This window comes from Herpetosiphon giganteus (genome assembly GCF_016907925.1).
Classification (GTDB): Bacteria; Chloroflexota; Chloroflexia; order Chloroflexales; family Herpetosiphonaceae; genus Herpetosiphon; species Herpetosiphon giganteus.
The window spans coordinates 1-115,343 of the sequence record NZ_JAFBCZ010000021.1 but is presented as its reverse complement, the minus strand read 5'-3'; the positions used below and the strand labels follow the sequence as shown (position 1 = coordinate 115,343).

The 115,343-nt window shown below is 51.5% G+C and carries 102 protein-coding genes (1 of these 102 running past the window's edge); 48 read left to right on the top strand and 54 right to left on the bottom strand.

Annotated elements, in window-relative coordinates; genetic code table 11:
• Together JOD20_RS18180 and JOD20_RS18175 are read right to left on the bottom strand one after the other, a co-directional pair.
• Positions 1-376, bottom strand: the 5' portion of a protein-coding gene (locus tag JOD20_RS18180; RefSeq protein WP_204756630.1) for a response regulator transcription factor. The gene continues 305 nt to the left of window position 1, outside the view; only the first 376 of its 681 coding nucleotides appear in the window; the start codon lies at positions 374-376; its stop codon lies beyond the left edge, outside the window.
• Between the two features lie 9 nt (positions 377-385).
• Entirely contained in the window at positions 386-928 is a 543-nt protein-coding gene (locus JOD20_RS18175; protein WP_204756629.1) for a DUF2231 domain-containing protein, read from the bottom strand.
• 157 nt (positions 929-1,085) lie between these two features.
• On the opposite strand from JOD20_RS18175, the gene JOD20_RS18170 reads away from it, so the two are divergent.
• The 6 genes from JOD20_RS18170 to JOD20_RS18145 all read left to right on the top strand — a co-directional run bounded on the left by JOD20_RS18170 (position 1,086) and on the right by JOD20_RS18145 (position 8,581).
• Positions 1,086-1,949, top strand: coding sequence for a PepSY domain-containing protein (locus JOD20_RS18170; RefSeq protein WP_204756628.1), 864 nt, complete (start codon positions 1,086-1,088; stop codon positions 1,947-1,949).
• A 12-nt stretch (positions 1,950-1,961) separates the two neighbouring features.
• Positions 1,962-2,390 (top strand): hypothetical protein, encoded by a 429-nt coding sequence (locus tag JOD20_RS18165; RefSeq protein WP_204756627.1) that lies wholly within the window; start codon positions 1,962-1,964, stop codon positions 2,388-2,390.
• A gap of 10 nt (positions 2,391-2,400) precedes the next feature.
• Positions 2,401-3,300 (top strand): FAD:protein FMN transferase, encoded by a 900-nt coding sequence (locus JOD20_RS18160; RefSeq protein ID WP_204756626.1) that lies wholly within the window; start codon positions 2,401-2,403, stop codon positions 3,298-3,300.
• A gap of 3 nt (positions 3,301-3,303) precedes the next feature.
• Positions 3,304-4,269 (top strand): ferric reductase-like transmembrane domain-containing protein, encoded by a 966-nt coding sequence (locus JOD20_RS18155; protein WP_204756625.1) that lies wholly within the window; start codon positions 3,304-3,306, stop codon positions 4,267-4,269.
• A 73-nt stretch (positions 4,270-4,342) separates the two neighbouring features.
• Positions 4,343-7,261: a glutamine amidotransferase gene (locus tag JOD20_RS18150; protein WP_204756624.1), complete on the top strand. Its 2,919-nt coding sequence runs from the start codon at positions 4,343-4,345 to the stop codon at positions 7,259-7,261.
• A gap of 36 nt (positions 7,262-7,297) precedes the next feature.
• Positions 7,298-8,581 (top strand): glycosyltransferase family 87 protein, encoded by a 1,284-nt coding sequence (locus JOD20_RS18145; RefSeq protein ID WP_204756623.1) that lies wholly within the window; start codon positions 7,298-7,300, stop codon positions 8,579-8,581.
• 55 nt (positions 8,582-8,636) lie between these two features.
• On the opposite strand, the gene JOD20_RS18140 is transcribed toward JOD20_RS18145, so the two are convergent.
• From JOD20_RS18140 to dnaX, 4 genes are all read right to left on the bottom strand, one after another.
• On the bottom strand, positions 8,637-8,999 hold the full coding sequence (locus JOD20_RS18140) for a roadblock/LC7 domain-containing protein (protein WP_054536454.1): 363 nt from the start codon (positions 8,997-8,999) through the stop codon (positions 8,637-8,639).
• Positions 9,000-9,083: 84 nt separating this feature from the next.
• The gene (recR, locus tag JOD20_RS18135) at positions 9,084-9,698 is read right to left on the bottom strand and encodes a recombination mediator RecR (protein ID WP_338034199.1); all 615 of its coding nucleotides are present in this window, start codon (positions 9,696-9,698) and stop codon (positions 9,084-9,086) included.
• Positions 9,699-9,769: 71 nt separating this feature from the next.
• Positions 9,770-10,078 carry a YbaB/EbfC family nucleoid-associated protein gene (locus JOD20_RS18130; protein WP_382292658.1) on the bottom strand — a complete coding sequence of 103 codons (309 nt, stop codon included), beginning with the start codon at positions 10,076-10,078 and terminating at the stop codon, positions 9,770-9,772.
• A gap of 74 nt (positions 10,079-10,152) precedes the next feature.
• The gene (gene dnaX, locus JOD20_RS18125; protein ID WP_204756621.1) at positions 10,153-11,856 is read right to left on the bottom strand and encodes a DNA polymerase III subunit gamma/tau; all 1,704 of its coding nucleotides are present in this window, start codon (positions 11,854-11,856) and stop codon (positions 10,153-10,155) included.
• A gap of 545 nt (positions 11,857-12,401) precedes the next feature.
• Here dnaX and JOD20_RS18120 point away from each other — a divergent pair.
• From JOD20_RS18120 to JOD20_RS18105, 4 genes are all read left to right on the top strand, one after another.
• Entirely contained in the window at positions 12,402-13,484 is a 1,083-nt protein-coding gene (locus JOD20_RS18120; protein WP_204756620.1) for a YihY/virulence factor BrkB family protein, read from the top strand.
• 198 nt (positions 13,485-13,682) lie between these two features.
• On the top strand, positions 13,683-14,102 hold the full coding sequence (locus JOD20_RS18115) for a hypothetical protein (protein WP_204756619.1): 420 nt from the start codon (positions 13,683-13,685) through the stop codon (positions 14,100-14,102).
• 14 nt (positions 14,103-14,116) lie between these two features.
• Positions 14,117-15,010, top strand: a complete 894-nt coding sequence (rsmI, locus tag JOD20_RS18110; protein WP_204756618.1) for a 16S rRNA (cytidine(1402)-2'-O)-methyltransferase — start codon at positions 14,117-14,119, stop codon at positions 15,008-15,010.
• Between the two features lie 277 nt (positions 15,011-15,287).
• The gene (locus JOD20_RS18105) at positions 15,288-16,016 is read left to right on the top strand and encodes a PIG-L deacetylase family protein (RefSeq protein ID WP_204756617.1); all 729 of its coding nucleotides are present in this window, start codon (positions 15,288-15,290) and stop codon (positions 16,014-16,016) included.
• Here the strand turns inward: JOD20_RS18105 and JOD20_RS18100 are convergent.
• Genes JOD20_RS18100 through JOD20_RS18085 form a run of 4 tightly spaced genes read right to left on the bottom strand, consistent with a single transcriptional unit; the run spans position 15,988 to position 19,364 of the window.
• A complete protein-coding gene (locus tag JOD20_RS18100) occupies positions 15,988-16,689 on the bottom strand; it encodes a hypothetical protein (protein WP_204756616.1) in 702 nt (233 codons plus the stop codon). The genes JOD20_RS18105 and JOD20_RS18100 overlap by 29 nt on opposite strands.
• A 13-nt stretch (positions 16,690-16,702) precedes the next feature.
• Complete coding sequence (locus JOD20_RS18095; protein WP_204756615.1) at positions 16,703-17,359, bottom strand: SDR family oxidoreductase; 657 nt, start codon at positions 17,357-17,359, stop codon at positions 16,703-16,705.
• Positions 17,356-18,129, bottom strand: a complete 774-nt coding sequence (gene trhO / locus JOD20_RS18090) for an oxygen-dependent tRNA uridine(34) hydroxylase TrhO (protein WP_204756614.1) — start codon at positions 18,127-18,129, stop codon at positions 17,356-17,358. Before trhO ends, JOD20_RS18095 begins: the two co-directional genes overlap by 4 nt.
• A gap of 11 nt (positions 18,130-18,140) precedes the next feature.
• The gene (locus JOD20_RS18085; protein WP_204756613.1) at positions 18,141-19,364 is read right to left on the bottom strand and encodes a WXG100 family type VII secretion target; all 1,224 of its coding nucleotides are present in this window, start codon (positions 19,362-19,364) and stop codon (positions 18,141-18,143) included.
• A gap of 175 nt (positions 19,365-19,539) precedes the next feature.
• Here JOD20_RS18085 and chrA point away from each other — a divergent pair, with 175 nt between their 5' ends.
• A complete protein-coding gene (chrA, locus tag JOD20_RS18080; RefSeq protein WP_204756612.1) occupies positions 19,540-20,706 on the top strand; it encodes a chromate efflux transporter in 1,167 nt (388 codons plus the stop codon).
• Positions 20,707-20,947: 241 nt separating this feature from the next.
• Here chrA and JOD20_RS18075 read toward each other — a convergent pair whose 3' ends face one another.
• The 5 genes from JOD20_RS18075 to JOD20_RS18055 form a co-directional block, all read right to left on the bottom strand.
• On the bottom strand, positions 20,948-23,500 hold the full coding sequence (locus tag JOD20_RS18075; RefSeq protein ID WP_204756611.1) for a hybrid sensor histidine kinase/response regulator: 2,553 nt from the start codon (positions 23,498-23,500) through the stop codon (positions 20,948-20,950).
• Positions 23,501-23,563: 63 nt separating this feature from the next.
• Entirely contained in the window at positions 23,564-25,606 is a 2,043-nt protein-coding gene (locus JOD20_RS18070; protein WP_204756610.1) for an FAD-dependent monooxygenase family protein, read from the bottom strand.
• Between the two features lie 130 nt (positions 25,607-25,736).
• Entirely contained in the window at positions 25,737-25,979 is a 243-nt protein-coding gene (locus JOD20_RS18065) for a hypothetical protein (RefSeq protein WP_054536469.1), read from the bottom strand.
• 34 nt (positions 25,980-26,013) lie between these two features.
• Positions 26,014-26,880, bottom strand: coding sequence for a hypothetical protein (locus JOD20_RS18060; protein ID WP_054536470.1), 867 nt, complete (start codon positions 26,878-26,880; stop codon positions 26,014-26,016).
• A gap of 20 nt (positions 26,881-26,900) precedes the next feature.
• Positions 26,901-27,584, bottom strand: coding sequence for a hypothetical protein (locus tag JOD20_RS18055; RefSeq protein WP_204756609.1), 684 nt, complete (start codon positions 27,582-27,584; stop codon positions 26,901-26,903).
• Between the two features lie 361 nt (positions 27,585-27,945).
• Between JOD20_RS18055 and JOD20_RS18050 the strand changes: the two genes are divergently transcribed.
• From JOD20_RS18050 to JOD20_RS18030, 5 genes are all read left to right on the top strand, one after another.
• Complete coding sequence (locus tag JOD20_RS18050; RefSeq protein WP_204756608.1) at positions 27,946-28,929, top strand: zinc-dependent alcohol dehydrogenase family protein; 984 nt, start codon at positions 27,946-27,948, stop codon at positions 28,927-28,929.
• Positions 28,930-28,939: 10 nt separating this feature from the next.
• Positions 28,940-30,103, top strand: a complete 1,164-nt coding sequence (locus JOD20_RS18045) for a methionine aminotransferase (RefSeq protein WP_204756607.1) — start codon at positions 28,940-28,942, stop codon at positions 30,101-30,103.
• Positions 30,103-30,621, top strand: a complete 519-nt coding sequence (locus tag JOD20_RS18040; RefSeq protein WP_204756606.1) for a hypothetical protein — start codon at positions 30,103-30,105, stop codon at positions 30,619-30,621. Before JOD20_RS18045 ends, JOD20_RS18040 begins: the two co-directional genes overlap by 1 nt.
• A 555-nt stretch (positions 30,622-31,176) precedes the next feature.
• On the top strand, positions 31,177-31,434 hold the full coding sequence (locus tag JOD20_RS18035) for a GlsB/YeaQ/YmgE family stress response membrane protein (RefSeq protein ID WP_054536475.1): 258 nt from the start codon (positions 31,177-31,179) through the stop codon (positions 31,432-31,434).
• Between the two features lie 68 nt (positions 31,435-31,502).
• Positions 31,503-31,760 carry a GlsB/YeaQ/YmgE family stress response membrane protein gene (locus JOD20_RS18030; RefSeq protein ID WP_204756605.1) on the top strand — a complete coding sequence of 86 codons (258 nt, stop codon included), beginning with the start codon at positions 31,503-31,505 and terminating at the stop codon, positions 31,758-31,760.
• A 65-nt stretch (positions 31,761-31,825) separates the two neighbouring features.
• Here JOD20_RS18030 and JOD20_RS18025 read toward each other — a convergent pair whose 3' ends face one another.
• On the bottom strand, positions 31,826-32,605 hold the full coding sequence (locus JOD20_RS18025) for a polysaccharide deacetylase family protein (RefSeq protein WP_239583932.1): 780 nt from the start codon (positions 32,603-32,605) through the stop codon (positions 31,826-31,828).
• A 33-nt stretch (positions 32,606-32,638) separates the two neighbouring features.
• On the opposite strand from JOD20_RS18025, the gene JOD20_RS18020 reads away from it, so the two are divergent.
• The 5 genes from JOD20_RS18020 to JOD20_RS18000 all read left to right on the top strand — a co-directional run bounded on the left by JOD20_RS18020 (position 32,639) and on the right by JOD20_RS18000 (position 37,384).
• Complete coding sequence (locus JOD20_RS18020; protein ID WP_204756603.1) at positions 32,639-33,403, top strand: glycosyltransferase family 2 protein; 765 nt, start codon at positions 32,639-32,641, stop codon at positions 33,401-33,403.
• Positions 33,404-33,423: 20 nt separating this feature from the next.
• Positions 33,424-34,413 (top strand): NAD-dependent epimerase/dehydratase family protein, encoded by a 990-nt coding sequence (locus tag JOD20_RS18015; protein WP_204756602.1) that lies wholly within the window; start codon positions 33,424-33,426, stop codon positions 34,411-34,413.
• Between the two features lie 268 nt (positions 34,414-34,681).
• Positions 34,682-35,983: a glycosyltransferase family 4 protein gene (locus JOD20_RS18010; protein WP_204756601.1), complete on the top strand. Its 1,302-nt coding sequence runs from the start codon at positions 34,682-34,684 to the stop codon at positions 35,981-35,983.
• The gene (locus tag JOD20_RS18005) at positions 35,980-36,615 is read left to right on the top strand and encodes a hypothetical protein (protein ID WP_204756600.1); all 636 of its coding nucleotides are present in this window, start codon (positions 35,980-35,982) and stop codon (positions 36,613-36,615) included. Before JOD20_RS18010 ends, JOD20_RS18005 begins: the two co-directional genes overlap by 4 nt.
• Positions 36,599-37,384, top strand: coding sequence for a helical backbone metal receptor (locus JOD20_RS18000; RefSeq protein ID WP_204756599.1), 786 nt, complete (start codon positions 36,599-36,601; stop codon positions 37,382-37,384). Before JOD20_RS18005 ends, JOD20_RS18000 begins: the two co-directional genes overlap by 17 nt.
• Before the next feature lie 3 nt (positions 37,385-37,387).
• Here JOD20_RS18000 and JOD20_RS17995 read toward each other — a convergent pair whose 3' ends face one another.
• Positions 37,388-37,774 carry a winged helix-turn-helix transcriptional regulator gene (locus JOD20_RS17995; RefSeq protein WP_420828956.1) on the bottom strand — a complete coding sequence of 129 codons (387 nt, stop codon included), beginning with the start codon at positions 37,772-37,774 and terminating at the stop codon, positions 37,388-37,390.
• Positions 37,775-37,884: 110 nt separating this feature from the next.
• Here JOD20_RS17995 and JOD20_RS17990 point away from each other — a divergent pair, with 110 nt between their 5' ends.
• Entirely contained in the window at positions 37,885-38,826 is a 942-nt protein-coding gene (locus JOD20_RS17990) for an NADP-dependent oxidoreductase (RefSeq protein ID WP_204756597.1), read from the top strand.
• Between the two features lie 153 nt (positions 38,827-38,979).
• A complete protein-coding gene (locus JOD20_RS26750) occupies positions 38,980-40,017 on the top strand; it encodes a choice-of-anchor J domain-containing protein (protein ID WP_204756596.1) in 1,038 nt (345 codons plus the stop codon).
• 68 nt (positions 40,018-40,085) lie between these two features.
• Here JOD20_RS26750 and JOD20_RS17980 read toward each other — a convergent pair whose 3' ends face one another.
• Entirely contained in the window at positions 40,086-41,249 is a 1,164-nt protein-coding gene (locus JOD20_RS17980) for a glycoside hydrolase family 27 protein (RefSeq protein WP_204756595.1), read from the bottom strand.
• A gap of 165 nt (positions 41,250-41,414) precedes the next feature.
• Between JOD20_RS17980 and JOD20_RS17975 the strand changes: the two genes are divergently transcribed.
• The 6 genes from JOD20_RS17975 (at position 41,415) to JOD20_RS17950 (ending at position 45,711) form a co-directional block, all read left to right on the top strand.
• The gene (locus JOD20_RS17975) at positions 41,415-42,038 is read left to right on the top strand and encodes a TetR/AcrR family transcriptional regulator (protein WP_204756594.1); all 624 of its coding nucleotides are present in this window, start codon (positions 41,415-41,417) and stop codon (positions 42,036-42,038) included.
• Positions 41,980-42,501 carry a DUF2867 domain-containing protein gene (locus JOD20_RS17970; protein ID WP_204756593.1) on the top strand — a complete coding sequence of 174 codons (522 nt, stop codon included), beginning with the start codon at positions 41,980-41,982 and terminating at the stop codon, positions 42,499-42,501. The genes JOD20_RS17975 and JOD20_RS17970 overlap by 59 nt, the downstream gene beginning before the upstream one ends.
• 9 nt (positions 42,502-42,510) lie before the next feature.
• Positions 42,511-42,906, top strand: coding sequence for a hypothetical protein (locus tag JOD20_RS17965; protein ID WP_204756592.1), 396 nt, complete (start codon positions 42,511-42,513; stop codon positions 42,904-42,906).
• Positions 42,906-43,331 carry an LIC_13387 family protein gene (locus JOD20_RS17960; protein ID WP_204756591.1) on the top strand — a complete coding sequence of 142 codons (426 nt, stop codon included), beginning with the start codon at positions 42,906-42,908 and terminating at the stop codon, positions 43,329-43,331. The genes JOD20_RS17965 and JOD20_RS17960 overlap by 1 nt, the downstream gene beginning before the upstream one ends.
• A 95-nt stretch (positions 43,332-43,426) precedes the next feature.
• Positions 43,427-44,380: a DUF6263 family protein gene (locus JOD20_RS17955; protein WP_204756590.1), complete on the top strand. Its 954-nt coding sequence runs from the start codon at positions 43,427-43,429 to the stop codon at positions 44,378-44,380.
• A 98-nt stretch (positions 44,381-44,478) separates the two neighbouring features.
• Positions 44,479-45,711 carry a hypothetical protein gene (locus JOD20_RS17950; protein ID WP_204756589.1) on the top strand — a complete coding sequence of 411 codons (1,233 nt, stop codon included), beginning with the start codon at positions 44,479-44,481 and terminating at the stop codon, positions 45,709-45,711.
• Between the two features lie 307 nt (positions 45,712-46,018).
• Here the strand turns inward: JOD20_RS17950 and JOD20_RS17945 are convergent, their stop codons facing one another.
• The 15 genes from JOD20_RS17945 to JOD20_RS17875 all read right to left on the bottom strand — a co-directional run bounded on the left by JOD20_RS17945 (position 46,019) and on the right by JOD20_RS17875 (position 70,887).
• On the bottom strand, positions 46,019-46,813 hold the full coding sequence (locus JOD20_RS17945; RefSeq protein ID WP_204756588.1) for a DUF4388 domain-containing protein: 795 nt from the start codon (positions 46,811-46,813) through the stop codon (positions 46,019-46,021).
• A gap of 110 nt (positions 46,814-46,923) precedes the next feature.
• On the bottom strand, positions 46,924-57,141 hold the full coding sequence (locus JOD20_RS17940) for an isopeptide-forming domain-containing fimbrial protein (protein WP_204756587.1): 10,218 nt from the start codon (positions 57,139-57,141) through the stop codon (positions 46,924-46,926).
• Positions 57,142-57,172: 31 nt separating this feature from the next.
• On the bottom strand, positions 57,173-58,291 hold the full coding sequence (locus JOD20_RS17935) for an ABC transporter substrate-binding protein (protein WP_204756586.1): 1,119 nt from the start codon (positions 58,289-58,291) through the stop codon (positions 57,173-57,175).
• A gap of 21 nt (positions 58,292-58,312) precedes the next feature.
• Positions 58,313-58,810, bottom strand: a complete 498-nt coding sequence (locus JOD20_RS17930; RefSeq protein WP_204756585.1) for a phage tail protein — start codon at positions 58,808-58,810, stop codon at positions 58,313-58,315.
• Positions 58,811-58,853: 43 nt separating this feature from the next.
• On the bottom strand, positions 58,854-59,369 hold the full coding sequence (locus JOD20_RS17925) for a phage tail protein (protein WP_204756584.1): 516 nt from the start codon (positions 59,367-59,369) through the stop codon (positions 58,854-58,856).
• A 54-nt stretch (positions 59,370-59,423) separates the two neighbouring features.
• A complete protein-coding gene (locus JOD20_RS17920; protein ID WP_204756583.1) occupies positions 59,424-59,936 on the bottom strand; it encodes a phage tail protein in 513 nt (170 codons plus the stop codon).
• Between the two features lie 17 nt (positions 59,937-59,953).
• Positions 59,954-60,436, bottom strand: coding sequence for a GNAT family N-acetyltransferase (locus tag JOD20_RS17915; protein ID WP_204756582.1), 483 nt, complete (start codon positions 60,434-60,436; stop codon positions 59,954-59,956).
• 62 nt (positions 60,437-60,498) lie between these two features.
• Complete coding sequence (locus JOD20_RS17910) at positions 60,499-61,650, bottom strand: ABC transporter substrate-binding protein (RefSeq protein WP_204756581.1); 1,152 nt, start codon at positions 61,648-61,650, stop codon at positions 60,499-60,501.
• Positions 61,651-61,943: 293 nt separating this feature from the next.
• A complete protein-coding gene (frr, locus tag JOD20_RS17905; RefSeq protein WP_110519021.1) occupies positions 61,944-62,504 on the bottom strand; it encodes a ribosome recycling factor in 561 nt (186 codons plus the stop codon).
• Positions 62,505-62,532: 28 nt separating this feature from the next.
• A complete protein-coding gene (gene pyrH, locus JOD20_RS17900) occupies positions 62,533-63,279 on the bottom strand; it encodes a UMP kinase (protein ID WP_204756580.1) in 747 nt (248 codons plus the stop codon).
• A gap of 155 nt (positions 63,280-63,434) precedes the next feature.
• Positions 63,435-64,019, bottom strand: a complete 585-nt coding sequence (tsf, locus tag JOD20_RS17895; RefSeq protein WP_239583929.1) for a translation elongation factor Ts — start codon at positions 64,017-64,019, stop codon at positions 63,435-63,437.
• A 122-nt stretch (positions 64,020-64,141) separates the two neighbouring features.
• Entirely contained in the window at positions 64,142-64,909 is a 768-nt protein-coding gene (rpsB, locus tag JOD20_RS17890; protein ID WP_110519027.1) for a 30S ribosomal protein S2, read from the bottom strand.
• Positions 64,910-65,319: 410 nt separating this feature from the next.
• Positions 65,320-66,636 (bottom strand): nucleotide sugar dehydrogenase, encoded by a 1,317-nt coding sequence (locus tag JOD20_RS17885; RefSeq protein WP_204756578.1) that lies wholly within the window; start codon positions 66,634-66,636, stop codon positions 65,320-65,322.
• Positions 66,637-66,719: 83 nt separating this feature from the next.
• A complete protein-coding gene (locus tag JOD20_RS17880; RefSeq protein WP_204756577.1) occupies positions 66,720-67,952 on the bottom strand; it encodes a glycosyltransferase in 1,233 nt (410 codons plus the stop codon).
• A 112-nt stretch (positions 67,953-68,064) separates the two neighbouring features.
• Positions 68,065-70,887 (bottom strand): glycosyltransferase family 39 protein, encoded by a 2,823-nt coding sequence (locus JOD20_RS17875; RefSeq protein ID WP_204756576.1) that lies wholly within the window; start codon positions 70,885-70,887, stop codon positions 68,065-68,067.
• A 131-nt stretch (positions 70,888-71,018) separates the two neighbouring features.
• On the opposite strand from JOD20_RS17875, the gene JOD20_RS17870 reads away from it, so the two are divergent.
• Entirely contained in the window at positions 71,019-71,624 is a 606-nt protein-coding gene (locus JOD20_RS17870; protein ID WP_204756575.1) for an HAD family hydrolase, read from the top strand.
• Here the strand turns inward: JOD20_RS17870 and JOD20_RS17865 are convergent.
• On the bottom strand, positions 71,600-72,409 hold the full coding sequence (locus tag JOD20_RS17865) for a TrmH family RNA methyltransferase (RefSeq protein WP_204756574.1): 810 nt from the start codon (positions 72,407-72,409) through the stop codon (positions 71,600-71,602). The two genes, JOD20_RS17870 and JOD20_RS17865, sit on opposite strands and share 25 nt — an antisense overlap.
• Positions 72,410-72,846: 437 nt before the next feature.
• On the opposite strand from JOD20_RS17865, the gene JOD20_RS17860 reads away from it, so the two are divergent.
• The 5 genes from JOD20_RS17860 (at position 72,847) to JOD20_RS17840 (ending at position 77,151) form a co-directional block, all read left to right on the top strand.
• Positions 72,847-73,602: a methyltransferase domain-containing protein gene (locus JOD20_RS17860; protein WP_204756573.1), complete on the top strand. Its 756-nt coding sequence runs from the start codon at positions 72,847-72,849 to the stop codon at positions 73,600-73,602.
• Positions 73,603-73,635: 33 nt separating this feature from the next.
• A complete protein-coding gene (locus tag JOD20_RS17855; RefSeq protein WP_110519106.1) occupies positions 73,636-74,247 on the top strand; it encodes a class I SAM-dependent methyltransferase in 612 nt (203 codons plus the stop codon).
• A complete protein-coding gene (locus tag JOD20_RS17850; RefSeq protein ID WP_204756572.1) occupies positions 74,216-74,626 on the top strand; it encodes a hypothetical protein in 411 nt (136 codons plus the stop codon). Before JOD20_RS17855 ends, JOD20_RS17850 begins: the two co-directional genes overlap by 32 nt.
• A 212-nt stretch (positions 74,627-74,838) precedes the next feature.
• A complete protein-coding gene (locus tag JOD20_RS17845; RefSeq protein ID WP_204756571.1) occupies positions 74,839-75,213 on the top strand; it encodes a hypothetical protein in 375 nt (124 codons plus the stop codon).
• Between the two features lie 15 nt (positions 75,214-75,228).
• Positions 75,229-77,151 (top strand): hypothetical protein, encoded by a 1,923-nt coding sequence (locus JOD20_RS17840; protein WP_204756570.1) that lies wholly within the window; start codon positions 75,229-75,231, stop codon positions 77,149-77,151.
• 380 nt (positions 77,152-77,531) lie between these two features.
• On the opposite strand, the gene JOD20_RS17835 is transcribed toward JOD20_RS17840, so the two are convergent.
• Entirely contained in the window at positions 77,532-78,629 is a 1,098-nt protein-coding gene (locus JOD20_RS17835; RefSeq protein ID WP_204756569.1) for a M20/M25/M40 family metallo-hydrolase, read from the bottom strand.
• A gap of 92 nt (positions 78,630-78,721) precedes the next feature.
• A complete protein-coding gene (locus JOD20_RS17830; protein WP_204756568.1) occupies positions 78,722-79,846 on the bottom strand; it encodes a S1C family serine protease in 1,125 nt (374 codons plus the stop codon).
• Between the two features lie 184 nt (positions 79,847-80,030).
• Between JOD20_RS17830 and JOD20_RS17825 the strand changes: the two genes are divergently transcribed.
• A complete protein-coding gene (locus tag JOD20_RS17825) occupies positions 80,031-80,708 on the top strand; it encodes a YczE/YyaS/YitT family protein (protein WP_204756567.1) in 678 nt (225 codons plus the stop codon).
• Between the two features lie 576 nt (positions 80,709-81,284).
• Here the strand turns inward: JOD20_RS17825 and scpB are convergent.
• From scpB to JOD20_RS17775, 10 genes are all read right to left on the bottom strand, one after another.
• Positions 81,285-82,073 carry an SMC-Scp complex subunit ScpB gene (scpB, locus tag JOD20_RS17820; RefSeq protein WP_204756566.1) on the bottom strand — a complete coding sequence of 263 codons (789 nt, stop codon included), beginning with the start codon at positions 82,071-82,073 and terminating at the stop codon, positions 81,285-81,287.
• Between the two features lie 32 nt (positions 82,074-82,105).
• Positions 82,106-82,858, bottom strand: a complete 753-nt coding sequence (locus tag JOD20_RS17815; protein WP_204756565.1) for a succinate dehydrogenase/fumarate reductase iron-sulfur subunit — start codon at positions 82,856-82,858, stop codon at positions 82,106-82,108.
• 28 nt (positions 82,859-82,886) lie between these two features.
• Positions 82,887-84,377 carry an FAD-binding protein gene (locus tag JOD20_RS17810; RefSeq protein WP_204756564.1) on the bottom strand — a complete coding sequence of 497 codons (1,491 nt, stop codon included), beginning with the start codon at positions 84,375-84,377 and terminating at the stop codon, positions 82,887-82,889.
• Between the two features lie 12 nt (positions 84,378-84,389).
• Entirely contained in the window at positions 84,390-84,791 is a 402-nt protein-coding gene (locus tag JOD20_RS17805; RefSeq protein WP_204756563.1) for a succinate dehydrogenase, hydrophobic membrane anchor protein, read from the bottom strand.
• Positions 84,792-84,813: 22 nt separating this feature from the next.
• Positions 84,814-85,209 (bottom strand): succinate dehydrogenase/fumarate reductase transmembrane subunit, encoded by a 396-nt coding sequence (locus tag JOD20_RS17800; protein WP_054536518.1) that lies wholly within the window; start codon positions 85,207-85,209, stop codon positions 84,814-84,816.
• 30 nt (positions 85,210-85,239) lie between these two features.
• Positions 85,240-86,394, bottom strand: a complete 1,155-nt coding sequence (locus tag JOD20_RS17795) for an aminotransferase class V-fold PLP-dependent enzyme (protein WP_204756562.1) — start codon at positions 86,392-86,394, stop codon at positions 85,240-85,242.
• 165 nt (positions 86,395-86,559) lie between these two features.
• A complete protein-coding gene (locus JOD20_RS17790) occupies positions 86,560-87,411 on the bottom strand; it encodes a tetratricopeptide repeat protein (protein WP_204756561.1) in 852 nt (283 codons plus the stop codon).
• Between the two features lie 100 nt (positions 87,412-87,511).
• Complete coding sequence (locus JOD20_RS17785; protein ID WP_204756560.1) at positions 87,512-88,135, bottom strand: histidine phosphatase family protein; 624 nt, start codon at positions 88,133-88,135, stop codon at positions 87,512-87,514.
• Positions 88,128-88,334 carry a YwbE family protein gene (locus JOD20_RS17780; RefSeq protein WP_204756559.1) on the bottom strand — a complete coding sequence of 69 codons (207 nt, stop codon included), beginning with the start codon at positions 88,332-88,334 and terminating at the stop codon, positions 88,128-88,130. The genes JOD20_RS17785 and JOD20_RS17780 overlap by 8 nt, the downstream gene beginning before the upstream one ends.
• 29 nt (positions 88,335-88,363) lie before the next feature.
• Positions 88,364-89,194: an MOSC domain-containing protein gene (locus tag JOD20_RS17775; RefSeq protein ID WP_204756558.1), complete on the bottom strand. Its 831-nt coding sequence runs from the start codon at positions 89,192-89,194 to the stop codon at positions 88,364-88,366.
• A 606-nt stretch (positions 89,195-89,800) separates the two neighbouring features.
• Between JOD20_RS17775 and JOD20_RS17770 the strand changes: the two genes are divergently transcribed.
• From JOD20_RS17770 to JOD20_RS17735, 8 genes are all read left to right on the top strand, one after another.
• Complete coding sequence (locus JOD20_RS17770) at positions 89,801-90,808, top strand: aminoglycoside phosphotransferase family protein (protein WP_204756557.1); 1,008 nt, start codon at positions 89,801-89,803, stop codon at positions 90,806-90,808.
• A gap of 11 nt (positions 90,809-90,819) precedes the next feature.
• Positions 90,820-92,007, top strand: coding sequence for a DUF4419 domain-containing protein (locus tag JOD20_RS17765; protein WP_204756556.1), 1,188 nt, complete (start codon positions 90,820-90,822; stop codon positions 92,005-92,007).
• Between the two features lie 347 nt (positions 92,008-92,354).
• A complete protein-coding gene (locus tag JOD20_RS17760; RefSeq protein WP_204756555.1) occupies positions 92,355-93,338 on the top strand; it encodes a WXG100 family type VII secretion target in 984 nt (327 codons plus the stop codon).
• A gap of 18 nt (positions 93,339-93,356) precedes the next feature.
• Positions 93,357-93,749 carry a hypothetical protein gene (locus tag JOD20_RS17755; protein WP_204756554.1) on the top strand — a complete coding sequence of 131 codons (393 nt, stop codon included), beginning with the start codon at positions 93,357-93,359 and terminating at the stop codon, positions 93,747-93,749.
• 77 nt (positions 93,750-93,826) lie between these two features.
• The gene (locus JOD20_RS17750; RefSeq protein ID WP_204756553.1) at positions 93,827-96,271 is read left to right on the top strand and encodes a DUF6044 family protein; all 2,445 of its coding nucleotides are present in this window, start codon (positions 93,827-93,829) and stop codon (positions 96,269-96,271) included.
• The gene (locus JOD20_RS17745) at positions 96,268-98,709 is read left to right on the top strand and encodes a tetratricopeptide repeat protein (RefSeq protein ID WP_204756552.1); all 2,442 of its coding nucleotides are present in this window, start codon (positions 96,268-96,270) and stop codon (positions 98,707-98,709) included. Before JOD20_RS17750 ends, JOD20_RS17745 begins: the two co-directional genes overlap by 4 nt.
• 91 nt (positions 98,710-98,800) lie before the next feature.
• On the top strand, positions 98,801-101,242 hold the full coding sequence (locus JOD20_RS17740) for a tetratricopeptide repeat protein (RefSeq protein WP_204756551.1): 2,442 nt from the start codon (positions 98,801-98,803) through the stop codon (positions 101,240-101,242).
• A gap of 172 nt (positions 101,243-101,414) precedes the next feature.
• Positions 101,415-102,158, top strand: coding sequence for an amino acid hydroxylase (locus tag JOD20_RS17735; protein ID WP_204756550.1), 744 nt, complete (start codon positions 101,415-101,417; stop codon positions 102,156-102,158).
• Positions 102,159-102,319: 161 nt separating this feature from the next.
• Here the strand turns inward: JOD20_RS17735 and JOD20_RS17730 are convergent, their stop codons facing one another.
• The 5 genes from JOD20_RS17730 to JOD20_RS17710 form a co-directional block, all read right to left on the bottom strand.
• A complete protein-coding gene (locus JOD20_RS17730; protein WP_204756549.1) occupies positions 102,320-102,907 on the bottom strand; it encodes a histidine phosphatase family protein in 588 nt (195 codons plus the stop codon).
• Positions 102,904-103,779: a class I SAM-dependent methyltransferase gene (locus JOD20_RS17725; RefSeq protein ID WP_204756548.1), complete on the bottom strand. Its 876-nt coding sequence runs from the start codon at positions 103,777-103,779 to the stop codon at positions 102,904-102,906. The genes JOD20_RS17730 and JOD20_RS17725 overlap by 4 nt, the downstream gene beginning before the upstream one ends.
• A 270-nt stretch (positions 103,780-104,049) precedes the next feature.
• Complete coding sequence (locus tag JOD20_RS17720) at positions 104,050-104,475, bottom strand: hypothetical protein (protein WP_204756547.1); 426 nt, start codon at positions 104,473-104,475, stop codon at positions 104,050-104,052.
• Position 104,476: 1 nt separating this feature from the next.
• The gene (locus JOD20_RS17715; protein ID WP_204756546.1) at positions 104,477-106,129 is read right to left on the bottom strand and encodes a spermidine synthase; all 1,653 of its coding nucleotides are present in this window, start codon (positions 106,127-106,129) and stop codon (positions 104,477-104,479) included.
• A gap of 89 nt (positions 106,130-106,218) precedes the next feature.
• Positions 106,219-106,473 (bottom strand): YggT family protein, encoded by a 255-nt coding sequence (locus tag JOD20_RS17710; RefSeq protein WP_054536537.1) that lies wholly within the window; start codon positions 106,471-106,473, stop codon positions 106,219-106,221.
• Positions 106,474-106,803: 330 nt separating this feature from the next.
• On the opposite strand from JOD20_RS17710, the gene JOD20_RS17705 reads away from it, so the two are divergent.
• Together JOD20_RS17705 and JOD20_RS17700 are read left to right on the top strand one after the other, a co-directional pair.
• Positions 106,804-108,114 (top strand): serine hydrolase, encoded by a 1,311-nt coding sequence (locus JOD20_RS17705; protein WP_204756545.1) that lies wholly within the window; start codon positions 106,804-106,806, stop codon positions 108,112-108,114.
• A 28-nt stretch (positions 108,115-108,142) separates the two neighbouring features.
• Positions 108,143-108,670, top strand: coding sequence for a winged helix-turn-helix domain-containing protein (locus JOD20_RS17700; protein ID WP_204756544.1), 528 nt, complete (start codon positions 108,143-108,145; stop codon positions 108,668-108,670).
• A 295-nt stretch (positions 108,671-108,965) separates the two neighbouring features.
• Here the strand turns inward: JOD20_RS17700 and JOD20_RS17695 are convergent, their stop codons facing one another.
• The 3 genes from JOD20_RS17695 to hisZ are packed head-to-tail and all read right to left on the bottom strand — an operon-like array spanning position 108,966 to position 113,222.
• The gene (locus JOD20_RS17695) at positions 108,966-110,687 is read right to left on the bottom strand and encodes an ArnT family glycosyltransferase (RefSeq protein ID WP_204756543.1); all 1,722 of its coding nucleotides are present in this window, start codon (positions 110,685-110,687) and stop codon (positions 108,966-108,968) included.
• Positions 110,688-110,731: 44 nt separating this feature from the next.
• The gene (gene pheS, locus JOD20_RS17690) at positions 110,732-111,772 is read right to left on the bottom strand and encodes a phenylalanine--tRNA ligase subunit alpha (RefSeq protein ID WP_204756542.1); all 1,041 of its coding nucleotides are present in this window, start codon (positions 111,770-111,772) and stop codon (positions 110,732-110,734) included.
• Positions 111,773-111,821: 49 nt separating this feature from the next.
• Entirely contained in the window at positions 111,822-113,222 is a 1,401-nt protein-coding gene (hisZ, locus tag JOD20_RS17685; RefSeq protein WP_204756541.1) for an ATP phosphoribosyltransferase regulatory subunit, read from the bottom strand.
• Between the two features lie 179 nt (positions 113,223-113,401).
• Here hisZ and JOD20_RS17680 point away from each other — a divergent pair, with 179 nt between their 5' ends.
• A complete protein-coding gene (locus JOD20_RS17680; protein WP_204756540.1) occupies positions 113,402-114,097 on the top strand; it encodes a DUF6391 domain-containing protein in 696 nt (231 codons plus the stop codon).
• 111 nt (positions 114,098-114,208) lie between these two features.
• Entirely contained in the window at positions 114,209-115,021 is an 813-nt protein-coding gene (locus tag JOD20_RS17675; protein WP_204756539.1) for a MerR family transcriptional regulator, read from the top strand.
• Positions 115,022-115,343: the final 322 nt, after the last annotated feature.

The following is a 115,343-nucleotide window of genomic DNA, read 5'->3' as shown; positions in this document are numbered from 1 at the left end:
CGCTGCTGAGAGTGCTGTTGAAGCGGCGGCCCAACGCTCGCACCCGGGCTAGTAATTCCTCGAAGGCAAATGGCTTGCTCAAATAATCATCGGCTCCACTATCCAAGCCCGCAACCCGATCTTCGATTTGGCTGCGTGCAGTCAGTAACAACAAACTGGTATTGAGTTTGGCGGCCCGAATTGACCGACAAATGCTCGGGCCATCGCGCTCCGGCAGCATCCAATCGATCACCGCCACGTCATACATGCCATGCAGCGCCATATCCAAGCCACTATCACCCTCGTAGGCCACATCAACCTGATGGTGCTCATCGCGCAAGGCGCGCTCGATTAAGCGCGCCAATTTGCGATCATCTTCTATCAACAACACGCGCATGCTACTTCCTTATTGCATTGCACTCAATGAAATACCGACCCCATGCTCATAAACGAGCTTCCCACCATAATGGCCTGTTAAGACCACTAAAGCAATTGCTGCAACCCCAACGACCACCCAGCCAATTTCCAAGGGTTTGTGCAATCCAATTGGCAGGCTGAACGATCCACACCAGCGGGCAAAGAATGGCTGACTTAGAAATAGCAAAAGTGCTTCGCTAATCAGCAATAGCATAAAGACTATGACGGTTGTTTCGGCCAAGGAGGCATGGGTTTCTAAGAGCGAGCCTTCGCCAAACATTGCAGGAATTGTACCAGTTGCTTGAATGGCTTCAACATTGGCTGATCGTGCTTCGGCGGCGTGCTCAGCGGCCTCGCCACTTTCCTTGGCCAAAATTCCAAGCCCAACACCTGCAACCAACAACACGATTGCGGTGATGCGAAAGCCTGCTTTGGGCCAAATCAAGTGTAGCACCCGCAATAAAATCGCAGTGGGCAAGAGGATCAATGGAGCATGAACCAACAATGGGTGATATTGAGCAAGATCGAGCATGAGCAACCTCCTATAAAACATACAAGTGATGCTCTTACTCTTCTTACTCTAATGATTAATTCTTGGAAGATTCTTGGAAAATTCATAGCTATCATCAAGAATATTCCAAGAAAGGCTTGCTATGCTTGGGTCAGATGTTCGACAACAGGAGGTTTTGATGAAACCCAAGTTTGCTCTGTTAATTGCCGCCGTATTGACAGCCTTTGTGTTGGTGATTGTCGCTGGCGTTGTACGTTCGTTGGCTCAGCCAAGCCCAATTGAATTGGCCGCAGGGTTGGATAATAGCTTGCCAAACAATAATGATGTTCAAGCAACTGCAACGGTTCAGGCCTATCAACAGCAATTGTTGGAAGCCAATCAACGCATCGAAGAAGCGAACCGCACCATCGACGAGGCCAATGCTCGGTTGCAAGAGCCAATTGTGGTACGCGAGCCAGATCCTGCTCAACCGCCAATTGCCCAAGCGCCAGCTCAACCGCAGCCAGCAGCCCAAGATCCGTTGCCAGCAACTCAAGCACCTGCCGTGCCGCAATATCCAGTTTCTGCTGAGCAAGCAAGCCAATTGGCCTTGGCGGCTGCACCTGGCGCAAGCTTGTTGGCAACGCCAGAGCTGGTTAATTATGCTGGCACTGCTGCCTACGAAGTGCGGCTTGATCGGGGCTTGGTGTATATCGATGCCACGACTGGAGCCGTGTTGGCCAATAACGCTGTAGCGCCGTCAACCCAAGCACCAGCGCCAACCAACGCTCCCGCGCCAACGACGATTTCGGCGGATGCAGCTGCCAGTGCTGCGATCGCCTACCTTGGCGGCGGAACGGTCGAGCGCGTTGAGTTGGAAGAAGAGCATGGCGCATTGGTTTACGAAGTGCGCTTTGCCAACGATAGCCGCGTCTATGTCGATGCCTATAGCGGCAGCGTCGTTTACGCCAAAGTTGAATCATCAAAAGATAGTGGCGGCAGCGGCGGTGACGATAAAAAAGACGATCACAAAGACGACGACAAAAAAGATGATGATAACTAAGGAAATAAGCTGATGAGCCATTTACCAAAACGTCGTGGCAGTCTGCTGCTCAATACCAGTATGAGTGTTGCCGCAATCGCGGCGACCCTCACTGGTTGGGCAGTGCTTGCCAACCAACAGGCTGTCGATTTCAGTGCCGAGCTTGCCACGCCTGAGCCAATTATTGCTGTGGCCGAAGTGCCTCAAGTTGAGTTACCAGCGCTGCCAACGGTTGCCCCACTCACGCGCCATGGCCATCGGATTATCCGAATTCCGAATGATAGTGCTGGCGGCAGCACCCAGCCCAGCACCCCCAACCAACGTGCGCCAGCAACGGGCGGCAATGGCAGTAGCGCCCCAAGCCAAGCGGCTCCACAGCCAGCAGCGCCCCGCCAAGTTGTGCCAGTTCCAGCGCCAGCCGCTCCTGCTGTGCCATCACGCGATACTCGTTCATCACGCTAAAAGGTGCTTTATGGGCGAATTAATCTTTCGGGCAATGGGTTGCGAAGTTGCAGTCCTCAGCGATAAGCCAATCGATCTCTCTGCTGTGCCGCAATGGTTTGAGGCTTGGGAGCAAACGCTGAGCCGCTTTCGCCCAACCAGCGAACTGATGATCCTCAATCGGCGAGCCGGACGACCACTTGCGGTCAGTCAAACCCTATGGGATGTGCTTGGCCTAGCGCTCGATGCAGCGGTTTGGAGCAATGGCTTGGTTGTGCCAACCATTTTGCCCGCGCTGTTGAACGCTGGCTATGATCGCTCGTTTGAATTATTGGCCAATGCGCTGGGCGATTCGGCAGTATGGCCCGCTCAACCGCCCACTGCCTTGGCAATTTCGTTGCGTGAGCAAGGCCATTTGGTGCAGCTTGCCCGTGATACAGCGCTTGATTTGGGTGGCATTGCCAAAGGTTGGGCGGCTGATCGAGCCGCTGAACAGTTGGGCCACCAGGCTGCTTGTTTGGTCGATGTTGGCGGCGATTTGGCGACCGCTGGTCAGCGCCACGATGGCCTGGCTTGGGCGGTTGGCGTGCCAAATCCACGTAGCCAACAGCGTGAAGCCATGCTTTGGTTTGCATCAGGTGGCGTGGCAACCTCAGGAGTCGATTATCGCCGTTGGCGCAAAGGCGATCGCTGGCACCATCACTTAATCGACCCACGCACTGGTGAACCAAGCACCAGCGATGTGTTGAGTGCAACCGTGCTCGCCCCAAGCGCGGTGCAGGCCGAAGTTGCTGCCAAAATCGTCGTCTTGTTGGGCCTTGAACAAGGCCTAGCCTGGATTAATCAACAGCCAAGCTTTGCTTGTATGGCGTTTGAGCATAGTGGCCAAAGCCATACCTGCGAACGCTTTAATCACTATCGTTGGGAGTAAACTATGAGTGCTTCAGAACACGATAAAGCAGCCAGATTAGCGGCGATTCGCGCCCAAAATGCTGCCAAAAAAGCTCAATCAGCCGAGCCAGTTTCGCCAGCGCCGCAGGATAAAGCAGCTAGATTAGCGGCGATTCGTGCCCAAAATGCTGCCCAAAAAAACCAACTAGCGGGAGCAAACCAGGTTATGGCAACCTTGCCACTAGGGACAACTCAGCCTGTCGCTACGCCAGCACCAGTTGCCAAACCATCTCCAAGCGTGCCAAGTCCTAGCACCGAAGAAATGCTTGAGGATGTTAGCGCCAACCTAATGAGCTTGCTGCTGGCTTTAATTATCGGCATTGTCGCTGCTGTGTTGGTGCTGCCGCGCTGGATCCCTGGCCTCAGTAGCTCGCTGCTTGGCGAGCAACCCAAAGCTTTTTGGTATCTTTCGCGCTCAAGCGGCTTGGTGGCCTATAGTTTGGTCTGGCTTTCGATGTTGTTTGGGCTTTCGTTGACTGGCAAGGTGGCGCGTTTGTGGAATGGCGGCCCAACCATGCTTGATCTGCATCAACATGCGAGCATGTTGGGCATTGGCTTTGGCCTATTTCATACAGTGATTTTGCTAGGTGATGGCTATAGCAATTACACATTAAAACAGCTGCTCGTGCCATTTGCCAGCAGCCAATATAAACCGTTGTGGGTTGGCTTGGGCCAAGTTGGGCTGTATGGGCTGGCGATTGTCAGCGTGAGTTTTTGGCTCAAACGCTGGATTGGGCGCAGCGCTTGGCGGATTATTCACTACGCCAGTTTTGGCTTGTTTTTGCTCGTTTTGGCCCACGGCATCTTCAGCGGCAGCGATACCAGCATGCCATTGGTGACGCTCTGGTATTGGGTAACTGGAGCCAGCGGCGTGTTTATGACGCTCTATCGGGTGCTGATTATGCGCCGCAAACCGTTGCCCGTTGTTGCTGCAACGCCGCGCGCTTAATATGCTAATGCTTGCCAAACGTGATACCATAGCAGCATTGATTGATCGAGAAGTTTGATTAAAAGGTGTTGCTATGGGCATGTCGTTTGTTACGCCACATTATTTATGGCTGTTATTGTTATTGGTGCCAGTTGTGGCCTTGGGGTGGTTCAATGGGCGGCGCTTTCAACGCAGCCGCTTAATTGGCTCGTTGCTATTGCGCAGTTTGTTGCTGATCACGCTGATTGGCTCGTTGGCAGGTGCGCAAATCATCTCGCCCGTTAAACAACTCACGACGATCTTTTTGATCGATACTTCCGACTCGATTACCCCCAACCAACGCAGCCAACAAGACCAATTTATTGCCGATGCCTTGCAAACCATGCCCAAAGATGATCAAGCGGCGATTATTGTGTTTGGCCAAAATGCCTTGATTGAACGCTTGCCCTCGGAAGTGCGCACGCTCAGCCGCATTCAATCGGTGCCAATTGCGGCCCGCACCGATTTAGAGCAAGCCATGACCTTGAGTTTTGCCCTGTTTCCCGCCGATACCCAAAAACGGGTGGTGTTGCTCTCCGATGGTGGCGAGAACAGCGGCCAAGCGCTCAAAGCCTTGGAATTAGCCCAAGATCGCCAAATTGTGGTCGATGTGGTTACGGTTGAGCAAATGGGCGGAGCCGAAGTTGCGATCACTGCCTTGCGCATGCCCGGCCAAGCCCGCATAGGCCAAGAGTTGCAAATTGTCGCGCAGATTGATAGTAACGAAGCGCAGGATGCCACAATTCGGATTTTGATCGACCGCGAATTATATGCAGAAGAAGCTTTGGCCTTGCCCAAAGGCACTTTAGAATATACCTCAACCGTAGTTTTGAATGATCAAGGGTTCCATAAAGTTTCCGCTCAAATTATCCCAACCAACGATATTCGCAAGCAAAATAACGAAGCAACAGCCTTGGTGAATCTGCAAGGGCCACCAAAAATTTTGGTGGTGGCCAACGAGCCTGCCGACGCAGAAAATATTGCGCCTGCGCTCGAAGCTGCCAATTTACAAGTTACCGTCGTTGGCCCAACTGGCTTGCCCACAACTTTGGCCGATTTGGCCGATTACGAAGCAGTGATTTTGGCCAATGTACCTGAGCGCTTGGTTGCTGATGAATCGCAACAAGCGCTGCAAACCTTTGTGCGCGACCTTGGTCGTGGCTTTGTGATGATTGGCGGCGAGAACAGTTATGGGATTGGTGGTTATGCAAGCACACCAATTGAAGAACTATTGCCCGTCGAAATGCAATTGCGCAATCGCGAAAAATATCCACCGGTGAGCGTTGCGGTGGTGTTTGATATTTCTGGCAGTATGAGCGAGCAAGTTGGTGGTCGTCAAAAAGTAACTCTTGCCTCAGAAGGTGCGGCGCGGGTGGTGCAATTGCTGCGCGATTTCGATGAAATAACTGTGCTGCCGTTTGATAGCGCTGTGCAAAACCAATATGGCCCGGTGGCTGGCTCGGAGCGCGAAGTAGCCCAAGGCGAAATTATTGCCCGTGGGGTAACTGGCGGCGGCGGCATTAATGTTCACGATTCGTTGGTTGCTGCTGGCAGCGTGCTGAAAGGCCGCGATGCACCAATTCGCCACATTATTTTGCTTGCTGATGGCTCGGATTCGCAGCAACAAGAAAACGCTGTTCGGCTGACCGATGAGCATCGACGCTTGGGCATTACCACCAGCACGATTGCGATTGGCAATGGTGGCGACGTTGGCTTTTTGAACAATGTGGCGATTGCTGGTGGTGGGCGGCACTTTCTCGTTGAAAATGCACTGGCGCTGCCCGATATTGTGTTGCAAGATGCCCAACTTTCGCTGGCCCCGTATATCGTTGAAAAAAGCTTTTTGCCCTTGCTTGGCAGCGATAGCGTGATTATGGCAAATTTGAACACAGCGAATTGGCCACAATTGCTTGGCTACAATGGCACAATGGCCAAAGATAACGCGAATATGGTTTTGTGGGCTGATGAAGATGCGCCACTATTGGCACAATGGCAATATGGTTTAGGCCGTTCAGTCGCTTGGATGAGCGATATGAAAGGTAAATGGGGCACAAATCTCACCCGCTGGGATCAATTTCCACGCTTAATCGCCCAAATGGTTGGCTGGACGCTGCCGGTTATCTCGAATGAAACGATTAGCGTCAATGCCAGCTTTGTTGGCCCAGAAATGGAAGTAACGCTTGTTGCCCGCGATCCCAACGACACGCCGATTACTGGCTTGATTGTTGATGGCAATGTGGTCAATGATGGTGGTTCGCAAGCTAGCATAAGCTTGGTCGAGGTCAGTGCTGGGATTTATCAAGGGCGCATCAATAGCCCTGGCGCTGGCACCTACTTTTTGCAGCTCGCTGGGCGCAATGGTGAAGGCCAAGCGGTGTTTCAAGAAACCGCTGGGGTCATCGTGCCCTATTCGCCTGAATATCGCCAAGGCCAATCGAACCCCAACTTGCTGAGCACGATTGCCCAACGCAGCCAAGGCCGAGTATTAACCGATCCAACCACAGTGTTTGAGCATTCGCTCGAACTAGTAACTAGGGCTACCCCAATTCACTTCAATTTACTTTTGGCAGCGCTGCTGCTCTTATTGCTGGATATTGCTGTGCGCCGTTTGCGCTTTGGCCAATTGAGCAAGGTTTGGGCAGGCATGGGTCGTCGCCAAGCTGCGCCATCGCAAACCATGGGCGATTTGGCCGCCGCCAAGCAACGAGCGCGCACTAAAATGGGCCAAACCACGCCAGAACCTAGCCCAATTGCCACCAAGCAAGCGCCAGTCTATAAGCCTGGAGCCAACTATACGCCACCAGCCGCTCAAGCCAAACCTGAGGCTGCGAGCGCAGTTCCGCCACCAGCCAAGCCCAGTACTCCGGCCCCAACGCCAACCCAAGGGCCACCGCCCAAGCAAACAAATCTCGATGAGATTACTGATCCATTAGAACGTTTGCGAGCTGCCAAAAACCGTGCCCGTCGCCAATAGCCTAACTTAAAATAGTATCTGAAGAGGAGAAAACCCATGTTAACGCCTGTCAAAGGCAATGCTACAATCTTGCGCTTTATCAAGCCCACATTAATTATGATAGCGCTTGGTAGTTTCATTCAATTTACTGCGATCTATGGCTTCATGGTTGCGTTTGCAAAAGATATGACCGACTTTCCATCATTTTATTGGGCCAGCGACGCTTTTTTTAACCAAGGGGTTTCGCCATACAATATTGAAGTTATTCAGTCATATTTTGATAAAACTATATTTCCCTTCCTCTATGTTCCACCAAGTATTCTTCTATTTTATCCATTGTCGCTAATGAGTTATAATAATGCATTTATTGTTTATTTAGTGATTAACCACATTGCATTGTTATTCTTTGTTCTAATTTTGATTAATTATTTTGATATTAAGTTATTATCAAATAATGCATTGTTATTGATAATTTTGATCTATAACTCACAGCCGATTTTATTGAATATTTATTATGGACAGATAAATCTATTTGTAATTATATCTTTGTTATTATTTGTTATGTTGCGTAATAAAATGCAATTTGTTGCCTGCACGTTTTTGGCCTTGGCAACAATAATAAAAATGTATCCAATTATTATTATATTGATCTTATTAGTAACGAGAAAATATAAAATTTTTATGCAAACAATGCTAGCACTAAGCTTAATTATCGGTACATCAATGATCTTTATTCCAAAATTTGTATGGCAAGATTGGTTTTTTACGGTAGTTCCTACTGGAAGCTATGGAGAATCGCCCAAAGGTTTGCCTGCAATATCACAAATTCATAATCAAGGATTTAATGGATTTTTTGCAAGGGTATTTACATATCAAGAGGATTCATATAATATTATGAATTATCCTTGGTTAGCGAAGATCAGTACCTATAGTGTTTGCGCAGTAGTATTTGCTATTACGGTATTTATTTTTTATAAATACTTGAATATTAATCATGACGATATTATTGAGAAAATAGTTTTTGCCACTACGCCATTGATTTTTTTAATCGCACCTCTCTCATGGATTCATCATATTATTCTCGTTTACCCAACTATTATTTACTTGTTTAAAATTTATTATGCAGAATATCCAGTAAAAATGAATATTCGATTTATTGGAATTAATAGTATTGCAGTCTGTTTATCACTATTTCAACTAGGTATACCGAGAATCCAAGCCTTGCCACTGGTATTTATCGTCTGGGTAATGATGCTAGAGGTTATTATTAAACAACAATCATTACAATCAAGCGCAAGCCAAAGCCAAGCCCAACTAATCGATGTTGCTAGCCATGCTTAAATAAAATAATCCTACGAGGGGTGTGCAATAGCTACGCCTCGTAGGATTATTCTGTTTAAAGGGTATCTTGGAGTTTTACGACCAATTGTTTGAGGGCAAAGCGGGCGCGGCCAAGGTTGCCGCCGCCATTGACTGCCAACACAGCGAAGTAGCCGGGGATGATTTGCGATGCCAAGTAGGTGGCATTGTCGGTCTCAACCGCGACATCACGGACTTGGCCAGCCTTTAAGCGCGAGGCGGCTCCTGCAGCGGCGGCAGCAAGGCCACCAAGCTCCACTTCAGCAACATCTTTGCTAAAGTTTGCATCAACATCGTTGAGGAGCATTTCAACGCCCAGCCCGTCTGTCCCCACGACTCCGGCCAATTTAACACCGGGTACGTTTTCAATCGCGCTGGCCAAAATGTCTTTCATCCCCATAGTGGCTCCTTATCAACAAACTGTGCAGTGAGTTCTGATGTTTGAGCTATCATACCACACCGCGCCCGCACTGCAATGCGCTGCTTACATTTCGCGGCGGCCTTGCAGCGCGCGGCCCAAGGTTACTTCATCTGCATACTCTAAATCGCTGCCCATTGGCAAGCCCCGCGCCAAGCGGGTTACTCGAATGCCCAAGGGAATGATCTCCCGCGCCAGATAGGCGGCGGTCGCATCGCCCTCAAGGTTGGGGTTGGTCGAGAGAATCACTTCTTCGATTGGCTCAACTCGCAAGCGGGCAAGCAATTCGCGAATCTTCAGATCTTCGGGGTTAATGCCTTCGACCGGCGAAATTGCGCCGTGTAGCACATGATACAGGCCTTTGAACTCGCCAGTGCGCTCCAACGCCACTACATCAAGCGGCTCCTCGACCACACAAACTTGGCGTTCATTGCGATTGGCATTGGTGCAAATGCTACAAGGATCATCAACCGTAATGTTAAAGCAGCGATTGCAAAAAATCGTTGTATCTTTCATCGCCATAATTGCGTTGGCCAATCGCTCAGATTGCTCACGTTTGGCGCGCAGCAGATAAAAAACTAAGCGCGAGGCCGATTTTGGCCCAATTCCAGGCAAGCGATTAAATTCATCAATTAATTTCGAAACTGGTTCTGGTGTAATTGTATCGTACCCAAATGCCACAGTACACGCTCCACAGTTAAGTTAAAACAGGGTGGTCGCACGACCACCCTGAGTCGGGGTTAGCCGCCGTTTTAGAATAAGCCAGGAATGTTCAAGCCGCCAGTGAGTGGCCCCATTTTGGCGTTTGAAAGCTCTTCGGCCTTCTTCGAGGCATCGTTGATCGCCAACATCAGCAAATCTTGCAGCATTTCAATTTCGTTGGGGTCAACCGCTTCTGGGGCGATGGTAATGCTGATAATTTCGCGGTGACCGTTCATTTTGACTTCGATCACGCCGCCGCCAGCGCTACCTTCGACCTGGGTTTTGCCCAAATCTTCTTGAGCTTGCATCAATTTCTTTTGCATTTGTTGCAATTGGTTGAGCATTTTGCGATCCATTATGATACTCCTTTGTAGAAAATTGCTATCCTAAAGCAGTGCAAGTATAAGAAATTCAATCTAAATGTCAACGTAGTTTAGCTGCCATCCTCTTGCACGCCAACAATGCGGGCATCGAAAATGTTGCGCGCTGCTTTGACAATATGATCCTTCATAATCTCTTCGCGTTGGCGACGAGCATCGCGCGCTCGATTTTGCTGATCGCGGTTGGCTTCTTCGCCGCGCACAAAGATTTGGCGACCAACTGCTTTGGCGAGCAGATCTTCGATCAAACGGCGCTGGGTTTGGTCATCAAGTTGCTTGGTGTGAAACGGCGAGGGCGTACCAATCAGCAAGGTATTATCTTCTAAGCCCAATGGCTCGCAGCTTTTGAGCACCGCTTGCAAGCGTGGATTGTAGGGCTTGAGATCTTCGATGACCTGCAACCAAACCGCCTCAACTTCGGCCAGCAAAATCTCCGATTCAGCCAAAACGATATGTTGTTCGGCTTCGGGCAGCGGTTGAGCCGCTACGACCGCAGCAACTGGTGCTGCTTCAACAACCTGTGGTGGTTGCTCAACGATTGCTGGCTCCACTTTCGCTGCTGCTGGAGCGACTGGCGTTGGTCGTTGCGGCGCTGCTGGTGCTGGCGTTGGCCGAGCTACTGGCGCAACTCCGCCGCGGATTGGGCTGGCTGCGGCAACCGCAACTGGCGCTGGCACAACCAAGGCTTCGACAACCGCCATCTCCAATGGCAACTGGCCATAAGGCGTGGTGCGCAATTGATGATCAAGCCCGCTAAAAATTTTGAGCCACGCCAAAATCGAGGCCAAGGCTAATTGCTGCGAATGGCTTTGCATCGTGGCCAAGACATCATGGCCAACATCGAGCAAGTCGGCGGAGCCGCCCGATTTGAGCAGCATCAGGCCACGCAGATAGCTCACCACATCGCGGGTAAATTGGCGTAAATCAGCGCCTTGGTCAGCAATGGTGTTAATCACGCTGAGCGCTGCGGCCACATCTTCGCCAGCAAACGCTGCAACCAGGGTTTCGACCTCGCGCGAGGCAGTTGCCCCCAGCAAACTTTGGACGCGGCTTAATGGAATTTGCGGCTCGCCATAGCCCATCAGCTGATCGAGGATGCTCATTGCATCGCGCATCGAGCCAGTTGCCGCACGGGCGATCGCCTCGGCCACGCCAGGTTCAAGGAAAACGCCTTCTTCGCCAGCAACCCATTCGAGGTGGGCAATCGTGTTGGCAATAGTATGCCGATTGAAGACAAAACGCTGACAGCGCGAAAGAATCGTCGCTGGCACCTTGTGAAATTCGGTCGTCGCCAAAATAAACATCGCATGATCTGGTGGCTCTTCGAGGGTTTTGAGCAGCGCATTGAAGGCAGCAGTGCTCAGCATATGCACTTCGTCGATCACATAGACTTTTTTGCGAAATTGGGTTGGGCGAAATTGAACTTTTTCGATAATTTCGCGCGCATCATCAACGCTGGTATGCGAGGCAGCGTCCATCTCAATCACATCGACGGCGCGACCTTCGACAATGGCCCGGCAGGCGCTGCACTCGCCACAAGGCCGCAAGCGTGGGTCACTTTGCTCGCAATTGACCGCTTTGGAGAGAATCCGCGCGGCACTGGTTTTGCCGACCCCACGTGGCCCGGTAAATAAATAGGCATGGCCAATTCGATTGGCGGCAATTGCATTGCGCAACGCCTGCACAATATGGGCTTGGCCAACCAGATCATCAAAGGTCTGCGACCGCCATTTTCGATATAACGCTTGCGACGACATCTATACTCAACCCTTTTGAAACATCAGTCTCAATTATAGCATGCCCACCGATATGAATTATGAAGGATGAGGGATGAATTATGAAGGCAGAATATAAGGATGAAGGATGAGAGATGAATTATGAAGTCAAAAGGCAGAAGTCAAAAGGCAAAAAAGGGATATGGCTATAGGCGATGGGCTATCGGCAATTCATTGGCAATACCAACAGTTGCTCCGAAATCCAACAGTCAATAGCCAATAGTCTCATGCTTCGCGTTCTTCGTGGATCGAGCTTTTAACGCAGAGGCGCAGAGCAACGGAAGGATGAGGGATGAAGGCTCTAGGCTATGGGCTATCGGAACATTGTTCGGGCAATTCGTGGAATTCGTGGCGAAAAATAAATCTTCGTGACGCTTCGCGTGCTTCGCGGTTTCCAGCCTTCGTGCTCTTCGTGTCCTTCGTGGATCAAAACTAACCTATTCTTGCCGCTTACTCGTGGTATACGAGTTGCAATTAACCAACCTAGCACAAATTGAACAAGCCAATATTCAAGCGAGGAGGCCCAGATGCAGCCAAGCATCCTGAATTTATTTAAGCAAACCTTCAAAGAATGGGGCGATGATAAAGTGCCTCGCTTAGGCGCGGCCTTGGCCTATTACACCGTGTTTTCCTTGGCCCCGCTCTTGATCATTGCGATTAGCATTGCTGGCTTGGTGTTTGATCAAGAGGCAGCGCGTGGCGAAGTAACCCGCCAATTATCGACCCTGATTAGTGACGATGCTGCCAAAGCAATCAACGAGATTATTGAGCAATCGAGCAACCAGAAATCTGGCATTATTGGTACCATAATTGGGCTTGCAACCTTGCTCTTTGGTGCTTCGGGCGTGTTTGGCCAGCTCAAAGATGCCATGAACACCATTTGGGGCGTTGAGCCAAAGCCAGGTCGTGGCATTTGGGGCTTTGTGCAAGAACGCTTTTTCTCGTTCACCATGGTGCTGGGCGTGGGCTTTTTGCTCTTAGTTTCGCTGATTATCAGCACGATTCTTGATGCTGGTAAAAATTGGCTGTTTGGCGAAGAGATTGGCATCGTATTTCAAATGATCAATATTATTGTTTCATTTGGGATTATCACGGTGGTGTTTGCGCTGCTGTTCAAATTCTTGCCCGATGTCAAGATGGCTTGGCGCGATGTGTGGATCGGCGCAGCGCTCACGGCGTTGCTGTTTACGATTGGTAAATTTGCAATTGGCCAATATCTGAGCCGCAGCAGCACCGCCTCGACCTTTGGTGCAGCTGGCTCATTGATTATTATCCTCGTGTGGGTGTATTATTCGAGCCAAATTCTCTTTTTTGGGGCTGAATTTACTCAAGTGTATGCCAACATGTATGGCTCGCATGTGGTTCCCGATGATAATGCCGTTGCAGTTACCGATGCTGCCCGCGCTGAACAAGGCTTGAGCAATCGCCATTCGCCCCGTGATCATCGCACGCCACGCCCAGCAACCAGCGCTGGCACGCCGCAAGTTATTGTGACCGAACGCTTTAAGTCATTGGAAAAACAACGTTATGTGGCGGCTGTTTTGGGCTTTTTGCTGGCAGTTGTTGCTGGTGCATTCAAAAGCTTGCTCAAAGATAAACCGTTATCCTAAAAAACTAACGCGATGCAAAACGGCGGGGCTTAGGCTCCGCTTCGTTATTTTAGGTTTAGGTGGAAATTCTTGGGGGTCTTATCTGATTTCATGATACCATGCGCGACAAGCCTGAGTCAATCGGCAATTCGATCAGTAGACAAATCAAACTGGCTGCCCTACGATAGCCGTTCAAGCCATCAAAGAGGAGTGTATGCTATGACAGACCTGCGGCAGTCCGAAGAAGCATATCAAGTCGAGCGCGAATATAAGCGCATGGAGCGTGAATTGCAGGAGGCCAAAGTGGCCAATCGCGAGTTGCGCCGACGGCTGGAAAAGGTTCAGCAACAGCTCAACGAAACATCAAATGCCTACAATAAAACTGTCAAAAATATGCTCGATATGATTCGCGAGAACAATGAATTAACCGTTGAATGCGAACGCCTGCGGTGGTATACCGGGCGCTACGATAGCGAACAGATTCGGGTTGAAACCAAACAATTGCCCAAACTTAGCGCCGATGAAGCCCGCGCAATTCGCAAGGCGATGGCCCGCTTGCACCACCCCGACATCGGCGGCAGTATCGAACGCATGCAATTGTGGAATAGTCTGTTGGATCAAATTGAGCAAGGCCATTAAGCACAAGGAAGGTTATGGCTGTACTGTATGTGGTTGCCACCCCAATTGGCAATCTTGAAGATATTAGTCCGCGTGGTTTGCGTATTTTGCAAGAGGTTGGCTTGATTGCCGCCGAAGATACACGCCACACCCGCAAATTGCTGCAACGCTATCAGATTGAAACGCGGCTGATTGCCTACCACGAGCACAATAAACTTGCCCGTTTGGATACGATTTTGCTGGCTTTGGCCAACGGCGAAGATGTGGCTTTGGTGAGCGATGCTGGCACGCCGGCAATTTCCGACCCAGGCTACGAGTTGGTTGGGGCGGTGATTGGCGCTGGCTTTGCGGTGGTGCCAATTCCTGGGCCAAGCGCGGTGATTACTGGGTTGAGTGCTTCTGGCTTACCAACCGATCGCTTTTATTATTTGGGCTTTCCGCCGCGCCGCTCCAAAGAACGCATTGCCCTGTTCAGCGAAGTTGTCGATATTCCAGCAACCTTGGTGTTGTATGAAGCGCCGCATCGCATTAGCGATAGTTTGGCCGATGCCCTGAGCGTCTTGGGCGATCGTCCGGCGGCGGTGGCCCGCGAATTAACCAAGCTCCACGAGCAGTTTGTGCGTGGTACGCTCAGCGATTTGGTAGCCCATTTCAATACGACAGAGCCACGCGGCGAATTTGTGTTGATGATCGGCGGAGCAACCCGCCCTGCCAAACGCAAACCAACCAGCACCGTAACCAACGAGTTTGGCGTGAGCGTTGCTAGCACCGAAACGCCTGCTGAAGTCGATTGGGATTTAATTCGCGCTGAGTTGCAACGCCTGCGCGCTGAAGGCTGGACGGGCACTAAAGCCGCCAAACAGCTTGCGAAGCAATACGAGCTTGATCGCCATCAAGTCTATAGCGAATGGAGCAACTTGCCAGAATAAGCCCAGCACTTTTGAAAGCCGCTGAGGATCGTATTCGGCTCATGCACCCTGTTATGGATAGTCCACAGAATAAACATTAGGGGGTGCAGGGGGATGAAAACCCCCTGCGTTTCCCTCCAGGGGAGGGACGGAAGGGTGGCGAATTCGAGTTGAAGCAAAAACCTGTAGATTGCCAGAATAAGCCCAAAGTCGCACTTCTGACTGGTCATTTAAGGCGTATGATTAAGCTTGGGAATTAATCGAACTGTCCTAAGCAGTGTGTGACGAAAGGTCTTTCATGAGCGAGCAAACATTTACGCCCAAACGGATTTTGGTGGTCGTTGCCCACCCCGACGATGCAGAGTTTGTCTGTAGCGGCGCGTTGTCGCGTTGGTATCGCGAGGGCCACGAGATCCATTTTTGTCTCTGCACTGATGGCAATCATGGCTCAAGCGACCCCAACATGACTTCCGAGCGCTTGGCTGAAATTCGTCAAGCTGAGCAACGGGCCGCTGCGGCGCATGTTGGGGCCGATGTCAGCTTTCTGAGTTTTGAAGATGCAGCGTTGGAGCCAACCCAAGAAGTGCGCAAAGCAATTACGCGGGTGATTCGGCGCTTCAAGCCCGATATTGTGGTCTGCCAAGATCCATCCTTCCGCTATAGCGATGATTATTTGAACCATCCCGACCATGTGGCGGCTGGCAATGCAACCTTTGCAGCCATTATGCCCGCCGCTTCAACCCGTTTGATCTTCCCTGAACTTTTGGAAGAAGGGCTTGAGCCACATAATGTCCGCCAAGTTTATTTGATGGGTGGTGCGCAAGTTGATACGTGGATTGGCTTGACTGAGGATGACTTCCAATTGAAGCTCAAGGCGTTGCGTGAGCACAAATGCCAGTTGGGCGATTGGGAGCCAGAGCAGATGATGCGGGAGTGGGCAGTGTCTACCGCGAAGTTGGCGCGCGAGGCTGGGGTCGAGTGCGAATTGGCCGAATCGTTTAAACTCGTGACCCTTGTTCGAGATTAAGCAAACGTTGGGCTGAACTAATAAAGCGAGGATCGTAGGCCGCAATTTCGTGCCAACGGTCCTCGTCGTTTTGCAGGCCGCTTAGCAAACGCTGCTGTACATCGAGCAAGGCATTGCGAATCGTGGGATAGGCGCGTTTTTGCTCGAAACGCCCAACATCAAGCACCTCGCGCGCCAGTTCTACGCTATATTTGGCGATCCAGCGCGGTTTAAGTCGCTGCCAATCGAGCAAGGGCATTGGTCTGGTATTGCTCAAAAGATCGCTGGTTTTAACCCAAAACGCTTGCGGTGGCAAAATTGCAATCGTCGCATAATATTGCTCAGTGGTTTTGTTATGCCGATTCAGGCCATCCAACAAGGGAAAAAGATCGCCAAGCCGCACTAAGGCTGGTCGGGTGTTGATGTATTGCAGCAGTTCGTCGCGGCTAATTTGATCATCTTCAAGCAAATCGTGCCACAGCGCAATTACCGTGGCAATTTCATCGCGAATGCCAAATACCTCGACAATTTGCAAGGCAACTTCAACTAAATGATATAAATAGGGCTGATCGCTGAGCGGACGCATGCGCCCAGCGTTACGTTCCACCGCCAGTTGTAAGGCTGGCTCGACTGCCGAGCCAAGGTGTGCTGCTCGTAGCCGTGCCAGTAAGGCTTCAGTTGGTAGATGTTGCATCAGAACCTCCTTGTTAGCGAATTAAGCGCCAGAATGAGCGCCCTTCAAGGGTTTTGCCGATTGTGGTTGGGTCTTCGAGGCTCTTGAAAAAGCTCAAAGCCAAATCATTCACATCAACAGGGCGCATTACCGCACCCAAGCGGCCAATTAATGGCAATTTGCTGAGCAAGACAAAAGGCAGACTTGCTAGCTGAATCGCCCGCCGACTTGGCCCAACAATCGCCGCAGGCCGCAGAATCGTCCAATCGAGGCCACTTTCGCGCACGGCTTTTTCAGTTTTGGCCTTCCAGCGCAAATATGAGCCAAGCGGCAAGCCTGCACCCGCCGAGCTAAGCAGCACAAAACGCTTTACACCCTGAGCCTGAGCGGCTTTAATCAAGGCGATCGTTGTGCCATAATCAACAGTTTCATAATTTACGTCAGCAGTAAATTGGGCCTGCGTTGTGCCAATTGTTTGAAAAACAGCCTCGCAGCCTTCAAGTGCAGCCTCAACGCTGGCTTGATCGCCAAAATCGCAGATTGCAAAATCTTGGCCCAAGGGAAAATGGCTTTTGCTGGTGGCGCTTTGGCGCACCAACGCTCGAACTTGCCATGCGGGATTGTTGGCAGCTTGGCTAATAATCCGTTGGCCTGTGTAGCCCGTCGCTCCGGCTAAGGCGATAATGGTCATAAACTGCTTTCCTCACGCTTACGTGGCAAGCCTGTCGGTTGGTCTAAATCGTAGTGGCCTGGCTTGAGATCATCATCAACGGCAACCCGTTGATCAAACACATAACATTCGCCTTGCCATTGATTGTTGCTTGGCTCGACGGTTTCTAAATATTTCAAAATCCCGCCTTCAAGATGGTATACCTCTTGAAAACCCTTGCGCAGCATATAGGCCGTCGCTTTTTCGCAGCGAATGCCGCCGGTGCAAAACATCGCCACTTTGGGATGTTGTTGGGGATCAAGGTTTTGCTCGACAAAGGCTGGAAATTCACGGAATGAATCGGTTTTGGGATTGAGCGCATGCGGGAAGGTGCCGATTTCCACTTCGTAATCGTTGCGGGTATCAATCACAATCACTTCGGGATCGTTGATTAGCGTATTCCACTGCGCTGCATCAACATAGGTGCCAACGCCATCGTTGGGATTGATTTCGGGCATGCCGAGGGTCACAATTTCCTTTTTCAAGCGCACTTTCATGCGTTGAAACGGAATCTGGTTGGTCCACGATTCCTTCCACACCAAATCGGCTAGGCGTTGGTCGCTGCGCAGAAAATCGAGCAATTCGCGCATGGCTGGTTCGGGGCCAGCAACGGTTGAATTAATGCCCTCGTGAGCGAGCAAAATCGTGCCTTTGATGCCGCGTTGGTTGCAAAAATTGCGCAATGAATCGCGTTTGGCGGCAAAATCGGGCAGGTCAACAAATTTATAAAAGGCAATAACTAAGATGTCCATAGGTGTTCATTTCAGCTAGAAATAATCGTCTCGCTATTGTACCACGATGGTTGTTGGTCGTTCAGCCAAGGGTTTGGCGCATAGGTAATAGTGTCATCGGAACCCTTTAATTCGGCAATTGTGGTGAATTGCACGCTTTTAGTATTGTTTGGTCGATCCCACAAACTAATGATTTCTGGTGAACCATTGATCTCGCGGCCTGTTGCATAGGCAACATGGCTCAGTGGATTTCCACCGTTTTCAAAAAAGACAATGCTGCCTTCAGGAATTGACTCGCCTTCGCACCACGCTTGACGTTGAGCATGGCCGAGACCTTCGGCCAAAGCCGTATAGACATCTCGCGCTTTGGCTATTGCATCAGCATTTACGGCGCTAGCCTCGTTAAAGACCTTCGTATACAGAGCATCAAGCTCATCTAAAGGAAGATCGCCTGAAAGCAACCCAATATAGAGCACAAATTCCCAGCAATTCATATTCCATTGACTATATTGTGGAAATTTATTGTTGACATAATCATCGAATGAGCTGTTATTTATAGAAGGATCGGCAATCAGTGAATTAACTAATTGAGCAAAATTTCGATCGACGGGTAGCTCACGTTCAGGATACATTGCGTTGGGTGCTGGGGCTTTAGCGTTAAAAATACCCTCTTTTAATACCAACGAGGCCGCTGACCAAGTTAATGAGCCTTCGAGCAAGCTAGCAATGATGATTTGCGGCAGCGTGCCAGGCAAAGCCCGAATTGCTTCGAGAACCATTGGTTGATTAAGTAAAAACCGTCGTGGCCCCAACGGAATCAGCCGAATGGTTTCGATGACCAAGCTGGATTGTTGTGGCCGAAGCCATGCTAGAAACTGATCAACAGTTTGGGCGATGACTTCGGGTGGAATTTGCTCATTGATTGGCTTGGCCTGCAACGCAAGCGCCTCGTGCTCAGCGTTAAACAGGGCCGCTGCTTCTGCTTCGGCCTCGTGAAAAGCCTTAGCAATGCCTTTGAGCACGCATTGGCTCTCAGCAAAAACATGGGCTAGGCGCTGATAGGCTGGCTCTATTTCGTGCTGAAACTGGCTGAAACATGCGTTGGCTGCATCGCCCTGCCAGCCGCCATGTTCAAGCGCCTGAATCGTTTGCCTGAGTTGGTGCACGATGGCTTGAATCTGGCTTTGTTGGTTGGCGCAGCGTTGAATGAGTTGGTCGATCAGCTGATAGTCAATTTGGACAATTTGCATAGCCATAAGCCTATGCTCCGTTGCTAATCGGCTGGTAGATTATTGAAATGTTGGTTGTTGGGTTTATTGAGTGAGGAGTGCAATCAGCACGAGTTCACTATACCATACTTAATCTGGTGCTGTAAAGAGGGCTTTTTTGGCATACAATGCCTGCGATTCGCCTTTTGCTAAGGAACAGTTTATGGCTGAGCTGCCACCCTCTGTTCGTCCACCCCATGAATCGTATTTGCGGCTATTTCTGCGCTTTTTGCGTTTTGGCTTGTTGGCGTGGGGCGGGCCTGTCGCCCAAATTGCCATGATTCGCCAAGAGTTAGTTGAGGAAGAACATTGGATTGAGCGCGAGCATTTTAATCGGGTGCTGGCGGTGTACCAGGCCTTGCCTGGCCCCGAAGCCCATGAATTGTGTGTCTATTTTGGCATGGTTGCCCGTGGCAGGATTGGCGCTGTATTAGCTGGCTTGGGCTTTATGCTGCCTGGTTTTATCCTGATGCTTGGGCTTTCGTGGGCCTATATGGCCTATGGCATGAGCGCAATTGGGATTGGGGCAATTTTGTTTGGCTTCAAGCCCGCCGTGGCGGCCTTGATTATTCGGGCCGTGCATAAAATTGGCGAGCATGCGTTGCTCAATCGTCAGCTTTGGGCAATTGCAATTGTTGCTGGAATTGCCACGTTTGTGGGTGTGCATTTTATCGCGATTCTACTGCTGTCGGGCGTGGCCTATTGGCTGTTGCAAAAGCCACAATTAAGCAAAACCAATTTACACAGCTCATGGTTGCCGTTGCTAGCACTGGCGGTTTTAGCTGCGCCTAGCGTGTTGAGTTTGTTTGGTTATGGCTTGCGCACGGGCCTGCTGACCTTTGGCGGCGCGTATACGGCAATTCCATTTTTGCAGCACGATGCGGTAGTTGTTGGCGGTTGGATGACCAACGAACAGTTTATTGATGGCTTGGCCCTTTCTGGAATCTTGCCAGCGCCATTGATTATTTTCTCGACCTTTGTGGGCTACCTTGGCGGTGGTTTTGCTGGGGCCTTGGCCTTGACCACAGGCACATTTTTGCCAGCATTTTTATTTACGATTCTTGGCCATCATTGGCTCGAACGCATTATTGCCAATGCTGCAACTCATGCCTTTCTTGATGGAATTACGGCGGCGGTGGTTGGCTTGATTACGGTCACGACCAGCCAAATTATTCTGGCTGCTTGGCCGCGTGAACTGGCTCCAGCACTACTGGCGTTGCTGATTGCTGGGCTAAGTTTATGGCTGCTCTATAGTTGGAAGGCCAAGTGGGCTACGGCAGCGATAGTGCTTGGGGCGGGGGTTTTGGGTTTGCTGGCGTTGCTGCTTTAAGTTTGTATCTTGGAAGATCCCCTCACCCCCCATCCCCCTCGCCCACAGCGATTCGCGGGGTATCCACAGCATGAAAAAGCCCCTCGCCCGTTGGACGGGAGAGGGGTTGGGGTGAGGGAAAACCACTTACCCTTGTAAGCTAGCCCCTCGCCCACAGCGATTCGCGGGGTATCCACAGCATGAAAAAGCCCCTCGCCCGTTGGACGGGAGAGGGGTTGGGGTGAGGGAAGCTTATCTTTATTTAGGCAATAACGCGCGGCGTAAGATCGAGCGTGCCTGCCAATAAATGGGCAACAGTCGTGCGCAAAACTGCTTGATCAAACGGCTTTGCAACAACCACATCTGCGCCGCGCAATTTGGCTTCAGCAGGATCGATTTGGCGTGCCCAGCCCGAGAGCATCATCGTGCGAATGCCATGTTCGCGCTCGCGAATCAAGCGCAATACGTCCCAGCCCATCATATCGGGCATACCAAGGTCGGTGATGACCAAATCGAACATGCCAGGTCGGAATTTGGCCAGCGCATCGCGACCACTATCGGCACTCACAACGTCGTGGCCCCAAGCAGCCAACATACGGCTCAGCGCAATCCGTACCAATTCTTCATCTTCGACAATCAAAATACTGCCGCGCACGTTAGGAATGTCGTGGTCGGTGGCTTCGACTTGGGCAAAATCGACTTCGAGAATCGGCAGCCAAATTGCGAAGTTAGTACCGCGGCCTTCGATGCTTTGGACTTCGATGCGGCCACTGTGGCGCGAAACGATTGCCGCCGAAACCGCTAGCCCCAAGCCATTGCCGCGCTCGCCCTTGGTCGTAAAGAAGGGATCGAAGATCCGTGCTTTGACTTCTTCGCTCATGCCAACGCCGCTATCAGCCACCGAAACAAAGACTTCCGAGCCGCGCTGACCAGTCGCAACCCGCAGCATGCCGCCATTGGGCATGGCATCGACAGCATTAATAATTAAGTTGGTCAGCACTTCGCGCAATTCAGCGGCATGGCCTCGAATCGTTGGCACATTCAGAATTTCGCGTTGCAATTCGATGTTGACCCCTTGCTCTTGGGCGGCATTACGCCAGCGCACTCTGGTCAGATCGAGCGCATCTTCGGCCAATTCGTGCAATTCAACTGGCGCGTCAATTTCGCCATCATCTTTGCGAGCAAAACGCTGAATCCGCTTGACGGTTTCGGCTCCATCTTTGGCGGCGCGTTCGATCACGCGGAGGGTTTCGCGTTGCTCAGGATTTTGCAATTCGCCCATCAACACCTGAACATTGCCCAAAATGCCTGCCAACAAGTTGTTGAAATCGTGGGTAACGCCGCTGGCCAATTCGCCAAGCGCGCGTAATTTCTCGACAAACAGCAGGTGATCTTGGGTTTGCTCAAGTTGTTGCAAGGCTTGCGCCCGTTGATTATAGAGCCGACCATTGACCAAGGCGGTGGTCAAAAAGTGCGATAAACCGCCCAATAAACTGACTTGTTGTTCGTCAAAGGCATTTGGGCGGCGGCTGGTCAAATTCAGCGTGCCCAAGCGCACATCGGCGGTGGTTAATGGCTGAATCAACAGCGATTGCGCTTCATCGGCAAACGGCAATTGCAACGGCTGGCCCGTGTGATGCTCAACCTCGGCGATATACACCGGATGGCCTGCTTCGTAGGCGGTGCGCAACGGCCCGTTGCCCTCGGTTTCTTGGCCAGCGCTCAACATGCCATAATCTGCATCGTTGGCCGCCAGCACTTGGAACATGTTGCTGCCAACATCATAGGTCGTGACGGTTGCTTGATCATAGGGAATAAGTTGGCGAATTTGCTGAAGTGCTGTATCCAAAATCCGCTTGAGATCAAGCGAGGTGCTGATTGCCCGCGCTAAATCGTTGATTGCAGTTAAGTTGGTGGCTCGTTCGCGAGCATTGGCAAACAGATGGGCGTTGCTCAGCGACGAGGCCAATAATTCGGCAATATCCCGCAAATGGTTGAGCGTTTCTTCATCGAGTTTTTGGCTGCTTTGGCTCAACAACACGCCAATGATATGCCCGCTATTCATCAAGGGATGGGCAACTTGGGTTGCGACGGTGCTTGGCGAGGGCAATTCGGTATCAAATGGTGGCTGACGTTTGATGATAATTTGGCTTTCAGCAGCAGCTTCGGCGGCAATCCCCGCGCTAAGCGCCAGCCACAACGTCGAGGTCGATTCAATCTGATCAGCTTTGCGGGTAACTCCGTGGCGCACCACAATGCTGCTATTTTCAATCAAGCCAACGCCAACAAACGAAAGATCAAATTTCTTGACCAACGAACGGACAAAATCGTTGAGCAAGGTTTCAATTTCGAGCGTGCTATTGAGCAAGCGAGCCAATTTAAACACCGCTTCATGGCGGCCTTGAGTTGTGTGCAATTGGCTGGTTTGGCTGGTTAAGTTAGTTTGGCGGGCCAAGAGATTTTGGCGCAAGGCCTCAACTTTTTGCAAGGTGTTGTCAATCAGCGGATCGCCCGAATTGCCCACTTCAATTGCTTGATCGGGATCGAACTCGCTTGGTAATTGTTCAAATGGCTTGCGAGTTTGGCGCACGCTGCGCATTGTCATAATCAGGGTTATCAGCGCCCCAATCACGGCGGCGGCCCCAATCACGCTATAAATAATCAATTGTTCGTTGGCACTGAGCGCCCTGCCTTGGCGCTGCGCTTGATCAAATGACCACCAAAACCAAGCCAAACCGCCTGCGATCAGCAATAACGAAAGCGTTAATCCAATCAGCAGAGCATTGCGAATCCGAGCAAGTGGCGAACGTCGCATACACACTTCTCAATAGTTGCTGCCAAAACAACAACGTGAGCCAATCCAAAAAGCTGGGCCAAGCTACTTAATTTCGGTGTTTGCACCAAGCGCTTGACTTTGATGATTCGGGCTGGAATCGAGCCAACCCATTGCTTGCCATTCGGCATAGGCTGCATTGTACTGAAAAAGCCATGGTTTAGGCAAACGCGCAATCAACCAGGCTGGCATGTGTTGGCCAATTTTCGCAATCAATGCAGCCCGACTAAACCGCAGCCAATCGCCAATCCAGCGCAGCCAATCGCGCCAGCCAAGCACCTGCCAAGCAACCTGCATAATTCGTGGGTAATAGGCCAGCGTACCTAATAGTAGCCGATAATAATCTAGCCATGTCATTTGATCTTGGAAGAAGCGCCGCGCCAGCTCGTAGCCCAAGTTGTTGAGCACATGGGCAAAGACATTTTGTAGTTCGTTCACATCCTGCGGGCGGCCCCACGGAGTCATAAAGCGGCTAAATACCCAATTCATGCTGACGTTGCTTTGGTAGGCACTAATTGCACTTAAATGATTTGGCGTGGTTAGTTGCTGTTCTAGCGCTTGTTCGAGCAAATCGGTGGTGCGCTCAAGGTTGCGTACAAACGAACCAAAACCACAAAAGGTTAATGGCGATTGTTGCGCTGAAGCATCGCCCAAGGCCAAAACTCCCGCCAAAGGCTTGGGTTTGCTCAACGCATGGCGAGCCGGAATATAGCCAAAAACTGGTCGCAGATGCTTAGCATTGGGTTGGAGTTGCTTGTAGCTTGGCAATAATTCAAAATAATCTTCAAATAAATCGAGCAGCGAATGCTGATATTGGGCCTTTGCGCCAACCCGATCATAATAAAATACATAAACGGTAAGTTCGTGATCGCGGCCAGGAAAGCCTTCCCAAATCAATTGGCGATCGGCTTGGGTATCGGCAACGCTAATCAAAATATCGCCCAAGCTTTGGTCGTGGTCTGCGCCGCTCAGCACCGTACCCACGGTTGGGCAGATGCCGGCAAATGGCTGGGTTGCAAGGGTTAATGGCGAAATTGCACCCATGGCATCGATCAGCAAACGCGTCGCAATCACATGCGCTTGATCTACCTTGCGCACCGCAACGATGGTTTGCTGGCGCTGTGGATCGTGATAGACATGCTCAAAACTTGTTGCATCCCAAACCGTGCCGCCAGCCGCTAAAAATTGTTGGCGCGCATAGCGCAGCAAGGCCCCAGCATCAAGCGCAATATCCAAGACCTTGGGCAAGCGCAATTCGGCGGGGGCAACCGCTGAGCCAGCAGCGTGAAAGCGCACAACCCCATCGTTATAGCGCGCCATAATAATCTCGCGTTCGAGCGTTTCCCACGAGATAAAGCCAGTTGCCACCAAGCGCTCAAGCTCGGCCTGCGAAATATTCCATTCGCGATGCGCACAACCAACTTCATGGCGATCAAAAACGAGCACCCGCAGCCCTTTGCGGGCCATCAACGTGGCGTGCAGCAAACCCAAGCCGCCGCCAGCATAAACCAAATCAAACGCAGTATCGGCTGTGGGCAATTGATTGGTTTGGCTGTAGGGGAGCTTTGGTAGCTGGCCTTGCTCAAATTGTTGCCAGCGTTGATCGAGCGCTTGAATCCGTTGCAGTTGATCGAGGGCATTCATGGCCTCGAATGCTTGCCAAGTGCGCGGATGGCTCTCTGCAAGCTGGTTGCTTGCACGTGCTTGAGCTGGCCATGCTTCGCGCCAGCGTTGCAAAACAGCAGCTAATTCGTTGTGCAGCCAGCGGCGGCGTTGCCAATAGTGCCATAATTTAAACGCTGTTTTGGGCCATTCGACGTGCAAGGTTGCCCGAATGTGGGTGCTGGAAACACTATCCAGCAATTCGAGCACCAAATCTGCTTTGAGGCTTGGTTGATTAATGCTCTGAGCATGCCAATGCAAGCGTTGCGGCTGATGCTTGGTAGTAATCTGCCAAGCCTGATCGGCCCACTGCCAGCGGCCAGCAACTTCAGACCCCAACAACCAGCCTGACAACTCGGCCAAGCGGGCATAAATTGTTGCTGGGGCGGCGGCCCATTCCAGATCATACTGTGCGTAAACGTGCATAATTCCCACAATCGCAATAAAACATTCTATGAGTTTCTACGCAGGTGGGTTGCAGAATGCTTTAGCGCTAGAAACACAAACGCCGCCTTTACGTTAAAAGCGGCGTTGATGCTTGAGCTTGAAGCTTGGTCTAACCAAATTCTAGCTGCATGCCTTCTTGAAAGAGATCCCAAATCAGCCAACAGATAGCATCTTGATCTTCCGTATGGAGATCATCGATATATGATTTGGTGAGCTGAATAATATCTGGGCGACTGAGCAAATAGACGCGATGACCCATCGTTGCATACAGCCGCATCGACAATTCGTCGGCCAATTCAGTCAAGTCATCATCGATTAATCGTTCATCAGTCGAGCGTAAGCGACCACGCATCGGCCACCTCCAAGGGTATGAGTTAAGTTAAAACCTAGCGTGAGTAACCGCCAGGTCGATCCATGGGCGAGCGATCCATCGAAGTGGTATTGGTTGGCTTGGTGCCAGGGTTCATGGATGTATCCATCAAACTATCGGCAACATAATCCAAGTAGCCTTTGATGTCCTCGTTATCTTCTAACGCTGCGAAGGGTGTTACGGTTCCGCTCACGGCCTTAACACTTTGGGCTAGCTCTTTCATGGTGGTGTCGATGCCGCGCACCAAGCCACGCATAACTGAGGCTAGTTCTTCTTTTTCTTGGACAGTCAAATTCGCAAAACCGATCAACGCCTTCTCTTGAGCGCGGAGCAAAGTATTGCGTAAAATAGCAATATCGGCTTGGGTTTGCAATTCGTAGCGGCGTACCAAGTGCGCTTGGCGAATCTGTTCGACCAGTTCTTCGCTACTCACTGGAGTCCACAACAATGCAGGAATAAAGATAAAGCCGATCAACCCGACCAAGACTTGCAACAAGGTAATATTGCTATCTTGGACGACTGCTTGGGTTTCCCACCATTGATATTGCAAGGTAAACGAGTAGTACACCAGAATCAAGGCACACACGACGACTACGACATAGCCAAGCGTTCGGGCATTGATTTTTTGCAACAACATGCCTGCTGGTGACCAGGGAATCAAGAAACTCACCAAGCTCGGCGGTGCTAAAACCAAAATCAATGTAAAGGAGCCAGCAATCAGCTTATTGGGGGTAAGAACGCTCTGAATGCCCCACCAATACACAGCCGATCCGACCATGGCGCATACGGCAAGCACAACCAAGAGGGTTTTCGCCGTAAACTGAAAACCGCCTCCTCGGTTGCGGCGCTGACCGCGAACCATTTCTAAATACCGACTGCTCATATGTACAGTCTCCTTCTGCCCTATTGTGGCGTAATATCGGGCGCAAGATAGACAAATGTTTCAATCACATCGCCGCCGTAGCCAGCACGCCGAATCCGTTGGACCATGCTTGGTTCTAAGGTCAAGCCATAATCCACGTTGATTGTGTATGGGATGGCTAAAGCAGCTAAACCACTCCAACGCAATCGAAACTCGCCGCTTGCGATGAGTGGAGAACGAATCCAACCAAGGCCAACATATTGACCTGAGTTTGGATCATACCACCAAAGCATGACGGTTCCAGGTGCTGCATAGGTTGTTGGCTCGCTAAATTGCTGAACATCAACTTTTTGAGCCTCCCATGCGGCGTTGCCGCTTGGTGGTGGGGTTAGTACAACCGTTGGCACAACTGAGCTTGGCTCAATAGGCGCGCTGGTTGCAATAACTTGGCTGGTCGGGCCATCTTCCACGGCAGTTGGCACGAGAATTTGGGTTGGCTGACCAGAAACGTTGGTTTGTGATGGTACGGTTGGTTGAATGTTTGGGTTCGAGCCGCTAACGGTTGGATTGGCAGCAGTCAAGGTCAACGATTGAAGGTTTAACCCGCCTGGTTGGGTACAACCAGCAAGACCTGTGCTAACGACAAAAAACCACAGCCACCGATGAACCGATGCTCGTTTAATGCGCTCTGTTGCGTACTGCCAAGCTCTGTGGAAGGTCGTCAATTGCTACCACCATCACTATCCAAATGTGGGCTGAGTTATGCCCTGCTCATGATGTACACACACATTAATTGAGGTGTCGCGAGCATGTGCAGATGAACATAATTATCAATGCCGCGCATTGAAATTATACTACATGTTGGCTAGAGTTTTGTCAATGTTTTATTAGTCCTCTATTAGCATATCCCTATGGGGGGAATTGGCCATTACAATGGGCTATTTTAGGGGCTTCTTGGCCCGAATCATGATTTCTATACGCCTTGTTTAGCAACTTGTAAGCCGCAAGTATTGATTGACATGTCACCCCATGGGGGATACGATATACTTTAGCACGTCGATGTGTGTTTTATGCCAAAGGGATGCCATGAAAGCAATTGAATTTCATGAATTTGGAGCCTTGGCAGATGTGTTGCAGTTGGTCGAAAAGCCAACCCCAACCGCTGGCGCTGGCGAGGTTTTAGTCCGCCTAACCGCACGCTCGATCAATCCATCAGATGTCTATACGATTCAAGGGACGTATGGGGTGCGCCCAAACTTACCAGCAGTCCCAGGCAACGAGGCCGCTGGGGTGATCGAAGCACTCGGCGAGGGAGTCACTGGCTGGTCAGTCGGCGATCGGGTTATCCTCATGCTCGGCGCAGTTGGAACCGAGGGCACATGGCGCGAGTATGCAGTTGTCAAGCCACAATTTTTGGTGCCAACTCCGGCTGCGCTCAGCGATGCCCAAGCTGCTTGCACGTGGGTCAACTATTTGACCGCTTGGATTATGAGCGATGAATTGCAATTGCAGCCCGACGAACCAGTCTTGGTAACTGCCGGCGCTTCGCATTTGGGCCGCGCGATGTTGCAATTGGCCGCAGTTCGTGGCTTCAAAGTGGTGGCGACCGTGCGCAAAGCCGAACAAGCCCAAGCTTTGCTTGACGCTGGCGCACTTGGCGTAATAACCCATCCCGGCGACGATCTGGCCGAGCGCTGGAAGGAAATTACCTGCCAAAAAGGTATTGCTAAAGCGATTGATGCAGTTGCTGGTGAAACTGGTACAGCAGTCTTCAATGCAATGGCACCCTATGGCCAAATGATCGTGTATGGTTTGTTGAGCAACCAACCAATTCAGATTGATGGCCGGATTATCTTTAGCGAAGCGACAATTCGTGGGTTTTGGCTTGGCCGCTGGCTCAACCGCCAAACCCCGCAAGTGCTTGGCAAACTGATCGCTGATGTGAGTGCGATGTTTGCCGATGGTCGTTTGGCACCGCATGTCGATACCACCGTCGCCCTCGATGACTTGGCTGGGATCGTGCGTGTGGCAACCGAAGGCGGCACTGGTAAAGTCGTGATTACAGGCTAGGAGGCTTGTTGTGCATCCCAAATCCGCCAATCGCTTAGCTGGCTTTGGCACTTCAATTTTTAGTGAAATAAGCGCTTTGGCCGCGCAATATCAAGCGATTAATCTTGGCCAAGGTTTTCCTGATTTTGCTGGGCCTGCATTTTTAAAAGATGCTGCTTGTAGCGCCATCAATGCCGATCTCAACCAATATGCGCCAAGTACGGGCTTGCCAACCTTGCGAGCGGCGATTGCGCGGACATGGGAGCGCCATACCAAAGCTGCGGTCAATCCCGAGACGGAAATTACCGTTACCAGCGGGGCAACCGAAGCCTTGTTTGCCACAATTATGGCCCTGATCAATCCAGGCGATGAGGTGATCATTTTCGAGCCATATTATGATGCCTACCCGCCAAATGTGCTGATGGCTGGCGGCATTCCGCGCTACGTTCGGTTGAGCGAGCCACGCTGGGATGTGGATTTTGCTCAAGTTCGGGCTGCGATTACGCCGCAAACCAAAGCCATCATTCTAAACACGCCGCATAATCCAACTGGCAAAGTGTGGTCGCGGGCCGAGCTGAGCCAGCTGGCAGCAATTGCCATTGAGCACGATCTGTTGGTATTGAGCGATGAAGTCTACGATCGCTTGGTCTTTGAAGATCATCAGCATTGCGCGATTGCCACCTTGCCAGGCATGTGGGATCGCACAGTCACCATCAGCAGCACTGGCAAAACATTTAGCGTAACTGGCTGGAAAATTGGCTATGCGATTGCGCCCAATCCACTAACCGAGGCGATTCGGCGGGTGCATCAATTCGTGACGTTTGCTAGCGCCACGCCTTTGCAAGCGGCAGCGGTGGTTGGCTTGAATGCTGGCGAGCCATACGAACGCCAATTATTGCAATTTTATAGTGCGCGGCGAACGCAATTGGTCAAAGCATTGGGTGATGCAGGCTTGTATGTGTTGCCGCCACAAGGCACCTATTTTGTGATGGCTGATATTCGCGATTTGGGCTGGGATAATGATGCAGAATTTTGTCGCTATCTGATTAGCGACATTGGCGTGGCGGCGATTCCCCCATCAGCCTTCTACCATGATGGCTATCAATCGGGGATGGTGCGTTTTTGCTTTGCCAAAAAGCCCGAAACGATTGCCGCCGCTGCTGAAAAACTCAAGCGCTTAGGGAGCCGAAGCTGATGCGTTTTCCAAAATCTCAAGCACTGCAATTACATTCCTGCTTCGAAGAATTGATTCCAGGTAGGATGCATAGCAGCGGGCAACGCTTTTTGCCCTTAATTGTGCTGGGCTTTAAGCAAGTGCGCTTAGGTGTTGTTGATCGCCATAATCATGTGAATCAGGCCCATGCGGGGCGTTATGGCACAGCGCGCTTGGTGTTTCAGCTGAGCCGAGTCGCCTTGCAACCAGCAGATACTCAGCGTATGGCAATCGAGCCAGAGGTTGGCAATGGGCTGAGCACCATGCCACTGGCCTATGGCTGTATCCAAGAGTTAATTACGTGGGAGCGGCGTGATGATTTGGGCTATGCAGTGAGCTATGTCGAGGCGATTGTTGCGGTTGGGGTTGGCAGCATTGGCCTGCGCACGACCATAACCGGCCCAAATGTGGCCAAATTGCCCAATGAACAGCTGCAAACTGGCGATTGGGTGGTGCTCAGCAATTCACGGATCGATATTTTGGGCTTCGAGCCAGATTAGTTTTTGATCCACGAAGGCCTGAAACCGCGAAGCACGCGAAGATCGCGAAGGTTAATTTTTTGATCCACGAAGAGCACCAAGGGAATGAGGCTATAGGCTCTAGGCTATGGGCGAGCGGAAGCATGGTTGGAAATTCCTATGATTGACCGAAAGCCAATAGCCCAAAGCCATATTTCTCTGCGCCTCTGGGTTAAATCCCAACCTCTGACCCCTCGCCTCTGAATCCTGACCCCTAAATCTATGTTCTATGCTCTTTGTTCTTACTTCATCCCTCATCCTTTATCCTTCTGACTTTTGACCTCATCCTTCATCCTTTCAATGGTGGCACACTTTCTGCATTTATATTTCGGCAGAACAGGTTTACAACTGTCGATTACCAACAGAAAAACGCTGGCACACTTTCTGCATTAGAGCAACAGTAGAACAACAAGTACATTGATAGGCAAACGAAACAATGTACAACTACTGAAAAAGAAATGCTGGCACACTTTCTGCATAAGCAATCACAGTAGTAACAACAAGCACTATTTGAAACAAACTAATGGAGGAATCACAATGTTTTCACTTATCGCTTGGCTTATCTTCGGCGCATTGATCGGTTGGGTCGCTAGCAAAATTATGAACACTGATGCTCAACAAGGCGCAGTATTAAATATTGTCGTCGGTATCATTGGTGCATTCATCGGCGGTTTTTTGGTCAATCGCGACGTAACCGCTAACGTGTTCAACTTGTGGAGCGTCTTGACCTCGTTGATTGGCGCAGTTGTCTTACTCGCAATCGTCAACTTGGTCCAACGTGGCCGCGTTCGCTAAGTTTTGAAGCTTACTTAATTAGTATCAACAAGCACTGATATTGAATTAACTATTTGGAGGAATCTATAATGTTTTCACTTATTGCATGGCTTATCTTCGGCGCATTGATCGGTTGGGTTGCTAGCAAAATTATGAACACCGATGCTCAACAAGGCACAGTATTGAATATTGTTGTCGGTATCATCGGAGCTTTCATCGGCGGTTTTTTGATCAACCGCGACGTGACCGCTAATGTGTTCAACTTGTGGAGCGTCTTGACCGCTTTGATTGGTGCAGTCGTCTTGCTTGGGATTGTAAACCTCTTCCAACGCGGACGCGTCCGCTAAGCCTCAACTGGCTCTGATCTGTGGAATCGCTAGTGATACAGTGTTGTATCGCTAGCGATTTTCGTTTAACTACAGGCGGCGACGAAGCGATAGCCTTGGGCAGCTAGCTCAGGCAGTAGAATCTCCAAGGCCTCGATTGTTTGTTGGCGCGAACCACCGCCATCGTGTAGCAACACCACGGCTCCATCGCGCACTTGGCTGCGAATGCGAGCCACAATTTCCTCAGTGCCTGGTTGTTTCCAATCAGCGCTATCCACATCCCACAACACCATGCGTAAACCCAATTGATCGGCGCTGGCAGTAGTTTGCTGGTTATGCTTGCCATAAGGTGGCCGAAAACAACTGCTGGCAGTTGCGCCCAACAAGGCTTGGGTTGCACTCAGCTCGTGGAATACACTTGCTTGATCAAGCTGGGTCAGGTCGGGGTGGCTCCAGCTGTGGTTTGCCAGCAGATGGCCAGCCAAGCGTTGTTGTTCAATAATTTCGGGATAGGTTTGGGCATTGCGTCCGAGCACAAAAAAGGTGGCTTGGGTATGATGCTGGGCCAGCAAAGCAAGTATTTTGGGTGTCCAAGTTGGGTCGGGGCCATCATCAAAGGTCAAATAAAGCACTTTATCGCTGACATGGGTTGGTTGCATTGGCGGAACCTCGCTTGCTTGCGGCGTATAGGTTGGCCCGATGGTGATTGTGGCGGCAACTGGCTGGGCCAAACGCCATGTGATGGTTGGCCTTGGGGTTGGGGCATTGGAACCACAACCAATTAAAAGCCAAAGTAGCCCAATTAACACCAAGCTTTGGCGGCAGGCGTGGCGCTTTCTGCTATAATCGCTGCTAGTACTCTGCATCAAAACGATTAAAAACCAGTCAAAGGATTATAAATGACCAGCGAACGTCCAAGTATTTCGGTCTTCTTTCCTGCCTATAACGATGCTGGCACCATTGGTAGCTTGGTGATCACAGCATTTCACGTTTTACCCGAACTCACCGATGATTATGAAGTGATCGTGGTTAACGATGGTAGCAGTGATTATACCGCGCAAGTGCTTGATGATTTAGCCACCAAATATCCACGTTTTCGCCCAATTCACCACCCTAAAAACCGCGGTTACGGCGGAGCGTTACGCACCGGCTTTGCCTCGGCCACCAAAGATTTGGTGTTTTATACCGATGGCGATGCCCAATACGACCCCAATGAATTACGCGATTTGTACCAACAGCTAACCCCTGAGGTTGATATTGTCAACGGCTACAAGATTGCCCGTTCTGACCCATTGCATCGGAAAATTATTGGTCGAATCTATCACCATGGAGTCAAATTTTTATTTGGCTTTAAATTACGTGATGTTGATTGCGATTTTCGGTTGATTCGGCGTAATGTTTTCGATGTAGTCAATCTCGAATCGGATAGCGGCACAATTTGTTTGGAATTGGTGAAAAAGTTGCAGGATGCAGGCTTTAATTTCGCCGAAGTGCCAGTCCATCATTATCATCGGACGTATGGCAAATCACAGTTTTTTAATTTCCCCCGTTTGTGGCGCACGCTGATTCAGTTGTTGCAGCTGTGGTGGAAATTGGTCATCCTTGGCAAGCATCTTAAGGAACAAGCCGCTCGCCAACGCGCGCTTGGGCGTGACGTAGGCTAAATGGCTCGTATGGAGGTTGTGTGATACAGCAGGCATTTCGCGGTAAGCGCTGTTTGATTACTGGCGGTTTGGGTTTTATTGGCTCGAATTTAGCCTTTCGCTTGGTTGATTTAGGCGCAGAAGTTGTTATTGTTGATTCATTGGTGCCAGAGTATGGCGGCAATATGGCGAATGTGCACGGCTTGGCCGACCACGTTCGAATTAACATTGCCGATGTGCGCGACCAACATTCGTTGCAATATTTGGTGCAAGGCCAAGATTATCTGTTTAATCTCGCTGGTCAGGTTAGCCATATTGATTCAATGGAGAATCCCTTCAACGACTTGGATATTAATTGTCGCGCGCAGCTTTCGATTTTGGAAGCTTGCCGCCACAATAATCCTGCAATCAAGATTGTTTTTGCCAGCACCCGCCAAATCTATGGCCGCCCCGATTATGTGCCAGTCGATGAGCAGCATCTGTTGCACCCAACTGATGTGAATGGCATCAACAAAATGGCTGGCGAGTGGTATCACATTCTCTACAATAATGTCTATGGGATTCGGGCTTGTGCTTTGCGCATGACCAACACCTATGGGCCGCGCATGTTGGTGCGCCACGCCCGCCAAACGGCGTTGGGCTGGTTTGTGCGCCAAGCGCTCGATAACGAAGTGATTAGCATTTATGGCGATGGCGAGCAGCAGCGCGATTATACCTATGTTGATGATGCGGTTGAAGCCTTTTTGTTGGCTGCAATCAATCCTGCCGCCGATGGCCAAGTGTTTAATCTTGGTGGCCCTGAGCCAATTAGCCATTTGCAGTTGATTTCGACCTTGACTGAAGTGGCGGGCACTGGCTCGTATCGACTTGTGCCCTTTCCCCCCGAAAAAGCCCGCATCGATATTGGCAGCGTCTATAGCGATTATCGCCGAATTCAAGCGGTATTGGGCTGGCAGCCAACCACCAGTTTGCGCCAAGGCCTAGAGCATACAGTCGGTTTTTATCGCGATTTTCGCGAAGCTTATTGGTAATTTTGGGTATGCCCTTACCCAACCTCGCCCTCAGTGCGGTGCGAGATAAAAGGATTGGTCTTAAGCTCTGGCTTGGGAACGACGATCCCATAGTTCATCGGTGGATGTGTGATCACTACAAATTGGCCTTGAGGGGGTGCAGGGGGATTAAATCCCCCTGCGTTTCCCGCTTTGAGGCGGGACGGAAGGGTGGTGATCAACCAATGCTTAGTTGAAAAACCTATCCTTGAACAAGATGGTGAGGGCACTCAATTAGTTTGGTTGTGCAATGTCAACAACGCCTGCGCCTTCAATCGATGATCAATTGCGTGTCGCCATGCTTTGTCGGGCGGTTTTTCCGTTACACGGCTTTGGTGGCATCGAACGCCATGTGTTTCATTTGGTCACCCATTTGAGCGATTTGGGCGTTAAGCTCGATCTCTGGACCCAAACGATTCCTGATGCTGCGCCAAGTTCAGGCGAGGCCTATGCTCGCTTGTGCCAAAACCCGTTGATTCGCGTGCACGAAACCCGCTATGATCGCACCAGCCCTTGGTTGCGGCCAAACAGTATTCTTGGCCGCCAAATTAATTATCCGATTTTTACCTGGCAGCAAGCCAGCGCGGTGGCCAAAACCGCCCAGCAAGGCCAGATTGACATCGTGCATAGCCAAGGCTTGTGTGCTTTGGGCTGGGGCTTAATTCGCCAGCAGCAGCCAGATTTGCGCCGCATTCCGCATATTGCCAACCCGCATGGCATGGAAGAATATAAGAATGTTGATTGGCGCAAGCAGCTGGCTTATGCGCCGTTTCGCGCCCAATATTCGTGGAGCCATCGCCAAGCAGATTGTGCAATTGCCACCGATGCCTGCACCGCCGATGATCTGCCACATTTTTTGGGCGTTGATCCTGCGCGGGTGGCGGTTTTGCCTTCGGCGATTGATGTTGCCGAAGCCTTGGAGCAGGTAGATGCTGAATTGGGCCATGATTTAGCGCAACGCTTGGATTTAGCCAGCAGCGAGGTTGTGTTTTTAACCGTCAGTCGTTTGGAGCGCAACAAGGGCTACCATCTGTTGCTTGCGGCCTTGGCTGAATTGCGCGCTGTGTTGCCTGCAAACTGGCGCTTGTTGATGGTTGGCACTGGCAAAGAGCAACCAGCCTTGGAGCAGCAAGCCCAAAATCTGGGTTTGGCGCAACATGTCAGCCTGCTCGGTCGTCTGAGTGATCGTGAATTGCATTCATTGTATGAACATGTTGATTTGTTCATTCATCCAACCTTGTATGAAGGTTCGTCGTTGGTTACGCTTGAGGCGATGATTCATCGCTTGCCGGTGGTAGCAACCGCTGCTGGTGGCATTCCCGATAAAGTTATCAGCGGCCATAATGGCTTGTTGGTGCCAGCGAACAATCAACGGGCTTTGGCCAATGCGCTGCGTTTAGCGCTCGATTTGCGCGAATACTGGCCGCAATGGGGTGCTGCTGGAGCGGCGATTGTGCGCCGGAGTTTTGATTGGCCGGTTGTGGCGCGGCAAACCCTAGCCACCTACCGCGAACTTTTGCAAGCTCGCTCTTTGCGTGGAGGATTCCAATGAGTTTTCGTAACCCTCAGCCGTCGTCATCACAATCTGCTCCATCGTCGCCGCCATCACCTCCCATTCCAACAATGCAACTTCCTGAACTGCTGCAAGCCTCGATTGCCTTGGCTGGCAAGCCCAGCGAACCGCCATTTGGCCTCGTGCGCGGGCGTGGCTCGCTCAAAAACGCCTTGATCTATGTCGCGATTGGCGCGTTTATGAGTGGTTTGTTGCTGTTGCTGATTGCGATGTTGGTGAATCATGCGCCAGGCAAGCAGGCTGCTCAATTGCTGCTCATTAATGTAGTTGGGCATACGGCAGGCTTTGCGGCTTTGATTTCGTTTATTGCCCAACGCCAGCGCTTGAGTTTTCGCCAACGTGATGAATTTGCCACGGCCTTAGCTATGGCTTGGCCGCCAATTATGCTTGTTGTAGGCGGGCTTTTCTATTTGCTAACGGGCTTTGTGAGCTTTGTTGGTGGAATTTCGAGCTTGGCTGTGAGTTTGCTGTTTATGATTGCGACGCTGAAGGCGCTGCGGGTGCTTTTTTCCAAGCCCTATGAAGAAACCTTCGTCAGCGTTGCTTATGGCTTGCTGTTCTATAACCTGATTCTGAGTTTCTTGGGGTATTTGGTTGGCCAAATTTTATAACATAACCGATGATTTAGGGCGTGAATTGTGCTTCGATCGCGTGCCAAAGCGCATTGTCTGCTTGGTGCCAAGCCTCACCGAGTATCTTTTTTGGTTGGGCTTGGCCGAGCAGATTGTTGGCATCACCGATTATTGCATTGTGCCTGCTGAACAAGTGGCCACAGTGCCAAAACTGCGTGGCACGAAAAATCCCAATCGCGAGCAGATTATTGCGCTTGCGCCCGATTTAATTATCGCCAACAAGGAAGAAAATCGTGAGCGTGATATTGTTGCGCTCGCAGCTGCTGGCTTGACGATTTATGTGAGCGAGATTGATAGCGTGCAACAGGCCATGGCTTCGTTGCAAACGATTGCCAGCATGCTTGGACGCAGCGAGCAGGCTACGCCCTTGATTGAGGCGATTCAGGCTGAGATGGCGCTTGCGCCTCTTCGGCAACAACGAGTGGCCACCGCAATTTGGCGCGACCCATGGATGTGGGTTGGTAAAGCGACCTACGCCGCCGATTTGTTGGCCTGCTGCGGGGCAAGCAGTTGTTTGGCCGATCCAGCGGGCCGCTATCCACGCTTGGAATTGGCTGAAATTGCGGCTTTGCAACCAGATCGAATGTTACTCCCCGACGAACCATACATATTTAGCCAAGCCGATGTTGCGGAATTGCAGGGCTTGGCTCCCCAAATTAATTGCTGCGATGGCCAATTGCTCACCTGGTATGGCCCGCGAATTCCACTTGCTTTGCAAACCTATCGCCGTTTGTTAAATGCCGATTGATATTTAGTTAGTTTGGCTAGCTTGACGGGTTTTGGTATCCACAATCGTATCGCGATACTCCTGACCCCAATCGCGCATCAGAAAGAGAATTGGCCGCAAACTCTCGCCAAACTCAGTCAGCGCATATTCGACCCGTGGCGGCACTTCGGCATAGACCGTGCGGCTAATCACCCCATCGGCTTCAAGTTCGCGCAGTTGCAGGGTCAGCATACGCTGGGTAATTTCGGGCAAAAAGCGTTGCAATTGGCTAAAGCGCTTCTTGCCATCGCACAGATGAAACAAAATCACACACTTCCACTTGCCGCCAATCACCGCAATGGTGGCCTCAACGGGGCACGAATAGCTGAACCCATAATCATGACACATACGATTTAGCCCTTTGTAATCCAATAGTATCAATTTTGTTAGTACCCAACAAAATTGTGCGTTCTTGTAAAAATCATAGCACGGTTTATACTAAGCACAAAGTTTTGGTTCTCTAGATGGAAGGATACCTGGATATGGCAACGATGAAAGCAGTTCAAATTAAGCGCTATGGTGGCATCGACGAATTGGTGCAGGCTGAAATTGAGCGGCCTGCACCAGCAGCCGATCAAGTATTAATCAAAGTGCATGCAATTGGGATTAATCCGGTTGATTATAAAGTGCGGGCGGGCTATATTCCAGACTTTTTTGGCAACGATACCTTTCCATTAGTGCTGGGCTGGGATGTGGCGGGTACGATTGCCGAGGTTGGTGCGAACGTCTCGCAGTGGCAGGTTGGCGATGCAGTCTATGGCATGGTTAATTTTCCAACGCCTGCTGGAGCCTATGCAGAATATGTGCTTGCGCCAGCGAGCGAAGTTGCGGCTAAGCCCGCAAGCCTGAGTTTTGAAGCAGCGGCAGCTGTGCCATTGGTGGCCTTGACTGCTTGGCAAGCCTTCGATCTGGTTGGTTTGCAGGCTGGTGATCGAGCGCTGATTCATGCTGCTGCTGGTGGCGTTGGCCATGTGGCGGTGCAATTGGCCAAATTACGCGGCGCGCATGTGATTGCCACCGCTTCGGCCCGCAACGAAGGCTTTGTGCGCGAATTGGGCGTTGATCAATTTGTTGATTATACGGCTGCCCCATTTGAGCAACAAATCGAGCCAGTTAATGTGGTGTTTGATACGGTTGGCGGCGAGGTGCAAGCGCGCTCGTATGCAGTGCTAAAACCTCACGCTGGCTTGGTTACGATTGTTGGCTCGCCCCCAGCAGATTTGGCTGCGGCCCACGCAGGCAAGAGCTTGAGCCACCTTGTCCAAGCGAATCAAACCCAACTTACAGCAATTGCCCAATTGATCGACAGCCAACAACTGCGGATTGAAGTTGAGCACGTTTTTGGCTTTGCCGAACTTGCTGCGGCCCACGAGCGCATGCAAAGCAATCGAGTGCGCGGCAAAATTGTGGTCAAAGTGAGCTAAATTCATGCATCCTCATGGCAGATAGTCCTAGTAACTATCTGCCATAGGCTACGCACGCGCCTAGGACTATCTTCCCATGTGCATGTTGCAGATTGTTAAGTGTTTTCTTATACTTAGGGGTATCTGCACTTATATGGGGAGGTCATCGCACACATGGCAACACGCTTTCGAGCTTCGCTTTTAGGGATACTCTTACTAGCCGGGATCGGTCTACAGGGGTTGGTTCAACCTCAAGCGCCCACCGCACCTACAGCGCCCACGGTCTTGAATGAAAACTTCGATTCATTTTCTGCTGCTTTGGCAGATGGCTGGGTGGTTGTGAATGGCAGTGAGCCACGCAACGATAATGTCAATCAGCATATTGTTTGGAAACAGGGCAAATCAAATGGCTATGACTATTTTGATTCGCATTCAGGTAATGAAAATTCCTATGCTGCTTCTTCGTGGCGCGCATCGACGAGTGACAATGACGCAATCGTCAGTAACTGGTTATTAACTCCTCCGCTTGTTCTAGAAAATGGTAAGACTGTTACATTTTGGACGCGAGCTGCTGATTGTCTTGCGAATCCTGATCGTTTAGATATTCGCTTCAGTACTGCTGGCACAAGCACCAATGTTGCAAGTGGCAATAACACTGGGAATTTCACCAATCTGCTTGGTCGAATCAATCCCGATCTGGATGCAGCGAATGATCCCGATGGCAGCGATGGCTACCCATGTACCGCTTGGTCGCAATTTACCTATACCATCAGTGGTGTGAACCAGCCAACCGTAGGTCGGATTGGCTTCCGTCACTATGTGGTCGATACTATTGATAACGGTAATTACCTTGCGATCGACGATTTTAGCTATTCGGGCGACGTGTCTGGTGGTGATACGCCAACCCCAATTACCCACACGCCAACGCCTTCAAACACAGCTACAGCAACAACGACAGCTACGAGCACGGCAACCAATACGCCAACCAACACGGTAACCAATACACCAACCAACACGGCCACCAATACACCGACCAATACGCGGACTCCAACCGGCACGCCGCCAACCATTACTCCAAGCCATACCCCAACCAACACCCCAACCCGAACACCAACCAATACGCCGACCAACACGCCAACCATTACCCCCAGCCGTACGCCTGAAATTCCAGTCTTCAAAGTCTTTATGGCCCCAATTCAAAAAGATGCCTAAGCTTGATTAAGCAAAAAGCCCCGTGAGATCTATCACATCTCACGGGGCTTTGGTTTGAGGCGTTGATTTTAGGCTTTGATTTTGAGCAACAGCGTTTCGTGGGGTTGAATGCGGGTTTGCCATGCTTCGCCAAATTCGGCAATATCTTCTTGTTCCCACAAGTTGCGCACCGATTTTGGCGTGTCGAGCAGGCCAATATCGCAGGCGCGCAAGGTCAGATCGCTGCCATTTGCGCCACGATTGATCAAGGCAACAGCAACCGAGCCATCAGCCAGCGGCTTTTTCCAAATTTCGCAGGTGCCAATTTGCTTGACCCGTCGGCCTGCAATGCCTAACAGATCTTGGTTAACGGCCAACACTTCGCGATTGGTCAATAAGCTGTTGGTCTCACGATCCATATTGCGAATATCGCAGCCGATCATCAAGGGCGAACAGGCCATGACCCACAATGACATATGGGTTTGATATTCGATGAATGATAAGCCGCCGCCGGAGATTTGGCCTTTGCCTTTCAATCCGACCACCAGCATATCCAAATCGTTCCACGCATCGGGGCCTGCGTATTCGGCCAAATTGGCGGCAATATCAATCGCCGTGTCAATGCCTAGGCCATAATATTTGTGCGGCGCGACCCAAATATCGACCCAGCTATCGAAAATATCGCCAGTGACCCGCCACATATGCCCGCCAACCGAGCGGCCCCAAAGCTGTGGGCTGCGGCCACCCCACTCACAGAGCGAGTAGAGAAACTGACGCTTGGTTTTGCGCAAGGCCTCGCCCATGCGGGTGTAGCGGTCGATCGCCGTGGCTTGGTCGGTTGGCGCAAAACAAAAATCATATTTCAGAAAATCGATGCCCCACGAAGCCCACAATTGCGCATCTTGCTCTTCGAAGCCAAAGCTGCCAGGGTAGCTGGCGCAGGTCAGATGCGCTGCGTCGGAGTAGATGCCAATTTTCAAATCGAGGCTATGAATATAATCGGCCAGCGCTTTGATGCCGCTGGGGAATTTTTCGGGGTCGGCGACCAAATCGCCATTGCCATCGCGGCCAACTTTGGTCGACCAGCAATCATCAATCACCACATAGTTATAACCAAGATCCTTAAGCCCTGAGCTAACAATCACGTCAGCTGTGGCCCGGACTGAATCTTCATGAATCGTACTACCAAACATATTCCACGAGTTCCAACCCATTGGCGGAGTAGGTGCGAGAGGTTGCTCTGAAGTAGTCATACATTTCTCCATGTGATAAGGGCCGTTCCTTACCATAGCATCAATTGTAGGCCTTGGGCTTGGCCAATGTCAAAGCTTTTCATGGATAATATTTTTAGAATTTTAAGCCTACTTGACAATACCATACAGTATGGTATGTTTTAGCAATGGCATAACGGAGGCAGTATGGCTCGGGTACGCCGTGAAGATTGGTTGCAACATGGGCTGAGTATTCTCAGCAGCGAATCGGTTTCGGCCTTGACAATTGAGCGTTTGACGACCGATTTGGGGGTGACCAAAGGCTCGTTCTATCATCACTTTGGCGGCTGGCCAAGCTACAAAACCGCGCTTTTGCAGCAATTCGAGCAACAAGATACCTTAGATATTATTCAGCATTTGGCTGGTTATAACAATCCTAGCCAAAAATTACGCGCGTTGTTTGATTTGCTGACGATAGTGGCGATTTATGCAGCCAACGACCCGTGGGATGTGGAAATTGCCATGCGTGGTTGGGCGGCGCACGATGCTGAAGTTCGGGCGATGATCGAACGCATCGATAACCTGCGGGTGAGCTTTGTGGCCGAAATTTGTAGTGCAATTACTGGAAATCTCGATCAAGGTTTATTGATGGCCCAGCATGCCTATGTGATTTTGCTTGGCGCTGTGTTGATGCAACCAATGCTGCCAATGTCACGTTTACGCCAGCTCTACGATGAATTTTTGCGTTTATATGCAATTCCTGGAGGCCCTGATGTCGATCCAGCAGCACCCGATTCTCACACCCTTGATCGCCCAAGCGAATCACGTTGATGTTAAAACGCGCCAGATTCGTACCGCCGAACCTGAGCAAGAGCTACGCCGTTTTATCGCCGCCATGATTGGCTATAACCCAGCTTGGATGCAAACGTTGTATGCGATTCGCTGGGGCTTTGTGCGGATGTTGGGCATGCGCCAAGATGGTATTCCCAACAGCAACCAACTGCGGCCTGAGCAAGTGCCAATGCAAGCAGGCCAAAATTTGGGCTTTTTCAAGGTTGTGGCGGCGGCTGAAGGCCAGTATTTGGTGGCCTCGGCCAGCGAATCGCATCTGACTGCATGGTTGGCGGTGGTTTTGGAGCCAGTTGCTGGGTTAGAGTACAAGCTGCATACGGTCACGATTGTGCGCTATCACGCTTGGACTGGGCCAGTCTACTTTAATGTGATTCGGCCATTTCACCATGTGGTTGTCAACCAGATGATCAATGCTGGGCTGGCCAACTTGCAAGCGGCATAGGAGCAAACGATGCTAGCACGCACAACAATTGTGGGCTTGGTTGGGGTGGCGACGGCGTTAATTCATGGTCTGGCTGGTCAATTGACCAGCATTCAGGCCTTGAATCAAGCTAATCTAGCAGCCAGCCCGCGCTTAGAACTGGTGGCAACTTGGCATATGCTGACCATTCAGCTTGGTTGGTTGGCGTATCAAGTTTGGCGCTTAGAACGCCATGCTCGGCCAATTGAACAAGCGCGAGCAATTATTGGTCACTATCTGGCTTATAGCGCACTGTGGTTGCTACTGAACCTCGTAGTTGCTGGGCAGCTATGGTTAGCTCCGCAATGGCTTTTATTGGCAGCGTTGGCTGGGCTAACCTGGTGGGCAACGCCACGTTCAAACCTGATTATGCAAGGAGCAGATTGATGCAAACCTCATTTCTGGGCAAGCTTGGTGCTTGGATTTTTATAATCGTTGGGCTGGGCCATCTTTACTTTCAATTGTTTGCAACTGAAGCAGATTCAAGCGCAGCCACGCAGTTGCGCCAAATTCAGGTGCAGTTGCCTGGCGTTCAACGCAGCATGTTGCAATTGAGTAGCGGTTTTTCGTTGACAATGGGCTATCTATTGATTGGCTATGGTGTGTTGAATTTGCTGATTTTGCGGGCGTTGGGCAATGAACCAGCCCGTTTGCGGGCAATTTGGCGCTTCAATAGCGCAGTCTCGTTGGGCTTGGCGGTGCTTTCGTTGCGCTACTTTTTTATCTTTCCTAGCAGTTCGTTTAGCATCACCACGGTGTTGTATGCGCTGGCTAGTCGCCGAGCGCAACCCCAACATCCATCGCAAGCCTGAAACCTACCGCCTCAGAATCGAGTATAGTTAGCACGATATAGATGCCAAGATCGGCGAGAGCGATCTTGGATTTTTAGTGCAATCGAGGCCTCTTTATGCTACGTCGGATGTTGGTTCTGTTCGTGTTGGTTGGTTTGGTTGCTTGTGGCACAAATGATAAAGCTGCCACGAACAGCGAAAATCTTACCTTGAAATTAAATGTTCAGCCAAATCAAAGCTATCGCTATAAATCGACCCAAGTGCAACATGTGACTCAAAGCATGTTCATGACTGAGCAAACCCAAGCTACTACCACCACTATGACCATGGACCAAAGCGTGGTTTCGGTGTCGCCTGAAGGCGAAACCGTGATGCGGATTGTGATCGATTCAATTCGGGTTGAAAGCAATGCTAATGATCAGGCAATGGTCTACGACTCAAGCGACCCTGCTGCGAGCACCGATTCGCCAGAATTTGCCCAATTTGCCGGCCTGATCAGCCAACCAATGACGCTTACCTTGAGTCCAGAAGCCAAGGTAACTAAGGTCGATGGTATCGATCAACTGATCGACAAAATGCTTGGTGGCAGCGAAGAAAACGAACAAACCGTGATGATGCGTGATATGTTGACCAAAACCTTTGAACAATCGTATGCCAAAGCCACGATTATTCCGTTTGGTGGCAAACCCATGGCAATTGGTGATTCATGGCAAGATGTAACCGACATGAATGTGCAGATTTTTTCGATGGTTTTGACCAACACCTACAGCTTGAAAGAGCGTAATGCAGGCCTCGCCACGTTTGATCTGACTGGTGACTTTGCCATCGGTGAATTAAAATTCCCTGACCTGATGCAGCGCGACGATATAAAAATGTCGATTGACAAAGGCAAGGGTGAGAATAGCCAACGCGGCACAGTTGTGATTGATGAAGCCACTGGCATGCTCAAATCGAATGTGCTTGATCAAACCATGTCGATGGTAATCAGCATCGAAGGTTCGGATGCTGATCAATCGCTGACTTTGCCGATGACCCAGACCTTGCATATGGAAGTGCAACTCCAACCATAACATCAGCTTTTTTTCAGCTGTGATTAAGTTGTTTATCGTGGTATATCGAACTGCAGCGTGCTATAACCATAGCACGCTTTTTATGTGAGGAGTTTTCAATGCGCTTACGCTTTTTGAGTGGCTTGTTGAGCGTGCTGCTCTTGGCTGCATGTGGTGGTCAAGCCACCAGCCCAACAATTACGCCACCGCCAACGATCACGTCAGCCAGCCAAATTGAAGTCTTGGCCACGGCAACCTTAGATTCGAGTACGCCAAGCGAACCAACTGCTGAGCCAACGCAGGCAGCTGCTGAGCCGAGCAACGAGCCAGCCACCCCAGCCAATGCTGATCCTAATGCCTTGGTTGATACGTCGATGCTGACCGGCAGAATCTATTTTGTTGATCCTTTGGGTTTTGCGATTAACTCAATCGCGGCAACGGGCGGCGATTTACAAACGGTCTATAAAGAGCAAGGCCCAGTGCCCTTGGCCCGTTTGGGGATTGACCCCAGTTTGCAGTATTTGAGCGTTTTTAAGGGCGATTTTCTGCACATTTACAGCCTTGACTTCCAAGAGCTTTTGCGCTTGCCCACGAGCTTTGAGCCAATTTGGTCGCCCAATGGCGATGGCAAGTTTGCGCTGCTCAAATTAACCGATATGGGCGAGATATTTGTTGATGTGTATGATTTGAAGAGTGCTAAACCAGAAAATATCGTGGTGAGCACGCTTGGCTATCGGGCTGCGTGGCTCAGCGATGGTAGTGCGTTGGTGGTGCATAATGGCAATCAAATTGGCGAGGCCAGTTTGACCGATGGTGCATTTAGCCCGCTTGGCGAGCTAGTTGAGGATGAAAACGGCAGCTGGGTGGTTGATGCTATTTTGAGCCACGATGACTGGATCTATTTCCATGGCGGCCAAGTTAATTTGCTTGGTGCATCGGGCAATGGCATGCAATGGTGGGTTTTGCTGGATGGCGTGCCCCAAGTGCTGAGCGAGATTGGTGGCAATGGCGTAACCCGTGCCCAATTGAATGCTAAGCGCGAGCAACTGGCCTATATCGATAATTTTCATGTGAGTGCCTGTTTGACTGCCCAAGTGTTAAGCGTGCAAAATGCCGATTTCAGTTCGGCAGCGCTTACGCCTAATTTAGGCCCAATTGCTGATAACACTGGCCAAGAAATTCATGGCGCGACCTGGAATCCAAGCGGCGATTGGCTAACCTTTGCTAAGGGCAGTTATACCTGTGCTGACTCAGGCCCGATCTATGCAACACCGCAAGTATTTGTTTGGAATCCCACCAACCAAGCGCTGCAAGCCTTTGAGTATGGCAGCTATCCGGTGTGGGTTAAATAAAAGGATGAAGAATCAAATCAAAAGTCAAAAGGCAAAAGTCAAAAATGGGATTAGGCTCTAGGCTATTGGCTTTGGGCTAGGAGGCCATAATCAAAAATAATCTGTGCAATCTGTGGCAAAAAAATTACCTTCGTGCTCTTCGTGTTCTTCGTGCTTAAAAAGCTCTCATGGCTCGTCATTTTAACGTAGCGGCGCAGAGAACCGAAGGATGAGAGATAAAGGGTTAGGAATTTAATCATCAAGGGCGCGAAACTACAAAGGGTTTAATTCCTTCGTGGCTTCGCGCCCTTCGTGATTATTATTTGTGTTAGCGGCGGGCTGGGCCTTGAGCTAAGCGACCAAGCAAGCCACCTTGGTTTGGGCGGCTACTATCGCTTGAAGCAGGCGTTGCTGGTTGGGTTGGCAACGGTTGGTTGACCAACTCAGCTGGTTTGGCGGGAGTAAGGGTTGGCGTAAAGTTGGGGCTTGGGATAGGTGCACTTGCTGGCACGACGACCTTGGCAGCTATGCTTTTGGCAGGATCAACCCCGATAATTGCCACCACGCCAGCTTTGATTAGGCGCACAATTGCTCGTGAAACATCGATTGGCTCGATGATCAAGCGTTCAGCAATACTGCGAATGCTATGTTCGCCATTAATGGTGCGAGCAACTGCTACAGCCATTGAATCGAGTGGTTGGCTGGGCATAGCGCCACTGCGAATATAGGGAATTGCATTATCGCTGGGGATAAAATTGCGTAATTCGCTCCATGAACGGGCGCGATCCTCAGCCTCATCGCACAGGCTGGTTGCATCCGAAACCATGGTTTCTTGAGTGAGTTCACGTAAATCGCGCACCGCAAATTGGGCATTCGATTCCTCGAATAAGAGCCAAACTGCCTCTGGGCCGACTTTATCGCTATATTCTGCATGGCGTACCAACCCATCGCGGGTGAGAATAACGCCACGCCCATGTTGGCCGATAATTTCTAGCTCGCCACACATCGAGCTTTGTTGCATGAGTTCGAGTAATTCGCGTAACGGAAAGCTATTGAATGTGCCTGTTAGTTCCATGGCAACCTCCGAATCTGCTTGCCATAGTAACATATCTAGGCTTGGCATATGTCAATCCGTAGTCCCCTTGTGAGTTAGTACTGAGATTTACCTCTGCGGTTAAACCAGTCAGGGGGCAGTACCACTGCCCCCTGACTTTCGTTCAATGCTGTTTTGGTTTAGCGGCTGGCTGGCCGTTCAGGCACACCAGTTAAATCTTCTGGAGTGCTTGGGCGTTGCTCAGCGAAGACCAAATTGGTGGTTGCTGGCACAATGTATGGCCCGCGAATGTTGTTGTAGGTTCCTCCATAAATTTCGTGAGTTTCCAGAATCGCGCCGTAATTGGTCAAGCCATATGAATCGGCTTGGGCGTAGATTCTGCTGCCAGCGTTGAGTTGACCAGCTGGGACGAAGCTCAAATCTGAGCGATAGTATTGACCACCACTGATCAAGGTCAAGCTTGCATTTGGCGCTAAGGCTGGCGCATTGGTTGGAATTGCCCATGCCATACCAAAGTTGCCTAGGCTGTTCCATGGTTGGTTGACAGCGGTTGGCGCTTGCGTTGGATTGATATAGGCATCGACCCAATAGCCGCCCGCCAATGGCTCGGTGCCTGCGTTGCGAATGGTGACGCGGACACTGCCATTGACTACTTGAATAGTATCGACCACCAAGTCTACCAAGGCTGGTTTCATCACCATTGGAATGTAGACCACAGCGCGATCGTCGTTGATGATGGTGATCGTGCTGGTGATTGGTGTGCCGAAGGCGGTACCAACTGGGTTGCTCAAGCTCAGCACGATGGTTTCGCTTAGCTCGTAGGTGCTGTCATTGGTAATTGGCACCACCACTTGCACGCTGGTTTGGCCGCGGGGGATGGTCAGGGTCTGGGTAACTGGCGTGTAATCGCTGAGATTGGCTGTGCCATTGCTGGTTGCAAAGTTCACCTGAACTGCACTATTGGGATTTGGCGCGTTCAATTGAACCGTGACAGTTGCGCTGCCAGTTGATTCAACTACTTCATAATTGGCGAGGCTGAAGTTGACTCGTGGCACAACGATGGCCACAATCGCGCTCGCCGTGTTGTTGGCTAACAATTGGTCAATATCATCGCTCACGCTGACGTTGTTGACCAAGGTTGTGTCGCTGGCCAAGCTTGAGCTAATAATCCCCGAAACTTGAATTGAGCCACTTGCGCCTGCTGGAAGATCGTTGACCGTCCAAACGTAACGTGGGTTGGCACCAGTATCGGTGATTGTCAAGCCTTGGCCGCTGATGGCGACGTTGGTCAACAGCGGCGAAACAATGTCGGTCAAGACGATGTTGCTCGTTTGCAAGTTGCCGGTATTGGTCAGATTGATGGTGAAGGTTACCGGCGTGCCTGGGGTGGCAACCTGTGGCGTAACCTGCTTGCTAATCGCTAAATCAACGCTGGTTACGGTGACAGTTGCAGCATCGCTGGTATCGTAGCTGCGCTCTAAGTTCACCGTGCCTTGCGCTGAAGTCCAGGTTAGATCAACCTCGTTGACTAGACTTGCGCCAATTGCCAAAGCTGGTGGCGAAGCGACGCGGGCTTGGTATCCCAGCACCGTGGTTGAGCCAGTTGCGAAGCTAGCGAAGGTTGCTTCAACCGTTGATCCGTTGATTCCAAAACTGGTTGGAGCTGGACCTGAGATAACCGTGAATGAACCTGCAACTACGCTTAAGCCAGTTGGCAAGCTATCAGTCACCAACACATCATAGGCGATCGAATTGCTTTGGGCGGTGTGTTCAAGCGTCAAGGTGTAATCGAGCACTTGACCAAAGTCTGGTGTGCTGTCATCGACTGCCTTCACAATGGTCAAGCTTGGTTCTGCAACATCGACGGTGGCGGTGTTGAGCGTATCGGTCAAACTTGGGTCGGCGCTCCCGTCAACGCTATTCAGCAGTTTTGCCCCACGCACCACGCTACTGCTACCATTGACGGTTGCCTGATAGGTGATGGTAAAGCTATCGCTATCGATGGCATTGGCTGCATTGACATTACCTGGATTGACCACGCTGCTGGCAGCAATTGTCAAAGTTTGGCCACTGAGGTTAGCGGTCAAGCCATTGACGGTCATACTGTTGGCGTTGGCTACACTAGCCGAACCAGCGACATAGGTCAAGCCAACTGGCAAGGTATCAACAAAGCTTAGGTTATTGGTCGTGCCTTCGAGTACGGTTGCGGTCAAGACATAGGTCACAACTTCGCCGAAGGTTACTTGGCTGCCAACCGTGCTAGTAATACTGGTGTTTGCCACGGCTTTTTCAAGCGCGAAGCTGGTTGCTACGTTGTAATCCAACACATTGCTGTCAGCAGTGAAACTTGGTAATTGCGAACCGCTAACATTCTTCCAAGTGATTGAGCCTTCGCTGCTCGCCGTTGCACCTTGATTGATGCTATTGGGTAGTGTGTATTCGACAATGACGGTCAGGCGTTGGTCGTTGCTGCCATTGGTGTTGATCAAGAGATTAATGTTGCCAGTATTGATCAAATCGCCGTTGGCATCGAAGCCCAAATTACCACTAAAGTTGGTGCTGGTTGCGCCATCGCTGACAATCGCCGAGATCAAGGTTGGCGTACCAAAGCTTGCTGGCAAGTCAACATTCAAATCAACATCATAGGCCGAGGCCAAGCTGTTGCTGGTATGGCTAATCACCAGTTGTTGGCGGAGCTTATCGGCGGCATCTAAGCCACCATCAGCTGTAAGTTTGCTTAAGTTGATGGCGAGATCTGGCTCGACCACAGTGACGCTGACCGAGTTGTCGTTATCGCTCAGGTTCGGGCTAGCCGTTGCATCAACCTCGTTGCTGAGCACAGTGCCTGATGCTACATTTTGGTCGATCGTTGCGCGATAGACCAGCGTAAAGCTATCGGTGTCGAGGCCAGCGCTTGGGTAGCTGCCAGGGTTGGTTGCTGGATTGACACGGAAGATCAAAGTTTGACCAACGCTGGTGACGGTGAAGTTATTCAGCGTGATCCCGCCGTTGCTCAAGATTGTGCCTGAGCCACCGACGTAGGTCATGCCCACTGGCAAGGTGTCGGTCAGCACGATATTGCTGGTACTGCCTTCAATCACCTCAACTTCGAGGGTATAGGTGACGGTCTGGCCTGCAGAAACCGTACTAGCTGCTGGTACAAGCGCCTTGGTTACTGCAAAGAACGAGGCGATTGTGGCATTGGCGCTAGCGCTCTTGGCATAGCGTGGCAAGCTCACATCGGCTGCGTTGCGCCATGTTACGCCACTTTGCATGCTGGCCAAGCTGGCTGGTGCAGCAGTGTTGTTAACTTGAGCACGAATCGTCAAGACGATTTGCGAGCCAATTGGCATCGTTGCTGGCGTGTTGGTTGCGAGATTATTGCCAACAATTGCAAAGCTGCCGCCTGTTGCCCCGCCCGTTTGCTGCACATCCACCAGATTTAGATTGCTCAGATTGCTGGTGAAGCTGCTGGTAATGGCGACGGTATTGGCTGCTTGAGCATTGGCTCCTGCTGGATTATTGATCGTCACGGTGAAAGTGATTGGATCGCCAGCTTCAAGTTGCGCATCACTGCTTTGGCCAACATTGATAGTCAAGGCTGGTTCACGCACACTCACGCTGACCGCATTGTTGTTGTCGCTTAGGCTTGGGTCGGCGCTTGCATCAACATCATTGGTCAGGGTTGTGCCAAGGCTTACGTCACTATCAACGCTTGCTTGGTAGCGAATCACAAAGCTATCGCTATCGGTTGCTGCGGCGTTATTGACATTACCTGGGTTGACCACGCTGCTTGCCGCAATCGTTAATGTTTGGCCGCTAACCGAGGCATTGAAACCATTGATCGTCATGCCATTGGCAGCGAGCACTTGGGCCGAACCTGGCACATAGCTCATGCCAACTGGCAAGGTATCGAGCCATTGGGCATTATTGGTTGTGCCTTCCAGTACCGTCGTGGTTAAGGTATATTCAACCACTTGGCCAGGTGAAACGGTGGTTGCCGCTGGCGAAATCGCCTTCGTCACACTCCAAACGCTTGGCACAGTGATGGTTGGCGCTGAGCCAGTTGCAGTATAGACTGGACGGCTGACCCCGCTAGCGTTCGACCAAGTTGTGGTGGCCGAGTTGCTAAGCGTGGCGGCTGGGGTAACGCTATCGGCGACTGTGCCTTGCACAACGACAGTCAATACTTGGTCGTTGCTGCCGTTGGTATTGATCAAGAGGTCGATATTGCCCGTTACGCTGAGTACGCCACCGCTCAACGAGAAATTACCAGAAACATTAGTACTTGTCGCACCATCGCTGACAATCGCCGAAACGAGGGTCAGATTTTGGAATTGCAATGGTAAGGTATCGGTCAACAAGACCTTGGTTGCATTGCTGTTGCTGCTTGGCACGTGAGCGACGCGAATTTGGTAGCGCACCGTATCACCAGCATCAACCCCACCGGTTGCGGTGGTGATGGTCTTGACTACGCTCAAGGTTGGTTCAACCACGGTTACCGACACTTGATTGTTGTTATCAACCAAGCTTGGGCTAGCGCTTGAATCAAGGTCGTTGGTCAAAACTGTACCGCCAGCAACCGTGTCAACCACCACTTGATAGGTCATCAAGAAGGTGTCGATATCAACATTGCCAGCGTTGTTGGAATTACCCGGGTTGACGATGCTGGTTGCGCTGATCGTCAGGGTTTGGCCGCTGAGCGCAACATTGAAATCATTCAGGGTCACGCCGTTGGCGTTTGAGATTTGGGCCGAACCTGGCACATAGGTCATGCCAGTTGGAATCGTATCGATCCAGACTGGATTGAGGGTTGTACCTTCAATCACGGTCGTACTAACGGTGTAGGTTACGACTTGGCCGATGCTGACTTGGGTCGTTGGCGGAACAATAAACTTGCCAACTATCCAAGTACTAGCCACATTGATCGTAGGAGCAGTGGCGCTATCGGTATAGTTGGCATTGAAGATGCCGCCTGGGTTGCGCCACGTGAGGTCGGCAGTATTGCTGATCGTGCTCAGTGGGGTGGTTGAGTCAGCTACCAAGCCACGCACCATTAAGCTCAATACTTGGTCGTTCGTGCCATTGGTGTTGAGATCAAGCCCAAGATTGCCAGTGGTGCGCAATTGACCGCCAACAATCGTGAAGTTGCCAGCCACATTGGTGGTAGTAGCCCCATCGCTGATCGTTGCCGAGAGAATGCTCGTAGCAGTCAATTGGCTGGGCAAGGTATCGGTAATCATCACGCTGGTGGCGTTGGCTCCGCTGGTCGTGGTTGGCTGAACCTTGATCAAATAGCGCACTTCATCGCCAGCGTCGATGCCAGTGGTGACTGAATTGATAGTCTTGCTGATGTTCAGTTCTGGCTCGACCACCGTAACCGTGACTTGATTGTTGATATCGCTCAAGCCTGGGTCGGCACTAGCATCAACATCATTGGTTAATGGCGTGCCACTGGTGGCATTGCCTGCTACCGTTGCTTGATAGGTAATCGTAAAGCTATCCGTATCAACAGCGGCAGCATTATCCACATTGCCTGGGTTGGTTATGCTGCTGGCGCTCAGGGTTAGCACTTGGCCACTGAGATTGACCGCAAAACCATTGACGGTCATGCCGTTGGCATTTTCAACGACTGCCGAGGCTGGTACATAGGTCATGCCAGCGGGCAAGGTATCAACCCATTGGATATTATTGGTTGTACCTTCGATCAGGCTTGTGGTTAGGCGATAGGTAACGGTTGCGCCTGCGCCAACTTCGGGGCCAGGTGCGGCCACGGTTTTGGTTATGCTAAAGTTATTAGGAATCGTAATGCTTGGCGCAAGATCGGTTGCGGTGTAATTGGCGCGGTGGATGCCCGCGCTATTGCTCCAATCCACGGTGGCGGCATTCGCAATCGTGCTAGCTGGATTAATCTGGTTGCGTACTTGCCCTGCCACAACGATCGTTAGGCGTTGATCATTGGTGCCATTGGTGTTGAGCAACAAGTCTGGCGGCGTAAGGGTGATCAAATCGCCGCTACCATTGATGCTAAAGCTACTGGCAACATCGGTGTTGGTTGCGCCATCGCTAATCGTGGCACTTTCAATCACCATGTTTATAATGCCAGCTGGCATATCATCAGTAACATTAAGGTCAAAGGCATTGACTGTGCTCGCAGCTTGAGGCGAGACTTCAATGCGGTAGCGCACGGTATCGCCTGCATCAACCCCAACCGCGCTGGTCGTGAGTGCCTTATCAATCGCTAGGATTGGCTCAACCACGGTAACGCTGGCTGAGTTATTGTTGTCACTCAAGCTTGGATTAGCAGTTGCATCAACGTCATTGGTTAGTACGATGCCATTAACATTGCCCCCAACATCGTTGACCGTTGCCTGATAGGTAATCGTAAAGCTATCAGTATCAGCCGCCGCCGCATTATCAATATTACCCGGGTTAACTACGCTGGTAGCACCGATCGTCAGCACTTGACCGCTTAATGAAACGTTCAAGCTAGGAATGGTCATGCCATTGGCATTTTCAACGCTTGCTGAACCTGGCACATAGCTCATACCAGCGGGCAAGGTATCGACCCATTGCAGATTATTGGTTGTGCCTTCAATCACCGTTGTGCTCAAACGATAGGTAACAGTTGTCCCAACGACAACGTTTGCACCTGGAGCAGCAACTGTCTTGGTGACACCAAAGCTAGCCGGAATCGTGATGCTTGGCGCAAGATCGGTGGCGGTGTAGCTAGCACGTTGCACGCTTTCGCTATTGCGCCATGTGACCATTGCGGCATTGGCAATTGTGCCGCCTGGGCTGACCGTGTTGCGAACTGTGCCACGCAGCACAATCACCAAGACTTGATCGCTTGGTCCGTTGGTATTCAGCGCCAAGTCTACTGGTGTGACAGTAACTAAATCGCCACTGCCATTGATATTGAAATTGCTAGCGACATCGGTGTTGGTTGCGCCATCGCTGATGGTGGCACTTTCGATCACCGTGCCTTGTAGCGCAGCCGGCATATCATCGCTGATATTCAGGCCAAAGGCGTTGGCATTGCTTGCTGCTTGAGGGAAGACTTCAATCCGATAGCGCACAGTATCAGCAGCATCAACCCCGGTGGTGCTGGTCGTGATGCTCTTATCAATCGACAAGAGTGGCTCGCGCACCGTAACATTCACCGAGTTATTGTTGTCAGCAGCTACGCCATCAGCAGTTGCATCAACATCATTAGTTAATACCGTCCCAGCAACATTGCCGGGCACATCGTTAACCTGAGCCTGATAGGTAATTGTAAAACTATCAGTATCCATGATGTTTGGCGCATCGGAGTTGCCGGGGTTGATCACACTACTCGTCGTGTAGCTTAATGATTGCCCAGACGGCAGCACCGTTATCGGTGCGATCGTCATCCCGTTTGCGTTGAGGGTTGATGAACCTGATACATAACTCATGCCAGCAGGTAAGGTATCGACCAGTTGAATATTGCTGGTTGTACCTTCTAAGACTGTGACGCTCAATTGATAGGTGACAAAGCTGCCAATCGTTGGTGTGCCGCCTGCAATCACCGATTTGGTCACGGTAAACGGCGTTGGAACTGAAATATTCGGTGCGGTGCTTGAATCGTTATAATTTGAGCGTTGGAGCGAGGTTGCATTGCGCCAAGTAAGATTGGCGGTATTGGCAATCGTTGCACCTGGGTTAACCGTATTATTGACAACTCCCCGCACAACAATTGTCAAAACTTGATCATTGGTGCCGTTGGTGTTGATATTGAGATTCGTGGCGGTTGTGGTTGAAAGCTGGCCTGCTCCATTAATTGTGAAATTGCCAGCAACATTGGTATTGGTTGCGCCATCGCTAATTATGGCGGATTCAACCACAGGTGAGCCAAGCACCGCAGGCAGATTATCAACCACGCTCAGATCATAAGCTTGGGCGGTGCTAGCAGCGGTATGGCTGACCCGAATTTGGTAGCGCACCGTATCGCCAGCATCGACCGCCGAGGATGAACCAACAATCGTTTTGCTCACATCCAAGAATGGTTCAACAATCGTCAGGTTATGGGTATTGCCGTTATCAACTTGGCTTGGGCTAGCTGAAGCATTGACACTATTGGTCAATACCACGCCACTGACATTGGCTGGTACATCAAGCACTTTTACTTGATAAGATAAACGAAATACATCGCTATCAGCGGTTGCAGCGTTATCAACATTGCCTGGATTGACGACACTGCTGGCATTGATCGTCAAGGTTTGGCCACTGACACTGGCAATTAAGCCATTGACCGTCATGCCATTACTATTACTAACGTTAATTGAGCCTGGCACATAACTAGTGTTTGCAGGCAGGGTATCGACAAATTGTAAACTATTGGTCGTGCCTTCAATCACACCAACATCAAGATGATAGGTAACATCTTGGTTAATCAACGCATTGGTTTCAAGGCTCGATTTGCTAACGCTGAAGGCCTTGGCCACATTGAAATTAACCGCTCCAGTGCTATCAGTTAAGCCTGTAACCGTGGCTAGCGACGCACTATTGCTCCATGTGATATTGGCGCTATTGCCAACAGTTGCGCCAGCAAGCGCCGTATTGGCAACTTTGGCGCTAAGCACCAAGGTTAATTTTTCGCTGTTGCTGCCGTTAGAGCGGTAGCGTAAGCCAAATGGGGTTAAGGTTGCCAGATCGCCGCTGCCAACCGAGAGATTGCCAGCGACATTCGTACTGGCGGCCCCATCACTAACAATCGCACTGACAATAGTAGGGCTAGTCAGTTGGGCTGGTAAATCATCAGTTAGGTTGAGATTAAAGGCATCGGCCAAGCTCAACGAAACTGTATCGGCCCCTTCAACAATCGTTGCGTGCTCAACTTCGATCTGGTAGGTGACCGTATCGAAGGCATCGATGTTGGTTGTATTGCTGGTGATGGTTTTGCGCACATTCAGAATTGGCGTAATCAATTGGCCAAAAATTTCTGATTCGCCAGTTGCTTGCCCATCACGATTATCAGCCCCGCCCCAAACAACTAAGGTATGGTTTTGGGCCGGGCCACCATAAGCAATGCCAATATAGCCATTGGCAAAGTAGGTATCGCTGCCGTTTGGCCCCATATCGCTCACTTGCACATCGAAGGGGGCAAGGCGTGCGCCAGTCGCGGCATTAATTTTTTGGCTAAAAATCTCGCGTTCTGCATTGCCAGCGGCACTCGGCGCCATCCAAGCAATGATAAATTGGTTATCGCGTGAGTTATAGCTAATGACTGGATCGGTGGAGATCGCATTGGTTGATGAGAGGGTTAATAAACTACCACTCAAAGCACCAGACGCGCCATTGACGAGTTGACCATAGACGTTATACACGCTGTCAGTCACGTTATCGCCCGACCAAATGACCAAATACAGGTTGTTGGTGGGATTGTAGCCAAGGTTAATATCAAACGAATCTTCATTAGGATTATTGGCAATCAAGAAATCGTCAGCGCCAACTTCGGCCAAACTGGCAGTTAAGCGTTGACCATAGACATCAAAATCGCCATCGGTGCCGCTATCGTCGGAGCGCCAAACGACTAAATATTCGTTGTTGACGCTATTCCAAACGATATTAGGATCTTCTGGACGTAATGTATCATCGCCAGTTGTGCCAACATCGGAAACCTTAACATCGCCGCCAACTTCGACGAGGTTGCCGCCGCTATAGCCGAGCAACTGAACATAAACTTCAAACTCGCCCTCAATTCGCCCACCAGTTTTATCATCGCCATACCAAACCACGGCATATTGATTGTTGGTGGCGTTATAAGTTATAGCTGGCTCAAAGGCATCAGATTGGCCATCGCCATCGATGCCTGTAGTGCTAACTTGGAGTGGTGTACCAATTAATGATCCATTGGCTGAAACGCGCTGGCCAAAAATTTCACCCTCATAATTAATTCCAGCCGCCGCCTGATCATCACCTTCAAAAACTACGAAATATTCATTTTGAACACTATTCCAAACAACTTGTGCTTTAGAATAAGCATCCTGAATATCGAGATCATCGGCAATTAAAAAGTCATTTGTGCCAATTTCAAGTCCGGTTACTGCATCGATTAACTGGCCATAAATGTTGAGTGCTCCAGTTCCGCTTGCAGTTTCCAAGCCTTCCCACACCAAGAGATATTCGTTATCGGTGGCGTTATAGGCAACAACTGGATTAGAAGCAAGGCTGCCATCACTATTGCCAAGCCCACCCATATCGCTCAACAACACATCGTTGGAGCCGAGGAGCGGCGCAGCCAGCGGGCGTTCAGCCGACGTTTGAGCTTGCTGAATAGGCTTTGGAGCGGCAAAGGCCCCACTTCCTTGCAGCACAAAGAGCACCCCAGCCAGGAGTGCCATGACCACAGCAGAAAGTCGAGATTGTTTCAACACAGCGGGATACCTTTCTGTTTGGTTACCTTCGTCAGACACACAAATAGGAGTTGAGCCAGCCACTGCGCGGCGCTGCTTCGATGGTGCTTTGCAGTGGGCGAAGATCAAGTGCCGCTTGCTCAAGTTCAATTACTTGATTGGTGGTTTGATCGGTTGAATGGGTTTGAACAAGATACAGCTTGGGCACACTCGTTTGTTGGTTTGAATAACGCTGAATCGTGCCACGCGGGGTAGACCATGCGGCCTTGGCAAGTGCTGCTAATAAGGCTTGATCGTCGGCGCTGGTGGTTTCAAGCAGTGCTTGAGCTAACCATGCTCCGGCCTCGCTGCCTAAAAGCTGGGCCAATCCTTCAAATGGTTTGGCAGTTGGGGCAAGTTCGTTCGGGTTCCACGGCAAACAGGTCGTTAATGCTAGTTTTGCCCGTAACTCAGGCGCGATTTCAAGCCATGTCATGGGACTAACAACTAACTGACGTTTGCCGATAAACGGACTATCGCTCCACGCTGCTAAAAATTGAGTTGCTTCTGGGCCGCATGCCGTATAAAAGAGCAGCTCGCTAGGGGTTTCTGCCAAATAATTCCAGAGTGGCGCAAAATTGCCCCGATCAGGCGCGACGTGGCTCAGGTAGTGGCCTGCTGCCTGCCCACCAGCTTGTTCATAGCCCGCTAAAAGGGCATAATGCAAATCGTAGCCGCTATCGTAGTGGCTGAGCGCATGGACGGTTGTGCGTCCTAGCTGTTCTGCCGCCCAACGACCTAAGGCATAGTGCGCCTGCCATAAGCCAAAACTGTGTTGAACCATCCACGGATGCTGTTCGCTGTGGCGTGGAATATTTTCACCAAGATTGACTACCAGCGTTGGGCGTGGCATGCGCTGCAAAAATGGCGTAACGTATTCAATTAAGCCACTTTGCAGCCATAACACTAAAATATCGATATGGCGATTGCTGAGCAATGTTTGAATTGTGTGCTCAAGCGCAATTACCCCAGCCCCAACCGTTTCGATATACAGCTGAAGCTCACCAATAACGCCAGCTTGGCTGCTGGCAGCGAGCGCACTGCGAAAACCTTGCTCAAACTCTTCGGCAATCGCCGCGCGATCGGCTGCCAAGGGCAACAGCATGCCAATACCCAAACGCTGATAGTTCATACCGTTAAATCCTCAACCAAATTAAGTCTGTGATGGGAAAATGCCTTGTAAGGCAATACTGAAATTGATCGTCAAGAAGGGAGCCATATTCAGGTGGGCTTGGCTACCGCCAATATTGCCAACGCTCAATGGATTCATGCCGCCAGTTGGGCCTGCGGTTGTATAGCCATTGACCCCGCTTGAACGAGCTGGCGGATAGCCGCTGCCGCTATTGGCTGGCTGGTTTGAGGCTGCTACTGTATGATTGTGGGCTGGCAGCTCGGCAATTGAAAGCGTGTGGGCTTGCTCGCCACCACGTTGGCCTAAAGTGAAATTGCCACCCATATGGATTGGAACCCGCCCGCGTAGGTCGGGCAAGGCGAAATTGACCCGCCCATCGCCACCATAGGTTGTGCCCAATAATGAAAATAAGGCTTGATTTTGATTAATTGGTAAGAGTTGGCCATTGCACAAGGTCCAGCCTTTGGGTGCAAAGACGAACGAGAACAACCGAATCTCAGACAAAAATGGTTCTGCCATAACAATGTCATCCTCTAAATAGCTGGATGCCGATCATGCGAACTTATCCCCGTGGTGGGAAGACCCCTTGCATCGCAATAATAAAATTCAGCGTCAAATAGGGTTGCAGATTATTGTGCGGGTTATCGCCGCCAGTGATCGACAGTTCTTGTGGCGATAAGGTTGTATCGTTGGTCTTGCGAAAGGCATCGGTCGATTCACTTGCGCCTAAAACATTGCCCACGGGATCGGGATTATTGCCATCGATGCCAACATAATTGAGTGTGTGGCTATGGCTTGGAATTTCACTTTGTAAAAGGGTTACGGTTTCGGAGCCGCCGGTTTCGCCGAGATCGTGCAGGCTCAAGCCCGGCCCTTGGCCTGGATGCATGGGCGACCGCCCTTGCAAATCGGGTAGGGCAAAGTTGCTTTTGCCATTGCCGCCATAGGTTGTGCCCAAGAGCGAAAACAAAGCGGTGTTTTGCGAGATTGGCAACAGTTGGCCATTGCAAAAAGCCCAACCGCGCGGGGCAAAATTAAACGGAACAATGCGAATTTCAGCCACAAATGGATCGGCCATAGAAGCACCTCAACAACTACAACTACTTAACGATTCAACGCTAACTTTTTTCGCCTAGGTTGGCGAGGGGAAGATGCCAAACAGAGAGATAATAAAATTGATACACAAGTAGGGCGACAGATTGCTATGCGGCTGCGAGCCGCCAACTGGGCTAATCGTATTGGCGGCAAATGGCGTAAGATCGCCTTGGGTTGCGCCAGCAACATACAAATTGGTCGAGCCTGCTTTGGCCCAAATTGCACTTTGGGGAATATTGGTTGTGCCATTGTTGGCACTAGCCAGTGGAATATGGGTATGAGCTGGCATTTGCGAAACCGTCAGCGTGACTTCTTCAACACCGCCGGTTTCGGCCAAAACGAAACCGTTGCCTTGATGCAACGGAAATCGGCTTTGCAAATTGGGCAAGGCAAAGGTTGTTTGGCCATCGCCGCCATAAGTGGTGCCAATTAGGTTAAACAGGGTTTCATTCTCTGAGATTGGCAATATTTGGCCATCACAGAACATCCAGCCTGCTGGAGCGAAATTGCCAGCAAACATGCGAATTTCACCAACGTAGGGTTGTCCCATGTGCGATCCTCCAAAAACTAAGGCCGCCATTCCATTTCGGTGTACATACTCAAGCCACCGATAGCTTGAAATCCTAAGCGTTTGTACCAAGCACTTACGCGCAGATTTTCTTTATAGACATACAAGCGAACAGGGCGTTGGCTGGCTTTGGCTTGGGCCAAAAACAATTCAAGCAATTTGCTCCCGATGCCACGCCCGCGAAACTGCGGCAAGATCGTTATATCTAAAACGCGCATCAGGCTTGAACTTTGAAATGTGTACCAGTCGCCAATTGCTTGCTGTTTGTGTTGAATAATTTGAAAGCTCGCCTCGGGGTAGTGTTGCAGATAGTGGGTGTGCTGAGCATGATATTGCATGCTGATAAACTCAGCTTTGCGCAGATCATCCCAATCGACGCGGGCCATCTCGGCGGCGCGCGTTGAGGCATACAAATTAAGCAGCAGCGACTCATCCTTCGGAGTCACTGCCCGCAAGCTCAGCGGGGCTGCTAATCCAATCATCGGTGATCTCCTTCAGCACACCAAACTTTAGTCGATTAAGCGAACCGCAGCTTTAGCCGTGATTAAACATAGGGTTGGGTTATGCCGCTGCGAATTGCAGCAAGCTGTTGTTGAACCTTAGCCTGATCGAGCGCCGCAAAACTGATTGGCGCTGCTTGGCGTTTTTGGCTGACTAAGAAGTGTAGATAGGTTGGTGCATTGGTCGTTTGGAAGCGATCAATGCTGGTTGGGCCACGCAAGCCTGTATAGCTGGCAGCTTTCGTGTTGGTCGTGGTGCTGGCAATCAACAAGGCCGTATCGTAGCCTAAGGCGTGATGTTGGCTTGGCTCCGTGCCATAGGTTTTGCTAAATGCGTCGCGAAATGCTTGCTGCGTGGATGGATTCCAGCCGCCTGCATAGGCCAATTCGAGGCCTTGTTTGCGCAAGCGTTGAGCGAGGTTTGGCTCAAGGGTTGGGTTGGGGGTAATCCACAGCGCTTTGCTGCTCTGGGTAAAGCTCTGCCACCACTGCTGCGATTCGGCGGCGTTCAATGCCAAATAGACCAGATCGGGGTTGAGGCTGGTAACTTTGGCAGCTAGCTCGTCGAAATTGGCCTGCGCATTGACGTTAAAGTCGGCAATGAGCTGTGCTCCACCAGCCAACAAGCCCTGTTCAAAGCCCCACGTACAATCGTAACCGCTTAAGGCTGGCGAACGCAGAATGATGGCGCGCTTGCCACGTTGCTGGCTGGCCCAAACCGCGCTTTGCCAGGCAGCATCGGCCATGCCAAAACTATTGATTAGCAGATTAGGGCTGGGGTTGGCAACGGCAAAATGTTCGCCCAGCGAGGCAGCAATAATCGTTTGTTGGGGCAAGCTTTCGCTGAGCATTTGTAAGCCCAAGGGTGTGCCAAGGCTCAGCCAACGGGTTGCTGTTGGTTTGGTGCTAAGAATTTGATCGATCGTTTGCGGGGCTTGAAGCTTAAACGTGAAGGGCACCACTGCTTGCGCGCTGGCGAACTGCAAACCGAGCAATAATTCCTGAACTGCATGCTGGCTATGCAGGTGCGTAGGCAGACACAGGCCAACCTGCATTACCTCTGGCTCTCGTTGCCGAATAAGGCTTCTCTCGTTGGCAGCAGCTAATTCGGGCATGCTGGCAAGCAACCCTGACATAGCGCCCAACTTGAGAAACTGCCGCCGATTGATGGCTTGATTGTGGTCTTGATCGGGCATGGTGGCATCCTCAATTGTATTAAGTTTTTAGTGTGGATCGGGCAATGCGCCAAAAGCATACCATAGCCATTTAAAACCCTTATAGTTCAAAGGTCATGGTAAGGTATAGTACCTAGGCTGATAGATAAAAAATTAAAAACCACCGCATGGGGTGCGGTGGTGAAATGAGCCTTGGATAAAGCAAAACTTACACTTGGCTCAGGGCAAATTTGAGGCTTGAAGAGGCAGTTTGGCCAAAACGATTGGGCCTAGCAGCACTAGGCCCAATCGTAACGATGCCAACACCACAAGTCCTAGACTTCCATGACCTCGGCTTCTTTGGTTGCGCCGATCGTTTCGACCTCTTTTTGGAAGCGGTCGGTCAATTTTTGCAAATCTTCTTGGCCACGGCGCTCGTCATCTTCCGAGATGGCCTTATCTTGCTGCAATTTGCGGATGGCATCTTGGGCTTCGCGGCGCACGTTGCGAATTGCGACCTTGCCATCTTCGATTTTGGCTTTAACCTGTTTGACCAACTCCTTGCGGCGTTCTTGGGTCAATTGCGGAATTGCCAAGCGAATCACGCGGCCATCGTTGCTGGGGTTGATGCCCAGCTCTGAGTTTTGAATAGCCTTTTCGATTGCCTTGATCGCGCCTTGGTCGTAGGGTTGAATCGTCAGCATGCGTGATTCTGGGGTGGCGATATTGGCCAATTGGTTGAGTGGCATTTCAGCGCCATAATATTCAACCTTCAAATCTTCGACCAACGCGGGAGAAGCGCGGCCAGTGCGCACAGCGCCAAGGGTATGGCGCAACGAATCGATGCTCTTTTTCATTTTGGCTTCGGCATCGCGTAAGACATCTTTAACTGTCATACAAAAAACTCCTTGTAGTTGGCTAGCGCTACGCAGAGGTAGCGGGGGCTTCAGTACTGGCATTGCTAATCAGGGTTCCAACCTGCTCACCTAGCACAATTCGTTCCAAATTGCCTGGGGTATCGAGGCTAAACACAATGATAGGCAAGTTATTATCCATGCAAAAGGTCAGCGCCGTACTGTCCATAATCGTTAAGCCACGGGTCAGGGCATCAAAATAGGTGATATGGTCAAATTTGGTTGCGCTGGGGTTGGTGCGTGGGTCAGCGCTATACACCCCATCAACCCGATTTTTGGCCATCAGAATCACATCGGCATCGAGTTCGGCGGCGCGTAAGGCCGCGCCTGAATCGGTGGTGAAATAGGGATTGCCAGTGCCAGCGGCCAAAATGACCACCCGCCCTTTTTCCATATGCCGCACCGCTCGGCGGCGAATGTACGATTCTGCGACTTCATCCATTTTAATGGCTGTCATGGCCCGCGTTTGCATGCCGTTGCGCTCGAGCGCATCTTGCAAGGCCAAGGCATTGATAATGGTTGCAAGCATACCCATGTAGTGGGCTTGGGGTGGTTCCATGCCAGCTTTGATTGCTGGGCCACCACGCCAGATATTGCCGCCGCCAAGCACAATTGCCACTTGCACCCCATGCGCCAACAATCGCTTAATTTCGGCTGACATATAGTTTAACACGTCAGGCGAAATATTGGTTTTGCCATCGCCAGCCAAGGCTTCGCCGCTGAGCTTGAGCAAAACCCGTTTATAGCGTGGTTGCATACCAGAACCCTCCAAGTGAAAGTCAAAAGGTCAAAAGCAAGGAAGAAACAGACACCTGCGTGATTTCAGAAAAAAACCGCCGCCTGCGGATTGAGTACAATCCACAAACGACGGTTGAGAGTGCCTAGATTGGGTTGCGCCAATCGTCGCACTGTTTAGTTGCTGCCAACTTCAAAGCGGCTGAAGCGGCGCACGACGATGTTTTCGCCTAATTTTGCAATCGCTTCTTGCACCAAATCTTTGATTTTGACGCTTGGATCTTTGACGAATTCTTGTTCGAGCAAGACGATTTCGCCATAGAATTTCTCGATGCGACCTTCAACAATTTTTTCAACAATGTTGGCAGGTTTGCCGCTGTCGACATTTTGTTGGCGCAAGATTTCGCGTTCGCGCTCGACTTCTGCTTCAGGCACATCTTCGCGGTTGACATAGGCTGGGTTGGTTGCAGCAACGTGCAAGGCCAAATCGTAGGCCAATTTTTTGAAATCGTCGGTTTTGGCCACGAAGTCGGTTTCGCAGTTTACTTCCACGATGGCAACAACTTTATTGCCTGGGTGCACGTAAACTTCAACCCGACCGTCGCTGGCATCCCGTGATGATTTCTTGGCGGCGGCAGCCAAGCCTTTTTCGCGCAAGATTTTGATTGCAGCGTCAACGTCGCCACTGGTATCCGTCAATGCTTTTTTGCAGTCGAGGATGCCAGCACCGGTACGTTCGCGAAGTTCCTTGACTTGATCCATCGAGATGCTCACAGGGTATTCTCCTTGTTGTAAAAACGGACGAGCATTGTTGCTCGTCCGGGGTTTGGGTGTCTATCGATACTAGGACGGCATTCGCGAGCGCAGGCCGGAATGACCTCGGCCTAGAATGCGTCTTCTTCGTACTTGGTTTGTTCGGCCAAAGCACGTTCTTCGACATGTTGTGATTGACGGCGGTTTTGGCCTTCCAACGCTGCGTCGGCAATTTTGCCAGCCATCAGGCGGATAGCGCGAATCGCATCGTCGTTTGATGGGATTGGGTAATCGATTGGATCGGGATCGCAGTTGGTATCAACCATTGCCACCACCGGAATCCCCAGCTTCTTAGCTTCGCTAATCGCCAAGGTTTCTTTGTGGGGGTCGATCACGAACATAGCTGCTGGCAAGCGTTCCATCGTTTTGATCCCGCCGAATACGCGGTTCAATTTCACGATTTCGTCTTCCAACTTCAGTGCTTCAGCCTTGGTAACCAAGTTGAATTCACCACGGTCGCGGCGCGCTTCCAAGTCGTGCAAGAATTTCAAGCGGCTTTTGATCGTTGAGAAGTTGGTCAACAAACCACCCATCCAGCGTTGGGTTACATACAATTGGTTTGAGCGGGTGGCTTCGTCGCGCACAGCTTCTTGAGCTTGCTTCTTGGTGCCTACGAAAAGCACCTTGCCGCCGCCAGCAACTGCATCGGCTACAAAGCGATAGGCGCTTTGCAACGTGGTTACAGTTTGTTGCAAATCAATAATGTGAATCCCATTGCGATCCGTGAAAATAAACGGACGCATTTTGGGGTTCCAGCGCTTGGTTTGGTGGCCGAAGTGAACACCTGCTTCAAGCAGGGCCTTCAGCGACACTACACGGTTGGTAGTTGTGTCGGTCAAGGGATGACTCCTTACAAAATAATGTTTTCCTCCGCCGTCGCAGTTATTCCAGCACTGAACCAATCACCCATAGGATCGGCAGGAGCGGTGCCATGCAGACGACGTGCGTCACTAGCGACCAGCCCAAGGCTGGCACACCGTCGATTAGTATAGCACGACTAGAAGCAAAAGGCAAAAGGATGAATTATGAAGGATGAGGGATGAAGCGAGAACAGAGAACATAAAATCAGAAGTATGAAGGATGAGGGATGAAATGCCAAATCAAAAGGCAAAAGTGGGATGCAAGTTTGGATTATGGCCTTTTGACTAGCGGAGATTGGTTTGAAATCCAATAATTATTCCGCTAGCCAAAAGCCTTACTTCGTGTCCTTCGTGCTCTTCGTGGTTAAAAAAACTCTCATTGCCCGTTATTACAACAGGCGAATTTTTTCGCGGTGGGTTTTGACTTCGCGGGTTGCATTGCGGGTATCAACTACAACTTTGCTTTGCTCAACGATGTTGTCATAATCAAAAGCACTGTGGTCGGTGATAATCACGCTGCAATGGGCTTGTTGCAGCAGTTCATCGGTTAAAGGCACGGTTTGGTACTCATGATTATGGTGATCATAAAAGACGGTTACATGCGGATCGCAACAATAGACATTTGCGCCATCAGCTGCCAGCAAATCCATCACTTTGAAAATTGGCGATTCGCGGTAGTCGTCGATGTCTTTTTTGTAGGCCACGCCCAGCAGCACAATCGTCGAGCCTTTGATGCTGCGCTCTTGGTCGTTTAAGGCATGGCTAATGCGATCGCGCACAAAGCGCGGCATGGTCAGGTTGATTTCGCCTGCTAGCTCAATAAAGCGCGCCGAAATATCGTAGTGGCGTGCCTTCCACGCCAAGTAGAAGGGATCAAGCGGAATACAATGGCCGCCCAAGCCCGGGCCAGGCGTAAAGCGCATAAACCCAAAGGGCTTGGTCGCCGCTGCATCGATAATTTCCCAAACATTCAAGCCCATGCGGTCACAAATCAAGGTCAATTCGTTAACCAAAGCAATGTTGACATTGCGGAAAATATTCTCAAATAGCTTGGTCATTTCGGCGGCTGCTGGCGATGAAACTTCGGTTACCGCCGAAACGATATGTCCATAGAACAACGAGGTCAGTTCGTTGCACTGCGGCGTAACCCCACCAACAACCTTGGGAATGTTATGCACCTTGAAATTGACTGAGCCGGGATCGATTCGTTCTGGCGAGAAGGCCAAGAAGTAATCTTCGCCAACCGTTAAATTGCAAGCATCGAAGGCTGGCTTCAAAACTTCAACGGTTGTGCCCGGGTAGGTTGTGCTTTCGAGAATAATTAATTGGCCAGGGCGCAGGCGCTCGGCAATCTCGTTGGTTGCCGCCTCGATGTAGCTCATATCAGGGTCGCGGGCCTCGTTGAGCGGGGTGGGCATACAAATAATAATAATGTCGCAATCGCGCAAGCGCTCAAACTGGGCGGTTGCCTCGATCAAATTATTATTGCGCAGCGCGGCCAAATCGCTGCTTGGCACATCGCCGATGTAGCTCACGCCATTGTTGATACTGGCGATGCGTTCGACGCTAATATCGAAGCCAAGCACATTAAACCCAACATTGCCAGCGCGGGCCAACATTGGCAAGCCAACATAGCCCATGCCGATAACCCCAACTTGAGCACGCCGTGTTTCGATCGCGCTGCGTAAATCTGCAAAGGTACTCACGCTAAATCCTTTATTGTTTCATAGATTTGCATCTATGCGAAACTGAAAACCATGCGCCAAGCAGGCTCAGCGCTACAATGATCTTAAGCAGTTGCTTTGAGCGCCGCTGTATACAACCGCTCAAGTCGCTCTGCATAGCGATTCCAAGTTAGTTCGTGTTCAACTCGCAAGCGCGCCGCTGCGCCGAGCATCGCCGCCCGTTGTGGTTGATTGAGTAAATCGATGATTGCCGTGCTGAGTACTTGGGGCTGGGCTGGTGGCACGAGCACACCATGTTCGCCCGCTGTGATGACCGCTGGTACACCAGCAATCTTGCTGGCAACAATTGGCCGCCCAGCGCCCATAGCTTCGAGCAACGTGTTGGGCAAGCCATCGACGTTGCCGCTACGATCGCGTACCGACGGCAGCACGAAGATGGTTGCTGCGTTCAAGGCGCTGTTGATTGCATCGTGGCCAATTGCCCCGGGAAACAGCACACTCGCGCCTAGCCCTAATTCAGCAACTTGGGCCTGCAATTGCTCCAAACCTGGGCCATAGCCACCGATCATCAATTTAGCAGTTGGGTGTTGGGCCAACACGTTGGCAAAGGCTTGCACCAAATAATTAAAGCCTTTTTTCTCGACCATGCGCCCGACCGTAAATAATAATGGCGTGCTGGCATCCAGCCCATGCTGGTGGCGAAACGCCGCGCCCGCCGCTGTATCTGGCTGAAAATCGTGGGCATCGACACAATACGGCAGCACATGCAATTTACTGGGTTCAGCACCCAACGCCGCCGCGCGAGTGGTCAAATCGCTCGATGGCGCAGTGACTGCCGAGGCATAGCGCATAATCGCTGTGTTGATCCAGCCCGTTGGCGCGCTGCGTTCAGCCACCGAAACATCGGAGCCATGGGTGCTGATAATCAGTGGCAATTTGCGCTGACGAGCCAAGAGCCACGCAGGAAAACCATTTGGAATCGCCCAGTGGCCATGAATTAGATCAAAAGGTTGGTGTTTGGTGAGTTGCGCCATGCTGCGCCACGCTGAAGCAACCGCCAAGGGAGCGACCAAAAACGCAGCATTGCGCATCTGCACATCATTATGCAAGGCCCCTGCATAGCCCCAAACACTCAAGCTCGGATGCGGCGCATAACGATAGCGATGCAGCTTGATGCCCCGAACTACAGCGCCGCGTTTTAATTCGGGATGTTCAGGCAAGAGCATGTGCACCTCGTGGCCACGTTCGACCACGGCGGCAGCAATTTCTTCGATAAAGGGCGCAGTCATCTCACCGGGATATTTAGGAAACGACGACGCAATCATGAGTATGCGCATACAATCACTATTCGCTCATAAGCTAGTAGCCAACGCTATAGCCTCGTATGATGATGAATTCAAGCTTGGAGTCGAACCTTGGCGCGCCAGTTTTGGCTCCAGCAAACTGGCGTTATTGAATTTCGTAGATGTAGACGGTGCGATTTTTTGGCCCCGCGAAACTGGCCCGTAATTTAAAGCCTGCTAGTTCCTCGCCTCGCAGCAAGCGACCTAAGCCAATTTGGGCTTGATCTTTGTTGTTTTGCACAGCATTAACCACGATAAACGAGGCTTTGTAATACGTTGCAACCTGTTTGATTACGTTCAAATCGGCCACATTTGGGTTCATCACCGCCGCCCGTTCAGCATGGAAATTGAGCTGCCACGGCACGCGGGTCATCACCACTGCCTCGGCTGGCGTGTTTTGGCGCAACCATTCAAAGGCCTGCAAATCGGGCTGCCACTCGGCATATTCGCTGCCAACCACGGTCGCGCTTTTATTGGCGGCCTCGACCCAGCCCGGCGTAAGCGCCAACACCAACAAATAGCCAGCAACCACCAAGGCCAAAGGCCGCCCGCGCTGATTCCAGCAACGAGCGATGGCATCGTGAATCGCCACCAATGCGCCTGCTGCCAACAAGGCCAAAAACGGCACTAACGGCACAAAATAGCGTTCTTCGTCGGCGTGCCAATAGAATGCCAAAAACACGATATAGGGCGAGAAACTGACCGCAACCAAGGCCATCAGGCTCGCTTGTTGGCGACGGGCTGCCAGCAAGCCAATTAAGCTCAGCCATGCGCCCAGCATCAACCAAACATAGGGCTTGCCATTCACACCCTGATCGTTGTTGCCCATCAAATTGCCGCGCCCGCTCAACATGCCCAAGGCCGGACTGGCTGGCAATAGGTAGTTGCGGGTGGCCTCAAATTGATTGCCAATTTTATCAAAGGTTTTTTGATAGCCCCAACGCAAAATCCAGCTTGGTTCAGGCAGGCCATTGCTACCCGGCAAGCCTTGCTCGTTGGTGTAGATATTGTAGATCGAATCGAAATTTGTGTAGCCGATAATCCACGCATCGTAGCTTTCGGTCGAAAAAGCGGGCTTGCCAAACTCGTGCAGGTTGCGCACGATGTAGGGCGCAAAGACCAAAACCGCTGGCAAAACCCACCACAATGCTGCTGTGCGATAGGCCTTCCAGCGATCGTCGACCTGCCACAAACGCCAAATCAGCCACAAGCCCATGCCGATTGCCACAATCACTGCGCTGGTTTTTTGCCAACACATCAGCCCAATGATTAAGCCCGAGCCAAGCAAGCGCTCTTTGCTGTGGGTCACAAGGCTGCGCCAGAGCAACCAAATTGCCGCCGCGTAAAACAGCACAAATGCCAAATCCGAAGTGCTATAAATCATCAAGCGAAACATATGCCGATTGATCAACACTAGTAGCACTGCGATCAAGCCAACTCGTGTATCCCATAATTGGCGGGCAATGCGATAAACCAACATCGAAAGCAAACTAAAAAAGATCAGATTGGGGATTTTGGCGGCCCATGGTTCTGGCCCAAACAAAGCAAAAAACGGCGCAATCCAGACTGGCTGCAACATTGGCCACGTTTCTTGCACCCGCGTCACGCTGCCATTGGGATAGAGTTTGAAAAACTGGGTGACATAATCAACAACCCAGCCACGGCCAGCCACCAAATTGCGGGCAACTACGCCATTATCCGAGTAATCGGCGTTGCCAAGGTAATTGATTTGGCGAATTACGCTCCAACTATAGAGCAGCCAAACCCCAACCAGCACGCCAAGCACCGCCCAGCCCAAGCCTTGGCGGGTGCGCAAGCGTCGATTAGCCCGATCGAGCATGCGATTGAAATCGCCCCAGTAGAAAGCGGCGATAAACAGACTTGCCACCGCCAACGACACCACGATAATCGCGCCAGGATCGTACATGCGAGCTTTGGGCAGCCAGGTATTTGCTGCCTGTTTCAGTGGCGGCCAACTGAGCGCCAGCAAGCCAATAATCGCCGCGAAGCCCAGCCCATAATCGAAATGTTGGCTTAGCCGCTCGCGGAAATGCAACCAGCCATCAATCAGCAGTTGGCGGGCATTCCAGAGCGCTTGCAAGCCCACGCTGAGCAACACAAGTTCAAACGATGGTTGCAGCCAGTGGCGGGCAAAATAGGCGAGATTGAGCCAAAAAGCCACCAAAACCAAGCTGAGCAAAAATAGTGGCCAGCGCGCCCGAACGCTCTGCCAGCCAGCCAAAACCACTAAACCTAAGGCCACAGCCATGCGCCAAATCAGGCTCCAAGCAGGCAAATTCAGGCCAACGGCGTTGGTGGTGGCACTTACGCCATACAAGCGCAAGCCATGCGGGCGGCGGTCGCTGGGGTAGAGGGTTGTGCCCGTAAAGGTGGCGGTATTATCCAAGGCTGGGAGTTGTTGCAGGCTATCGCTGAGCCGCAATTCAAGCTCTAAGTTGCTTTGGCTGAGCGCTGGAGTGCTTAATTGATAAATTGTACGTTGGCTTTGGGCCTCAAACACGCCGATAACTTGTTGATTGACCAGCACATGCACGAAGGGTTGGCGCAGGTCGCTGCGCAACACATCATCGGGCCAGCCAACCAGATCAAGCGCCAAGCTATAGCTGCTGTTTGCGCCAAGCGCTGGAATTTGAATTTGCGTGCTGCCGCGTGTCCAGCGAAAACGATTGCCGCTGGCATCGAGTTCATCGGGGAAAACGGTACCAAGATCGGTTGCTGCTTGGCCAAGCGCCTCGCTCGAAACCAAAAAAGGCTGATCGCCCAAGCCATCGCTGGCAATCCGCACATGGGTTGGCAATTGATAGAGTGCCGTTAAAAGCCCGAGTGCTATCAGCAACACACTTGCGATTGTAATGATCCATTGACGCAGCGACCATGCAGTGCGGCGTTGCCACCAGTGTTGTATCAAGCCAGCCTCAATATCGTTTCATCGATCACAACGTGGCATTATACCAGAGCATTGCGACGCTGCTTTTCAGCCATTTTTCATTGTATTTGGCCGTAGTTTTATGCCATGATGGCGCGTATTTGGAGGCGATAATGATCAAAGCAATTGTTTTTGATATTGGCGGCGTGTTGGAAATTACGCCCCCAACTGGCTGGGTTGAGCGTTGGGAGCAACAGTTGGGCTTGGCTGCTGGCAGCATCAACCAGCAACTGCACGATCTTTGGCTCGGCGGTAGCATCGGCACGGTCAGCGAGCAAGCGGTCGAAGCGGGCATCGCTGAACGCTTAGGCTTGGACGAACATCAATTAGCTGCCTTTTTGGCCGATTTGTGGGCTGAATATTTGGGCACGCTTAATCACGAATTGCTTGCATTTTTTGCCAGCCTACGCCCACGCTATACGACTGCGATTTTGAGCAATAGTTTTGTGGGCGCACGCCAGCGCGAACAGGCCGCCTACGGCTTTGAAGATTGCTGCGATTTGATCATCTATTCGCACGAAGAAGGCCTGAAAAAGCCCGACCCAGCCTTTTATCGTTTGGCCTGCGAGCGGCTTAACCTCCAGCCTCACGAGATGATTTTTCTCGATGATATTGCGGTGGTGGTCGAAGCCGCCCGCGCTGTTGGCATTAACGCGATTCTGTATCGCTCAAATCAACAGGCGATTGCTGAGATTCAGGCATTATTAGCAGCTGCTTGATCGGCTTGGGCCAAAATTTCATACAACAGCACGCCCGTGGCCACCGCCAAATTCAGCGAATCGGCTTGGCCGCGCATTGGCAGGCTGACCAAGGCTTGGCATTGGGCTTGTTGCTCGGCATCCAAGCCTTCGCGCTCGCTGCCCATCAGCAAAATTAATGGCTGTGGGTAGCGATAGCTGCGATAGTGGCTGCTGGCCGAATCTGCCGCCCCCACCAGATTAAAGCCACTTTGGCCGAGCCACTGGCGAAATTCCGCCCACGATGCTTTGACCAAGCGCTGGCTGAATAAGGTTCCCATGCTGGCGCGTCCAGTTGCTGGATCATAGGGATCGGTGCAATCGCCAAGCAAGATCACCCCAGTTGCTCCGACCGCATCGCCAGTGCGCAAAATCGTGCCCAAATTGCCTGGGTCGCTGATGGCGTTGAGCGCGATCCAGCATAAGCCTTGGTCGGGCCGAACTTCATCCAAACTCGCCCATTGTTGCTGAACAACTGCCGCCAAACCTTGCGGGCCGTCTTTGCTCGAAAGGCTAGCAAAAACCTCGCTGCTCACGTCGAGAATCGGCGTGCCTTGTTGGCGTTGTTGCTCAACTAATTCTTGGGCAAACTGGCTGCGCAATAAGTCGGGCGCGACGATTAATTGCTCGATTGCAGCGTTGGCTTGGGTTGCTTCGGTGACATTGCGAATGCCTTCGATAAAAAAGAGGCCGCTGGCTTCACGCTCGCGGCGCTGGCGCAAGGCTCGAATCTGTTTAATCGTTGGATTGTTTCTACTAGTTAACATTACTTAAAACTTTCTGGTTGCAATTGGTGCTAGCTGTTATTGTAACAACCAATGAGCGAAATTGATCCACGAAGCGCACGAAGAGCTGAAACCGCGAAGAACGCGAAGGGTTAAGGCTCTTGGCTACAGGCTATTGGCTATTGGAATAAGTATTGTGATTGCAAACCAATCTCCGATAGCCCAAAGCCAAAAGCCATCATTGCTCTGCGCCTCTGCGTTAATGAATTGATCCACGAAGAGCACGAAGGATGATTCTTTGAGCCACGGATTGTTGCAATGAGGCTTTTGCCTTCTGACTTTTGACTTTTGATTTTATTTTCATCCTTCATCCCTATGTTTTCTGTTCTTTCCTTCATCCTTCATCCCTCATACTTTATCCTTACATTGGGATCTTTTATGGTATAGTCTGTGCGGAGTTCTTGCTAAAAGGCAACATTGTGGAAGATATTGAATATAGCGTGATGGCGGCGGTTGAGGAGCAACATTGGTGGTATGTTGGCATGCGCCACATTGCCCAAGCTTGGCTTGATCAACTGCCAGTGCAACGCTCTTGGCGCGCGCTTGACGCTGGTTGTGGCACGGCGGGCAACGTCGCCTATTTGCTTGGCGATTATGGCCCAGCCTATGGCTTGGATTTGATGCAAGCTGCGGTGCAATTGGGCCGCAAAAAAACCGACGCGCCGCTGACCCAAGGCTCGGTGCTGACCTTGCCTTATCGTGATGCAAGCTTTGACCTGGTGACCTCGTTTGAGGTGTTGTACCATCGCGCAGTGCCCGACGAAGTGGCGGCCTTGCAAGAAATATATCGCGTGCTCAAGCCTGGTGGTTGGGTTTTGCTGCGCATGCCAGCTTACCATTGGCTCTATTCGGCCCACGATCGCTCGGTGCATACCCGTCGCCGCTACACCAACAAGGAAGTTCAGCAGTTATTGCGGGCCGCCGATTTTACGATTGAACGCAGTTCGTATATCAACAGTGTGCTGTTTCCCTTGATTTTGGTGCAGCGCTTGATCGAGCGGCTGCGGCCAAGTGCGCCAACCAGCGACTCGGCGATGCAATTGCCAAGCCGCTTGGCCAACAAACTATTTGGTGCGGCCATGAACTTCGAAGCGCGTTGGCTCGAATCGGGCGCACGTTTTCCATTTGGGCTATCGATTTTGACCCTCGCCCAAAAACCCAATCATTCGGTATAATCACACGATAGATTTATAGATTGAGAACATTGCATGCAAGCTTTTTTAACCAATATTGCCCAACGCCCAGCTCTATGGGCCACGTTGCGGCGAATTGTTGAAAATAATTATGTTGGCGAACGCGCCGCAATTGCCGACGAACTTACGCCATGGCTACAAACCAAGCCGCGGCGCTTTTTGGATTTTGGCTGTGGCACTGGTGAATTTGCTGCATCGTTTCCGCAGCACAGCTATATGGGCGTTGATCTTTCGCAAGGCTATGTGCGCTATGCCGCCACGCTGAGCGAGCATCGTTTTGGCGTGATGAATGGCAATGCCTTGGCTTTTGGCGATGCCAGTTTCGATGCAGCCTTAATTGTGGGCGTGATTCACCATCTTGATGATGCATTGGCCCAAGTGACGGCCCGTGAACTGCACCGCGTTTTAGCTCCTGGCGGCGAAATTTTGATGCTTGAGGATATTCCAGCCCAAGATTGGTGGAATTTGCCCGGGCGTTTGATGCATTGGCTTGATCGTGGTGATGCAATTCGCCAAGACGAAGATTATGGCCGCTTATTCGCGCCCTACTTTACCATCCAACGCCGCTGGTCGATTCGCAGTGGAATTTGTGATTATGCAGTTTACCGTTTTAGCCGCGTCGATTAAACGTGGAGTTGGCGAGCATGGCACTGCTATTCGCTTGTTTAGCAGTGCAATTGGCTTGCTGATCGCTGGTCAATTGTGCTATCGCAAGGCCTTGCTGACTGCATCGCAGCATAGTTTAAATAGCTTGTGGCAGGTGAGCCAAAGTTTTTGGGGCATTTTGGGCATTGGCCTGATTTTGCTTTCACTCATTCCATGGCTTGCCTTGCTGGCGCGCCGCCAATTGAGCTTTTTCTACCCACTGTGGAGCATCGCCACGATTATTCTGGTGTTGATCAATTGGTGGTGGTTTGACGGTGGCATGTCGTGGCAAACCCTTGCGGGCATCGGCTTGGTCTTGATTGGGGTCAGCCTATTGTTTCGCGGTGGGCATAGTATTTGACGAGGGGTCAGAAAGTATGAAGGATGAGGGATGAAGGATGAAATGAATTGAGACAAGCGTTGGATTTAACGCAGAGGCGCAGAGCATGGGCTATGGGCTGGCAGAAATTTGTTGGGCCAATAGCCTAGATCCTAGAGCCTCATTCCTTTCGTGAATCAAACCTGATCCCTGAAGCCTAGTCCTTGACCCCTATACAACAAACGAGCAAAGACATGATGCAAACGTGGTGGATTATTGGTGCAGTGCTGGCGATGATGCTTGGCAATTTAATTGTTCGCGCGGGCATGGTTGGGGTACAACTGGCCCATACCAACCGTCTAAGCACCTTGCAAGTCTTGCGCTATGGCATTCGGCGTTGGCAAGTTTGGCTGGGCATGCTGCTGCTATTTGTTGGCGTAGTGGCATGGATTAGCAGCGTGGTTTGGTGGCGCTTGGAGCTGAGCTATACCCTGCTTGGCTTGAGCTATGTCGCGACGATTGTATTTGCATGGTGGTTTGTCGGCGAAACCCTGACCCTCGAAAAGATGTTTGGGGCGATTATTATTGTGGTCGGCATTCTGTTGATTATTCGTGGTAGCGGATTTTAAGGGGCGTTTGTGCAGATGGCTGTGGGTCGATATGCCCGTGTAATTTTGCTAAGCAGCATCGTTGCTGGGCTGTTGCTATGGCTTGGCTGGCAACGGTTAGTTCCTTTCAACTTGGCGATTGGTGGCGATTTAGTTATTGGCGAGTCGGGCGAGCAATTTGCCTTGATGTACGATCAGCCTTATCTCACCAATGTGCATGCTCCCGAACCTGCCACCGTTGATCTCAGCACCACAGAAACCTATCGCTGGACGCAGCCACAAGCAACGATTGATGTACCCTATCTGAATGCTAGTGCGCAGCTTGTTCGCCTCAGTTTAGCGCCGCCATCAGTGCCCCAAACCCCGTTTTTGCTCAAAGCCAATGCTGCTGAAGTTCGCACCGATTTGCCACCAGGCCAACGCACCTTGCATATATTTGCCCCAGCCAGCGCCGATGGCGGCCTTAAGCTCGAATTGCAAGCGCCGACCTACAATGCCAGCCCAGACCCGCGCTTACTGGGCGTGGTGCTATATCGCATGCAGGTTCAGCCGCTGAGCCATACTTGGTTTATGCCATGGGCTGGCTGGTTCGATTTGCTGGTTTTGGTGATTGTGGTTGGCTTGGGCGCGGCGTTGGCAGGCTTGGCTCCGCTGACGGCTGCGGGCGCGATGCTGGTCACGAGTAGCGGTTTGGGCGTGTTGTTAGCAACCGTGCGCACGATCATCACGCTCGATACAGGCCAATTGCGCACAATTAGCTTGGGCTGTTTGCTGGTCGTTGGTTTAGGTCGTTGGTTGGCTGAACGTCGCCAAAACCCCGAAATTGCCTTGGTTGCTGGCATGACGGCACTTGGCTTGGCCCTGCGCTTGATTGGCATTCGCCATCCGCAAACCAACTTTAGCGATCTGCTGTTGAACGTCAACAATCTTGCTAGCACCAGCTCTGGCGATTTGCTGTTTACCGAGGGCTTGCCGTGTGCTGCGGGTGCTGGCCGCGCGCCCTATCCGCCTGGCACGTATCTGATTACTCAACCATTGAGTGTATTGCTGCCAGCCAGCCTCAATCGAGGCATTTTGATTCAGGTGCTTGGGGCGTTTGCCGATGCCATGGTTATTCCGTTGCTATGGTGGCTGGTGGATCGCACTCGCGATGCGCGAACTCCGGCGCGAGCGGCATTATGGGCGGCCAGCCTCTATCTTGCGCCATTGGCGATGCTACGGGCGATGGTGATTGGCGAATGGAGCAATGTGCTAGGGCAGGCGCTGGCCTTGCCTGTGGTGGCTTGGCTTGGGCTGTGGCTGGCCAGCAATCAGCCGCGAGCTTGGCAACCAGCCCTCATCGCTGGCCTGACGGTTGCGGCCTTGCAGCATAGTGGCACGATGTTGTCGCTTGGGTTGTGGGGCGTGGCGCTCGCCGGATTTTTGGCTTGGCAACGCCAATGGTCGGTGCTTGGGCGGCTGGTGGTGATTGGCACGAGTGCAGTGGTGTTGGCGGTTGGTTTGTATTACAGCAATTTCTTGGGCGACCCAACGCTCGCCAATAATGGCGTAATTTGCCCAGCGCCGCGTCCGCTCGGCCAAAAATTGTGGGGCGTAGTTTGGAACGATCTACTTGCGCTCGACGGGCGGGTTCCTGCTTGGTTTTGGTTGGTCGGCTTGGGTGGAGCGTTCAGCTTGCGCCAAGGTTTAGCGCGCTTGGCAACGCCAATTTGGGCTTGGCTAGCAACCTTTGTGCTTTCGCTTAGCTCATTAATTTGGTCGGAGCAAACCGTGCGTTGGTGGTTGTTTATTTTGCCAGCCTTGGCCTTGAGTGGCGGGGTTGGCCTTGCAACATTGGCCCAACGTGGGCGTTTTGGCCGAGCTAGCGCAATTGCTGCCAGCTTGTTCATTATCGCCGCTTCGCTCGTGCTCTGGACCGACTTTATCATCGAGTATCGCACTGGGGCGTTTGTGCCGTAGAGCCAGGAAGAACATAGAGCATAGAACAAAAGTCAAAAATCAAAAGTCAAAAATCAAAAGGCAGAAGGCAGAACGCAGAAGGCAAAAATCAAAAGAGCATGCAACAGAGAACAGAGGGATGAAGGATGCAATGCACGGACGAGGGAATGCGAAACCTTCGCGCTCTTCGCGTCCTTCGCGGTTTTCGTGCTTCGTGCGCTTCGTGGATCAATTCTTAACGCAGCGGCGCAGAGAACTATGGTTCTAGGATAAAGGCTCTGGGCTATCGGAACATTTTGTGGCATTCCAATAGCCCAGAGCCTTCAGCCTTATCTTCGTGTCCTTCGCGCTCTTCGCGGTTCCGTTTCACTGAACCCTGATCCCTCGCCCTCGTGGATCAATTACATCCCAAGCAAGGCTTTGACCGCGTGATAGTAATCGACTAAGCCAGCGATGCTGACCCATTCGTCGTCGGTATGCAGGCCTGCGCCTTCTGGCCCCCAACAAACCGCTGGAATCCCCGCATCGCTGTAGAAACGGGCATCGGAGCCGAAATGCTCACGGAATAGCTGGGCTTGGCGGCCAAGGCTGGTTTGCTGAGCATCAACAATCCGTTGTAAATTTGGCTCTTCGGCAGCGGTGTTGAGCGCCGTGCCCCGATGCAAAATTTGTACGTTGGCATTCGGTTCGCTGGGCGTGGCAAAAGCTTGCTTCACATTATCAATCACCGCATCAGCGCCTTCTTCGGGGGTCCAGCGAATATCGAGATTGAGCTGGGCATTGGCGGGAATCCGATTGCCAGCATCGCCACCTTTGATGATCGACGGCGTAACCGTAGTCCGCCAAATTTCTTGCTCAGGGGTTGGATAATAGTCGTACAAGCGCCCAAGCCCGCTGGCCAAGCGCTCAATGGGATTCACGCCCTCCCAAGGCCGCGAACCGTGGGCAGGCACGCCTGGTTGCTCAACCGCCAACCACAAAATACCCTTGGCACCATGGCAAATATTGAGGTTGGTCGGCTCGCCAGCAATAAATAAATTGGCATGCCAGCCTTCATCGCGCAACAAAGCTGTGCCATTGGCCCCGCCAATTTCCTCATCGGTAACAAATTGGAAGCTTACGCTGGGGCGTTGCTCGGCGGGCAATTGAGCAATTTCTTTGATAATTTCGATGTAGACCGCCGCCGATCCCTTCATGTCTTGCGTGCCGCGCCCATACAATTTGCCATCGCGCTCGACCGCTTGCCATTGCTCAGGGCGAGCTGGCACAACATCAAGGTGAGCATTTAAAATAATATCGCTGGTCAGCTCTTGGCTAAAATTAACCACCAACATCGGGTAGCCGCTCGCATCGCGATGATGCAACTGCGCCGCTGGATAATCTGCTAATTCGGCCACCACTAAATCAATTACTGGCTGTAAATCGCGCTTTTCGGCGGAAACACTGGGAATTGCCACCAAACGCGTGGTCAAATCAACCAAGGTTGTACGAATCGACACACAAAACCCCTTTCGCTAAGCCTTGCTCTATTGTAACAAAAGCCCTAACGCAATGCGCTAGGGCTAAAGTTGGAATGATGCTTGAAGCGAATTTAGCGGCCTGGACGTGCGCCAACTTGCACTTGTACATCACGGGTGCGCCCACCCCCCTCAGCTACCGAGACCGTAATCCGATCGCCTGGCTTGGTAGTTAGCTCCAAGATTGCAATCACGTCGCCAGATTCGAGCACCGCTTGACCATTGATTGCTACAATCACATCGCCAACTTGCAACCCTGCTTGAGCCGCAGGCCCTTCGTAGAGCTGGGTAATCACAACGCCTTTGCTGGGCAGGTTATTGGCTTCGGCAAAGTAGCTATCGGCACTGGCCAAGGCTGCGCCGAAGAATGGGTGGGTATAGCTGCCATCACGAATAATTGCTGGTGCAACCAGCTTGACCAAATTGGCTGGCACTGCAAAGCCCAAGCCGATGTTCGCGCCACGGCCTGATGGGTCGAGAATGAAGGTATTGACCCCAATCACTTGGCCTTGGCTATTGAACAATGGCCCGCCAGAATTGCCTGGGTTAATCGCTGCGTCGGTTTGCAGCACGCCTGGAATTGAGAACGTGCTACCGCCGCCTTCGTTCTTGGCCCCGCGAATTGCGCTGATAATCCCTGCGGTGGCGGTGCGATTTTCGCCATAGGGATTGCCGATTGCCACCACCACATCGCCAACTTGAATTGCTGACGAATCGCCAAATTCGACAGGCACTAAAATGTTGGGATTTGGATTGCGCACTTTAATCACTGCCAAGTCCGAATCGCTATCGATTCCAACCAAATCGGCAATTGCGGCCTCGCCATCGATAAAATTGACCAAAACGCTGCTACTTGTGCCGACAACGTGATTGTTGGTCACAATATGGCCCTCTTTATCAATCACAAAGCCCGTACCAAGCGATTCGCCTTGGCTGCTTTGCACATCGATGCGCACAACTGAGGGATTGCCGCGATTGTAAACCGCCCGAATCACATTGCTATAGGCATCGACTGATGCTTGATTGACCGGAAGTTGTGCGGCGGTTGTGGCCTGCGGCACATTCGATGGCACAATCGCTGCATCAGCGACGCTTGGCCGCGCGGTTGGCGATTGATTAACCACATCGCAACTGACCATCAACAACATTCCCAGCAAAATTCCACTTAACATCCAGCCTAAGCGGTCACGAAGCTGCATACAACCTCCAAAAAGCTAGTCCAATTTGCAACCTACGCCGAGTATAGCAAAAGCAGCGCCATCCTCCTACAAGCAAAGTTGAGTATAATTGTCCTGATCCATTTTTGCTGATTGTCACTCGTTGTCGCTAGGACAATCTGTTAAAACACATGCTATTGGATTATTGCTCCACAAGGATGGCTCTATGTTTGGTTCATTTATCGCCCGTCATTTCGATTTTCGGCCAGTTGCTGCTCGTCAATGGGTTCAATTAATCTTTGGCTTGAGCATGTATGGCCTAGCAATTAGCTTTATGATGCAGAGCCAATTTGGGTTGGGGCCGTGGGATCTCTTTCACCAAGGGATTAACAAACTGACTGGTTTGAAAGTCGGTTTAATCAGTGAATTAGTTGGCTTTGCGCTGATGGCAATCTTGCTGCTGGTTGATATTCGCTTTGGCTGGGGCACGATTAGCAACATTATTTTAATTGGCTTAGTTACCGATTTAACCATGCCATTGATTCCCGTCGTATCAAGCTGGCCATGGCAATTGGGCTACTATCTGCTAGCGTTGCTGCTGTGTGGTATCGGCATCGGAGCCTATATTGGGGCTAATATGGGTGCTGGCCCACGCGATAGCTTTATGCTGTTTGTGGTGCGGCGTTTCAACTGGCCAGTGCGCCATGTGCGAACTGGCATTGAGCTTTCGGTGCTCTTTTTGGGCTGGATTATGGGCGGCGATGTTGGCTGGGGAACTTTGCTCTTTGCAGTGAGCATTGGGCCTGCGGTGCAATGGGGGCTGAAATTGTTCAAGGCTTTGCCACATTCGGCCAAACCTGAGCCTGTTGCTGCCGAGCCAGTCGAAGCAGCGCCGTTGGTTTAACATTTCATGTTGGGGTCAGGGGTCGGGGACTGGGGATCGGGGACGCGTTCTGAGTCCATAGCCAACAGCCTATAGCCTTATCTTCGTGCGCTTTGCGGTCTTCGTGGTTGTCGTTTTCTGATCCCTAGCCCCTGAGTGCTGGCCCCTCGTTCACCACCCTTCCGTCCCGCCTCAAGGCGGGAGACGCAGGGGTTTTCAGCCCCTGCACCCCAAATATTCATGTGTTGGAGTGTTGCTGTGCATCTTTTACCCCCAAACTTCGCACTCTTCGTGGATCAAACCTTCGCGATCTTCGCGATCTTCGTGGTTTCCGTTTACCCGACCCCTGACTACTGACCCCTCATTCACCCCCCTCTGTTGCCAACCCCGATGAATTTCCGATAGACAACAGCCTATAGCCTGCGCTTCGTGGTTGCCGTTTTTCTGACCCCTCGCCCATCGCATTTGGGGTTCAGGGGTCAGGAGCTGGGGATCAGGTGCGCGTTCTGAACCCATAGCCTATAGCCTATAGCCCATAGTCTGTCCTTCGTGGTTGCCGTTTTTCTGACCCCTCGCCCCTTAGTGCTGGCCCCTCGCCTAAAACAACCGTTCTTGGGCAGCGTCGGGGTCGGCTGGGGCTTGGCGCTCAAAATTGAAGGCTGGCAATTCTTCAAGGCTGGTGATGCCAAAAATATGCAAAAATTGGCTGGTTGTGCCATACAGCACTGGGCGGCCAAGCGTTTCTGCACGGCCAACCTCGTAGATTAGCTCGCGTGCCAAGAGCGAACGCACCACGCCACTCGAATCCACGCCGCGAATTGCTTCAAGCCCAGCTCTGGTAACTGGTTGACGATAGGCGATAATTGCCAAAACTTCGAGCGCTGCTGGGGAGAGTTTTTGCGGCTGGCTCACCCCTAAAAAGCGTTCGAGGGCGCTGGTAGCTTCGGGGGCGCTGACCAACTGCAATGTGCCAGCCTGATCTTGCAAACGAATGCCGCGCCCAGTGAAGCGTTGGCGTAAATCGGCAATCAACAAGGGCAAATCGTGTTCGCGCAATTCAAGCGCTTTAGCCAAGGTTGCATATTCAACCGCATCGCCTGCCACAAACAGCACAGCTTCGGCGCGCAGCAACAAATCGGGGTGCAAATGCTCAGGGCTTGGGTTTGGCTCGGGGGTTGGCTGATCGATTGGCTCGATCAAGGCTGCTGGCTCAGCAAGCGGCTCATCAACGCCAACATCGGCTGCACGCTCAGGCTGATCGGTTGCGGTGCTAAGCATAGGTGGTTCTTGATCTACATTCATGGCTAAATGGCTTGGTGATTTGGCGAAATGTTGAACCAAACGGGCAATCACCACGGCAAACAGCTTGAGCCAACGGCGCAGCATAGTTTGTCGTGGTGATTGCCCGCTCATGCAATTTAGACGGTTGCTTCGGTGCGAGCAACTTTAACTTCAATCCGCCCAAGGCCGATCTTGTTAAGCATGATTTTGCGTTTGAGGGCTTGAATATTCTCGCCGTTTGGAATGGATTTGGGGCATTCCGAGCAGTTGAAAATGGTGTGACAGCGCCAAACGCCTGTTTCCGAGCCAACAATCTCTAAGCGAGCCTTGATTGCGGTGTCGCGTGAATCTTCGACAAAGCGATAGGCGCGGGTCAAGGCCGATGGGCCATAATATTCGCCGTTGCTCCAGTGAACTGGGCAGGCCGACGTACAGCAGCCACATTGGTTGCAGGTTGCGGCCAAGGCGATGCGGTTGGCATCTTTGGGGCTTTGCAAGCGCTCTTTGCCATCTTCTGGTTTGGCGATGTCGGTCACCAAGTAGGGCAACATCACTGCATCTTTGGCAAAGAACGAATCGAAATCCACGACCAAATCGCGAATGACGGGGAAGCCAGGCAATGGCCCCAAGGCAATTTCGGTTGCGTTCAAGCCCATCACGCGGGTGGTTGAAGCCAAACGATTGCGCCCATTGACCATCATGCCACAGCTGCCGTCGATGCCCGATTGCGAGCCACGGCGAAACGCCAACGTACTATCTTGCTCTTCTTTGATGATATTCAAAGCGTCAAGAATCGTGGTATAGGGCGTTACCTCGACGTGGTAGATCTGATATTTTGCGGTAAAATCGGTGGCAGCATCGAAGCGTGGCACACGAAAAGTTACTTTCATTGAAACTACTCCACTAGGTTTCTAGCGCTTAGAGCGCAGCCACGCTTGCTTTTGCCACAGCGTCGGCCACATCAAGCAGCCGATCAAGCTCTAGGGCTTCGAGCAATTCAGTATTAAAGCGCCGATTTTTATCGTGCAATCCAATTTGGCCAAACTGGTCGCGCAGGCTATGCACAAAGCCAACTTGTTGCTCATTGCTGGCGCTTTGGCTGCTAAAAGCATGGCGTAGGTTTTTGCGCACCAAGCCTAGTTTATGCGCGCCTTTTTGGCCAAGCAAGCCTTCAATTTCATCGCTGGCATTGCTGGTGGCGTAGCTTGGCACATTGCCATAGACGGCTGCGCCAAGTTTGGCGGCAATTGCTGCACCTGCTAATTTGGCAAATACCACAGCGGCGGCCAATTCGTTGCCCGGCAAGGCTTGCTCGCCATGCACGCCGTTATTGGCACATGCCCCAACTGCATACAAGCCTTCGAAGCCTGCTACGCTGCCGTTGAGATCGGTTGCCAAGCCGCCGAGCGTCGCTTGTTGGGTTGGCTTGACTGGAATCAAATCGTGCTTGGGGTTTACGCCAGCGAAATCTTCGGCGTAATCCAAAACGTGCGGGTAGCGCTCGCGAATCTGGCTGGTCGACAGATGGCGCACATCAAGCCAAACATGGCCATCAACGCCATTGCCAGCAGCAATTTCTGCATTGATTGCAGCGGTCACAACATCCAAGCTCGCTAGCTCGTTGGTAAAGCGCTTTTCGCTTGCGTTGAGCAGATGTGCGCCATCGGCCAGCACCCGTTCGTTGATAATCAAGCCAGTGTTGGCCACACCCAACGGATGGAAACTGACCAGATCCATGCCCGTCAGATTGATGCCAGCGCGCAAAGCGGCGGCATGGCCATCGCCAGTTGAGGCATACGAATCTGCTGAATTGGCGTAGAGTTGGCCATAGCTGCCCGTTGCCAGCACCGTGACTTTGGCATTGATGACGTTAATTTCGCTGCTCCGAATATCGAGCACGCTTACGCCACGCACGTTTTTGCCATCGACCACCAAGCCCAGCATAAACTGCTCAGGATAGACTTGGATGCCAAAGCGCACGACTTCGCCATACAAGGTCGTGACAATCGCATGGCCGGTTTGGTCGCCTGCGTTGGCCAAGCGGGGTTGGCTATGGCCATAGGCTGGTTGTTGGGCAATGCGGCCAGTCTTCAAGCGGCTAAATGGCAAGCCCATGTGCTCTAATTCGTACACAGCAGCGGGAGCTAGCTCGCACAGCGCTTTGACAGCGGCGGCGTTATTGCTCTTGCCATAGGCCAGCGTATCGCTGATATGCGCATCGACGCTATCGTCGCTGCTATTGCCTAAGGCGGCAGCAATGCCAGTGCGTTCGACCACCGAAGCGGCGCGCACCGGATATTGTTTGGTGACAATTGCCACATTCGCTTGCGGCGCAGTGCGTTTAATTTCAAGGGCGCAGCGCATCCCAGCGATGCCACTGCCAACCACAATTACATCATGCTGAATCACAGACGACACTCCTTATGCCAAAGCCCACAACGTCCAGAAACCCAAAATTGCTCCGGCGATACCCAAGACAATCAACACAAAGTTGACCGTATGGCGCACAGCGCTATTGGTTGTCCAGTCGTAGATGACATTGCGAAAGCCGTTTAAGCCATGAAACAGCGCACACAGTAACAACAACCCTTCGTTGAGCACATACCACAGTGGAAATGCGCGGAAGGTTTCACGAGCGCCTTCATAGGTCAGCGCTGGTGTATCTAGCTTGGTGAAATAGGTAAAATACAGGTGAATTGGCAAAAACAGCAACAAACCATACGAAGAAAGGCGTTGCAGAATCCACAACAGCGTGCCCGCACCAGGTTCTACTTTAACCTTTTGCGCGCGGCTTGTAACGCTGATAACGTCTCGGTGCACCATTGAAGCGATTCCTTTCCAGCCGTTATGCCGCGATATTGGCAATAATCTTAATAAAGAGCAGCACAAACAGCGCCACCGTCAAGACCAACGAAAGCCAGAATGAGGCGCGTTGGAAGCGCGCGCCAATGCCAGCTTCAAGGGTCAAGACCCGCAAGCCAGTCAGGGCATGCAACACCACCATCGCCACAACCACGGCATGGGTAATATGCCAAAAGGTTGTGTTATACGCTGCCATCGCCGTGTTGAAGGCCGCCGCAGCGGTGCCAGCCGGTTCGTCGCTGGTGCGAATAACCGTGCTCAATTCCCAAATGTACGTCAGCATATACACCGTGAGCAACAAGCCCGAAAAACGGAGTAAAATGCGCGCTAGATACGAGGCACTCGTTTGATAACGGTCCAAAATCGTGCGAGTGGACACGTAACCTCCTTATTGATGCTGAATTCCAAATTACTGGCTGAGAGCCTGCAAGCGTTCCACAAAAAGATCAAGCTCTGCTTCTACGGTATAGAAAAATGGCGATACCCGCACATGGCCAGGCCGGTGATCAACGATAATCCCCTGCTCGGCCAAGGCGGCCACGAGCTTGGCATGCTCGGCACTTTGGATCATCACGATCCCTGCATGCTGCTGTGGGTCGCCAGCAATAGTTAATTGATAGCCTGCATCGCGCAGCTTGGCCACCAAATAGGCCACTAGTTCGCTCGTGCGTTGTTGAATTGCCGCAACGCCATGCTCAAGGATAATTTGCATGCCTGCATGGCCAGCGTACACCGCCGCCAAGGCTGGCGTGCCAACCTCAAAGCGCCGCGCATCGGGGGCAAACTCAAAGCTGTTCGGGTCGAAGGCAAATTGTTTGGCATGACCAAACCAGCCTGCAACCGTGGGCTTAAGCTGTGGAATCAAGCTGGGCCGCACATAGCATTCCACAATGCCCGTGCCACCAAGCAGCCACTTCAAGCCACCAGTCATGTAGAAATCCAAATTGCTGGCAACGACATCAACTGGCACTTGGCCCGCCGCCTGATAGCCATCGATCAGACATAACGCCCCTTTGGCGTGGGCCAGTTTGGCAATTTCAGCAATTGGCTGAATCGTGCCACTCGCAAAAAAGACATGCGAGGTTGCCACCAAGGCTGTGCGCTCGTCGATTGCATCCTCGTAGGCTTCAAGCGGCACGTGCACACCATCGGGCGAGGGCAATAGCACCACCTCGACCTCAGGATGCGCCAACCATTGATAGGGAATTGTTGGGAAATCAAGGACGGTTGAAATAACCTTAGGCCGTTGGCGATAATCCAAGGCACTGGCTAGCACTGAGAGCGCCACCCCAACGCTGGGAGCCAAGGCCACCGAGCCAGCCGGCGCGTTGAATAAGCGTTCGGTGGTAGCGCGCAATCCAGCGCACTCGCCAAGCCAAATCTTATACCAAGCCGAGGCCCCGTACTCTTCCCATAAATCCAAATGCTGATTAACTGCCGAACGTACGCGGGTGCTCAATGCGCCAAGCGAACAGGTATTGAGATAGGTTTTGCGGCTTAAAATCGGAAACTCAGCCCGACTTGCCAACCAATCACGCGGTGCAGTGCTCATGGTTGTAAACACAAATATCACCTGCCGATCAGAAATTTCTGATCAGAGGCTCGCGAATCAGCAACTCCAGAAACTTGTTTGGATTATAGCGCAGTTTAATGGGAGTGTCGAACGCAAATCAATGCCTTGTAATCAGCAATTTTAGCTAATCGGTAGGCATTGATTCGCTTGAGGGGTCTAGGCTTTGCCAGCGCGAATTTTGAGGTTGAGTAGGCGCGCTGCTTCATGTTGCACAAACCATGGATCTTGGGCTAAAGCATTGAGCGCTTGCTCAAAATAGGGCTTGGCCGCTTCGTGCTCGCCCAACGCTGCTAAATTCTCGCCAATTTCTTCGAACACAAAGCCATCGCTCTGCTCTGCTGCTTGTAATTCGGCGGCGAGCGTTTGTTGCATGTCGAGCGCTTGCTGATATTCGCCCAACGAGCGTAAACAGCGGGCCACCGACCAGCGCGCAATTTGAATTTGGCGCGGGCGTTCACGTGCGATCCACGCTTGCTCTGCTTCTTTGAACAACGCCAAAGCTTCAGCAAACTCGCCCCGTTCGTGGAAGTCCCATGCTGCATTATTCAGCATGGCGGGAATTAATGCTTGAGCTTTAGGGTCATCCGAGTTGCGGGCCAATGTTAAGCCGCGCTGGTTCCAAACCAAGGCTTGTTCGCCGCCAGGATTGCTAATCGCCAGCATATGCGCCGCATCAACTGCCAAGCCAACCAAGCCTGCTTGCGAGGCGAGTTCCCACGCTTTATTAAAGAAATAACTCGCCATTTCGTGTTCGCCAGCAGCATTATGGGTGCGGCCTCGTTCAAGATAGTAGCGCACTTTAGGCCGTTCACTTGCTTCATTTAATTGAGCTTCCAGCTGATCAAGCCGTTCGTGGGCTTCGGCAAAGCGCCCACGTAACGAAAAGGTTCGCGCAATTTGGCTCAGCAGTTCAAGCTGATCATCGCCCGTTGTTTCGGCCAAGGCTTGAATAAAGCGACTCTCGCTCGCAGCAGGATCAGCATATTCCCACAGCGCATCAATATCCATGATTCCGATGCTCCATTTCAATCAAATAGCACAGCCTTGCTATTTTAAGGAATTGCATGAATCACTGTCAAGGGTCGCTTAGCTGATTAACGACCAACCTTCAAAACTTAGCCAAATGGTGCGTATCATTCAAACTGGCAAGCGTGCGATTATGAAATGGTGCGCTTTGGGTTAGCCACGAAATGCTGCCCGAATTAACTTGAAATGCCACTAATCCAAGCGCTTCAAGTGGCATCCCTATCCAAGCGGCAATCACAAAGCTGGCAGCAAAGCCATGGGTCACTATCACCAGCTGTTGCGCTGCTGAGTTGATAATCGATTCCATCGCCGCATATATTCTGGTTGCCACTTCGCGCCGATTCTCGCTGCTTGGATAGACCCGATGATCAAGCCGACCTGCACTCTGTGGCGGGTAAACGATCTGCTGATCAAACCACGCTTGATCGCGGCCTTCAGCAGCGCCATAGCTCATTTCGCGCAAGCGCTGATCGAGCACAACTTGGCTGTGCAAGCTGCGCGCAATCAAGGCTGCTGTTTGGCTTGTGCGCTGCAAATCGGAGCTATAAATTGGGCTAGATTGTGGTAATTCTGCGCCCAAAACTGCCGCAATCGCCGTGGCTTGTTGCTGGCCACGCTCGGTCAAACCTGTGTCATACCAGCCGCCAACCTTCTGCTCAACATGGTGTTGCGCTTCAGGATGGGTTACGAGGGCAATTTTACGCATTCGTCGGGCCTAAAATCTGCTTAACTCGCCCAACTTCGCCGCTCACCAAGCGCACTTTGATGCCATGTGGGTGATTTGGCGATTTGGTCAAAATATCTTTGACAATGCCGGTTGTCGTTTTGCCAGTTGCCTGATCTTGCTTGAGCACAATCGCGACTTGGAGGCCTGGTTTGATTGCGCTGCGTTGTTGACCGTTCATTGTTGCTCCTCAAAAATGTAATTGCTGAATTATACAGGCTGCTTGAGTACAACGAGCTGATCGCCAAGCCGAATTGTGCCAAACTTGCGTGGCACAAGCTGAATGCCAAATGGTACGCCACCGCCAGCGGTTTTGCGATAGCGGGCCAAACTGCGCAATGGCTCTTGCTGGGCATGTTTCACGCCAGTTGTCGGATCGACGGTAATCAGCACGCAGCGCGGGCATGCTTGGGCCACTTCAAACAAACATTCGCCGATTTGTAGCCACTGCCAGTGATCTTCTTGAAATGCCCGTTCACCATCAATCACAATATTTGGGCGAAACTGAGTCATGCTAGCTGGTTGCTCAAGCCGCTGGTTGAGGTCATCCAACGAAGCCTGCGAAGCCAGCAAAATCGGATAATCGTCGGCGTAGCTCACGCGGTCGTCGTTGCGCCCAGTGTAGCCTGAAGCCATCTCGGTTGGCAGCGCTCGCTCACAGCCTTCGCCCATATAAATTACCAAGCAATCGATGCCAAGATATTCGCTAAAAGCGTGATTGATTGCCTCGTTATAGACCATGGCTGGGTGCTGTTCTTCGGCCCATAAATTGACTCGCTCAATCGGGCTAAACAATTTGGGCAAGGCGAGCGGCTCAGCCAAGGTTGGCAAATGGACGAGCAAGCCATCGGCGGTAACTTGGCTGCGAATTGCCAACAATTTGCCATGCTCGCGCGCCGTGATAATGCGCCGATTTTCGCTGGCAACGACAGCCCAACGTCGATCGTTGGCAAAGCCACGCAGCTCCAAACGCGCCTGATCGAGCTTAATCCCTGCTGTCGATTTAATTGGGTAAATCGCCAGATCAATCACCTGTGCCATCGAAGCCTCCTCTAAAGCCAACAATTAAACGCATTATACGAGCAAGTACAAGGCGAGGGGGCAGGTGTGAGGGGTCAGGGGTCAAGGAATCAGCGAGTGAAACCGCGAAGAGCGCGAAGGACGATTTTTTAGCCACAGATTGGCACAGATTATTGTGATTATGTTCCGATAGCCCATAGCCCAAAGCCAATAGACATATTGATCCACGATGGGCACGAAGAGCACGAAGTTTGGAAACCGCGAAGCACGCGAAGAACCTCTTGTTTTGATTTTGTTCCTACTAGCCCAAAGCCCGACCCCTATGTTCTATGTTCTATGCTCTTTGTTCTTTTTGCCTTCTGATTTCTGACTTTTGACTTTTGACTTACAACAAATTGCTTGACATTCAAAACAGCTAGGTCGATACTTAACCAACTATGCGCTTAGGCCTTGCCGCTGCTCCCACAGGCTAGGCCAAGCCGAACAAGTGCTAATTGCCTCAGGCTGTTTTCGTTCTCGCACCAATCAAGCTTTGCAGTTGCTTTCGTTCACGTTTGAATATTGCTCGTTTGGCGTGCTTTCCAAGGGCGTAAAGCACGCATGTTAATCCAATCAAGGAAGTCTGGTATGCAGCAAGCTCACGCCCCCGATCAAGCAATAATTCGCCAACATCTGGCCCAAACCTATGCGATTGAAGCTTGCACGATTGAGCAAATCGAGCGTGGCAATGATCCACAGGCGGCGCTTTATCTGGTGCAAACTAGCGAACAGCAGTATTTTCTGAAGCTGAAACATGGCTCGATCTACCAGGCTGGGGTTTTGTTGCCGCGCTATCTCAAGGATCGTGGGGTAGCAGCGGTGGTTGCCCCAGTCGATACGCGCACCCAGCAATTGTGGGGGCGTTGCCAACAGTTTCATAGCGTGCTCTACCCCTATATCGAAGGCGCAACGGGCATGGATCATGGCATGTCGGCCCAACAATGGCAAAGTTTTGGCCAGCAATTGAGTCGAATTCACACGATGCAGGTGCGTCCGCCATTGCGCCACATGCTGCGCTGGGAGAACTTTCGCCCGCCATGGCTGCCGACCGTCCAAGCCATTCAGCAGAGCATCAATACGTGGCCAATTGGCGATAGTTACAGCGCCGAATTAATCGATTTTTGGCGGGTCAAGACGCGCGAAATTAGCTATGTGATCGAACGAATTAGCGAGCTTGGCAATTATTTGCGGGTCAATGCACGTGATTTTGGGCTGAGCCACGGCGATATTCATACCGCCAATATTGTGCTCGATCAGATTCAGCAAATTAATATTGTCGATTGGGATTACCCGCTGTTTGCGCCAAAAGAGCGCGATTTGCGCTTTGTGGTTGGCTCAGTGATTGGCGTGCCAGTGCAGCGCCACGAGGAACAATGGTTTTTTGAGGGCTACGGCCAACCAACGATTGACTACAAAGCCTTGGCCTATTATCGGTATGAGCGCGTAATTCAAGATCTTGGCGATTATGCCCAACGGGTGTTGCTGCGCCGCGACGCTCCCCAAACGATCAAACAAGCTGCCTTGCAATCGCTGCGTTCGCGCTTTTTGGCTGGTAACATTATCGAATCGGCCTATCAAGCTGATCGCGCACGTTAGAGAGGAAACCGATGTTCGCAATTGCTCCGATTTTAGCGCAACGTCATGGCGCAATTCAATTTGTGGTCGATGCGGTCGAGCCATATCAAAGCCAAGTGAGCTTGGTTGATGCGCAAACTCACTTTACCCAACGCATCAAACGTCCGTTGATCCAAATGAGCCACGATCCTGCTCAGCTGTTGGTCAAAACCAGCAACGATAATTCGCTAATTCAAACGATTCATCTTGCATTTAGCCAGCATTACCCGTTGCTGCTCACCCCTGATTGTATTTGGCTGACGATTGCCCAAGGCTTTGCCAACCACGTTAATTGCCATGCTGAGGATTTACGCCAGCGCTTCGTTGCGCATACCGCTAAACAGACGCTTGAAATTGAGGTTGATGGTCTCAGCGGCCACGCGGCATGGACGCATGCGATTGGGTTATGGGCGCAGTTGCTCAATGCGGCGTTGCCTGCCAACCTAGCCCAAACGCTGCAATGCGATTTCTCGACAACCACAGCAATTAGCCGCACGGCCAGCCAAATTGTGCTGATGCAGGGTTTTGAGCATTATTTCGATTATAGTGCGGTTTGTATTTGTGGTATTCCCAATATTACGCTATTGGGCATGCCTGCTGATTGGCGCTCGCTGGCCGAGCGGGTGCAACGCCTCGCTGAGTATGATTTGGTGTGGTGGACGGAGCGACTTGCACCAATTTGCGAGGGCTTGATTTTAACCAGCGAAGGCCAACCGCCACACAGCTTTTGGCAGCAGCTCTACAAACCGTATGATCAATATGGCGGCGAAGTCGTGACAGGTTGGGTTGCCGACCTGTTTCCCTATATCAACGATACCAAGCAACAGCCGACGCTGCGCAATCCCTTATTTGAGCAACCGCGATCGACGCTGTTGAATGGCGAACTTGATCATGAACTGGATTTTGCCCACAATCGTTTAGTCTATCAAGGGATGCTTTTTGAGCATTTCTTTGGTGAGTCGCCAAGCAGCGATTCAGCGCCAACCAAAACAATTGTGGTTGGCCAAGGGATTGCCAACAGCAGCTTCCCGAGCGGCTTGGCCAGCGTTCCAATCACGGTCAAATTGCGCGATGGCTCAGTGCAGGAATTAGCCTGTTTGGCTGGATTAATCGGCACTCAGCTTGATGCTACAACCAAAGCGCTTAGTCCAGAAATTGGCTGGGCAATTTGCCAGCCGTAATTGGCCAGATTTGTTTGATCTTATCCACGAAGGACACGAAGGGCCACGAAGCACGGAAACCGCGAAGGACGCGAAGAGCGCGAAGGCTATAGACTTTTGGCTATTAGAGTGTTGTTTTAAAGAACGATACTTGTTCCGATAGCCCATAGCCCATAGCCCATAGCCATCGTTTCTCTGCGCCACTGCGTTAAATTTTTGACTTTTGATTTTTGCCTTCTGACTTTCCATTTGCGGTTGGCGAAGCTGAACGTGTTATACTTTTGCTTGGTGAGAATACAACTCATTCCAGCCTCATACCACCTCCGTATTCCCCAATTCAACACCATTTGTGTAGGAGGAACCAACGAATGACCGCAGAAATCGTTCAAGCTCAGTATGAGCAGCTTGAGCAAGCCGCCAATCGTTTCAATCGTCAAGCCGACCAAAGCGAAGCAATCGTCCAAAGCATTCGTCAAATGCACGATACACTGGTTGGTGGCCAATGGCAGGGCGATGCAGCGAGAGCGTTTGCCAACGAAATGCAAGCCAATGTTTTTCCAGCGTTCAGCCGTTTGATCGCCGCGTTGCGGGCCAGCCAAGCCCTGACCATGGAAATTAAAACGGTCATGCGCCAAGCGGAAGAAGAAGCGTCACGCTTGTTCCAAGGCTCGCCAACCGAAGGTGTGGCTGCCTTGCGGGGTGGTGGCGTGTCCATGTTCGCCAATGCCGCCCAATTTTCCGCTGAAGAAACGCCAACCCCAACCGCACCCGCCGACCCCAATAACTACGACCGTTTCGACAAAGCCATCGAATATATGCATCAAGAAATGGTCAACAACGCCCAAAGCGATGTAGTCAAACAGATGAAATCGCTGCTCGATTCAGCCATGAATCCTCAATGGTACGATAGTCTCATGGGCAGTAATCCTGGCAATAAAATTGTTACTGCTTTGGCAATGTGGACTGCCAAAGTTCATGCTGGTAGCGATTGGGATCACAAGCCGATTTTGGGCGATATGCTTGGCCTCAAAAACGACAAGGACTACTACTTCCCAATTCGTGGCGACCAAACTAACGAATACTACTACGATATTTGGTCGAATATTCACTATGGCTATGTTGGCACAGCCGCTGGCTTTGACGCTAAAACCTTGCAAGACGGAGCCAACCTTGGCGATGCGCTGACCGGAACCAACGATCCAGGTGATGTGTTGACCGTGCAAATGGGTATCGACCTCTGGAACAAATACGGCACCTCGATGACCCAAGATCAGCTACATGCTGAAATTTTGGCCAATCGTGATAACTTAGTTCAGCTCGATAAAACGACCTCAGGCAAGAATCAACGCTAGTTGGCTGGGAGTTGGCACATGGCAGGGTTTAGTGATCTGTTGATGATTAGCGGTTTATTGGTCTTTTTTTTATTCAGTAGCTTGGGTTTGGGCTATCTTATTGGTCAGTTGACCAGCCCAAATGCACCAGCCAAACTCTTGCCGATGCTCCTTGCAAGTGGGCTTAGCTTTGCAAGCCTTGCTGGGTGTTATTGGTGCTTCAGCAACTTATCACGGTTTGATCCGATTGAACGTTGTCGGCCTGATGGCACGGGTTTTTGTGCCAGCAATGGTCAGGCAATTGCGCAATTTGAGCAGGCCTTAGCCCAAAGCCAACGCTGGCAATTTGGCCTCTGGATTATCCTTCCGCTGCTGGCGATTGGTGGCTTGTGGTGGTGGTTCAAACGCCGACCAGCACATTTGGCCAGCTAATACCGTATAATTGAGCGTCGGATTGTTGCCCATGGGTTGAGCTTCAGCCCATGGGCTTTTTATATGGAATTATCGCCATGGAACAACGCTCATTCTCTGGCCAGTGGCAACGCTGGTGGCCCTATCTTTGTATCACGCTAGTCGCCATGCTACTGATGTGGCGGGTTGTGCTGGGCAATACGTTTTTGCCGCTCGATATTGTGGCCCACCTGCATCCATGGCGTTTTTCCTACGAACGGGTGGCGGTCAATAATCCGATTAATAGCGATCTGATTACCCAAATTTATCCGCGTCGCTTGGTAACCAACCAACTGCTTGAGCAAGGCGCGTTGCCCCTTTGGAACCCGACGATTTTAACCGGCACGCCGTTGCTTGCTGATGGCCAATTGGCCTTTTTCTACCCCCTGAGTTGGCTGTTTGTACTGCTGCCCTTGCGCTATGCGTTTGGCATCTACACGCTGATCAATGTTTGGTTGGCGGGCGTTGGCAGCTACAAATTTGCGCGCCGCATGCAGCTTGAAGCAATGCCAGCCAGTTTGGCGGCGGTTGGCTATATGCTCAGTGGCTTTCTGCTCAATTGGCTGCATTTTCCCGAATTTAGCGCTGCTTGTGCCATGCTGCCGTGGTGTTTTTGGGCGGTGCTACGAGCCTCGCAAAGCCAGCGTTGGCGCGATTGGCTGCAAGCAAGTTTGGTGTTGGCCTTGCCGTTGCTCAGCCAAATTCAGTTGGCGTTTTATTGCTATCTTGGGATTGGCTGTTTGCTGCTGTACCAGCTGATTGCGTTGCCAACGTGGCGTTTGCGCTTCAAGCAAATTGCGCAATTTAGTAGTGCAATTGGGCTGGCGTTGGGATTAAGCGCAGTGCAATTGTTGCCGCAAATTGCGCTTTCAGCCCAAGGCCAACGGCTTGATATTGGCTCAGGGCTTGGCTCGGCTAGCTCGATTATGCTTTGGCTGTTGCGCTTGGGCTTGCCGCTTGTCGATGGGGCTGCGCGCGAAAATCCGAGCGCTTGGCAACCGCATTTGTTACAAGGCGTGCAACCGTATGCTGGTTTATTAACCTTGGGCCTCGCTTTGCTCGCGGTTTGGCGCAGCCAACAACCTGGCGTTAAATTATTTGTACTGTTGGCGCTTGGCTCGTTTGCGATTGCGGTTGGCACGCCATTGCTGCAATTGTTGCTGTGGCTGATTCCGCCCTATCGCCAATTTGCCGACCATCAGCGTTGGTTTGGCTTGTGGGGTTTGGCGGTGGCGATGTTGGCTGGCTATGGCCTGCAAAGTTTGCAGCAGCCGCTGGCTAAGCCAACTCGGGCGCTTTGGCTTCAACGTTGCGTTTTAGTACTTGGTTTGCTTGGCCTTGCAGGTTGGGTATTACAGCACATTGCGTTGTTCACGGCCAACTCGCGCTACGCCCAATACAGCACGCTGCTGCGTTTAGCGCTCAACCCAATTAGCCTTGCTATTTTTGGGCTAAGCGCTTTGGCCTTGGCTGGCTTGTTGATCAAACGTATGCCCCGCCGCTGGGCAAATGCTGTGGTTTTAGTCGTTTTGGCTGGCGATTTGCTCTGGTATGGCGCGAGCTATAACACCAGCGTCGATCCCAAGCTGTTTCATGCCACGGCTGATATGCAAGCCAGTTTGCTGGCTGAGCCAGCCCTGCAAGATGCAGCGATTCTGTATCCACCAACGCGCCAAATTAACTTTCTATTGCGCCAGCCCGGCGTTTTTCGCGTCTTTGGGGCCGATTATCAGGCCATGCCAACCAATGTGTTTAGCGCCTTTGGCCTCGAAGATATTCGTGGCTATCAATCGCTGTATTTGGCTCAATACAATCGGCTAACTAGGCTGATGGATGGCAAGGATTATCATAAGCTTGGCGAGGGTGGCAATAGCTTACACGCCTATTTCACCATGGCCTACAACCAGCGCCGCTTGTTAAATATGTTGAATGTGGAATATCTGATCTTCACTCCCAACAGCCCCAATCCTGAGCTGTATCAACCGTTGGAGTTGGTACAACGCAACGATGAAGGTACGATTTATCGTAATCCTGAGGTGCTGCCACGGGCATGGATGGTTTATCGAACTGAGGTTATTAGCACTGAATTGGCCCAGCTTGATCGGCTGGCCGCCAGCGATTTCGACCCTGCGACTCAAGCGATTGTGGCCGAACCTGTGCCAGCGCTTGGTCCAGCGCCGACCCAAGCGCTTACGCCTAGCCTGAGCTATGCGCCAAATCGAGCTACCGTTCAGGTCGATACGCCAGCAGCAGGCTTGTTGGTGCTGGCTGATGCTTATACAAGTGATTGGCAGGTGACGGTTGATGGCCAGCCAGCCAAACTCTATCGCACCAATTATGCCTTGCGCAGCGTATGGTTAGCGGCGGGTCAGCACACGGTCGAATTTCGCTATCAACCACAAAGCTTGATCGTTGGTGGCTGGGTGAGTGGCCTCAGTTTGGGCCTCATTCTGTTGGGCTTGCTGTTGAATTGGACTACCATTAAGCGAAAGGTTGCACAATGACAACGACCATGTGGAACGAACGGGCAGTGCAGGATGTGTTGCAGCGTCCAGAGCGCTTGCTGAGCCACACGGACTGGCGACACACGATTCAGCAGCACGGTGGCCTCAGCGCGTTTTATCAACAGTTGCAACAACTGCCGCTCGAAGCCAACCAGCAGGCCGTGCTCCAGGTGCTGACCACCTATCCTGGCGCACCCGTCGACACCTACTGCTCGTTGCTCAACGTGCATAAAGCGACCTATCATCGCTACCAAAAAGCCTTGATTCACCAACTAACCAGCTTGCTCAATGGCGATCAGCCGCTGGCTGCCGCCCCGACCACTGCACCAAGCTTGCATCAACTGCGCCCGATCTTGGCCGATTTTGTGGGACGGAGTGTGGAGTTGCAACAGGTCAGCTATGCCTTGGATGTGGCGCGCACTGCTGCGCGTGGCGCAGTGATCAGTGGGATTCAAGGCATGGGTGGGGTGGGCAAAACGGAGTTGGCGATCTATTTAGCGCATCAGTTGATTCCGTATTTTCCCGATGCGCAGATTGTGCTGAATTTGTATGGCTCGCGCGAGCAACCGTTGACGGTCGAGCAAGCCTTGGGCAGCGTGATCAGTCAGTTTCAACCGAATGCCAAATTGCCGGAACAACGGGAGCAATTGATCGCAAAATATGCGGAGCTGTTGACGGGCAAGCGGGTGCTGATTTTGGCCGACGATGCACGCGATCTGGCGCATGTGCAGGATTTGACTCCGCCGACGGGCAATTGTTTGCTGGTGACCAGTCGCTTGCGCTTTGCGATGCCGCTGATGGCCCAAGTGCATTTAACGGAATTGCAGGAACCCGATGCCGTTGCCTTGCTGCAGCAGATTTGCCCGCGCTTGGATGGGTCGATGGCGGAGCAGCTGGCGGCAGCGTGTGGCTATTTGCCCTTGGCCTTACGAATCAGCGCCAGTATTCTGGCGGCAAATCCCGAGTTGGCGGTTGCTGCGTATCTGGCGCAATTGCAGGATCAGCAGCAGCAACTGGCAGCCTTGGAACACCCCGACGACCCACAGGCGAGCGTGGCCGCGTCGTTGGCGTTGAGCTATGCGCGTTTGCCGAGCGAATTACAAGCCTTGGCGCGCCAGGTGAGTGTGGTAGTAGCCGATTTCAGCAGCGAATTGGGCTTGGCGACGGCGGGGTTGACGCTGAACATGGCAAATGAAAACCTGCTGTATAAACTGGCCTCGCACAATTTGATTCAATTTGAGCATCGTCAAGAACGCTGGCGCATGCACGACTTGGTGCGCAGCGTCTTGCGGCGTTATTTGAATGAAGCGGAAGCGGCGCAAACGCACTTGCAGTATGCCCAAACCAGTGTTGAGACTCTCAAAACTATTTCCGATGATTATCAAAAAGGTGGTTCTGCTCAAATCCAAAGTATTGAAGCATTTGATCGTGAGCATGCGCATATCGTAGTGGCGTGGCGATGGGCGCAGCAGCAACCAATTTCACCAATCACTGACCAGATTTTGGTTGATGCAGTGTTTTACAGCCGTAAAACGAGCCATATTCGGGTTGGACGACGATTCATCAATCTTAATGAACGAGAACAGGCTGTTGAGCGAGCACTGCGGATTAAGGAGCTTTATAAAGCTGGAGTTCTGGCTCTAACGACCGCGAATCACTATCGCCAACAAGGTAATTATCCGCTCTCACTTGACTGGCACGAACGAGCGTATGTAATCGGGCTTGAAAGTCAGGATATGTATCTTCAATCGACTACTTTGGGCGATATGGCCACATGCTATATTGAAATGGGTGGCCAGCCAAACCTAGAGAAAGCCCTTGAACTTGAACTGGAAGCCCTGCGGCTGTTTCGGGAGAGTGGTCATGGTGGGCCTATCGAAAGCTTACGAGTCAATAACTTAGGAGGCTGTCTTAATAAGTTGGGCCGTTACGCCGAAGCGGCTCACTACTATATCGAATCATTGACACTAGCGCAACAATTTGCCAACCAAGAAGATGAGTGTCGCGCCTTATACAATCTTGGGCAAACCTATCTGAAATTAAATCAACTTGATGAAGCACAAATGGCCTTGGATCAAGCCCTTGTCATTGTTGAACGCATGAATTTTGATCAAGGTCGGGCGTATATGCTCCAAGGGCAGGCGAGATTGCTTGTTTTGAAAGCTGATTGTGCCCAAGCAATCGAGACCTGGAATAACGCATATACACTCATGCACCACTTTAACCACTTAAATGCTTTAGATATTCTGTGGAAAATCGGCTTGTTGTATTGGAAGCTTGGCAATCTACAAGAAGCGGAATCACGCATGCAGGCCGTTTTAGAGCAAGAACGACCCTTAGGCATCGATCGGGTGCATCAGCATGAGCAACAACTGCATAATTTGCGCACTCAGCAACCCTTTGACGATGCCCTTTTAGATGCAATTATCGATGAATAAGTTTAGGTTACCTACCACGCATTCCATAATGCTGGGCAATTCTAGTACTGCGCTGTTGAATTAGGATTTGAGTTAAGCGAAAGGCTGCACAATGACAACGACTGTATGGAATGAACGGGCGGTGCAGGATGTGTTGCAACGCCCAGAGCGCTTGCTGAGCCACACGGACTGGCGACACACGATTCAGCAGCACGGTGGCCTGAGCGCGTTTTATCAACAGTTGCAACAACTGCCGCTCGAAGCCAACCAGCAGGCCGTGCTCCAGGTGCTGACCACCTATCCTGGCGCACCCGTCGAGACCTATTGTTCGTTGCTCAACGTGCATAAAGCGACCTATCATCGCTACCAAAAAGCCCTGATTCACCAACTAACCAGCTTGCTGAATGGCGATCAGCCGCTGGCTGCCGCCCCGACCACTGCACCAAACTTGCATCAACTGCGCCCGATCTTGGCCGATTTTGTGGGGCGGAGTGTGGAGTTGCAACAGGTCAGCTATGCCTTGGATGTGGCGCGCAACGCTGCACGTGGCGCAGTGATCAGCGGGATTCAAGGCATGGGTGGGGTGGGCAAAACGGAGTTGGCGATCTATTTAGCACATCAGCTGATTCCGCATTTTCCCGATGCGCAGATTGTGCTGAATTTGTATGGCTCGCGCGAGCAACCGTTGACAGTGGAGCAAGCCTTGGGCAGCGTGATCAGTCAGTTTCAACCGAATGCGAAACTGCCGGAACAACGGGAGCAATTGCTGGCCAAATATGCGGAGCTGTTGACGGGCAAGCGGGTGCTGATTTTGGCCGACGATGCGCGCGATTTGGCGCATGTGCAGGATTTGACTCCGCCGACGGGCAATTGTTTGCTGGTGACCAGTCGCTTGCGCTTTGCGATGCCGCTGATGGCGCAAGTGCATTTAACCGAATTACAGGAACCCGATGCCGTTGCCTTGCTGCAGCAGATTTGCCCGCGCTTGGATGGGTCGATGGCGGAGCAGCTGGCGGCGGCGTGTGGCTATTTGCCCTTGGCCTTACGAATCAGCGCCAGCATTCTGGCGGCAAATCCCGAGTTGGCGGTTGCTGCGTATCTGGCGCAATTGCAGGATCAGCAGCAGCAACTGGCGGCCTTGGAACACCCCGACGACCCACAGGCGAGCGTGGCCGCGTCGTTGGCGTTGAGCTATGCGCGCTTGCCGAGCGAATTACAAGCCTTGGCGCGCCAGGTGAGTGTGGTGGTAGCCGATTTCAGCAGCGAATTGGGCTTGGCGACGGCGGGGCTGGCGCTGAACATGGCAAACGAAAACCTGCTGTATAAACTGGCCTCGCACAATTTGATTCAATTTGAGCATCGTCAAGAGCGCTGGCGCATGCACGACTTGGTGCGCAGCGTCTTGCGGCGCTATTTGAATGAAGCGGAAGAGTCACAAACCCAATTGAAGTATGCCCAAGCCAGCGTTGCAATTGTCAAGCATATTTCAGATGATTATCAAAAAGGCGGCGCTACTCAAACCCAAAGCATTGACAATTTTGATCGGGAGCATGCGCATATCGTGGCGGCATGGCAGTGGGTATTGCAGCAATCAATCTCACCAACATGCGACCTAGTTTTGGTTGATTTAGTTTTTTATGGACATAAACCTTCCCGAATTCGAGCCGGACGACAATATATCGAACTTGACCAATTTGAAGTGGCATTTGAAGCAGCTTTACGTATCAACGAGTTTTATAAAGCTGCACTTATTGGAGGAATGCTGGCTAATAAATACAAGATGATCTCAGATTATATTATGGCATTGAGGTGGCACGAACGAATATATATAATTGATTTAGAGCTGAATGATCTTTACCTACAATCGTTGTGCTTGGGCGATATGGCCACATGCTATGGTGAAATTGGTGGACAAGTAAATCTAGAGAAAGCACTTGAACTAGAATTTGAAGCGCTGCGGCTGTTTCGGGCAAGCGGCCATGGTGGGCCAATCGAGAGCCTACGGGTGAATAATCTGGCCTCCAGTCTGAATATGGCTGGTCGCTATGCTGAAGCGATCCCGTATTTTATGGAAGCTGTGGAACTGGCCCAACACTTTGGAAATCAGGCCGATGAGTGCCGCGCGTTCTATAATTTGGGCATAACATATTTGCGCTTGAAGCAACCTGATCAAGCCCAAAGCGCCTTTGATCAAGCCCTCGCGATTATTGAGCGTTTGGGTTTTGATGAAGGCCGAGCCTTTGTTTTGCTCGGACAGGCAAAATTAGTACTTTTCCGAGGTCAGTATCAGCAGGCGATTGAAAAATTCGATCAAGCGTATAGAATCATGCAGCAGTATCAACATTTACAAGCTCTAGGCATTTTATGGAAAATAGGCATCTTGTATTGGAAGCTTGGTGATGTGGCTGAAGCGGAATCACGCATGCAGACGGTGCTTGAGCAAGAACGACCTTTAGGCATCGAGCGGGTGCATCAGCATGAACAACAACTCACTAATTTACGCAATCAACAAACCTTTGATGATGCATTGTTGGAGGCGATTGTTAATGAATAAGTTTAGGTTACCTACCGCGCATTACATAATGCTAAGCAATTCTAGTGCTTTGCTGTTGGGAATGCTGCCGAGATTTGGTACAATAGCAAGGCAAGTATTTTGGCACTGCTGCCGCCGCACTCCCATGCTTGGGCTTGCTTGGCAGCCTATGGCTTACACAAAGGAGTGATCAATGGCCACCGCATCGCCAACCCTTAGCCGCTTGGAATATCCACAAGAAGATCACGATACATGGGCAGCGCTCTGGCAGCGTCAATTGCCCCTCGCCCAAGAACATGCCTGCCAGCTTTTTCTCGATGGCATCGATATATTGAACCTCGACCGCACCCATTTGCCCGATCCGTTGGCTGTGAGCGATCAACTGAATACCATAACTGGATGGGCTTTGGGCGATGCTCAAAATGCCTATCTCGGGCCAACCGAATGGTTCGAGCACATCGCTGATCGGCGTTTTCCGGTGACGAACTACATTCGCCGCCCCCATGAATTGGAATTTACGCCGCTACCCGATTTGTTTCACGAATATTTTGGTCACTTGCCAGCCTTTACCAACAAAGAGTTTGCCGATATTGCCCAATTATTCGGGCCGTTGTATCTCTCGGCCAAGGACGAGCGCCAGCAATTGGGCATTGCGCGGATCTGGTGGTTTAGCACTGAGTTTGGCTTGCTGCGCGAAAACGGCGAGTTGAAGGTGCTCGGCGCTGGCTTGCTCTCATCGCCAGGCGAATTATTGCATTCGCTCAATCCCGAAACGCCACGCTATGAGTTCGATATTGAACGCGTTGCCGATACTGCCTCGGCTCCTTATGGCTATCACGAGCACTATTTTATTCTCAATAGCCTCGATCATTTGCGCTCAATTGTCTATGAATATGCAGAATTAGAGGGCTTGCCCAAACCAGAATTACCTTTATAGAACTTTGGAAGTCTGGCCAAAAAGCCCTTCACCCATTCAACGGGCGAGGGGCTTTTTGTTTTAATCGTGGCGAAACACTGGTGCTCCCCTCGCCCATGTTTTCGTGGGCGAGGGGCTGGGGGTGAGGGAATGGCGCTAGCTCTTAGCCAAAACCTGATTCACTATTCTGGCCATGTCAAACGAATGCATTCAGCATTACCAACAACTTGTTGATTGCCATGGGCATGCCAGCGTTGCATTAAGGCCTGATCGATGGTGGTGATGGTTTGGGTTTGTAGCCAAAGCATGGTGCGAATAACTTGACCATGGGCAAAAACGCAGCTTATTCCATCCAAGGTTTGCAGCCGTTGCAACGCTGCTTGTACCCGTTCGATCAACATGCGAAAGCTTTCGGCATCGGGGCCATGGCGATAATTAGGGTCGCAGCGTTGCCAATATTCCGTAACCATTGGCTGACGATCGGCTTGGTTGGTATTGCTGCAAAGTGCTGGCGAAAGATAGGTAAATTCGTGAATTGGCCAGATTTCTGCTTGCAACTGTGGGTAGCGCTCGAGCAATGGCGCTGCGGTTTGCTGGGTGCGCAAATATTGCGAAACGATCACCCGATCTGGCTGCGGTAGCCGTTCAACTAAACTATTGGCTTGTTGCCAGCCAAGCGCAGTTAGGGGAATGCTGGCTGGGTCAGCGGTTCGTTCGCCAGCGTTAGCGGCACTCTCACCATGGCGAATCAGCCAGCATTCATGGCTCATTTGGAACTCCAGCGGGCGTAAATCGAGGTCGATAGCAAACGGCCTGCCGATTGTTCGCGCAAGGTTTGTTCGCCTGCATCAAGCGTTCCATCCAAGCCAGCAAGGCTATCGCTCAGCGTATTGGCCAGCATCAAGGCCGAGGCGCGGGTATCGTAGGTTGTTACTAAGCAGAACAATGGTTTGGGAGCGAGAATCGAGCGGCATTCTTGCAACAGCACAGGGAACGATTCGGCAAATTGCCAAACTTGGCCTTGGCTGCCCCGCCCAAACGCTGGCGGGTCCATAATAATGCCTTCGTAATGCGCACCGCGGCGGGCCTCACGGCGCACAAACTTTAAAGCGTCGTCAATAATCCAGCGAATCGAATCGGCTGCTAATTGCGAGGCTGCTTGATTTTCCTTGGCCCAATCGACCGAAGCCTTCGAAGCATCCAAGTGGGTAACTTTGGCTCCTGCTTGGGCTGCGGCCAACGAAGCCACTCCGGTATAGGCAAACAGGTTGAGCACCCGTGGTTGTTGGTCGGCACGTTTGATTTGCTCGGCGACCCAATCCCATTGCGCACCATGTTCGGGGAAAACTCCAACATGGCGAAATGGCGTAAGTTGGGCCTTGAAGCGCAAGCCTTGGTAGCTCATCATCCATGTTTCAGGATGCGGCTTGAGTTTGCGCCAATTTTCGCCTTTGCCTTGATATTCGTAAATCGCGTGCGCCGCTTCCCACGCGCTGGCAGCGAGTTTGGGCTGCCACAGAGCTTCGCTTTCAGGGCGAATCACCGTGACCGGGCCAAAGCGTTCAAGTTTGCGGCCATTGCCACTGTCGAGCAACGCGTAATCGTGCCAATTATCGGATGTGAGTAGTGAAAGTGTTTTCATAATTTTAGGGGTCGGGGGTCAGGGGTTAGGGGCCGGTGACCCCTACTATCCGCTTGACCCTGCCAAACCTGATAAGTAAACCTTTGTTTGTAGTGATCCACGAAGGTTAAGTTTTTGATCCACAAAGGACACGAAGGTTGAGGCTATGGGCTATTGGCGTTAGGCTCTAGAACGTATCATCATGGAATTCATCCAAATAGTCCGATAGCCAAAAGCCCATAGCCTATAGCCCTATTTTGACTTTTGACTTCTGCCTTTTGCCTTCATCCCTCATCCTTCATCCTTCTCTTCGACTGGCTCCCAGCCATTGCGCAAGTAGACCGTGCGAATATCTTTTGAGAGCAGATAGCCCAAGGCGAGCACAATTAGCAGCAAGGGTGAAATAACTTCAACGCTGAGAATCGAATTGCCAAGTAATTGGGCATTGCTCAGCACATAAAACGTGCTCAAAATAAACATAATCACGGTGGCAAACCACGACCAGCGCCATAAACGCCACAAGCCAAAGGCCAAGGCAATCAGATAAATCGTCACGACGCTGGCCACATCGCTGGGCATCACATCGCTGCCGCCGGTTGCCAAGGCCGAAATAACCACCAAGGCAGCGGCTCCATACAACGCCACAACCATCAGCACAATGCCTTTGGGGCGTTTGGCGCGCCGCAGTTTAATCGCTTCTTGATCCGGTGTTGTCATACTATTGGCCTTCATCAACCTGGCCCAAAATAATCCGATCGATCACTGATTCGACGGGCGCAAGGTCGTCGGTAAAGACGCGATTTTCGCCCACGCCATCCCAGCGGCGAATTGGCTTTTTGTTGCTATTGCTGGCCAGCGCTTGCTCCATCACATAGCGCAAGGTCGGGTCTTGAATCGTTGCCAAATTGGCTTCGAAGTTGGCAATGCCATCGCCAACATCAGCTGGAATGCCAATCAACATCGTATTGAAATTATTTGGCACGTCGATCATATAGACATGGGCAAAAACGCTGCTCATGGTGTTCGCCAAGACGTTGACCAAGCGATAATCGCCGCCAGCAGCCGTGTTGGGTTTGCCTGCATTGACCACCGCTACGCCGTTCGGAGCTAAGTGATCGCGCACGGTTTCAAAAAACTCGCGCGTGGTCAGGTGAAACGGAATATAGGGCTGTTTGTAGGCATCCATGCCGATAATATCATATTTGTTGTCGTTGCCAGCGAAGAAAATTCGGCCATCGGCAACGTGGGTGTTGAAATTAGGAAATTGTGGCGTTTCGCCCCGTTCTTTGTAATATTCAACATCGTGCATGGCGAAGTATTCACGGCCCAATTCAACAATGCGGGGATCAATCTCAATGCCATCAATCACCGACTCTGGGCCATAAATTGAGAGAAATTGCTTGGGCACCGAGCCAGCAGCCGAGCCAACCATCGCCATGCTGTTGACACTTTCAACGCTGCGGTTGGGGTAGAAATAGGGCGCAATGTTGTAGAAATCCCATGGCCCGTTGGTCAGCAAATCGCTGGCGTTATTGGTTTGCTCAAATTTTGGGTAGTAGATAGAGTGGATGGCTTGGCCCTCGTTGAGCACCAAGCCGATCATTTTGTTGTCATCGCTGCCACGTTCGACAATCTGAATGTAGTTGTAGGCCGAATCGTCTTCGGTAATCAGGTTACAGCCACGGCAATCGGCAACCTTAATTGGCTCGCTGCGGGGCCAAAATGCCAAAGCAATAACCACAACTAACGCAACCACGGCCACTGGCAGCATTTTGCGCCGTTCCATCCAGAAGCCAGGCAACACCAGCAGCAACAAGCCCATGGCAAAAATATAAATCGTCATATTCGTGCCAACCGTGGGAATCAGAAACAGCACTGGCAAGAAGGTGCCGAGAATCGAGCCAAGCGTTGAGATCGCCGAGAGATTACCAGCGGCCTTGCCTGCATCGGCTGCATCGCGAATCGCCAAGCGCACTGCAAATGGACTAACCATGCCCAACAAGGTGATTGGCACCGAGAACAAGGCCAAAACCCCAAGCAACGAGCCAACGAATGGCCCAGCCGAACGCGTGGCAAAGGCGCTAATTGACCACTTCAGAATTGGCTTCGAAATCCATGGAATCACGGCGGCGGTGATTGCGCCGACCAAAATGATGCTACATAGCAAACCCAACTCTGGTCGGCGGTCGGCCCAACGCCCGCCAATTGTATAACCCAAGGTCAGGTAGAGCAGGGTCAAGCCAATCACATTGGCCCAAATCAACTGCGATGTGCCGAAATAGGGAGCCAAAAGCCGCGAAGCAGTCATTTCAATGCCGAGCGTACAGATCCCCGCACCAAAGACCAACAACATAAGGTAACGACGTGCCAATGCTTGAATCCTTTCAACAAAAAGCCGTGGAAGCCACCCATTGGGCGTTGCATCCACGGCACGGCATGAGCTAAAAATCGGGCAGCAATTTAGCTAACCGATTGAAAAACCGTTTGCAAAACTTGCAGAAGCAGCAGCGCAATCAGTGGCGAGAGATCAAACATGCCAACTGATGGAATAACGCGCCGAATCGGTAGCAAGATTGGGTCGGTAATTTCGCGCAGAATCAAGGCAAACCGTGATTGACCTTGTGGATCAAACCACGACATGATGATTCGCACAAAGATTGCGATTTCGAGAATCGGGATTAACAGGAGAAAAAACTGGCTAATGAAATTGCCCATAGCGCCCCCAACAGGTGGTTTGCCGCATTTCTGCCGTCAAGTATACCATAAGCGTTTGGCTTATGGTCAGTCAAGCAACCCCAACTATCCAGATGTCACATTAGTTCATACAAACAGCGAAAAGCGTGCATTTGCTTGCTTAACTTTCCAAATTTCTTGCTCACAGAGCCGAAAAGCGGCTGGTTTATGTTTGCCAACTTTTATAATAACCGGCTTCGATTGCTTTGCACTCCATCATGAAATCGTAAATTTGGTGCTTGTAATATTCTAATTTTATTGATATAAATACATATAATCTAGAAAACTAGAATATTACACGAGGTCAATCATATGCTTAACCGAGGTTTGCTGCTACTTTTGGCAATGATTTTGGTTGGATGTGGCGTGACGGCCAATCAACCAACCACAATTCCAGCCAGCGCGACTACTGTTCCTGCAACCGTTGTTGATCCGACGGCGGTTCCCAACCAGCCAACGAGCGCAGCGCTCACGCCAAGCATTGTTCCGAGCACGCCAACGCTAGAGGCGACCAATCCAACGACGGCAACGATTAGCAATCCCCAATCGGGTGAAGAGGTGTTGGCGTTTATTCGCCAAAATCCGAGCAATGTTAGCTTGGTGACCTATAGCACCAACAGCGATGGCAGCATTAACAACGCCGATCCGCTGATTGAATTCAATGCTCAGCAACCACTACCCTTGGCTTCGACCATGAAAATCGTGATTTTGGCCAGCTACGCCCAAGCAGTCGAGGCAGGCACGCTCGACCCTGAACAGCCAATTAGCTTGGCCGATTGGGAAGCCTGGTATTGGCCAAATACCGATGGCGGCGCGCATCCGGCGGCCCTAGAACGGCTTGGCATCCCCGCTGATCAACGTGGCTTTGCCAATGATCCAGCCCAAACTGTGCCGCTCAAAACCTTGGCCCAAGCCATGATTTTCGAGAGCGATAATGCAGCCACCGATTATTTAATTGATCGCTTGGGCATTGCAGCGCTTGATCAAACGATCGCAGACCTTGGCATGCAACAGCAAACCAAAATTGTGCCAATCGTTGGGCTATTCCTGTTGGTGATGAACCCAGATGCTTCAATTGATGCAACGAGCATGCAAAGCTTGTTGGAGCTTGACCAAGCCAGCATTGAGCAACAAGCGTTGGCGCTGGCTGAGCGCTTTCAAGCAGAGCCAGAATGGCGCAAAGCAACTCAAGATCAAAGCCAATTGAAGCTTGATCTGGCACAACAAAGCCAAGTTTTTGACCACATTATGCCCAAAGGCAGCGCTGGCGATTATGCCAACGTAATGGCATTGGTTGGCAATAATCAATTAATCAGCCCAGCGGTTTCGCAAACGATGCGCGAATTTTTAGAGTGGCCGATGACGATTCCTGGCAACGAAGCGATGTTCACCCATTTTGGCACCAAGGGCGGCAGTTTGCCCGGAATGCTAACCGAAGCCATGTTTATTCAGCCTGCCCAAGGCGAATGGGCTGATCGGACCAAAGTTGTGGTGTTGTTTTTCAACCAATTGCCTGATCAAACGTGGTTGGGCTTGCTGCAATCGTTTATGCAACAGCAATTTGCCGTACAACTCGCGCTTGATCCTGCATTTGCTCAATCGGTCGCAAGCCAGCTAAAATAAGCCGATTTCTGCCAGAGGAGCCAATGCCATGGATTCAGCTCAATCATTGCTTGATCGGATCGCTGCTTTAGAAGCACGGGTCAGCGCTTTAGAAAACCAAACTCCTGCAAGCACAGTAGCAAGCAACGAAGAGTTGGGTTTGGTGCGTCAACTCCAACAACGCACAGGCAGCGATTATGAGCATGAGCTTGGTCATGGCGCGTTTCTCTTTGCTGGCTCAATCAGTTCGGTGCTTGGCAATTATGTTTGGCAGGGTGAATATGGCTTGGGCGAATTGCTGCGCCACCCTGCCGAACAAATAATTACTGTTCTGAGTGCCTTGGCTAGCCCAATTCGTTTGCAAATTGTCCAAACCTTGCTTGAAAAACCAGCTAGCAGCCAAAGCCTGCTGGAGCAATTGCATATGCAATCTGCTGGCCAGTTGTATCATCATCTCAAGGAGTTGCGCAACGCTGGCATTATTATCCAACGCGGGCGCAGCGACTATAGCTTAGAAATAAGCGCCCTGATTCCGGTGATGATCATTCTCGCGGCTGCCAAAAATATTGTTGATTGAGAGATAAAGGCAAAAGGCAGAAGTCAAAAGTCAAAATGGGATCAGGGATCGGGGGCTGGGGGTCAGGGCTTTATGCTATGGGCTTTCGGACATTATTCGTGCAATTCGTGGCTGAAAATAAAGGATGAAGGATGAATTATGAGGGATGAAGATAAAAGTCAAAACTTACGGTTAATAGAATAGTCCTCTATTCTCTGCGCCTCTGCGTTAAAAAATAAGCTATTGACCACAGTCAAATGCTGATAGCCCATAGCCTAGAGCCAATAGCCCATCTTCGTGCTCTTCGTGGATCAAACTACTCGATCACAACCTTGCCAACCACCGCATAATCGCCGAGCAACACGCCATGTTGGCTCCACACGCCAGCGCGGCTCCAATCGCCAAACTCATCAAACCAACCCATCCGCACTTCGTATTGGCCTGGCTCAAGCTCAGCAGGCAGATTAATCGTTAGCAGATCTTCCCACCAATCATCTGGTGTCCAGCGCAGCGCTTGCCAAACCCCATCTTGCGGCTGCACATCGAAGGCAAAACTTTCGCTTTCGCTGCCAGGTTTGGCCAAATGCACAAACAACGACCATTTACGATCTTGTTTGCCAACTGCGCGCCAAAGCGTATTGACCAACCAAGGTTGGCCAGCCTTGGCGGTTTGGGGCAACAAAATCCCTCGTAGCTCAATGGGATTAGCAGTATCTGGCCGCCACAAAGCCAAAACTGGCCGCTCTGGCTGTGGTTCAACCACTAAATAGGGGTAGGCGGCGCTGATAACTGTATTTGGCAAGCCAACCGCCATGGTTACTAAGAGCGCTGGCAAAAGCCAAGCCGCCGTTTTGACGCTACGCTCAAGCCCAATTGCCAAGGCACATGCAGCCACGGGAGCCGCCGGAAACAAAAATCGCGCCTGCCAACCAACTTGGCCACTCAAGACTGCAAAGGCAAATGTCCATGCAAACGAAAGCCCAACCAAGGCCCACGCCAGCTGCCAGCGCTGCTCGATGCGCCAGCGTCGAATGCCCAAAATCGCGAGGCCAATCCAGATTGCCAGCAACCAATACAGCCATTGCGGCGCAGCCACGCTCATCCAGCCAAAGCGTGCAATCAGCGACGTGCCCAAGGCATGCATGGCCTCGCCCCAATCGTGCAAACTGAATGGCGAGAAGGTCGGGCTGCTAAATTCGCCTTTATACAAACCCAAACCAAATGGATCGCCATACAGCAGCAGATTGCGCAGATACCACCAGCCAGCAATCGCCGCGCTGCTGAGCGTAATCCAAGCAATGGCAGAGCGTAATTTGAGCATGTGGCGCAAGTGCCACAAACGCAAGCCAATTAAGGGAATCAGCATCACGGCGCTTTGTTTGGTAAGCAATGCCGCCCCCAGCGTTGCGCCAACCGCCCACGGCCACCAAGGCTTCGGATGTGGCTCAAGCAACAGCCACAGCAGTGTTGCACACAACAGCCACAGCAAAGGATCATTTGAAACTAAAACTGAATGAAAGAGCAATTGGGGCCAAAAGGCTAGCAAACTTGCAGCAAAGACCGCTAAGGTGGGACGCAACCCCAAGCGCAAGCCAATGCCATAGCCAACCACCATCGTCAATGTGGCGCAGCCAATCGAAAACCAACGCAAACGATGCCAAACCAACACATCAGCTTGGTAGGGATGGCGATCGATCGAGCGCCAGGCAAAAGCCGCTGGGTCTTTGCCGCCAGCCCAAATCCAATTATGATTATTGGCCAGAATCACCACCCGATCTTCGAGCGCAACCGAGCGCGCTAAGGGCTGCATCAGCCAATAGGCCAAGGGTGGTTGATGGCCTTCGCCTGGCACATCGCCCAAGCGTTGGTCGGGCAGGCGATTGTTGCGAGCCACAAACAAGGCATATTCTGCATGGCCAGGCTCATCGGGGCCTTCACCAAGGGGAATTCGAGTACTCCACCAGACCGCTAGCGTGCAATACACCAGCAGCAGGAGCAGCAAAGGCCAATGGTAGCGGAAGCGTTTTAATGCAGGCATTGAAGCAAGGCGCTGAATGAGGCCATTCAGCGCCAATCGGAGAATTAACCGAATTGTTCTAAGAAACGACCATCGTTGGAGAAGAACCAGCGAATGTCGTCGATGTCGTAGCGCAACATCGTTTGGCGTTCTGGACCCATTCCGAAGGCAAAACCACTCCATTCAGCGGGATCATAGCCGCCGTTGCGCAAGACGGTTGGGTGAACCATGCCCGCGCCCAGAATTTCCAGCCAGCCGCTCTTTTTACAAATCCGACAGCCTTCGCCACCACAGATGAAGCATTCGATGTCGACTTCGACGCTTGGCTCGGTAAACGGAAAGTACGAAGGGCGATAGCGCACTTTAACATCATCTTTAAACATGCGGCGGGCAAAATTGGCCAACGTACCTTTAAGATCGGCCATGGTAATGTTGCGGCCAATCACCAAGCCCTCAACTTGATGGAACATCATCTCGGAGCGGGCACTGACTGGCTCGTAGCGATAGCATTTGCCTGGCAAAATCACCCGAATTGGCTCAGGGTTCAAGGTGCGCATCACATGAATTTGGCCTGGTGAGGTGTGGGTGCGCAACACAACCTTTTGCTGCGGATCATCAGATTGGATATAGAAGGTGTCCCACATATCGCGGGCTGGGTGATGCGCAGGCATATTGAGCAATTCAAAATTATACTCATCGGATTCGACTTCGCGGCTTTCCCACACTTGGAAGCCCATTTCAGCAAAAATATGCTGAATCCGGCGCAGCGATTGCGTGCTTGGGTGCAAACGGCCAATGTTGGCTGCCCGCCCAGGCAAGCTAATATCAACTGCATCTTCTTCGAGTTCTTGATGCAATGCTGCGCTTTGCAAGCGTGATTCTAAAGTTGCTTCTTGTTCGCTCAGCGCTTGCTTGATGGCCCCGAAGCGTTGGCCAAAGGCTGGCCGATCTTTGGGGTCGAGCTTGCCAATTGATTGACTGGCTTGGGCCAACGAACCCTTTTTGCCTGTCCATTGAGTGCGCCATGCTGCCAAATCATCAAGCGATTGGACATTGGCCAAGGCTGCTTTGGCCTCTTTTTCAATCTGATCTAATTGCTCAAACATGCCATTCCTACCTTAACCAATTAATTATGCTCAGCGTAGTGTAGCATACTCATTGGGCTTTCTGTTCATTCAAATCACGAAGTTGGATTCCAGCGGCGCTTACAACGGCCAAATGGCTCATTTCTCGTCGGCGCGCATCATTTAAATTAGCAGCAGCCGAACGCTGGCGCAAATCGATAGCAGTGCGGTAGCCTTGCTGGCGCAAGCTTCCCGCCGCTTGAATCACCAAACTATGGTCATCGCCAACCACCAGCACGCTCTTATTCGGTATAATCTCAGCTGGGGCAACTGCCGCCACGATTCGTTCGAGGCCATAGGCAAAGCCAACTGCTGGCATGGCGCGACCGCCGAGCGCCGCAACCAAATCATCATAGCGCCCGCCGCCGCACAATTGCAAGCCATCAGCGCCATCGATCTCGAAAATGAGGCCAGTGTAGTAGTGCAAGCCACGACCCATACCAAAATCGAGCACAACCTGATCTGCTGGCACGCCATATGCCTTGAGGAGATCAAGCGTGGTTTGCAACTCATCCAAAGCATCGGTTGCAACCGTATACTCTTTGCAGAGTTCGCGCATGTGCTGCATAACGCTTGGCGCAGGGCCATGGGCCGCAGTCAGTGCCGAAAGCAAATGCCAAGCGCGATCAAGGTTCAGCGTATCGTCGCCACGGCGCAGTTTGCGCACCAAGCGCTGAATAATCGCTTGTGGCTCGCGACCGCCGCTGTCGAGGCGCACGCCAAGGCTTGGCAACACGCGCAACAAGAGCGTTTCAAGGTCTTGGTCGGCGAGGTGAGCAAGGCTCGCTAAATCAACTGGCAGTTCATCATCGTCGTCGCGCCATTGTTGCTTAACCGCATCAAGCCCTTTCGAACGAATCCGTTCGAGGCTCCACGTGAGCGCCGAGGTGATGCGTTCTGGTAAGCCAAGGCTATTGAGTAACGTCTTAATCACGCCAATATGGCCAATTGTTAACGTCCATTGCTCAATGCCCAACTCACGCAAGCCAGTTACGGCCAAGCCAAGGGCTTCAGCATCGGCCAAAGGGCCAGGCGCACCGATTAATTCGATGCCAACTTGGGTAAATTGGCGATAGGTTGCACGGCGCGGGCGTTCGTAACGAAAGACTGGGCCTGCGTAACGCAAGCGCAACGGAATCGGCGCATCGCCCAAGCCACTGATGACCGCCCGTAAGACCGAGGCCGTCCATTCAGGGCGCAGGGCCAAATCGCGGCCAGCTTGATTCCAATGGTACAATTTGGCGATGAGATCATCACCAGATTTCTTTAAATACAATTCACGATGCTCAAGCAAGGGCAACTCAATTGGGTCGTAGCCAGCTTGATCAAAAGTAGCGGTTAATGTCTGAATCAGTGCCTGACGTTGGTGAACGGCAGCGCCAAACAGGTCGCGCGTTCCACGAACCACTTCAGGAGTTAATTGATAGCCCACAGGTTCCTCCGAGCACAATCAAACCACATTGTACGCGAAAATTCGGTGTGGGTGAATGGAACCAATGGGGGTCGTATAACGTAAAGTACTTATGTCTGCCTTGACGACGACACAGTGGCGTGATACGCTGCTTTTATTGGTACTTTACAGCTTGTTAACTGCCACGGGAAGGAAAGCCTATGCATGGATTAATGATTTTTTCGGGATTATTTGGTGCGTTGGCAGTCATCTTTTGGTTCTTCGGTCAGCCAATTTGGTCATTGTTAAATGTCCCCCGTCAACTCAACCAATTGTGGCAAGGTGTTTCAGTTCGGCGTAATCACGCAATTGAGCACGCCACGGTCAATGTGCTTGAAGAGCGCTATGGCTCGCAGTTGGTCGATGGCTGTGCGACAACCGAAGGGTTCCGCATTCGCGCCGCGATTGATCCCGCTCTGTTGCTCGATGCTGCCCGCGAAGGCCTTTTGCGCCTGCAACGTGGCGATCGTTCAATGGCGATCTACCGTCGCTGTGCAACGGCCCTGAGTTTCTGTTTTCTAACAGTCGCCTCGGTTGGCCTTGGAATGGTTGCTTTCCTCGATATGTTGTCAAGTACCAGTATTTTCTTGGCATTAACCATTGCTGGCGCGCTTACGCCGAAATTAAGCCCGCTTTTTCAACGCTTTTTTACAACCTCGCTTGATGTTAAGGGCATGAGCATTGGTGCTATTGAGTTGGTGCCACCAACATTATTTATGGGCTTGTCGTTTGCTGCTGGCGGCGCAGAGTTCGCCGTGCGCACCAAACCAGCTCGCCGCATCTACCAACCACCCTATCGCTATGGCGAACGGGTTCCGGTCTATGTGCCAGTTGAAAATAATACCCGCCAACGTTAAATCAGCCTGAATTAACGAGTGATCAAAGCCGAAGTTCAATGCTTCGGCTTTTTTGTTGTCCCAAAAGATCACCCTTGTGTCTGCCCTTGGGGCAGAGCCTATACTAGCGCTATGAACGAATCGCTAATCTCAATTGGCAACTTTGCCGAAGCAACTCGGCTCTCGCTCAAAGCCTTGCGTTTGTACGATCAACTGGGCATTTTATCAGCTCGCTATGTCGATCCGCAGAATGGCTATCGCTACTATCACGCAGAGCAACTCGAACCTGCTCGCTTGATTAGCATGTTGCGTCAAATCAACATGCCGCTGGCCACGATTCGCCAATTAATCGCTGGCGATGCCAAAGATGCAGAGATTTTGCTTAGTCGCTACATTCGCTCGGTCGAGTTGCAGGCAATCCAAGCCCGACGTGCCCAAAGCCTTATTCTCGGGTTAATTCGTCAAGAAGGAGTTTGTATGAGTCTCGAAGTAACCGTCCGCCAACAAGCCGATCAGCCCATCCTGAGCATCACTAAACGCACGTTTGTTAACGAGTTGGATACTGTGATTGCGCATGCCTTCCACAGTATGGAACGCTTTGCTGCTGACAATAATTTAGTTGTGCGTGGCCCTGCATTTGGCATTTTTCACGGCACAATTAACGCCGATGATGACGGCCCAATTGAAATTTGTTTACCAGTTGATCAGCTGGTCGAGCAGCAAGGCGAGATTGTTGGGCGCATTTTGCCTGCTGGCAAAGTTGCCGTTGTAACGATGCATAGCGATCAATGTGAGTTTCCGCATATTTTGGCGGGCTATGATGCTGGCAGCGATTGGATCAAAGCCAATGGCTATGTTGTCGCCGATTCGCCCCGCGAAATCTGGGTCAACCCACCAGGCCCTGATGCCTTGATGGAGATTGCTTGGCCCTTCCACGAAGCCTAGATGTGATGCACTCAGCCCCTCGCCTACTATCCGCAGGCGGGGGGCCAGCTTACAAGAGTAGGTTGTTAAGATCCCCTCACCCCAACCCCTCTCCCGTGGCGCGGGCGAGGGGCTTTTGGTTGTGTGGGTTTGGCATGATTGGTGCGCCCACTCGCCCGCGTTCAGTGGTTTTTGCCATGATTTTGGTTGTTCCCCCTCGCCCGCGTTCAGTGGGCGAGGGGGCTAGGGTTTAAGGGCGGACAGGGACGCTTAAACCGAGGATACAGAACGACCTCGGGTGGTATACTGGATGGTGCAAACCCTATCCGCTAACCAGCCGAGG

Excerpts from the sequence above, each read along its gene's own strand:
- JOD20_RS18175 (WP_204756629.1), bottom strand. The coding sequence starts at position 928 with ATGCTCGATCTTGCTCAATATCACCCATTGTTGGTTCATGCTCCATTG.
- JOD20_RS18170 (WP_204756628.1), top strand. The coding sequence starts at position 1,086 with ATGAAACCCAAGTTTGCTCTGTTAATTGCCGCCGTATTGACAGCCTTT.
- JOD20_RS18165 (WP_204756627.1), top strand. The coding sequence starts at position 1,962 with ATGAGCCATTTACCAAAACGTCGTGGCAGTCTGCTGCTCAATACCAGT.
- JOD20_RS18160 (WP_204756626.1), top strand. The coding sequence starts at position 2,401 with ATGGGCGAATTAATCTTTCGGGCAATGGGTTGCGAAGTTGCAGTCCTC.
- JOD20_RS18155 (WP_204756625.1), top strand. The coding sequence starts at position 3,304 with ATGAGTGCTTCAGAACACGATAAAGCAGCCAGATTAGCGGCGATTCGC.
- JOD20_RS18150 (WP_204756624.1), top strand. The coding sequence starts at position 4,343 with ATGGGCATGTCGTTTGTTACGCCACATTATTTATGGCTGTTATTGTTA.
- JOD20_RS18145 (WP_204756623.1), top strand. The coding sequence starts at position 7,298 with ATGTTAACGCCTGTCAAAGGCAATGCTACAATCTTGCGCTTTATCAAG.
- JOD20_RS18140 (WP_054536454.1), bottom strand. The coding sequence starts at position 8,999 with ATGGGGATGAAAGACATTTTGGCCAGCGCGATTGAAAACGTACCCGGT.
- dnaX (WP_204756621.1), bottom strand. The coding sequence starts at position 11,856 with ATGTCGTCGCAAGCGTTATATCGAAAATGGCGGTCGCAGACCTTTGAT.
- JOD20_RS18120 (WP_204756620.1), top strand. The coding sequence starts at position 12,402 with ATGCAGCCAAGCATCCTGAATTTATTTAAGCAAACCTTCAAAGAATGG.
- JOD20_RS18115 (WP_204756619.1), top strand. The coding sequence starts at position 13,683 with ATGACAGACCTGCGGCAGTCCGAAGAAGCATATCAAGTCGAGCGCGAA.
- rsmI (WP_204756618.1), top strand. The coding sequence starts at position 14,117 with ATGGCTGTACTGTATGTGGTTGCCACCCCAATTGGCAATCTTGAAGAT.
- JOD20_RS18105 (WP_204756617.1), top strand. The coding sequence starts at position 15,288 with ATGAGCGAGCAAACATTTACGCCCAAACGGATTTTGGTGGTCGTTGCC.
- JOD20_RS18100 (WP_204756616.1), bottom strand. The coding sequence starts at position 16,689 with ATGCAACATCTACCAACTGAAGCCTTACTGGCACGGCTACGAGCAGCA.
- JOD20_RS18095 (WP_204756615.1), bottom strand. The coding sequence starts at position 17,359 with ATGACCATTATCGCCTTAGCCGGAGCGACGGGCTACACAGGCCAACGG.
- trhO (WP_204756614.1), bottom strand. The coding sequence starts at position 18,129 with ATGGACATCTTAGTTATTGCCTTTTATAAATTTGTTGACCTGCCCGAT.
- JOD20_RS18085 (WP_204756613.1), bottom strand. The coding sequence starts at position 19,364 with ATGGCTATGCAAATTGTCCAAATTGACTATCAGCTGATCGACCAACTC.
- chrA (WP_204756612.1), top strand. The coding sequence starts at position 19,540 with ATGGCTGAGCTGCCACCCTCTGTTCGTCCACCCCATGAATCGTATTTG.
- JOD20_RS18075 (WP_204756611.1), bottom strand. The coding sequence starts at position 23,500 with ATGCGACGTTCGCCACTTGCTCGGATTCGCAATGCTCTGCTGATTGGA.
- JOD20_RS18070 (WP_204756610.1), bottom strand. The coding sequence starts at position 25,606 with ATGCACGTTTACGCACAGTATGATCTGGAATGGGCCGCCGCCCCAGCA.
- JOD20_RS18065 (WP_054536469.1), bottom strand. The coding sequence starts at position 25,979 with ATGCGTGGTCGCTTACGCTCGACTGATGAACGATTAATCGATGATGAC.
- JOD20_RS18060 (WP_054536470.1), bottom strand. The coding sequence starts at position 26,880 with ATGAGCAGTCGGTATTTAGAAATGGTTCGCGGTCAGCGCCGCAACCGA.
- JOD20_RS18050 (WP_204756608.1), top strand. The coding sequence starts at position 27,946 with ATGAAAGCAATTGAATTTCATGAATTTGGAGCCTTGGCAGATGTGTTG.
- JOD20_RS18040 (WP_204756606.1), top strand. The coding sequence starts at position 30,103 with ATGCGTTTTCCAAAATCTCAAGCACTGCAATTACATTCCTGCTTCGAA.
- JOD20_RS18035 (WP_054536475.1), top strand. The coding sequence starts at position 31,177 with ATGTTTTCACTTATCGCTTGGCTTATCTTCGGCGCATTGATCGGTTGG.
- JOD20_RS18030 (WP_204756605.1), top strand. The coding sequence starts at position 31,503 with ATGTTTTCACTTATTGCATGGCTTATCTTCGGCGCATTGATCGGTTGG.
- JOD20_RS18025 (WP_239583932.1), bottom strand. The coding sequence starts at position 32,605 with ATGCAGAGTACTAGCAGCGATTATAGCAGAAAGCGCCACGCCTGCCGC.
- JOD20_RS18020 (WP_204756603.1), top strand. The coding sequence starts at position 32,639 with ATGACCAGCGAACGTCCAAGTATTTCGGTCTTCTTTCCTGCCTATAAC.
- JOD20_RS18010 (WP_204756601.1), top strand. The coding sequence starts at position 34,682 with ATGTCAACAACGCCTGCGCCTTCAATCGATGATCAATTGCGTGTCGCC.
- JOD20_RS18005 (WP_204756600.1), top strand. The coding sequence starts at position 35,980 with ATGAGTTTTCGTAACCCTCAGCCGTCGTCATCACAATCTGCTCCATCG.
- JOD20_RS17990 (WP_204756597.1), top strand. The coding sequence starts at position 37,885 with ATGGCAACGATGAAAGCAGTTCAAATTAAGCGCTATGGTGGCATCGAC.
- JOD20_RS26750 (WP_204756596.1), top strand. The coding sequence starts at position 38,980 with ATGGCAACACGCTTTCGAGCTTCGCTTTTAGGGATACTCTTACTAGCC.
- JOD20_RS17980 (WP_204756595.1), bottom strand. The coding sequence starts at position 41,249 with ATGACTACTTCAGAGCAACCTCTCGCACCTACTCCGCCAATGGGTTGG.
- JOD20_RS17975 (WP_204756594.1), top strand. The coding sequence starts at position 41,415 with ATGGCTCGGGTACGCCGTGAAGATTGGTTGCAACATGGGCTGAGTATT.
- JOD20_RS17970 (WP_204756593.1), top strand. The coding sequence starts at position 41,980 with ATGTCGATCCAGCAGCACCCGATTCTCACACCCTTGATCGCCCAAGCG.
- JOD20_RS17965 (WP_204756592.1), top strand. The coding sequence starts at position 42,511 with ATGCTAGCACGCACAACAATTGTGGGCTTGGTTGGGGTGGCGACGGCG.
- JOD20_RS17960 (WP_204756591.1), top strand. The coding sequence starts at position 42,906 with ATGCAAACCTCATTTCTGGGCAAGCTTGGTGCTTGGATTTTTATAATC.
- JOD20_RS17955 (WP_204756590.1), top strand. The coding sequence starts at position 43,427 with ATGCTACGTCGGATGTTGGTTCTGTTCGTGTTGGTTGGTTTGGTTGCT.
- JOD20_RS17950 (WP_204756589.1), top strand. The coding sequence starts at position 44,479 with ATGCGCTTACGCTTTTTGAGTGGCTTGTTGAGCGTGCTGCTCTTGGCT.
- JOD20_RS17945 (WP_204756588.1), bottom strand. The coding sequence starts at position 46,813 with ATGCCAAGCCTAGATATGTTACTATGGCAAGCAGATTCGGAGGTTGCC.
- JOD20_RS17935 (WP_204756586.1), bottom strand. The coding sequence starts at position 58,291 with ATGAACTATCAGCGTTTGGGTATTGGCATGCTGTTGCCCTTGGCAGCC.
- JOD20_RS17930 (WP_204756585.1), bottom strand. The coding sequence starts at position 58,810 with ATGGCAGAACCATTTTTGTCTGAGATTCGGTTGTTCTCGTTCGTCTTT.
- JOD20_RS17925 (WP_204756584.1), bottom strand. The coding sequence starts at position 59,369 with ATGGCCGATCCATTTGTGGCTGAAATTCGCATTGTTCCGTTTAATTTT.
- JOD20_RS17920 (WP_204756583.1), bottom strand. The coding sequence starts at position 59,936 with ATGGGACAACCCTACGTTGGTGAAATTCGCATGTTTGCTGGCAATTTC.
- JOD20_RS17915 (WP_204756582.1), bottom strand. The coding sequence starts at position 60,436 with ATGATTGGATTAGCAGCCCCGCTGAGCTTGCGGGCAGTGACTCCGAAG.
- JOD20_RS17910 (WP_204756581.1), bottom strand. The coding sequence starts at position 61,650 with ATGCCCGATCAAGACCACAATCAAGCCATCAATCGGCGGCAGTTTCTC.
- frr (WP_110519021.1), bottom strand. The coding sequence starts at position 62,504 with ATGACAGTTAAAGATGTCTTACGCGATGCCGAAGCCAAAATGAAAAAG.
- pyrH (WP_204756580.1), bottom strand. The coding sequence starts at position 63,279 with ATGCAACCACGCTATAAACGGGTTTTGCTCAAGCTCAGCGGCGAAGCC.
- tsf (WP_239583929.1), bottom strand. The coding sequence starts at position 64,019 with ATGGATCAAGTCAAGGAACTTCGCGAACGTACCGGTGCTGGCATCCTC.
- JOD20_RS17880 (WP_204756577.1), bottom strand. The coding sequence starts at position 67,952 with ATGCGCATACTCATGATTGCGTCGTCGTTTCCTAAATATCCCGGTGAG.
- JOD20_RS17870 (WP_204756575.1), top strand. The coding sequence starts at position 71,019 with ATGATCAAAGCAATTGTTTTTGATATTGGCGGCGTGTTGGAAATTACG.
- JOD20_RS17865 (WP_204756574.1), bottom strand. The coding sequence starts at position 72,409 with ATGTTAACTAGTAGAAACAATCCAACGATTAAACAGATTCGAGCCTTG.
- JOD20_RS17855 (WP_110519106.1), top strand. The coding sequence starts at position 73,636 with ATGCAAGCTTTTTTAACCAATATTGCCCAACGCCCAGCTCTATGGGCC.
- JOD20_RS17850 (WP_204756572.1), top strand. The coding sequence starts at position 74,216 with ATGCAGTTTACCGTTTTAGCCGCGTCGATTAAACGTGGAGTTGGCGAG.
- JOD20_RS17845 (WP_204756571.1), top strand. The coding sequence starts at position 74,839 with ATGATGCAAACGTGGTGGATTATTGGTGCAGTGCTGGCGATGATGCTT.
- JOD20_RS17840 (WP_204756570.1), top strand. The coding sequence starts at position 75,229 with ATGGCTGTGGGTCGATATGCCCGTGTAATTTTGCTAAGCAGCATCGTT.
- JOD20_RS17830 (WP_204756568.1), bottom strand. The coding sequence starts at position 79,846 with ATGCAGCTTCGTGACCGCTTAGGCTGGATGTTAAGTGGAATTTTGCTG.
- JOD20_RS17825 (WP_204756567.1), top strand. The coding sequence starts at position 80,031 with ATGTTTGGTTCATTTATCGCCCGTCATTTCGATTTTCGGCCAGTTGCT.
- scpB (WP_204756566.1), bottom strand. The coding sequence starts at position 82,073 with ATGCTGCGCCGTTGGCTCAAGCTGTTTGCCGTGGTGATTGCCCGTTTG.
- JOD20_RS17815 (WP_204756565.1), bottom strand. The coding sequence starts at position 82,858 with ATGAAAGTAACTTTTCGTGTGCCACGCTTCGATGCTGCCACCGATTTT.
- JOD20_RS17805 (WP_204756563.1), bottom strand. The coding sequence starts at position 84,791 with ATGGTGCACCGAGACGTTATCAGCGTTACAAGCCGCGCGCAAAAGGTT.
- JOD20_RS17790 (WP_204756561.1), bottom strand. The coding sequence starts at position 87,411 with ATGGATATTGATGCGCTGTGGGAATATGCTGATCCTGCTGCGAGCGAG.
- JOD20_RS17785 (WP_204756560.1), bottom strand. The coding sequence starts at position 88,135 with ATGCGTAAAATTGCCCTCGTAACCCATCCTGAAGCGCAACACCATGTT.
- JOD20_RS17780 (WP_204756559.1), bottom strand. The coding sequence starts at position 88,334 with ATGAACGGTCAACAACGCAGCGCAATCAAACCAGGCCTCCAAGTCGCG.
- JOD20_RS17775 (WP_204756558.1), bottom strand. The coding sequence starts at position 89,194 with ATGGCACAGGTGATTGATCTGGCGATTTACCCAATTAAATCGACAGCA.
- JOD20_RS17770 (WP_204756557.1), top strand. The coding sequence starts at position 89,801 with ATGCAGCAAGCTCACGCCCCCGATCAAGCAATAATTCGCCAACATCTG.
- JOD20_RS17765 (WP_204756556.1), top strand. The coding sequence starts at position 90,820 with ATGTTCGCAATTGCTCCGATTTTAGCGCAACGTCATGGCGCAATTCAA.
- JOD20_RS17760 (WP_204756555.1), top strand. The coding sequence starts at position 92,355 with ATGACCGCAGAAATCGTTCAAGCTCAGTATGAGCAGCTTGAGCAAGCC.
- JOD20_RS17755 (WP_204756554.1), top strand. The coding sequence starts at position 93,357 with ATGGCAGGGTTTAGTGATCTGTTGATGATTAGCGGTTTATTGGTCTTT.
- JOD20_RS17750 (WP_204756553.1), top strand. The coding sequence starts at position 93,827 with ATGGAACAACGCTCATTCTCTGGCCAGTGGCAACGCTGGTGGCCCTAT.
- JOD20_RS17745 (WP_204756552.1), top strand. The coding sequence starts at position 96,268 with ATGACAACGACCATGTGGAACGAACGGGCAGTGCAGGATGTGTTGCAG.
- JOD20_RS17740 (WP_204756551.1), top strand. The coding sequence starts at position 98,801 with ATGACAACGACTGTATGGAATGAACGGGCGGTGCAGGATGTGTTGCAA.
- JOD20_RS17735 (WP_204756550.1), top strand. The coding sequence starts at position 101,415 with ATGGCCACCGCATCGCCAACCCTTAGCCGCTTGGAATATCCACAAGAA.
- JOD20_RS17730 (WP_204756549.1), bottom strand. The coding sequence starts at position 102,907 with ATGAGCCATGAATGCTGGCTGATTCGCCATGGTGAGAGTGCCGCTAAC.
- JOD20_RS17725 (WP_204756548.1), bottom strand. The coding sequence starts at position 103,779 with ATGAAAACACTTTCACTACTCACATCCGATAATTGGCACGATTACGCG.
- JOD20_RS17720 (WP_204756547.1), bottom strand. The coding sequence starts at position 104,475 with ATGACAACACCGGATCAAGAAGCGATTAAACTGCGGCGCGCCAAACGC.
- JOD20_RS17710 (WP_054536537.1), bottom strand. The coding sequence starts at position 106,473 with ATGGGCAATTTCATTAGCCAGTTTTTTCTCCTGTTAATCCCGATTCTC.
- JOD20_RS17705 (WP_204756545.1), top strand. The coding sequence starts at position 106,804 with ATGCTTAACCGAGGTTTGCTGCTACTTTTGGCAATGATTTTGGTTGGA.
- JOD20_RS17700 (WP_204756544.1), top strand. The coding sequence starts at position 108,143 with ATGGATTCAGCTCAATCATTGCTTGATCGGATCGCTGCTTTAGAAGCA.
- JOD20_RS17695 (WP_204756543.1), bottom strand. The coding sequence starts at position 110,687 with ATGCCTGCATTAAAACGCTTCCGCTACCATTGGCCTTTGCTGCTCCTG.
- pheS (WP_204756542.1), bottom strand. The coding sequence starts at position 111,772 with ATGTTTGAGCAATTAGATCAGATTGAAAAAGAGGCCAAAGCAGCCTTG.
- JOD20_RS17680 (WP_204756540.1), top strand. The coding sequence starts at position 113,402 with ATGCATGGATTAATGATTTTTTCGGGATTATTTGGTGCGTTGGCAGTC.
- JOD20_RS17675 (WP_204756539.1), top strand. The coding sequence starts at position 114,209 with ATGAACGAATCGCTAATCTCAATTGGCAACTTTGCCGAAGCAACTCGG.